The organism is Acinetobacter sp. YH12069 (genome assembly GCF_013419675.1).
Lineage (GTDB): Bacteria > Pseudomonadota > Gammaproteobacteria > Pseudomonadales > Moraxellaceae > Acinetobacter > Acinetobacter amyesii.
In genome coordinates, this window is record NZ_VOZS01000010.1 from 57672 (window position 1) to 168051 (window position 110380).

At 40.8% G+C, this 110380-nt stretch carries 104 protein-coding genes and 1 pseudogene (1 of these 105 running past the window's edge); 68 read left to right on the forward strand and 37 right to left on the reverse strand.

Annotated features, from left to right (window positions below; translation table 11 throughout):
* From FTU16_RS09050 to FTU16_RS09070, 5 genes are all read left to right on the forward strand, one after another.
* Nucleotides 1-1169, forward strand: the 3' portion of a protein-coding gene (locus tag FTU16_RS09050; protein ID WP_078192693.1) for a peptide chain release factor 3. Its footprint begins 424 nt before the window's first position; 1169 of the gene's 1593 nt are visible here — the last part of the coding sequence; its start codon lies beyond the left edge, outside the window; the stop codon is at nucleotides 1167-1169.
* A gap of 106 nt (nucleotides 1170-1275) precedes the next feature.
* Nucleotides 1276-2103 carry a hypothetical protein gene (locus tag FTU16_RS09055; RefSeq protein ID WP_180113524.1) on the forward strand — a complete coding sequence of 276 codons (828 nt, stop codon included), beginning with the start codon at nucleotides 1276-1278 and terminating at the stop codon, nucleotides 2101-2103.
* A 74-nt stretch (nucleotides 2104-2177) separates the two neighbouring features.
* Nucleotides 2178-3134 (forward strand): RsiV family protein, encoded by a 957-nt coding sequence (locus FTU16_RS09060; RefSeq protein WP_180007195.1) that lies wholly within the window; start codon nucleotides 2178-2180, stop codon nucleotides 3132-3134.
* 8 nt (nucleotides 3135-3142) lie between these two features.
* Entirely contained in the window at nucleotides 3143-3964 is an 822-nt protein-coding gene (locus tag FTU16_RS09065; protein WP_078192690.1) for a TatD family hydrolase, read from the forward strand.
* Nucleotides 3965-4117: 153 nt separating this feature from the next.
* Nucleotides 4118-4924: an enoyl-ACP reductase gene (locus FTU16_RS09070; RefSeq protein WP_078189642.1), complete on the forward strand. Its 807-nt coding sequence runs from the start codon at nucleotides 4118-4120 to the stop codon at nucleotides 4922-4924.
* Nucleotides 4925-5086: 162 nt separating this feature from the next.
* On the opposite strand, the gene secB is transcribed toward FTU16_RS09070, so the two are convergent.
* The 4 genes from secB to rsgA all read right to left on the reverse strand — a co-directional run bounded on the left by secB (nucleotide 5087) and on the right by rsgA (nucleotide 7417).
* Entirely contained in the window at nucleotides 5087-5542 is a 456-nt protein-coding gene (secB, locus tag FTU16_RS09075; RefSeq protein WP_180163111.1) for a protein-export chaperone SecB, read from the reverse strand.
* A gap of 40 nt (nucleotides 5543-5582) precedes the next feature.
* Nucleotides 5583-5837, reverse strand: coding sequence for a glutaredoxin 3 (gene grxC, locus FTU16_RS09080; protein WP_078189640.1), 255 nt, complete (start codon nucleotides 5835-5837; stop codon nucleotides 5583-5585).
* 20 nt (nucleotides 5838-5857) lie between these two features.
* Nucleotides 5858-6265 carry a rhodanese-like domain-containing protein gene (locus FTU16_RS09085; RefSeq protein WP_078189639.1) on the reverse strand — a complete coding sequence of 136 codons (408 nt, stop codon included), beginning with the start codon at nucleotides 6263-6265 and terminating at the stop codon, nucleotides 5858-5860.
* 93 nt (nucleotides 6266-6358) lie between these two features.
* A complete protein-coding gene (gene rsgA, locus FTU16_RS09090) occupies nucleotides 6359-7417 on the reverse strand; it encodes a ribosome small subunit-dependent GTPase A (protein ID WP_180004539.1) in 1059 nt (352 codons plus the stop codon).
* A gap of 125 nt (nucleotides 7418-7542) precedes the next feature.
* Between rsgA and orn the strand changes: the two genes are divergently transcribed.
* Entirely contained in the window at nucleotides 7543-8100 is a 558-nt protein-coding gene (orn, locus tag FTU16_RS09095) for an oligoribonuclease (protein ID WP_067763591.1), read from the forward strand.
* 56 nt (nucleotides 8101-8156) lie between these two features.
* Here orn and FTU16_RS09100 read toward each other — a convergent pair whose 3' ends face one another.
* Nucleotides 8157-8597, reverse strand: coding sequence for a GNAT family N-acetyltransferase (locus tag FTU16_RS09100; RefSeq protein WP_180163112.1), 441 nt, complete (start codon nucleotides 8595-8597; stop codon nucleotides 8157-8159).
* Nucleotides 8598-8795: 198 nt separating this feature from the next.
* On the opposite strand from FTU16_RS09100, the gene FTU16_RS09105 reads away from it, so the two are divergent.
* The 4 genes from FTU16_RS09105 to FTU16_RS09120 all read left to right on the forward strand — a co-directional run bounded on the left by FTU16_RS09105 (nucleotide 8796) and on the right by FTU16_RS09120 (nucleotide 17501).
* The gene (locus FTU16_RS09105) at nucleotides 8796-9566 is read left to right on the forward strand and encodes a ThiF family adenylyltransferase (protein ID WP_180163113.1); all 771 of its coding nucleotides are present in this window, start codon (nucleotides 8796-8798) and stop codon (nucleotides 9564-9566) included.
* Between the two features lie 115 nt (nucleotides 9567-9681).
* Complete coding sequence (locus tag FTU16_RS09110) at nucleotides 9682-11496, forward strand: tetratricopeptide repeat protein (protein ID WP_180163114.1); 1815 nt, start codon at nucleotides 9682-9684, stop codon at nucleotides 11494-11496.
* Between the two features lie 237 nt (nucleotides 11497-11733).
* Nucleotides 11734-14526 carry a type VI secretion system Vgr family protein gene (locus FTU16_RS09115; protein ID WP_180163115.1) on the forward strand — a complete coding sequence of 931 codons (2793 nt, stop codon included), beginning with the start codon at nucleotides 11734-11736 and terminating at the stop codon, nucleotides 14524-14526.
* Nucleotides 14523-17501, forward strand: a complete 2979-nt coding sequence (locus FTU16_RS09120; protein ID WP_180163116.1) for a hypothetical protein — start codon at nucleotides 14523-14525, stop codon at nucleotides 17499-17501. Before FTU16_RS09115 ends, FTU16_RS09120 begins: the two co-directional genes overlap by 4 nt.
* A 1-nt stretch (nucleotide 17502) precedes the next feature.
* Here FTU16_RS09120 and FTU16_RS09125 read toward each other — a convergent pair whose 3' ends face one another.
* Complete coding sequence (locus tag FTU16_RS09125; RefSeq protein ID WP_180163117.1) at nucleotides 17503-18528, reverse strand: SUMF1/EgtB/PvdO family nonheme iron enzyme; 1026 nt, start codon at nucleotides 18526-18528, stop codon at nucleotides 17503-17505.
* A gap of 240 nt (nucleotides 18529-18768) precedes the next feature.
* Between FTU16_RS09125 and FTU16_RS09130 the strand changes: the two genes are divergently transcribed.
* Together FTU16_RS09130 and FTU16_RS09135 are read left to right on the forward strand one after the other, a co-directional pair.
* On the forward strand, nucleotides 18769-19044 hold the full coding sequence (locus tag FTU16_RS09130) for a hypothetical protein (protein ID WP_180163118.1): 276 nt from the start codon (nucleotides 18769-18771) through the stop codon (nucleotides 19042-19044).
* Entirely contained in the window at nucleotides 19038-19247 is a 210-nt protein-coding gene (locus FTU16_RS09135; RefSeq protein WP_180163119.1) for a hypothetical protein, read from the forward strand. Before FTU16_RS09130 ends, FTU16_RS09135 begins: the two co-directional genes overlap by 7 nt.
* Before the next feature lie 28 nt (nucleotides 19248-19275).
* Here FTU16_RS09135 and FTU16_RS09140 read toward each other — a convergent pair whose 3' ends face one another.
* From FTU16_RS09140 to FTU16_RS09175, 8 genes are all read right to left on the reverse strand, one after another.
* Nucleotides 19276-20226, reverse strand: coding sequence for an SUMF1/EgtB/PvdO family nonheme iron enzyme (locus FTU16_RS09140; RefSeq protein WP_180163120.1), 951 nt, complete (start codon nucleotides 20224-20226; stop codon nucleotides 19276-19278).
* A 132-nt stretch (nucleotides 20227-20358) separates the two neighbouring features.
* Nucleotides 20359-21762 (reverse strand): efflux transporter outer membrane subunit, encoded by a 1404-nt coding sequence (locus FTU16_RS09145; RefSeq protein ID WP_180163144.1) that lies wholly within the window; start codon nucleotides 21760-21762, stop codon nucleotides 20359-20361.
* 10 nt (nucleotides 21763-21772) lie between these two features.
* Nucleotides 21773-23752 (reverse strand): MacB family efflux pump subunit, encoded by a 1980-nt coding sequence (locus FTU16_RS09150; RefSeq protein WP_180163121.1) that lies wholly within the window; start codon nucleotides 23750-23752, stop codon nucleotides 21773-21775.
* A 2-nt stretch (nucleotides 23753-23754) separates the two neighbouring features.
* Nucleotides 23755-25098: a MacA family efflux pump subunit gene (locus tag FTU16_RS09155; protein ID WP_180163122.1), complete on the reverse strand. Its 1344-nt coding sequence runs from the start codon at nucleotides 25096-25098 to the stop codon at nucleotides 23755-23757.
* A 136-nt stretch (nucleotides 25099-25234) separates the two neighbouring features.
* The gene (holA, locus tag FTU16_RS09160; protein WP_180163123.1) at nucleotides 25235-26218 is read right to left on the reverse strand and encodes a DNA polymerase III subunit delta; all 984 of its coding nucleotides are present in this window, start codon (nucleotides 26216-26218) and stop codon (nucleotides 25235-25237) included.
* A gap of 9 nt (nucleotides 26219-26227) precedes the next feature.
* On the reverse strand, nucleotides 26228-26761 hold the full coding sequence (lptE, locus tag FTU16_RS09165; protein WP_078192675.1) for an LPS assembly lipoprotein LptE: 534 nt from the start codon (nucleotides 26759-26761) through the stop codon (nucleotides 26228-26230).
* A 201-nt stretch (nucleotides 26762-26962) separates the two neighbouring features.
* The gene (gene leuS, locus FTU16_RS09170) at nucleotides 26963-29584 is read right to left on the reverse strand and encodes a leucine--tRNA ligase (RefSeq protein ID WP_180163124.1); all 2622 of its coding nucleotides are present in this window, start codon (nucleotides 29582-29584) and stop codon (nucleotides 26963-26965) included.
* Between the two features lie 127 nt (nucleotides 29585-29711).
* On the reverse strand, nucleotides 29712-30053 hold the full coding sequence (locus FTU16_RS09175; RefSeq protein ID WP_249708160.1) for a DUF4124 domain-containing protein: 342 nt from the start codon (nucleotides 30051-30053) through the stop codon (nucleotides 29712-29714).
* Between the two features lie 699 nt (nucleotides 30054-30752).
* Here FTU16_RS09175 and FTU16_RS09180 point away from each other — a divergent pair.
* The 24 genes from FTU16_RS09180 to der all read left to right on the forward strand — a co-directional run bounded on the left by FTU16_RS09180 (nucleotide 30753) and on the right by der (nucleotide 55516).
* On the forward strand, nucleotides 30753-32480 hold the full coding sequence (locus tag FTU16_RS09180; protein ID WP_168378448.1) for an acetolactate synthase 3 large subunit: 1728 nt from the start codon (nucleotides 30753-30755) through the stop codon (nucleotides 32478-32480).
* Nucleotides 32477-32968: an acetolactate synthase small subunit gene (ilvN, locus tag FTU16_RS09185; protein ID WP_078189625.1), complete on the forward strand. Its 492-nt coding sequence runs from the start codon at nucleotides 32477-32479 to the stop codon at nucleotides 32966-32968. Before FTU16_RS09180 ends, ilvN begins: the two co-directional genes overlap by 4 nt.
* 109 nt (nucleotides 32969-33077) lie before the next feature.
* Nucleotides 33078-34094, forward strand: coding sequence for a ketol-acid reductoisomerase (ilvC, locus tag FTU16_RS09190; RefSeq protein WP_078192867.1), 1017 nt, complete (start codon nucleotides 33078-33080; stop codon nucleotides 34092-34094).
* Nucleotides 34095-34698: 604 nt separating this feature from the next.
* Nucleotides 34699-34887, forward strand: coding sequence for a hypothetical protein (locus tag FTU16_RS09195; protein ID WP_257220830.1), 189 nt, complete (start codon nucleotides 34699-34701; stop codon nucleotides 34885-34887).
* Nucleotides 34888-34935: 48 nt separating this feature from the next.
* The gene (locus FTU16_RS09200) at nucleotides 34936-35331 is read left to right on the forward strand and encodes a DUF2971 domain-containing protein (protein ID WP_180163125.1); all 396 of its coding nucleotides are present in this window, start codon (nucleotides 34936-34938) and stop codon (nucleotides 35329-35331) included.
* Between the two features lie 312 nt (nucleotides 35332-35643).
* Entirely contained in the window at nucleotides 35644-36312 is a 669-nt protein-coding gene (locus FTU16_RS09205) for a hypothetical protein (RefSeq protein ID WP_306670348.1), read from the forward strand.
* Nucleotides 36313-37304: 992 nt separating this feature from the next.
* A complete protein-coding gene (locus tag FTU16_RS09210) occupies nucleotides 37305-37805 on the forward strand; it encodes a hypothetical protein (RefSeq protein ID WP_180011654.1) in 501 nt (166 codons plus the stop codon).
* A 92-nt stretch (nucleotides 37806-37897) separates the two neighbouring features.
* Complete coding sequence (locus FTU16_RS09215) at nucleotides 37898-38626, forward strand: molecular chaperone (RefSeq protein WP_180005391.1); 729 nt, start codon at nucleotides 37898-37900, stop codon at nucleotides 38624-38626.
* A 5-nt stretch (nucleotides 38627-38631) separates the two neighbouring features.
* Nucleotides 38632-40941 carry a fimbria/pilus outer membrane usher protein gene (locus FTU16_RS09220; RefSeq protein WP_180005390.1) on the forward strand — a complete coding sequence of 770 codons (2310 nt, stop codon included), beginning with the start codon at nucleotides 38632-38634 and terminating at the stop codon, nucleotides 40939-40941.
* 13 nt (nucleotides 40942-40954) lie between these two features.
* Nucleotides 40955-41365, forward strand: coding sequence for a hypothetical protein (locus FTU16_RS09225; protein WP_180025983.1), 411 nt, complete (start codon nucleotides 40955-40957; stop codon nucleotides 41363-41365).
* A gap of 369 nt (nucleotides 41366-41734) precedes the next feature.
* Complete coding sequence (locus FTU16_RS09230) at nucleotides 41735-43309, forward strand: 7TM diverse intracellular signaling domain-containing protein (RefSeq protein WP_168378454.1); 1575 nt, start codon at nucleotides 41735-41737, stop codon at nucleotides 43307-43309.
* Nucleotides 43310-43366: 57 nt separating this feature from the next.
* Nucleotides 43367-43651, forward strand: coding sequence for a sensor histidine kinase (locus tag FTU16_RS09235; RefSeq protein WP_168378455.1), 285 nt, complete (start codon nucleotides 43367-43369; stop codon nucleotides 43649-43651).
* 119 nt (nucleotides 43652-43770) lie between these two features.
* A complete protein-coding gene (locus FTU16_RS09240; protein ID WP_373683896.1) occupies nucleotides 43771-45048 on the forward strand; it encodes a glycosyltransferase family 4 protein in 1278 nt (425 codons plus the stop codon).
* A gap of 192 nt (nucleotides 45049-45240) precedes the next feature.
* Complete coding sequence (locus FTU16_RS09245) at nucleotides 45241-45792, forward strand: phosphatase PAP2 family protein (RefSeq protein ID WP_180144203.1); 552 nt, start codon at nucleotides 45241-45243, stop codon at nucleotides 45790-45792.
* Between the two features lie 121 nt (nucleotides 45793-45913).
* Nucleotides 45914-46114: a Fe-S cluster assembly protein IscX gene (iscX, locus tag FTU16_RS09250; protein ID WP_078189615.1), complete on the forward strand. Its 201-nt coding sequence runs from the start codon at nucleotides 45914-45916 to the stop codon at nucleotides 46112-46114.
* Between the two features lie 109 nt (nucleotides 46115-46223).
* On the forward strand, nucleotides 46224-46655 hold the full coding sequence (gene ndk / locus FTU16_RS09255; RefSeq protein WP_078189614.1) for a nucleoside-diphosphate kinase: 432 nt from the start codon (nucleotides 46224-46226) through the stop codon (nucleotides 46653-46655).
* Nucleotides 46656-46778: 123 nt separating this feature from the next.
* Nucleotides 46779-48014, forward strand: a complete 1236-nt coding sequence (gene rlmN / locus FTU16_RS09260; RefSeq protein ID WP_078189613.1) for a 23S rRNA (adenine(2503)-C(2))-methyltransferase RlmN — start codon at nucleotides 46779-46781, stop codon at nucleotides 48012-48014.
* A 15-nt stretch (nucleotides 48015-48029) separates the two neighbouring features.
* Nucleotides 48030-48833, forward strand: coding sequence for a type IV pilus biogenesis/stability protein PilW (gene pilW / locus FTU16_RS09265; RefSeq protein WP_078189612.1), 804 nt, complete (start codon nucleotides 48030-48032; stop codon nucleotides 48831-48833).
* On the forward strand, nucleotides 48824-49618 hold the full coding sequence (locus tag FTU16_RS09270) for a RodZ domain-containing protein (protein ID WP_180093372.1): 795 nt from the start codon (nucleotides 48824-48826) through the stop codon (nucleotides 49616-49618). The genes pilW and FTU16_RS09270 overlap by 10 nt, the downstream gene beginning before the upstream one ends.
* Nucleotides 49619-49641: 23 nt before the next feature.
* Entirely contained in the window at nucleotides 49642-50763 is a 1122-nt protein-coding gene (gene ispG, locus FTU16_RS09275; protein WP_180011668.1) for a flavodoxin-dependent (E)-4-hydroxy-3-methylbut-2-enyl-diphosphate synthase, read from the forward strand.
* A 3-nt stretch (nucleotides 50764-50766) separates the two neighbouring features.
* Nucleotides 50767-52062, forward strand: coding sequence for a histidine--tRNA ligase (hisS, locus tag FTU16_RS09280; RefSeq protein ID WP_180055934.1), 1296 nt, complete (start codon nucleotides 50767-50769; stop codon nucleotides 52060-52062).
* A 30-nt stretch (nucleotides 52063-52092) separates the two neighbouring features.
* On the forward strand, nucleotides 52093-52791 hold the full coding sequence (locus tag FTU16_RS09285; RefSeq protein ID WP_180163127.1) for a tetratricopeptide repeat protein: 699 nt from the start codon (nucleotides 52093-52095) through the stop codon (nucleotides 52789-52791).
* Nucleotides 52788-53933 (forward strand): outer membrane protein assembly factor BamB, encoded by a 1146-nt coding sequence (bamB, locus tag FTU16_RS09290; RefSeq protein ID WP_078189607.1) that lies wholly within the window; start codon nucleotides 52788-52790, stop codon nucleotides 53931-53933. The genes FTU16_RS09285 and bamB overlap by 4 nt, the downstream gene beginning before the upstream one ends.
* Before the next feature lie 173 nt (nucleotides 53934-54106).
* Nucleotides 54107-55516, forward strand: a complete 1410-nt coding sequence (der, locus tag FTU16_RS09295) for a ribosome biogenesis GTPase Der (protein WP_111884742.1) — start codon at nucleotides 54107-54109, stop codon at nucleotides 55514-55516.
* 76 nt (nucleotides 55517-55592) lie between these two features.
* Here the strand turns inward: der and FTU16_RS09300 are convergent, their stop codons facing one another.
* The gene (locus tag FTU16_RS09300) at nucleotides 55593-56162 is read right to left on the reverse strand and encodes a hypothetical protein (protein ID WP_180007219.1); all 570 of its coding nucleotides are present in this window, start codon (nucleotides 56160-56162) and stop codon (nucleotides 55593-55595) included.
* Between the two features lie 277 nt (nucleotides 56163-56439).
* Here FTU16_RS09300 and FTU16_RS09305 point away from each other — a divergent pair, with 277 nt between their 5' ends.
* Entirely contained in the window at nucleotides 56440-57081 is a 642-nt protein-coding gene (locus tag FTU16_RS09305) for a 4'-phosphopantetheinyl transferase superfamily protein (protein WP_180005382.1), read from the forward strand.
* A gap of 86 nt (nucleotides 57082-57167) precedes the next feature.
* On the opposite strand, the gene FTU16_RS09310 is transcribed toward FTU16_RS09305, so the two are convergent.
* On the reverse strand, nucleotides 57168-57587 hold the full coding sequence (locus FTU16_RS09310; protein WP_078192655.1) for a hypothetical protein: 420 nt from the start codon (nucleotides 57585-57587) through the stop codon (nucleotides 57168-57170).
* A gap of 165 nt (nucleotides 57588-57752) precedes the next feature.
* Entirely contained in the window at nucleotides 57753-58529 is a 777-nt protein-coding gene (locus FTU16_RS09315; RefSeq protein WP_180005383.1) for an SDR family oxidoreductase, read from the reverse strand.
* A 104-nt stretch (nucleotides 58530-58633) separates the two neighbouring features.
* Here FTU16_RS09315 and mazG point away from each other — a divergent pair, with 104 nt between their 5' ends.
* The 9 genes from mazG (at nucleotide 58634) to yjgA (ending at nucleotide 65307) form a co-directional block, all read left to right on the forward strand.
* Nucleotides 58634-59428, forward strand: coding sequence for a nucleoside triphosphate pyrophosphohydrolase (gene mazG / locus FTU16_RS09320; protein ID WP_180163128.1), 795 nt, complete (start codon nucleotides 58634-58636; stop codon nucleotides 59426-59428).
* On the forward strand, nucleotides 59406-59837 hold the full coding sequence (locus tag FTU16_RS09325) for a ComEA family DNA-binding protein (RefSeq protein ID WP_180055938.1): 432 nt from the start codon (nucleotides 59406-59408) through the stop codon (nucleotides 59835-59837). The genes mazG and FTU16_RS09325 overlap by 23 nt, the downstream gene beginning before the upstream one ends.
* A 134-nt stretch (nucleotides 59838-59971) precedes the next feature.
* Nucleotides 59972-61441: a polynucleotide adenylyltransferase PcnB gene (gene pcnB, locus FTU16_RS09330; RefSeq protein WP_180163129.1), complete on the forward strand. Its 1470-nt coding sequence runs from the start codon at nucleotides 59972-59974 to the stop codon at nucleotides 61439-61441.
* Nucleotides 61438-61923: a 2-amino-4-hydroxy-6-hydroxymethyldihydropteridine diphosphokinase gene (gene folK, locus FTU16_RS09335; RefSeq protein ID WP_180005386.1), complete on the forward strand. Its 486-nt coding sequence runs from the start codon at nucleotides 61438-61440 to the stop codon at nucleotides 61921-61923. Before pcnB ends, folK begins: the two co-directional genes overlap by 4 nt.
* Nucleotides 61924-61969: 46 nt before the next feature.
* The gene (gene panB / locus FTU16_RS09340) at nucleotides 61970-62779 is read left to right on the forward strand and encodes a 3-methyl-2-oxobutanoate hydroxymethyltransferase (protein WP_180005387.1); all 810 of its coding nucleotides are present in this window, start codon (nucleotides 61970-61972) and stop codon (nucleotides 62777-62779) included.
* 3 nt (nucleotides 62780-62782) lie between these two features.
* A complete protein-coding gene (panC, locus tag FTU16_RS09345; protein WP_078192648.1) occupies nucleotides 62783-63631 on the forward strand; it encodes a pantoate--beta-alanine ligase in 849 nt (282 codons plus the stop codon).
* Nucleotides 63632-63653: 22 nt separating this feature from the next.
* Entirely contained in the window at nucleotides 63654-64505 is an 852-nt protein-coding gene (gene rapZ / locus FTU16_RS09350; protein WP_078189595.1) for an RNase adapter RapZ, read from the forward strand.
* A complete protein-coding gene (locus FTU16_RS09355; RefSeq protein WP_067763492.1) occupies nucleotides 64502-64771 on the forward strand; it encodes an HPr family phosphocarrier protein in 270 nt (89 codons plus the stop codon). Before rapZ ends, FTU16_RS09355 begins: the two co-directional genes overlap by 4 nt.
* A gap of 2 nt (nucleotides 64772-64773) precedes the next feature.
* Nucleotides 64774-65307 carry a ribosome biogenesis factor YjgA gene (gene yjgA, locus FTU16_RS09360; RefSeq protein ID WP_078189593.1) on the forward strand — a complete coding sequence of 178 codons (534 nt, stop codon included), beginning with the start codon at nucleotides 64774-64776 and terminating at the stop codon, nucleotides 65305-65307.
* Nucleotides 65308-65481: 174 nt separating this feature from the next.
* Here the strand turns inward: yjgA and FTU16_RS09365 are convergent, their stop codons facing one another.
* Nucleotides 65482-67122, reverse strand: coding sequence for an acyl-CoA synthetase (locus FTU16_RS09365; protein WP_180163130.1), 1641 nt, complete (start codon nucleotides 67120-67122; stop codon nucleotides 65482-65484).
* Nucleotides 67123-67657: 535 nt separating this feature from the next.
* Between FTU16_RS09365 and FTU16_RS09370 the strand changes: the two genes are divergently transcribed.
* The 4 genes from FTU16_RS09370 to infC all read left to right on the forward strand — a co-directional run bounded on the left by FTU16_RS09370 (nucleotide 67658) and on the right by infC (nucleotide 72951).
* Nucleotides 67658-68938, forward strand: a complete 1281-nt coding sequence (locus tag FTU16_RS09370) for a D-arabinono-1,4-lactone oxidase (RefSeq protein WP_180163145.1) — start codon at nucleotides 67658-67660, stop codon at nucleotides 68936-68938.
* Between the two features lie 57 nt (nucleotides 68939-68995).
* A complete protein-coding gene (locus FTU16_RS09375; RefSeq protein WP_180163131.1) occupies nucleotides 68996-70147 on the forward strand; it encodes an alanine racemase in 1152 nt (383 codons plus the stop codon).
* A gap of 327 nt (nucleotides 70148-70474) precedes the next feature.
* On the forward strand, nucleotides 70475-72397 hold the full coding sequence (gene thrS, locus FTU16_RS09380; RefSeq protein WP_180007231.1) for a threonine--tRNA ligase: 1923 nt from the start codon (nucleotides 70475-70477) through the stop codon (nucleotides 72395-72397).
* A 5-nt stretch (nucleotides 72398-72402) separates the two neighbouring features.
* Entirely contained in the window at nucleotides 72403-72951 is a 549-nt protein-coding gene (gene infC, locus FTU16_RS09385) for a translation initiation factor IF-3 (protein WP_078192643.1), read from the forward strand.
* A gap of 700 nt (nucleotides 72952-73651) precedes the next feature.
* Here the strand turns inward: infC and FTU16_RS09390 are convergent.
* A complete protein-coding gene (locus tag FTU16_RS09390; protein ID WP_168378471.1) occupies nucleotides 73652-74113 on the reverse strand; it encodes an Hsp20 family protein in 462 nt (153 codons plus the stop codon).
* Nucleotides 74114-74428: 315 nt separating this feature from the next.
* Between FTU16_RS09390 and FTU16_RS09395 the strand changes: the two genes are divergently transcribed.
* Nucleotides 74429-75046: a glutathione S-transferase N-terminal domain-containing protein gene (locus FTU16_RS09395; protein ID WP_180163132.1), complete on the forward strand. Its 618-nt coding sequence runs from the start codon at nucleotides 74429-74431 to the stop codon at nucleotides 75044-75046.
* A gap of 28 nt (nucleotides 75047-75074) precedes the next feature.
* Here FTU16_RS09395 and FTU16_RS09400 read toward each other — a convergent pair whose 3' ends face one another.
* Complete coding sequence (locus FTU16_RS09400) at nucleotides 75075-75488, reverse strand: energy transducer TonB (RefSeq protein ID WP_180163133.1); 414 nt, start codon at nucleotides 75486-75488, stop codon at nucleotides 75075-75077.
* 181 nt (nucleotides 75489-75669) lie between these two features.
* Between FTU16_RS09400 and FTU16_RS09405 the strand changes: the two genes are divergently transcribed.
* Together FTU16_RS09405 and FTU16_RS09410 are read left to right on the forward strand one after the other, a co-directional pair.
* Nucleotides 75670-75954 carry a hypothetical protein gene (locus FTU16_RS09405; RefSeq protein ID WP_180124065.1) on the forward strand — a complete coding sequence of 95 codons (285 nt, stop codon included), beginning with the start codon at nucleotides 75670-75672 and terminating at the stop codon, nucleotides 75952-75954.
* Nucleotides 75955-75966: 12 nt separating this feature from the next.
* On the forward strand, nucleotides 75967-76395 hold the full coding sequence (locus FTU16_RS09410; protein ID WP_180105447.1) for a YqaA family protein: 429 nt from the start codon (nucleotides 75967-75969) through the stop codon (nucleotides 76393-76395).
* 55 nt (nucleotides 76396-76450) lie between these two features.
* Here the strand turns inward: FTU16_RS09410 and FTU16_RS09415 are convergent, their stop codons facing one another.
* Entirely contained in the window at nucleotides 76451-77185 is a 735-nt protein-coding gene (locus FTU16_RS09415; protein WP_180105446.1) for an energy transducer TonB, read from the reverse strand.
* 104 nt (nucleotides 77186-77289) lie between these two features.
* A complete protein-coding gene (locus FTU16_RS09420; protein ID WP_180111579.1) occupies nucleotides 77290-78543 on the reverse strand; it encodes an MFS transporter in 1254 nt (417 codons plus the stop codon).
* A 223-nt stretch (nucleotides 78544-78766) separates the two neighbouring features.
* Between FTU16_RS09420 and rpmI the strand changes: the two genes are divergently transcribed.
* Together rpmI and rplT are read left to right on the forward strand one after the other, a co-directional pair.
* Nucleotides 78767-78961: a 50S ribosomal protein L35 gene (rpmI, locus tag FTU16_RS09425; RefSeq protein WP_065994397.1), complete on the forward strand. Its 195-nt coding sequence runs from the start codon at nucleotides 78767-78769 to the stop codon at nucleotides 78959-78961.
* Nucleotides 78962-78972: 11 nt separating this feature from the next.
* Nucleotides 78973-79332: a 50S ribosomal protein L20 gene (gene rplT / locus FTU16_RS09430; protein ID WP_004647525.1), complete on the forward strand. Its 360-nt coding sequence runs from the start codon at nucleotides 78973-78975 to the stop codon at nucleotides 79330-79332.
* 67 nt (nucleotides 79333-79399) lie between these two features.
* On the opposite strand, the gene FTU16_RS09435 is transcribed toward rplT, so the two are convergent.
* Nucleotides 79400-80365 carry a hypothetical protein gene (locus tag FTU16_RS09435; protein ID WP_180163134.1) on the reverse strand — a complete coding sequence of 322 codons (966 nt, stop codon included), beginning with the start codon at nucleotides 80363-80365 and terminating at the stop codon, nucleotides 79400-79402.
* Between the two features lie 302 nt (nucleotides 80366-80667).
* Between FTU16_RS09435 and FTU16_RS09440 the strand changes: the two are divergent.
* The 3 genes and pseudogenes from FTU16_RS09440 (at nucleotide 80668) to FTU16_RS09450 (ending at nucleotide 81947) form a co-directional block, all read left to right on the forward strand.
* Nucleotides 80668-81000: pseudogene (locus FTU16_RS09440) on the forward strand (hypothetical protein).
* 73 nt (nucleotides 81001-81073) lie between these two features.
* Nucleotides 81074-81625 (forward strand): adenylate kinase, encoded by a 552-nt coding sequence (locus FTU16_RS09445; RefSeq protein ID WP_180163135.1) that lies wholly within the window; start codon nucleotides 81074-81076, stop codon nucleotides 81623-81625.
* Between the two features lie 109 nt (nucleotides 81626-81734).
* A complete protein-coding gene (locus FTU16_RS09450) occupies nucleotides 81735-81947 on the forward strand; it encodes a hypothetical protein (protein ID WP_180163136.1) in 213 nt (70 codons plus the stop codon).
* A gap of 85 nt (nucleotides 81948-82032) precedes the next feature.
* Here the strand turns inward: FTU16_RS09450 and FTU16_RS09455 are convergent, their stop codons facing one another.
* Nucleotides 82033-83061, reverse strand: coding sequence for a hypothetical protein (locus FTU16_RS09455; protein WP_180163137.1), 1029 nt, complete (start codon nucleotides 83059-83061; stop codon nucleotides 82033-82035).
* Between the two features lie 159 nt (nucleotides 83062-83220).
* Here FTU16_RS09455 and pheS point away from each other — a divergent pair, with 159 nt between their 5' ends.
* From pheS to FTU16_RS09470, 3 genes are all read left to right on the forward strand, one after another.
* Nucleotides 83221-84201, forward strand: coding sequence for a phenylalanine--tRNA ligase subunit alpha (gene pheS, locus FTU16_RS09460; protein WP_078192633.1), 981 nt, complete (start codon nucleotides 83221-83223; stop codon nucleotides 84199-84201).
* Nucleotides 84202-84348: 147 nt separating this feature from the next.
* Nucleotides 84349-86730, forward strand: a complete 2382-nt coding sequence (pheT, locus tag FTU16_RS09465; protein WP_180163138.1) for a phenylalanine--tRNA ligase subunit beta — start codon at nucleotides 84349-84351, stop codon at nucleotides 86728-86730.
* A complete protein-coding gene (locus FTU16_RS09470) occupies nucleotides 86727-87023 on the forward strand; it encodes an integration host factor subunit alpha (protein ID WP_004649746.1) in 297 nt (98 codons plus the stop codon). The genes pheT and FTU16_RS09470 overlap by 4 nt, the downstream gene beginning before the upstream one ends.
* Nucleotides 87024-87316: 293 nt before the next feature.
* On the opposite strand, the gene FTU16_RS09475 is transcribed toward FTU16_RS09470, so the two are convergent.
* From FTU16_RS09475 to trxA, 3 genes are all read right to left on the reverse strand, one after another.
* The gene (locus FTU16_RS09475) at nucleotides 87317-87568 is read right to left on the reverse strand and encodes a hypothetical protein (protein WP_180005038.1); all 252 of its coding nucleotides are present in this window, start codon (nucleotides 87566-87568) and stop codon (nucleotides 87317-87319) included.
* Between the two features lie 412 nt (nucleotides 87569-87980).
* Nucleotides 87981-89249 carry a transcription termination factor Rho gene (rho, locus tag FTU16_RS09480; RefSeq protein WP_067731074.1) on the reverse strand — a complete coding sequence of 423 codons (1269 nt, stop codon included), beginning with the start codon at nucleotides 89247-89249 and terminating at the stop codon, nucleotides 87981-87983.
* Nucleotides 89250-89572: 323 nt separating this feature from the next.
* A complete protein-coding gene (gene trxA / locus FTU16_RS09485; RefSeq protein ID WP_078192629.1) occupies nucleotides 89573-89899 on the reverse strand; it encodes a thioredoxin in 327 nt (108 codons plus the stop codon).
* A gap of 266 nt (nucleotides 89900-90165) precedes the next feature.
* On the opposite strand from trxA, the gene ppx reads away from it, so the two are divergent.
* The 5 genes from ppx to FTU16_RS09510 are packed head-to-tail and all read left to right on the forward strand — an operon-like array spanning nucleotide 90166 to nucleotide 95275.
* A complete protein-coding gene (gene ppx / locus FTU16_RS09490; protein WP_078192628.1) occupies nucleotides 90166-91686 on the forward strand; it encodes an exopolyphosphatase in 1521 nt (506 codons plus the stop codon).
* Nucleotides 91687-91719: 33 nt separating this feature from the next.
* Entirely contained in the window at nucleotides 91720-92544 is an 825-nt protein-coding gene (locus tag FTU16_RS09495; protein WP_078189570.1) for an acetyl-CoA carboxylase carboxyltransferase subunit alpha, read from the forward strand.
* On the forward strand, nucleotides 92481-93857 hold the full coding sequence (gene tilS / locus FTU16_RS09500; RefSeq protein ID WP_180163139.1) for a tRNA lysidine(34) synthetase TilS: 1377 nt from the start codon (nucleotides 92481-92483) through the stop codon (nucleotides 93855-93857). Before FTU16_RS09495 ends, tilS begins: the two co-directional genes overlap by 64 nt.
* A complete protein-coding gene (gene proC, locus FTU16_RS09505) occupies nucleotides 93854-94684 on the forward strand; it encodes a pyrroline-5-carboxylate reductase (protein ID WP_168378486.1) in 831 nt (276 codons plus the stop codon). Before tilS ends, proC begins: the two co-directional genes overlap by 4 nt.
* A 27-nt stretch (nucleotides 94685-94711) precedes the next feature.
* Complete coding sequence (locus FTU16_RS09510) at nucleotides 94712-95275, forward strand: YggT family protein (RefSeq protein ID WP_078189567.1); 564 nt, start codon at nucleotides 94712-94714, stop codon at nucleotides 95273-95275.
* A 160-nt stretch (nucleotides 95276-95435) separates the two neighbouring features.
* On the opposite strand, the gene polA is transcribed toward FTU16_RS09510, so the two are convergent.
* Nucleotides 95436-98201, reverse strand: a complete 2766-nt coding sequence (gene polA, locus FTU16_RS09515; RefSeq protein WP_180163140.1) for a DNA polymerase I — start codon at nucleotides 98199-98201, stop codon at nucleotides 95436-95438.
* A 163-nt stretch (nucleotides 98202-98364) separates the two neighbouring features.
* Between polA and FTU16_RS09520 the strand changes: the two genes are divergently transcribed.
* Nucleotides 98365-101151, forward strand: coding sequence for a DUF2339 domain-containing protein (locus FTU16_RS09520; protein ID WP_180163146.1), 2787 nt, complete (start codon nucleotides 98365-98367; stop codon nucleotides 101149-101151).
* A gap of 122 nt (nucleotides 101152-101273) precedes the next feature.
* Here FTU16_RS09520 and FTU16_RS09525 read toward each other — a convergent pair whose 3' ends face one another.
* Together FTU16_RS09525 and FTU16_RS09530 are read right to left on the reverse strand one after the other, a co-directional pair.
* Entirely contained in the window at nucleotides 101274-102197 is a 924-nt protein-coding gene (locus FTU16_RS09525) for a mechanosensitive ion channel family protein (protein WP_180005042.1), read from the reverse strand.
* Nucleotides 102198-102206: 9 nt separating this feature from the next.
* Nucleotides 102207-103028, reverse strand: a complete 822-nt coding sequence (locus FTU16_RS09530) for a hypothetical protein (RefSeq protein ID WP_111884712.1) — start codon at nucleotides 103026-103028, stop codon at nucleotides 102207-102209.
* A 100-nt stretch (nucleotides 103029-103128) separates the two neighbouring features.
* Here FTU16_RS09530 and gspE point away from each other — a divergent pair, with 100 nt between their 5' ends.
* Nucleotides 103129-104616, forward strand: a complete 1488-nt coding sequence (gspE, locus tag FTU16_RS09535) for a type II secretion system ATPase GspE (RefSeq protein WP_180163141.1) — start codon at nucleotides 103129-103131, stop codon at nucleotides 104614-104616.
* 56 nt (nucleotides 104617-104672) lie between these two features.
* On the opposite strand, the gene FTU16_RS09540 is transcribed toward gspE, so the two are convergent.
* The 7 genes from FTU16_RS09540 to FTU16_RS09570 all read right to left on the reverse strand — a co-directional run bounded on the left by FTU16_RS09540 (nucleotide 104673) and on the right by FTU16_RS09570 (nucleotide 109824).
* On the reverse strand, nucleotides 104673-105023 hold the full coding sequence (locus FTU16_RS09540; RefSeq protein WP_180163142.1) for a hypothetical protein: 351 nt from the start codon (nucleotides 105021-105023) through the stop codon (nucleotides 104673-104675).
* Between the two features lie 173 nt (nucleotides 105024-105196).
* Nucleotides 105197-105589 carry a DUF4951 domain-containing protein gene (locus tag FTU16_RS09545; RefSeq protein WP_180163147.1) on the reverse strand — a complete coding sequence of 131 codons (393 nt, stop codon included), beginning with the start codon at nucleotides 105587-105589 and terminating at the stop codon, nucleotides 105197-105199.
* Between the two features lie 202 nt (nucleotides 105590-105791).
* Nucleotides 105792-106217 carry an organic hydroperoxide resistance protein gene (locus FTU16_RS09550; RefSeq protein ID WP_078189560.1) on the reverse strand — a complete coding sequence of 142 codons (426 nt, stop codon included), beginning with the start codon at nucleotides 106215-106217 and terminating at the stop codon, nucleotides 105792-105794.
* Between the two features lie 95 nt (nucleotides 106218-106312).
* On the reverse strand, nucleotides 106313-107137 hold the full coding sequence (locus tag FTU16_RS09555; protein WP_180011795.1) for a carbon-nitrogen hydrolase family protein: 825 nt from the start codon (nucleotides 107135-107137) through the stop codon (nucleotides 106313-106315).
* Between the two features lie 32 nt (nucleotides 107138-107169).
* Complete coding sequence (gene gigB, locus FTU16_RS09560) at nucleotides 107170-107688, reverse strand: anti-anti-sigma factor GigB (RefSeq protein ID WP_078189558.1); 519 nt, start codon at nucleotides 107686-107688, stop codon at nucleotides 107170-107172.
* Between the two features lie 112 nt (nucleotides 107689-107800).
* On the reverse strand, nucleotides 107801-108769 hold the full coding sequence (gene gigA, locus FTU16_RS09565) for an RsbU family protein phosphatase GigA (protein ID WP_078192616.1): 969 nt from the start codon (nucleotides 108767-108769) through the stop codon (nucleotides 107801-107803).
* A 98-nt stretch (nucleotides 108770-108867) separates the two neighbouring features.
* Complete coding sequence (locus FTU16_RS09570) at nucleotides 108868-109824, reverse strand: VacJ family lipoprotein (RefSeq protein WP_180163143.1); 957 nt, start codon at nucleotides 109822-109824, stop codon at nucleotides 108868-108870.
* Nucleotides 109825-110380 lie beyond the last annotated feature (556 nt).

Sequence of the window (110380 nt, forward strand, 5' to 3'; positions counted from 1 at the left end):
TCAACAAAATGGACCGTGAAATTCGTGAGCCATTAGAACTGCTTGATGAAATCGAAAACGTTTTAAAAATTAAATGTGTTCCGATTACTTGGCCACTGGGCACAGGTCGTGACTTTGCCGGTGTATTTAACCTACTCGAAGAAAAATTCTACGTTTATAAGGCAGGTTTCGGTTCAACAATTACGGATATTGAAGTCCGTGATGGCTATGACTATGCAGATTTGCGTGAAAAAGTCGGTGATCTAGCTTGGGCTGCATTTGAAGAATCATTGGAATTGGTTCAAATGGCCAACGAGCCTTTAGACCGTGATGAATTTTTGGCAGGCCGTCAAACGCCAGTCTTGTTTGGTACGGCACTCGGTAACTTTGGTGTAGACCATGTGTTGGATGCATTTAGTCAATATGCGCCTGAACCTAAAGCACATCCAACTCAAGACCGTAAAGTTGAAGCGACTGAAGAAGGCTTCACTGGTTTCGTCTTTAAAATTCAAGCCAATATGGATCCAAAACACCGTGACCGTATTGCATTCATGCGTATCTGTTCAGGTAAGTATGAAAAAGGCTTAAAAATGAAACATGTGCGTCTAGGTAAAGATGTGCGTATTAGTGATGCTTTAACGTTCCTTGCTGGTGACCGTCAGCACCTTGAAGAAGCATGGCCGGGCGACATTATCGGTTTGCATAATCATGGTACGATTCAGATCGGCGATACCTTCACTTCGGGTGAAGATTTACACTTTACCGGTATTCCTCACTTCGCCCCTGAAATGTTCCGTCGCGTGCGTTTAAAAGATCCTTTGAAGTCAAAACAGCTACAAAAAGGCTTAAAAGAACTTTCAGAAGAAGGGGCGACTCAGGTCTTTATGCCGCAAAACAGTAATGACTTAATCGTGGGTGCTGTGGGTGTGCTTCAGTTTGAAGTGGTGGCATATCGTCTGAAAGAAGAATACAAAGTGGATTGTATTTATGAGCCTGTAAGTATCAATACCGTACGTTGGGTATCGTGTGATGACGAGAAAAAATTCAACGAATTTAAGAAAAAAGCACACGACCAATTGTCTGTCGATGGCGGTGGTCATTTAACTTATCTTGCACCAAGTCGTGTGAATTTACAGTTAATGCAAGAACGTTATCCGGATATTGTGTTCAGTAATACACGTGAACACTAAGTTGTTCTTTTACAGAAATAAAACAGCTTCTTCGTGAAGCTGTTTTATTTTGTGGTAGAGTTTTTAAATCCATACATTACGCAATCATTTGGTCGTTTAGGACATCATGAAAAAATTCAAGGATGCTACAGTTTTTGCACTTTTGGGGAGTGTTTTGCTGCTCAGTGCATGTGATTCAGGAAAAGAAAACAAAGCGACAAAGCCGGCCGACGGTGGTGCTTCTGAAGCGGCTGTGATTAATCCAGATGTTTTGCCTTATTTAAATATCCAAGAGCAAGCCGCTAAAATTGCCAAACCGTTTTGTGAAAATAAAAGTTGTATTGATTTAGAGATACAAACCATTCAGACCGTAGATACGTGGTTGAATAGCTGGATTGAAAAGAATCAGGCGAGCGTCGTACAAGATCAGATTGCACTAAAGCAGAATATGAATCTCCAACAAGCTGTCGATGCGTATGTGAAAAAATCAGATGCTTGGCAGGCCGAGTTTAAAACCAATAAAGCCTATGAATTGGCGATGTACACACGAGTTCCATATCAACGGAATCAATATGTGCTGCTGCAAATCGGTGTCGATACCAAACAGGAAAATATCACGGTCAAAGAGCGCTATTATTTTTTTGTGGCAGACCGTCGTGCGAAAAAAAATCTCAAACCCTTAGATATTATTGATGCAAAGCAGCAGCAAAATATGGATGCCATTGTGCAGCAAGCCTATGGCAAATGGTTAGATGAACAAGAGGTGGATGTCAAAAAATCGGCACCGAAAAAGCTCTATTGGGGCCAAGCAGATTGGTTCTTTGATCAAGAAGGTGTTGGTTTGCATTATCGTACAGATGAAATTATCAAAGATAGTACACAACTGGATATTTATCTCAGCAAAGCGCAAACACAACAAGTCTTGAAAGCTGATGTGTATCAGCATATGTTCTAAACAACGAAAGTATTTAATTTGATGAGATATTTACTGAGATAAATATCAATTATTCGAAATGAAAGGTTGAAGCAATGGTGCAAAAAAATAAAATTTGGGCAAGCTCAATATTGGCAGTTTCTGTTGCATTCACGGCGTGTCAGCCACAACAAGCTGAACCTGAAAAAAAGCCGGATCAAGCCAAAACTGAACAGCCAGATTTGAGTGCAAAACTGATTGGTGATGCGGAAAAATTACAACTGAATTTACCTGAATGTGATGGCGGGGTCTGTCCTGAAATTTCAGTTGAACGCTTAAACAGTAATCAAGCCTTTATTGATGAATTTATTGATGCGAAAATCTTAAAACAGTTAGACGAAATTCTATCTGTTTCGCCTTTAGAAGATAAGACGCTGAGCACTGATGCTCCCGCTGCAAGTGAAGTTCCTGCAGCATCTGAAGCAAAATCTGCTTTGGCCAAGGTTGAAACGCCCAAATTAAAATTGGAAAAAGCCACGCAGCCTTATATGCAAGCGTTTTTAAATTTAGATAAAGAATTGAAATCTTTAAGTGCCAATCAGCAAATCAGTTTGATGATTAAACCTAAAATATTGAATGCTGAAAAACCCTTGGCAACAGTGGTTTTAAATACCAGCTCATATTTAGGTGGGGCGCATGGTTCTTCTGCACAGCAATATTATAACTTCGATTTAAGCACTCAAAAATTGGTACAGCTCAATGACATATTGCTGCCCAATCAACGTACTAAACTTGAAAAGCTGGGCTATGAAGTCTTTAAAACTTGGGTGAAAGATGCCAAGTTGGCGGACAATGTTCAAGAATATGAACAGATTTGGAAATTTAAACTGTCTGATAACTTTTATCTAAGTCAGCAAGGTCTAATTTTGCAATATGCCGAATATGAAATTGGGCCATATGTGGCGGGTTTACCACGTTTGACCATTCCTTATGATCAATTGCAAAGTGTATTGAAAAAGCAATATCTACCTCCAGTTGAAGCTGTTGAAGCCTCAGCCGCAAAAGCAAATTAATTAGTTCAATGACTTACTCACTGTTTGATACGCATACGCATTTTGATGTTCCCGATTTTGACGCTGATCGGGAACAGTTGGCGTATGCTGCCAAACAGGCGGGTGTCGATGCGTTAGTATTGATTGGTTTTGTACAGTCACGTTTTCACGATTTGCTGCAAACCCAAGAGTTTTTAGATCGTTTATCCAATGCTCCCAAAAGCTATTTAGCTCCCGGCTTACATCCGTTTTATATTGAGCAACATCGTGCAGAACATTTGCTCGACGTGGAACAGATGCTAAAGCAGCATGATTGTGTTGCTGTCGGTGAGATAGGTTTAGATACTTTTTTGAAACAGCATAAACAGCCTGAACTTTTTCAAAAGCAGCAGCAGTATTTTTCCGCACAACTTGAATTAGCACAGCAGTTTGATAAACCAATATTGCTGCATATTCGTAAATCCCATGCGGAGGTGCTTTCGATGTTGAAAAAGCATCAATTTAAGCTCGGTGGTATTGCACATGCATTTAGTGGTGGTGTTGAAGAAGCGAAGGCATTTACCAAGCTAGGTTTTAAAATTGGTGTAACGGGGCAAATCACCAATCCCAATGCAAAAAAATTACATCAAGTGGTTCAGACTTTAGGGGCGGCACATTTGGTCTTAGAAACCGACTGTCCCGATATGACACCCTTATGTTGTCAGCATTCGACGGAAGGGCGTACCCGTAATACGCCGGTCAATTTGCCCTATGTCTTGCAGGGGTTAGCTCAGAGTTTAAATCGTACCGAATCTGAGATTGCAGATATATTATGGACTAATTCATTACAAGCATTGCATCTGGACGCTTAAGCGGCCAATAAATATTGACGCCGCTTGATTGAATCTGATTTTATTCGCATCGTTGCATGCAATGATGGTTTTCTAAAAAAAGGCGCATTATGCAATTTCTAAAATGCTTTAGACTTGGCATTATGCTGTTAAATTATTTTGAGTGAGTTTCACATGGCACAAGGACTATTGGCTGGCAAACGCTTTTTAATCGCGGGTATTGCAAGTAAGTTATCAATCGCATTTGGTATTGCGCAAGCTTTACATCGCGAAGGTGCAGAACTGGCTTTTACTTATCCAAACGAAAAATTAAAAAAACGTGTAGATGATTTTGCTGAACAATTTGGTTCAACTTTAGTTTTCCCATGTGATGTAGCAGTGGACGCTGAAATTGATACCGCTTTTGCTGAACTTGCTAAACATTGGGATGGTCTAGATGGTGTTGTGCATTCAATTGGTTTTGCACCGGCACATACTTTAGATGGCGATTTCACTGATATTACCGACCGTGAAGGTTTTAAAATTGCTCACGACATCAGCGCATATAGCTTTATTGCGATGGCTCGTGCGGCAAAACCTTTATTGGCTGCACGTCAAGGTTGCTTATTGACGCTGACTTACCAAGGTTCTGAACGCGTAATGCCAAACTATAACGTTATGGGTATGGCAAAAGCGTCACTAGAAGCAGGCGTACGTTATTTGGCAACAAGTCTTGGTGCTGAAGGTATTCGTGTAAATGCGATTTCAGCAGGTCCGATTCGTACCTTAGCGGCTTCAGGGATTAAATCTTTCCGTAAAATGTTAGACCTAAATGAAAAAGTCGCACCACTTAAACGCAATGTCACCATTGAAGATGTCGGTAATGCAGCATTGTTCCTTTGCTCGCCTTGGGCAAATGGTATTACAGGTGAAATTCTGTATGTTGATGCTGGCTTTAATACTGTAGGTATGAGCGCTGATCTGATGGCAGATGCTGAGTAATTCTCTTTAAGTTCCCACTCCCTTTGGGAGAGGGCTAGGGTGAGGGAATAAAATCCTCTACCCTTGCGAAACAGTATTTCTCATCTCCTAGAAGAAGAGGGAATAAATAAAGCAATAAAAAAGACCGCAAAAGCGGTCTTTTTTAGATTTGAAGATAAGCGATTAAGCTTGGCCTTCAGCAGCCGTTTGCGCACGTTGCAAATTCGCTTCGAATTCAGCATCGAAGTTAATTGGTGTAAGCAACAATTGTGGGAAGCTGCCTTTAGTCACCATATCGTTCACTGCTTCACGTAGGAATGGGAACAAGATATTTGGGCAGTAAGCACCAAGAATGTAAGGAAGACGTTCTTCTTCAACGCTATCGATCAGGAAGATACCTGCTTGTGTTACGTCTACGATAAATGCTGTGTCGCCACCATTGTTCGCTTGAACGACAACTTTCAGTGAAACTTCGAAGTGTGTTGGATCAACTTTTTCTGCAGAAGAAGAAAGGTTGATATTTAGTTCAGGCTGCCATTCTTTAGTAAATACTTGAGCCCCAGGTACTTCGAAAGAAATATCTTTAGTATAAATACGCTCTAATGCCAATTGTGGTTGAGCTTGTTGTTCTTCACTCATTGTTTATTCCTTAATATGAGGTGACGATTTATGTTTAAAATTAAGATAGCATGCCGTCGAGTTTGCCTTCACGCTCTAAAGCATAAAGTTGGTCAAAACCGCCAATAAACTGATCATTAATAAAAATTTGAGGAACAGTACGGTGGTTGGTGCGTTGCATCAATTCAACACGTACTTCAGGCGCTTCATTTGATAAATTAATTTCTTTATAAGCCACGCCTTTACGCTCTAGGAGCTGTTTTGCACGAATGCAGTAAGGACATACCGTTGTTGAATAAATCGTAACTTCAGCCATGTTAATCTCCTAAGAAGCGCTTATTTGCTTTTAACTAGAGGTAAGCCTTGAGCTTTCCAGTTGCTAATGCCACCGTCTAAACGGTATGCATCTGCATGACCGACTTGTTGCAATGCAGAACCTGCCACTTGACCAAGGTTACATACAAAAACCAACGGGCGATCAGAAGTTTTTAACTCTTCAATGTGTTTTGTAATTTGGCTATAGGGAATGTTACGGCTACCGCTAATATGACCTTCGCGGAAGTCTTTCGCATCACGTAAGTCAATCAATTGAGCATTTTTAGCTTTTACTAAAATCCCTAAAGATTGAGGTGAAATTTTGCGACCATTACGCTGGCCTTCAAGAATAAAGAACAGCACGACCAATACAGCCAGCGTTCCAAATAAGAAGGGGTGATTCCCCATAAATTCGAACCAACGTTCCACAATTCACCTAACTACAATTTTAAATTGCCAAGAGTATAGCCCATAAATATGGTGATCAAAATCACCCCTTCAAGGGCATGAACAGAATAAAAATTAATTTTTTTGCTGCGCTTCCGTGATTTCGTCGATCAGACGTAAATAACTGTCTAATCGGCGCGGCAAAATTTCGCCATTTTGAGCCGCCATTCTAAGCGCACATTGCTTTTCATGTTTATGCGTACAGTTACGGAACTGACAATAACCCAAATGTGACTCGATCTCAGGGAAACCTTGCTGAACTTTTTCCAATTCTAGGTGCCATAAACCAAATTCACGGATTCCAGGTGAATCAATCAATGCAGAACCTTCACCAAACGCAATTAAGCGCGTAGAGGTGGTGGTGTGCTGACCGAGCGCGGAGTTTTCCGAAATAATATTGGTTTTTTGCGCAGCATCCGGAACAATGGCATTAATTAAAGTACTTTTACCAACCCCAGACTGACCTACAAATGCGACAGTTTCACCAGAAAGTCGAGCAGAAAGTGCGCTTAAGTCACCATCGGATTGGGTTTGCATGACCTCATAGCCCAAGTCACGATATTCTTGTAATAGCGTTAAGATCGGATCGTTGTCTTTAAGTAAGTCTGATTTATTTAAGACCAATAAGGCTGGAATATCAGCATCTGCACAGGCCACCAAATAGCGGTCAATCAGGCCTGGCGCTGGCTCAGGAAGCGGTGCAAATACAATCACAATCAGGCTGACATTGGCTGCGACAGGTTTCACTTTGTGATAACGGTCAGGGCGTGTCAGTAAAGATTGGCGTGGATGAATCGCGGTAATAATCCCTAAACCTGTGATCGGGTCAGCTTGCCATTTGACACGGTCACCCGTCACCAATAATTCGAGATTGGTACGGGTATGGCAGCGCCAAACACTGCCTAATTCGATGGGTTTCCAATGGGGTTCAGGTTCACCTGCTTGCACAATTGGTTTTTCAGGATGTTGGTCGGGTGTAGACAGCGCTTGAACTTCAAGTTGACGACCATAATGTTGGACGACCAAGCCTTCCAAATCTGCAGAAGTATCGATTTCTTCCTGACGAGATTTATGTTGCTTCTGAATGCGACGTTGCTGCTGTTCAGTCAGTCGGCGCTTACGAATTAAAGCCATTCATATCCTAAAAAACCATGAAAACTAGATGGCAAAAATAGCATGAAAGCAGGGTCTATTTACAGCGCAAGCCCAATAAATTTGCTACTATGTTCATTTTTACAGCCTAATAAGATTGCACATTTATGAGCAGCACACCTGATACACGCCTGATTTGGATTGACCTTGAAATGACAGGTCTAGATACAGATAACGACCAGATTATTGAAGTTGCAACAATTGTGACGGATGATAATTTAAATATTCTGGCGGAAGGGCCTGTGCTTGCGGTACATCAGTCTGACCGTGTGCTCAATGCGATGGATGAATGGAATACTCGCCAACATGGTCAATCAGGCCTAATCGAACGTGTACGTCGTAGTAAATTGACAGCACAAGATGCTGAACAGCAAACTTTAGAATTTTTGAAAAAATGGGTGAATCCAAAATCATCACCGATGTGCGGTAACTCAATTTGCCAAGATCGTCGTTTCTTACATCGTTTAATGCCTGAAATGGAACAATACTTCCACTACCGTAATCTTGATGTATCATCAGTGAAAGAATTGGCGAAACGCTGGCGCCCAGAGATCATGGGTGGCTTGAAAAAGAATGCCTCGCATTTAGCAATGGATGATATCCGTGACTCGATTGCAGAGCTTAAATACTACCGTGAATATTTCTTTATTATGAATAAAGACTAAGGTTGTGAGATCGAAAAAGAGGCGAAAGCCTCTTTTTTTTATCCGAGATATTTTCTCTATCGTTGATAGATGTTGGCTTGATGAATCTCGAGAAAACTTGCAGGCCGAGCCAAATCAGTGAAGCCAAATTGACGATATAAACCATGTGCATCCGCCGTCGCAAGCAACATGCGTCTTAGATCTGAGGAGCCACATTTTTCAAATAAAGTACTCACAATTAATTTTGAATAGTCTTTGCCTTGATGCGCATCGGTGACATAAATATCGGCTAAATAAGCAAAAGTTGCATAATCCGTAATGGCACGACCAAAACCGATGAGTTCATCATCGATAAGTAAGGCCACGGCCAAAGAGTTTTCAATCGCTTTTTTCACCACATGTTTTGGAATATCTTTTGACCAATAGGTATGGCTTAAAAAGCGATGCACGGTGTCTAAATCCATTTCATTTTTGTCATCGGTAATTTTTAAATTATTTCGCAGAGGATGGATGTTCATGGCAATACACACTTGATTTTTTGATCTATGGTTATATTTTTAAAGCAGATCTCCGTTCGCTGTAAATGTTTATTTTGATGGATTTAGACCTGATGCGAATGCCTCTCTGTTGTGCTGTCTGCTGAATTGCGTTTTATCAAAGAAAATAAGTAGCGAATTTGCTAAAATGGCGGCTGATTTAACACAGCCTCCAAACCTATGACTGAACTGCTCCAAGATGATCAATATGACCGCCGTTTTGCTGGCGTAGCCAAAATATATAGTGATGAAAGTTTTCATCATTATGAAAAAAGTCATGTCATGGTGATTGGGATTGGTGGTGTAGGCTCATGGGCGGTCGAAGCTTTAGCGCGTACTGGTATTGGTGAGCTGACCTTGGTCGATATGGATGTAGTTGCTGCATCGAATATTAATCGACAATTGCCTGCCATGAGCACGACATTGGGACATGAAAAAATTGAAGTGATGGCAGAGCGCTGCCGTGCGATCAATCCCCGAATCAAAATAAATTTGATTGATGATTATCTCACACCCGAAAATGTCAAAGAAATTTTGGCAGGTGCTCCTGACCTAATTTTAGATTGTATTGATGATGTGAAGGCCAAATTTGCCTTAATGCTACATTGCCGTTTTAATAAAATTCCGTTGATCGTTTCCGGTGGAGCAGGGGGTAAACTTGATCCGCTGAAAATCCGAGTCGCAGATTTATCAAGAACAGAGCAAGACCCGATGTTAGCTAAATTGCGCACACAATTACGCGGCAAAGGCATTTGTAAAAAGCCGAAAGAAAAGTTTGGGATTACCTGTGTTTATTCGATTGATAATCCATTTTCCAGTGCTGATGTTTGTCCAAGTGCGGGCTTACGTTGTGGTGGATATGGTTCAGCAGTAGTGGTGACGTCCAGCTTTGCGATGGTGGCTGTGTCTGAGGTGCTCAAAAAACTTGATGCAAAACGAGCAAAAGCATGACAGCTATCTCATTTTGAAAAAAATAAAGCACCGAATTCGGTGCTTTTTTTGTATATAGAATTAAAATCAGACACAATGTTGGAATAATTAAAATATTGATTTTTTTGGGGCGAGTATGTGGTTTTTACTGATACTAATTTTGGGGATGGGAGCACTTGCGTTTTGGATGTGGAAAAGACCCGATCCAGTAAAACGCGATCAGGCTAAAGCGGTTGGGCATGACTTGTGGATAGACCAATTAGATGCGCAGCTGAAATTCGCAGAACGTTTAATGCTTGATGCACCAACCGACTATGCGCGTGCCTATGAATTGTATCAAAATTTGGCCAAACAGCATGAAATTCCGCAGGCCTATGTCGCTATGGGGCAGATGCATTTACAAGGCTTAGGCCGAGAAGTCAGTGTGGAAAATGCGCTGGCTTTATTGGAAAAAGCCAATAGTTTAGGCAGTGATGATGCTGCATATGTGTTGGGGCAAGTTGAAGAAGGTATCTATGGCGGAGTGCCCAATATTGAGAAAGCACAATATTGGTATCGACATGCGATTTCACGCGGTCATTTGGATGCACAATATCGACTCGCCGAATTAAACCCAGAAGATCAAACACATGCCGAGCGGCAACATTTAGATTTGTTGCAAAAAAATGCGGACAATGGACATGCCAATTCACAGTATCAATTGGCACAGTTCTATTTAAAACAAGCCACGCCAAATATTGCTCTGGGATTGGAATATTTACTGAAAGCTGCCCAACAAGACCATATGGCGGCTATTCAGCAATTGCAGAAGTTCTATGCTCAAGGAAAGTATCTTGCGCAAAATGATGAAAAGTCATTGCAATATTTAAAGCGAGGATTGCTACTCGGGCACCAGCAGCAGTTGTATGAATATTATCAAGCAGTATTGATGGGTAAAATCGACGTCGATCAGCGTCAGCGGGTTTATCATGATCTTTTGCAGCAGGCCAAAGAGCACAAAATTGCAGCAGCCAGCCGATTATTAGGCATTGCACATTTTCATGGTTGGTATTTGGAGAAGCTGGAAACTTTAGGTTTTCGCTTTCTGACCGAAGCTGCTCAACTTAAAGATGCTGAAGCGATTAGTCTTATTGCCGCACTGTATTTTGAAAAGTATTTGGTTAGTGATGATCCGCAAAAAGCATTTGAGTTATATCAAACAGCGTATCAATTCAAACCCTTATTGATTAACCAAGTCGGTTTGGCACTATGCTACCTACACGGGGTCGGCGTTGAGCGAAATATCAAGCAAGCACAGCAGCTTTTAGTTGAAGCGGCTAGGCATTTAAATGATATGTCCATTACTTGTGTCGCTGATCAAAACTATGTGATTGGACGGTTTTATGCATTGCCAGAATATCCTTTAGCACATCGTGATCAGTGTCTGAGTTATCTGGAAAAAGCCGCAGAACAAGGTTCGCAGGATGCTGCTTGGTATCTCTACTGTTTAGCCGTGGACAATATCTTGCCTGATCTACAGTTTGATGAAGCTCAAACCCAGCGAGCATTGTTGAAGGCGGCAAAATTAGGCCATCCTGATGCACTTACGCAACTAGGTCTAGTTAATTTAAAAGGACAATGGGGAACACAAGATTTCCAACAAGCGTTGCAGTATTTCTCGCAAGCGGCGGGATTAGGAAATGTGACTGCCTTGTACCAGCTTGGTGAAATGTCAGAACATGGTTTGGGTGTGCAGCAAGATTTAACTCAGGCACATAGTTATTATGCACAAGCGGCTCAGGGGATGAATGCTGCGGCGTTAACGCGATTGGGCTATTTATATATTCATGGCATGGGCGTAGAGCGTGATCTTAAAATTGCACAGCAATATTTGGAAAAAGCGGCTTTGCAAGGCTATGTTGAAGCACAAGAACAATTGGAGAATATTCACGCATTTTTAAATGCCAATTAATCGTGATGCAAAGCAGTAAGGTGGTATGAAGAGACCTGAAGTTTAGTTTGATGGTCTCTACATTTATTTTAATACAGAAATAAATAGAGTAAAAATAACATAAAGAATTGATGTGGAAATTTGAATTTTTACTTACATAAAACCCAAAAAAGCAGGCAAATTATGCCTAGAAAAATATGAGTTTTTTTGATTAAATACCCCGCATATTTTATAAAAATCTGATTTTAGATAATAACGATGCTGAACAATATATATTCTGCAATTGAAAAATTGGGCATTAGTCCACAAAAACGTGCTTTGCATATTCAATTTTCCAATACCACGCTGAATGAACAAGTATTCTTGCAACGTATTGATGGGGAACATGCCTTAAGTGAAGGTTTGAATGTTCAGCTCATCTGTCTCTCAACTTCTGCCACCTTAGAACTCAAACAATTTATTGGTACGCAAGTCGCAATCGATCAGGTGACCGATGCGGGGCAACTTTTTCGTATTACCGGGATCATTACAGAAGCATTTCAAGGCCAAAGTGATGGTGCATTAACGCTATATAAGTTGACCTTAGAAGATGCAACGGCATTGTGGCATAAGCGTCGTAATAGCCGTGTGTTTATGAATAAATCGGTCAAAGATGTGGTCGAGATTATTATTAAAGAATGGCAAAAAAAGAGCCCACTTTTTGCAGCGAGCTTAAGTTTGGACTTAAGTGGCTTAAAAAAAGAGTATGACGTTCGACCATTCATGATGCAAAGTAATGAAACCGACTATGATTTTATTACTCGCTTACTACGCAGTGAAGGCATTCATTGGTTGGTTGATGAAGCTCAATCTTTTGTAACATCGTCTGCGGCACCCATCGCAGCTCAAAAGCTACGCTTGATTGATGATAATAGTCAATATCAAGCTTTGGAGCGACGTAATATTCGTTTTCATCGTAGTAGTGCGACTGAAAAAAATGACAGTATGACCAGTTTTATCGGTCAGCGCAGTCTGCAACCGACGTCGGTGCATGTGCAGCGGTGGCAGGCAGATGTGCTTGAGCAGGACGAGGGTGGTGGTGCAGTACAAAGCAAGCACCTACATAGCCAAAATCAAGATAATGCGAGCTTAAACTTAGAGCAGGCATGGCATGTGAGCCCTGCATGGATGCAAGATCTGAATGGTGAAGATGCTGCAACAGCTTCTAATAGTGCTCAAGTTGAACGTCTCAATCAAAATTTTAGTGATTATTATGCAGCTCAAGCCAAACAATTTATTGCCAAAAGTACCGTACGTGATACGCAAGTTGGTTATTGGTTCAAATTGGATGAGCATCCAGAGATTGACCAGCATCGGGGGGCAGATCAAGAGTTTTTGATTTTATCTAAGTCTTTTTATAATCAAAATAATTTACCCAAAGACTTAACCGATCAAGTTACACAACTGATCCATCAAAGTCAGTGGCAAGTCAAACAAAGCGATGCGGATGAACGCCAAGCCAATACCTTGGCTTTACAACGTCGAAATATAACGACCGTTCCTGAATTTAATCCACTTACACATCGACCAGTAACACATCCCCAACGTGCTAAAGTTGTGGGGCCTGCCGGTGAAGAAATCCATGTTGATGAATGGGGACGGATAAAAGTCCGTTTCCTATTTACCCGTTCCGATGATCATGGTCATGATGGCGGTGCAGGTGCGAATAATAATGACACAGACTCGGCTTGGGTTGATGTACTGACGCCTTGGGCCGGCGAAGGTTATGGCGCACGCTTCTTACCTCGAATTGGTGAAATAGTCGTCGTTGATTTCTTTGATGGCAACATTGACCGACCTTTTGTCGTGGGTCGTATTCATGAAGCGCAGCGTAGTCCTACTAAATTTGACAATAAAGGACAATTACCCAATACCAAAAAAATTGCGGGAATTCGTTCCAAAGAAGTGGCGGGAGAGGGATTTGGTCAATTACGCTTTGATGACACCACGGGGCAAATTAGTACCCAGCTGCAAAGTAGTCATGGTGCGAGCCAACTGAACCTCGGTAAGCTCAGTCATCCAAAAGATAAAGCAGAAAGTGAAGATCGGGGTGAAGGTTTTGAGCTGCGGACCGATCAATGGGGGGCGCTACGAGCTGGACAAGGTTTATTGGTGTCGACACATCAGCAAGCACAGGCAGGTGGGCTGCATTTAGCGACCCATGAAGCCCATACTCAAATAGAAAGCGCATTGAATAATGCTAAAGGGTTGAGTGATGTAGCGAAAAACCAACAGACCGACCCGCTTGAAGTATTGGAGAGTCTTCAAGCCTTTATTGAGGTGTTAAGTCAGGATGATCAGCAAAAAGCTGCTGAGTTTAAGTCGGCAGTAATGGTATTAGCTGCGCCAAATTCGATTGTGATGAGTTCCAATGAAGATGTACATATTTCCTCAAATGGCCAGATTAGCCAAACTGCAGGCGATAGTATGAACATTTCCACGCAAAAATCTTTAATAGGTCATGCAGGCAAAAAAATCAGTTTATTTGCTGCTCAAGAGGGTTTACGTGCATTTGCAGGGAAAGGGAAAGTTGAAATTCAAGCACAGGGCGATGGCTTGGATCTGATAGCACGTAAGGGCATTCAGGTTATTTCAACCGAAGATACGGTATATATCACCAGCCCTAAAGAGATTAATTTAACTGCGGGCGGGTCGCAGATCAAACTAAATGGTTCGGGTGTATTTCCAACCACAAGTGGAAAATTTGAGGCGAAAGCGGGGCAGCATAAGTTTATGGAAGGGGAAAAGGTTAATTCGAGACAACCAGAGTTAGCTTTATTGCCTGATTACCATATGACCTACGTTGCAAAAGATTCAGCAGGAAAACCTATAATTAATAGAAAATATGTTATGACTCTTGCTAATGGGCAAGAGTTGCATGGAGTAACTGATTCATTAGGAAGAACTCAGAAAGTTATAACAAAGGGACCGCAAGGTGTTTTAGTGACACTTGAAGAATTACCTGAGGAAGAAACCAATGGCTATGAAATTATGAGAGAAAACATTACATGAGCAAAATTAAACTTAAATTGTTTGTAAAAGAGTTGCCGAGTGGCAAAATTATCCCTCTCTCTTCAAAGCCTTATGTAATTACAAAATATGATCAGTCTACTACTGAGTTTTTTAAAGAACGGCTGTCTGCTGTGAATGGATCCGCTAGAATTAAAAACTTTGATTCCAAAGATGTAAAGTTGAGTCTTGAAGATTTTAATAAGAGTAAACAGGTTTTTAATGTCCCAAATAAAATTGTTTTAAATGATAAAAATGCGATTAATCTTGAAAATATAAGAAAAAATTATAATGCTAGAAGTTCGACTACTGATATAAATGGAATAACTGAGGTTATGGATTTACCAGTGGGTAAATATGCAATTTGGATAACAGATAATAGGGTACAGAATAAAATTTCACGAGTTGGTAATGATAAAGGAATTTTGCTACATGGTTTTGAAATTCTTAAGAATACGCATGATGTCATCTCTTTAGATATTCAAGTTAAGCAATATTATTGTTATAGATTAATTGACTCGATCACAAAGAAACCATTATCAGATATAAAATTTAATCTTTATACTTTGGATGAAAAACATAAATTTAAGAAAATCAATCGAACTGATATAAAAAATTTAAAAACAAATAAAAATGGAATGACACCAGTTTTATATTCTATTAAAGGAGAAGTGATATTAGTTGGATTTGAAAAAGGAGGGATTGAAAAACGTGTGCCAATAAATAGCTTAAAGTTTTATTCAATATTTTCAAATAAAAATTATCAAGATATTGAATGGCCAGCAGTGAAAGCGGTCAGTGAAAAACCTGTTGATACTAAAGCAAACTTACAGCAAGCGAGTAAGATTCCTATTCTATTCAATTTGTTAAAGTGTGAGACTTGTGTGCTAGATCCGGAGAATTTTGCAAAATTTGAGGAGGAGAGCAAACAATTAGATAAAGTGTTGTACCACTCATATTTAAGTAAACAAGAACTAGATAAGGCCATAAGTGAGCAAGCGAGTGCTGAAGTTATAAAAGCTCTAGAAAAGAAGATTGATGAAAATGAAAAGAAGGTAGCTGAGCATTTAAATAAAAACTTTAAAAATAAAGCAGACTTAGTTGAAATTTTTATTGCAACTTCATATAAAACTGATAACGGAAAAGATGTCAAAAACGGTTTTATTCGTCGTTATATAAAATTAAAAAGTTATGAAGATAAATATAATGCTAAACGCTTAAATATTGCTGATTTTAAAATTGATAATTTAACTAAAGGTCTGATTCAATCAGCAAAAAGTAAAGAAATTAGCCCAGAATTAAAAAAAGCCGGTTTTGATGAACTAAAAAAAATTGAACTCACACTCTTAAAACAAGAATGGTATAAAAAAGAAAAAAGTATCGATTTGATTTCATTGGGTGGAGCATTTCATCAAGAAGCAAAACAGTCGAATTCATTTGATTCTTCAACCGATGCACAATGGTTACGCGCAATTGGTGGTGCAGGTGCATCAGGAAGTATGAATTGGAATCCTGCAAAAGGAGATGTAGGGGTTAAAGTTCAAGTTACAGCACAGGCTAAACTTGTATTGGTGGAAGCTGGTTATAAGGCAAATTTATGTATACCAAGTCGTTCTGGTGTGAGTCTAAAGTACCATGATATTTATTTGGGTGCATTAAGGGGAATTGTGTTTGGAGAGGTCAGTGCATTTTATGGAGCTAGAGCTGCTATAGGTTTTGGTTTAAATCTTGGATATAACGCTTTGGGTGAGCCTGAGCTCTCAGGTGATGGAGTAATTTATCCTAAACAATCAGTTGCTCAGAATTATGATAGCAAAAATAAGCGCCCAACTTTTGTTGTTGAAAAAGAGGACAGCAAATCAGGATCACAACAAGGATTAAATGCTGATACAAAAATTGGAGTGGAAGCTTTTTCAGGAATTGAAGGTGGATTAAAAATTGGAGCTGGTTTGGAATGGCTTTCTCCGGAATCTAAAAAATTTGAAAATATTGCATCCGTTGCACCAAAAATGGCAGCACAGGCAGGAGTAAGTGGTGCTTTTAATTTTGAAATAAAGTTAGTTGGTGGTGAATTTAGGATAAAGGTTAAAGCTTCACTATGTTTAGGATTCGGGGCAAAAGGTGAGTTAGAGCTTGCTGTTGGGGCAAATAAATTAGTTGAATTTAATCGATGTCTTGCTTACCAACTTAGACAGAATGGCACAAAAATTTTACCTTATATTGCTAAAGATGCTTTCGAATATTGGGGAATGCTACAAGTTTATGCTGCAATTAAGGGGATTTCTATAGTTTATGCTTCTGTAAGGGAAATACGGAGTGTTATAAAAAGTATTTATAACGAGTTCAGTGAAGCAAGAGAATTAAAATCATTGGCACAAAATATCAATATAAATCCGGAAGCATTATTATATGCAACCCCTGAAACTAGGGGAGTGTTGATTTATGCATTGACAAAAGATGTATGGTTCTCAAAATCTTTTGATAGATTGGAATATGATTTTTCAAAAATGGAAATACATCATTTACCAGAACGAAAACGTGCAGTTTTAAATATATTTAAATCGATTATGACAAAATCTGCTTGGGATAATACTTTGCAACATATGACAGAGAGTGGTACCAAAGCAATAGAGTCAATTTCTCACTTGGAATCACGCATCATTTTCTTTTTAAATGAAGGAAAATTTTTGGCCAATCAAAATGAAGTGAATGATGCGATTAGTGAGGGACGCTCTTGTATCTCACCACCGAAAACAGGTAATTCAATATTGGATGAGTATATTCAACTACGTTGTAGTGTGTTAGATACAGTTCCTATTGGTCAAGTCATGCTAATGAATGATAGTAATGACTATGAAATTCTTGCCAATGATCTAGACTTGGGGAAATCTGATAGCGAAATACTGTTGGCAACTAATATTGAGATCATTGATACTTCACTAGAATCAAATAACCAAAATGGAACGTATCAAGTTTAAATTAATTTATACAACGAAATGCGGTATCTTGGCTTCCATCAATAGTATTGCCAAGCTCATTGAACATAGCGGATGGAGGGGCTTTTTGACGGTAAATATTCATGCCATCACCACCAGCAGCATTATCACCACCTTGTGGAAAGGAGCTGCGCAAGACTTTTTCTGTGCCCACTTTAGGGCCTTGTGGATTCTTAACAGGTGACTCTGCATAGTAGTTTTCGCTATACCAATCTCTGACCCATTCAGTATTATTTGTCACCATATCGTAGATTCCTAAAGGATTTGGTGACACTTTTCCTAATATAGGAAGATGTCCATAATTATTATACCCATATTTAACAGAATTGGTTTTGAGTTGTTCATAGCTTGCAATATTTACCCCATTTTTCATGGTGCCATCATTGGTTGCATAGAGAAGGTATTGTCCACGGTTTCGGGCAGCATATTCCCATTGTGCTTCTGTCGGTAAATCCATTTTTTGCCCCATTTGATTGCCTAACCACTGACAATACTTTTGTGCATTGTACCAATTTGCACCTGCTGGGAGTTTATGAAAAATTTCTTTTGGATAGTCTTCTAAATAATCTGGTTGTGCCTGATTGGTGGCCTTGAGATAGATCAAATAATCTTGCAAAGTAATTTTATTATTGGTCATCTTAAAGCTGTCTAAGACCACTTTATGCGGTGGTTTATTATCTTTATCAGATGAATAACCTACATAGCTATTGTAGGGAGGTGTCTCGACATTGCCTTTGGGATTCGTTACTGCCACACTATCTGGAGCTGTTTTTTCTAGTTCTTTGGTGATGGTGCCGAAATCTCCCATAATGAATGAACCACCTTGTACATTCACCATATTTTTCTTTGTGCGCTCGACAAGCTCATGAATTTCAATCTGTAAATTTGGATCTGTAACTTTCTGATTGGCTTGCTTTTGAGAAGATGCATTTGGCTCTGATGGAGTTTTAGCACAAGCCGCTAATGTCAGGCTTGAGAGGAAAATAAAAGCGAATTTTCGATTAATCATATTCTTAAAAATTATAGAGTTGTTAAAATATTGCCAAAGAATAAAGCAAATTTAATATTTCAAAAAGAGAGTTTTTGTTATTTATTGAGCCAACTTTGAATAGGTCAACCAGCTAAGGTTTACATCAATGTATATAAGCATTATCTCAACTCGACTTAACCCAAAACCAAGGGGATATTGATCTATGGGGTAACACACTGGACAACTCGTACAGCTTCTTTGTTTGATATGGCGATTAGTATGAGTGGTTTAGATGTAGAAATTAACCGTTTTGTAACACGGAAAAATGCCATCATTAATATATTTAAAACCTGTATTTCTACTCAGGAATGGATGAATGTCATTCAACATGTGCATCCTCGTGCTGAAACCCAGTCCAAAAGTAATATGCAAAAAATTGAAGGGGATATTATTCGCTTTTTAAACTATGGTGAAGATGCCAGTATTGCTGAAGATATTATTATTGCGCTCAATTCGCGGCAAGACTACGCAGGTGGTCGAGAAAACCAATGTTAAAAGATTTCCTTAAATACCGTAAGCAGGCAAAACCCATACAAGGCTACCCTTTGAATCATTTAATTGTAAAAAATCAAGATGATATGCGATTTAAGCAGTTGGATTATATGGGTGGTTATGCAGATAACGACGCAATTTTAGCTACAAATTTAGATATTTTAGCTCCATTTGACGACAAGGACATACAGCTCTATCAAGCTTGAGCTTGATAGAGCTGAACGTTACGTTAGACTATAGAATCTTTTTAGTTTGGTTTACTACACAGCGTACAGAGTTGTCAAAGTTTGGATTGATTACTCCCTTAAATCTTTCAGGGAAATCTACTGGTTGAATAGGGTGAGTATGACTACGCCGTACAGTTAAACCCTCCCCCATCTGCAAGGTTTGGCCATCTAGAGGTTTAGCACTACGGAGGACTTTCTCAGTTCCTGCTTTAGGGCCTTTCGGGTTTTTTTCAGGGGAATGTTGATAATAATCTGCTGCATACCAATCAAGCATCCATTCATAGTTGTCTGTAATTAAATCATAAAAACCTAGTGCTGAAGCTGGGTATCTGCCTATTACAGAAATTTCAGCACCAATAGACTTAAATTCATGAAATAATGCTTGTCGCTGTTTAAAACTCCATACATTTACGCCATTTTCGATTTTTCCTGTATTGGTTGGAAAATGAATCTTTTGGCCTTTATTGCGGGCAGCATATTCCCACTGAGCTTCGGTCGGGAGGTCTATGTCAAGTTTTAGTTGTGTACCTAACCATTGGCAATAATTTCGTCCCTCTTGCCAAGAAACACCTGCAGAAGAAACAGGATATCTAAATTGTGAAGAGTGAGACTCGGTTGAGACCACTTTGGGTGTATTGGTTGCAGCACTGTATATGTCTAAATCTGCATATGTGGCTTTATAAGCAGACATGCTAAAGCTATCTAGAGTTACTTTGTGAACAGGTTTGCTATCAATCCTGCTGTCATAATGATCAAAATCCCCCATCATAAACGAGCCACCTTCAACAAAAATCATATTCTTCTTGGTTTTTTCTAGCAATTTTTGAATTTGTGCTTGTAATTCGGGAGAAGCATTATTTTGATGATTAGAAGGTGCTTGAGTCTCGTTGGTAGTTTTTGCGCATGCACTTAAAGCAAAGGTTGATAGTAAAATAATGGCTAGGTTTTGATTGATCATATTCTTAAAAATTATAGAGTTGTTAAAATATTGCCAAAAAATAAAGCAAATTTAATATTTCAAAAAGAGAGTTTTTGTTATTTAAACCCTTTAGATGTAAAAAAGCCCCTCAGGGCTTTTTTAATATCGAACTTAAGGCAACTGCTGAATCGGACTGCCACCCAACGCCTGCATTAAAGTCACATAAGCATTATATTGACTTTGCTTCGTCTGAACCAAAGAAAGTCGAGCATTACGTGTGGTTTCTTGTGCATCGAGTAAGTTTTTCAAGGCAATTGCACCATTTCGATAACGTACTTCAGTCAAACGCTCAGTCTTTTCTGCAAGCTGTACATTACGCTCTTGCAAAGCAACTTGTTGACTTAACTCAGTACGATTGGATAGCGCATTTTCCACATCGGCAAAAGCCTGATACAAGGTCTGACGATATTGAATAATAGATTTTTCATAATCCAAATCACTAATCGCAAGGTCTTTCTTCATATCGTTATATTGTAAGAAAGGTAAACTCAAACTCGCACCCAAAGCCAAAGCAGGGTTTTGTAATAAATTACTCAAAGAGGTACTACTCGAGCCTAAACTGCCAGTCAAACTGATCGAAGGGTAGTAACTCGCTTTCGTTGCATCTTTATTTGCCAAAGCTTTACGTAATCTTAATTCGCTCGCTTGTAAATCTGGACGGCGAGACAACAACTCGGCAGGTAAACCCGCTGCAATCGTCGGTAATGCAATTCGAGGTAAACGCTGCGGCTCTGAAATATTCAGTTGTTGCACAGGTTGATGTAACAACACAGCCAATGCAGTACGTGTTTCCACTTTTTGTTGGGCAATTTGGCTTGAGGTCGCTTTTTGACTTTGGACCGACTGTTCCGCTTGGGTTAGATCTAAACCTGACAGAGCGCCGGCTTTATATTGTACCTTGACTAAGTCATAGGTTTTTTGTGTACTGGCTAAGTTTTGCTGCGCAATACTGTAGCGCTCATTTAAATAGCCAAGTTGCCAATATAGGTTTGCTGTTGTTGCAATCAAGCTTTGGGCAGTGGCTTGCAGGTCCTGTTCAGTCGCTAAAGCTTCCCATTTTGCGGCCTCAGTCTGGCTAGCCAAGCGACCAAATAAATCTACTTCATAACTAACGCCACCACTGAGTGATACACCTTTTGATGAGTCATCACCTGAGTTAAGGTCAAAGTTATGTCCAGTAGAGACACTTGAACTCACGCGTGGCCCTTGTTTATTTTCAGCTAAACCTGCTTGTAGTCGAGCTTGCTGTAAATTAATACCTGCAACAGCGAGGTCTGTATTCGCAGCTAAAACTTGATTCACCAACTGGTTCAATTGAGCATCATTAAACAATGTCCACCATTGGTCAGCATACGTATCTGCATGAACTTGCTGACTCATGGCTTTCGCATTTTGAAATTGCGTCGGGATTTGTGTTGCAGGGGCTTCATAAGGCGTCTTAACCACAGCGGCACAGCCGACTAAGCTAGTTCCGAGAATGAAGGCACTTGCAAGTTTAGTTAAGGTCATTTGCATCATTATTTCCTTATTCGCGAGAAAGCGCATCGACAGGGTTCAGCTGTGCGGCATTACGTGCAGGAATAAAGCCAAACACAATACCAATCATACTAGAGCAGACAAAAGCAGCAACGATAGACGTTGTTGAATAGGCCATTTGGAATGTTCCACCGGCAAAATGACTAATCAATTGTCCAATACCTAAAGATAATAAAACCCCAAGCACACCGCCTAAGATACACACCAACACCGCCTCAATCAGGAACTGCTGTAAAATGTCACTTTGACGGGCACCCACGGCCATCCGTACACCAATTTCTTGGGTACGCTCAGTCACCGAAACCAACATAATGTTCATGACCCCAATACCACCGACGATCAATGAAATCACCGCAATCGCAGACACCAATAAAGTCATTGTTGCAGTGGTTTGTTGAATGGTTTCACGGATACTATCGGAGTTTTGTGTAAAGACATCTTGCGCGCCATGACGTTGCACTAACAAGTTTAATATGGCGTTTTCAGCAGCGGCACTTGGGTATTCATCTTTCACTCGGACAATGATGCTACGTACGTTCGACTGCCCCAGCATACGACTCATAACCGTTGAATACGGCAAATACACATTCAGGCTATCTGAGTTACCCATCATGCTTTTTTGTTCTTCGATCACGCCAATGATACGGCTCGGCACACTGCCTAATAAAATGACTTGACCCACAGGGTTGGTGCCATCTGCAAAGAAGGTATTTTTAGTATTACTATCAATCACCACATCTTGCGCTTGCTCAGTCACGCTTTCTTTATCAAAAGACTGACCCGAAGCGAAGTTCATTCCTTTGACATAGAAGAAATCTTCACTCACGCCATTCACTGTGGTCGACGCTTCTGTGTCTTTAAAACGTGCTGTAACAGATGAATTGACTGAAGGACTAACGCCATCGACATAAGGTTGTTCCGCAAGGGCCGTCGCATCGGCTGGAACCAATGTTTTTACTTGCGATGATCTTGAGTTATCACCAAATCCACGACCTTGATACACCGTAATGGTATTGGTACCTAAACTGCTGATATTTTCTAAAATTTGCTTTTGTGAACCATTCCCAAGAGCCACAACAGAAACCACAGAAGCGATACCAATAATGATCCCGAGCATGGTTAAAAATGTTCGCATACGGTGAGCATTCATGGCAAGGATCGCCATACGGAAGGCTTCACCTAAACGGTCAACGGCAGAGCGCCAGCTTGAGGTTTTTTTCTGTGTGTTTGGAACGAGTTGCTGTTTTTCTAAAGGTTCATCATCTGTTTCAGGTACATTGGGTTGATCTGAAATGATGTTACCGTCTGAAATTTCAATAATTCGAGTCGCATTTTTTGCAACATTATGGTCGTGCGTGACCAAAATAATGGTATGACCTTTGGCATTGAGTTCGCGCAAAATCCGCATCACTTCAATACCACTATTCTTATCTAATGCACCAGTGGGTTCATCGGCAAGAATAACATCGCCACCATTCATCAGAGCACGCGCAATCGACACACGTTGTTGCTGACCACCGGAAAGTTGACTCGGACGGTTTTGGGTTTTTTCACCCAGTCCTAAGTCAGTCAGCAGTTGTTTGGCACGTGCATTGCGTTCGGTTGCATCTGCGCCGGCATAGATTGCGGGAACTTCAACGTTACCTGCAGCATTCAAATCACCGAGTAAGTGATAACGCTGGAAAATAAAGCCAAAATATTCACGGCGTAACTGTGCCAGTTCATCTGGTTCAAGTTCACGGGTTTCACGCCCCTTGACCTTGTAACTGCCATTGGTTGGCTTATCAAGGCACCCCAAAATGTTCATGAGGGTAGATTTACCAGAACCGGACTGACCTACAATTGCTACCAGTTCACCTGGGTAAATCTCAAGATTCACCCCTTTTAGAATCTGGACTGTGCTTTCACCGGCAGAGAATTCACGCGTCAGATTCTTGACCTCGAGTAGAGGTGTTTGATGTTGACTCATGATTACATTCTCATTGGGCCGCCGCGATTACTGCGTTTCGCTGAATCATTAGAGGTATCTGAACCGTCGGCAATTACGACTTTGTCACCTTGTTTTAGGCCACGGATCACTTGTGCGGTCACACGGTTATTTAAACCAAGTAATACAGGTTGAGGTTGTGCAGAACCATCCGCTTGCAATACACGTACCATGGCAACGCTCGCTTTACCTTGTTTGACCAATGCTTTTTCAGCTTCGGTTAGTTCTAAACGTTTAGGACGGTTTGGATTATCTTTATTCGATTTAGCTTCTGCGTTGGTATTTTTATCAGCAGATTGACCATCGGTAGACGTATTATTTCGGCTACGTTGTGGACGGTTCGAGGTTTGTACAGCTGCAGCAGGGACAGTCAAGACATTCTTGGCTTCGTCTAAAATGATATACACCTGAGCGGTCATATCGATACGCAATTTGCCGTCTTCATTCGGGACATCAAATAGCGCGTTGTAGTAAACCGCAGTACTTGAAGACGAAGAGGTATTGCTGTTGCTTTCGGTGTTAATTGAGTTTGGTGCAGGTTCAACTTGGCGCAGGGTAGCATAGTGTTTTGTTTCACTGTCGCCCAAGGTTGTAAAATAAACGTTTTGACCTTCTTGGACTTTCATCACATCGGCTTCAGAAATTTCAGCTTTAATGGTCATGGTGTCGAGTTTTGCCAATTTCACAATGGTTGGCGCACTTTGGTTGGCATTTACGGTTTGACCTTCTTCAGTCACAATCGCCACGATGGTTCCATCCATAGGTGCAACAATTTGTGTATAGCCTAAGTCTTCTTTTGCAGTCGCTAAAGTTAAACGTGATTGTTCGATTTGTGCATTAATGGCTGCAATATCAGCTTGTGCAGTTTTATAACTTGCTAGCGCAGATTCAAGTTCTGCACGACTAGTCGCGTCTTGAGCATACATTGCTTGTTGACGATTATATTCAGCTTGGACTTTTGCAAGATTTGCTTGTTTAACTGCCAATTGCGCTTGTTGGTTTTTGATGCTGGCTTCTGCAGTTTTTAAATCATTTTCCTGACGTACCGAGTCAATACGGGCAATCAGCTGACCTTGTTTCACTTCATCACCGAGTTGCACATACATCTTTTTCACCTGACCAGAAACCTGTGCACCAACACTCACCATTTTGGTTGCTTCAAGTACACCTGTTGCAAGTACAGAGTTTTCAATGTCACCACGACTCACTTCAGCAGTAATATATTGCGGCTGAGTTTCTTTAGGTTTTAGGAAATGCCATGCAGTGACAGCGATTGCCAAAGCAACGATGATGGCTACGATCAATTTTGCTGGTTTTATTTTTGGCATGATTGGCAGTTAAAAGTTTATAAAGATGATTGAATTATAAGATTTAAATACGGATAAATTGTGAACTTTTTGAACAAATAGTAATGATAATTATTCTTTTATACTGCAATGCAAGTTATTACAGCCTTTTATTAGACTAGAAGAGTCTGCGCCCACACAAGCTGGCAATAGCTTGTTGTACCAAGTGCTCAGGATTTTCATGACCTAAACCTTTTATTGACGCGTCTAAACGAAGTAATAGGGCAGGCCACGTCAAAAACTCATTGGCATTTAAACGACGTAAAGCTTGTTGATACAGTCCGACTTTGGTCTTCCAAATGCCAATTTGCAAGGCATTTTGTGGTTGCTCAAACAGTTGCATCAGCAAGCGCATTTCCTTACTGATACTCCATAAAATAAGTGACATCGGCTCACCAGAGGCAATCAAATATTGAAAAATTTTAATTGATTGCGCCAAATTGCCTTGCAGCATTGCATCATTTAAATCATAGGTGGTGTAGCGTGACTGATCTTGTAAGCAAGAGTACAGATGATCAATCTGAATCATTTCAGCTTCAGGAAAAGTATCTGCGACACGCATTAAACTATTTTTTGCAGCCAGTAAATTGTGCTCATGATGCTGTTCTAACCATTGCCAAGCATCATTGGCGAGTTTAATGCCGAGCTTTTGTGCTTCAACGGCCAAAATTTGCTGACGATCTTTAGGGTAGTTTGCAGTCAGTGCAACATTGACTCCATTGGCATCAATGGTTTGGAAAAAACTGGTCTTTAAACTCGCACTGTCTTGCTTCGGCATGACCACGAGCAGCAAGTTACTTTCATTTTGCTGCAAATAGCTTTTTAACAGTTTTAGTCCATTGGCATCGGGTTTAATGCTGCCATGTGCCTCAATTGCCAGTTGACTGGAAAATAATGACAAGCTATTTAAAGCATTAAAGACATTTTTCCAGTCCGCAGCAGAGCTAATGTCATACCGTTGACGCTCGATTTCTCTAGCGCTCCAACTCTTACGAAATGCATCGAGGAGATTTTGTTCAAGTAAAGGCTCTTGACCATGTAGCACCCAGGCACCTTGCGCTTCATCTACACGTTTTAATGCCTGAAGATAGTCAAGTTTCATAAATCAAAATTACTCAGCTTTGGTCGGTGCAGTTAGTGGGTTTGCTTTCGGTAAGCGGTTTGATGAAATTTGGCGCACGATCTGTTGTGCAATGTCATCAATAATCACTTGTTTTAAATATTTTTCTTCTTGGTCATCGGTGTTCACGGTTGCTACGTCGTATTGGTAGCTACGTGTTGCCATCAATGTACGTGGTTCTGTCACAGGGTTACCTTGAGCATCTTCAATTTGGAACGTCACATTCAAGCGCAGTAAAGTTTCAACCAATTTACCATTGAGTTCTAAACGTCGCGGAGTGTAATCCAACACATGTAAGACATAGGCATTTTGATTATTGCTCAATTGCACGCCTGCAGAACCTAAATAAATCGCTAACTTTTCATGTAGGTCATCCGTATCTTCAGGAAGTGCCAATCGCATATTGGAATAGGCTACAGGTACAGCAGCAGGGTTGGTGCCTTTTAAATGAAAACCACAACCGACCATGCCTGCGCTCAGGCCCATAGTTAATACAATTGCAGCAACACGTTGAACCAAGTGCATAAAGTGTCCTCTGTTTCCCGAAGGGATAATGTTGAAATCCTGTGTGGATTGTAAAGTCAAAGCCCGTTGACTGGCAACGGGCTTTGTTTGGGAATTGTTTTTTAATCCCTCCCGACCTCCCTTTAAAAAAGGGAGGAGACCCGATTTTTTATTGGGAGCGGGAAGTCCCCCTTTTATAAAGGGGGATTTAGGGGGATTAAATTAAACCACCAAATTCACTAATTTATTCGGCACCACAATTTCTTTCTTGGTTGGACCAGTCAAGAATTGTTGAACTTCAGGTAATGCTTTTGCTTGTGCAAGAATGTCATCTTTAGAGGCATCGACAGATACTTCTAATTTGCCACGAAGTTTACCGTTTACTTGCACCACAATCGTTTGTGTATTGCGAGTCAGCGCAGATTCATCTACAACAGGGAAGCGTGCTGATGTTAATTCAATACCAAACTCAGCCAATAAGGTTTGGCTTAAATGTGGTGCAAACGGAGCAAGTAAAGTTAGAAGGGTAATGATTGATTCACGTGCAACGGCAACGTCATTGTCATCTTTCGCTTCAAACTTATTGTTTGCATTCAAAAGTTCCATCATCGCAGCAATGGCGGTGTTGAAGGCATGACGACGAGCAATGTCATCACCCACTTTTTGAATGGTTTCGTGTGTTTTACGACGTAAGTCTTGTGCAGCGGTAGAAAGTGTCGCTTTGTCGATGTTTGCAGCAGAGTTGCCTTGTTCAAGGAAACCAGTTGCTAGGCGCCATACACGTTTTAAGAAACGGTTTGCACCTTCAACACCTGCGTCAGACCATTCAAGTGATTGATCTGGTGGTGCAGCAAACATCATGAATACACGTGCAGTATCTGCGCCGTATTGATCAATAATCGCTTGCGGGTCGATACCGTTATTTTTCGATTTCGACATTTTCTCTTGACCACCCACCACGACGTCTTGACCATCACCTTGATATTTCGCAGAAATGATACGACCTTTTTCGTCTTTTTCAAGTTCGATGTCAGCAGGGTTAAACCAAGTCTTCTTACCTGAATCAGCTTCACGGTAGTAGGTATCCGCAAGAACCATACCTTGAGTAAGCAAGTTGGTGAATGGCTCGTTCCCTTGTACCACACCTTCATCACGCATCAATTTGTGGAAGAAGCGTGCATAAAGTAAATGAAGAATTGCGTGTTCAACACCACCGATGTATTGGTTCACAGGTAACCAAGTTTGACCCGCTTCAGGTTTTACCATACCGTCAGTGAAATCTGGAGATGCATAGCGTGCATAGTACCAAGATGATTCTACAAAGGTATCCAAAGTATCTGTTTCACGACGAGCATCGCCACCACAGCATGGGCAAGTGGTTTCATAGAACTCAGGCATTTTGTTGAGTGGATTGCCTGAACCGTCTGGAACCACGTCCGTTGGCAATACAACTGGAAGTTGTTCTTCAGGTACTGGAACCTGACCACATTTTTCACAGTTGATCATAGGAATTGGACAACCCCAATAACGCTGACGAGAAACACCCCAGTCACGTAAACGGAATTGAACTTTCGAGTTGGCAAGTCCAGTCGGTTCTAATTTTGCAAGGAATGCATCATATGCACCTTGTAAATCTAAACCATCAAATTCGCCTGAATTCACCAGTTTGCCTTCTTTAGAACCGTACCATTCTTGCCAAGTGGTTGCGTCAAAGTCTGCATCGTCTGCACCTTTGGCATCAATCACTTGCTTGATGGTTAAGCCATATTTGTTGGCAAATTCGAAGTCACGTTCATCGTGTGATGGAACCGCCATCACCGCACCTGAACCGTAAGACATCAAGACGTAGTTTGCGATCCAAACAGGAACTTCTTCACCTGTAACTGGGTGCTTAACTGACAAACCTGTTGCCATGCCTTTCTTTTCAGCAGTCGCAAGGTCTGCTTCTGCAACAGAACCCATACGGCATTCTTCGATAAATGCAGCAAGCTCAGGATTGCTTTCCGCAGCTTTAAGTGCCATTGGATGCTCTGCTGCAACTGCAACATAAGTCACACCCATGAGTGTGTCAGCACGAGTGGTAAATACAGTTAAACCATCTGCATAAACATTTGGATTCGCTGAAGGGAAGGTAATTTCCATACCCTGTGAGCGACCAATCCAGTTACGTTGCATGGTTAAAACTTGCTGTGGCCAGCCGTCTTTTAATGTGTCTAGATCGTCAAGTAATTCTTGCGCATAGTCAGTGATGCGGAAGTAGTACATTGGAATATCACGTTTCTCAACCAATGCACCTGAACGCCAGCCACGACCATTTTCAACTTGTTCGTTTGCTAAAACAGTTTGGTCTACAGGGTCCCAGTTCACTGTTGAAAGCTTACGGTAAATTAAACCTTTTTTATAAAGCTGTACGAATAACCATTGTTCCCAACGGTAGTATTCAGGTGTGCAAGTTGCAAATTCACGATCCCAATCTACAGAAAGACCTAACTTTTTAAGCTGATTACGCATGTAATCAATGTTTTCAAAAGTCCATTTTGCAGGAGCGACTTGATGGGCAATTGCAGCATTTTCAGCAGGTAGACCGAAAGCATCCCAACCCATTGGTTGTAGTACAGTTTCACCTTGTAAGCGGTGGAAACGGCTGATCACGTCACCAATTGTATAGTTACGCACATGACCCATATGCAGTTTGCCACTTGGATAAGGGAACATAGAGAGGATATAACGACGTGGTCCTTCTACTTGGTCGGCAACTTTGAAGGCTTTGCGATTTTCCCAGTCTTGTTGGACTGTAGGTTCAATCGCACTGGCTTGATATTCAGGGTCAATGTGAGTAGTCATAAACGTAAATAGAAATAACGGTTAAAAAGTTTGTGCTACAGCATAGCGCAAAATACGCCTAGAGTGAATTTTGCGATGCTGTGTAGATGTAAATAATTTAAGTCAAAATTGAAGGCTTTGGCGTAAATTATTGTGGTGCGGAGGCTACGGCTTGACCTTGGCGGAGCGCTGCATTGGCTTCGCGTTGTTGTTCCGCTAGCTGCTCATTTTGTTCATTCGACTGTTCGGCTTCACGTGAAACCTCTTCTTGGTTTTTTGCTGGAGTTGATTGCGTAGTCGTTGTTGCACCATAGGTATTCACTTTACCTTTACGCTGCGCATTTTTTGGCGGTGGCGTGGTGGTGTAATGCGTTGAACCTTTTGCATCCACCCACTTGTAATATTCTTTCGCTGAAAGGTCCAAACTGGTCAGGCAAAATGCCATGCTAGATAAAATACAGGCAGTGCGAGCAATCGTCGTCTTCATCATAAATTCAGTCCCAAAGTTAGAGTGATCATGCAAAATTATGCTGAAAATTTTGCGCTTTTTTGACAGCAGAATCTATGCATTTTTTAGCACAAAGGATAAAAGGGACATCGCGTGGGATGAATAACTTTGTGAATGATGAATTGGGGGATTTATAAGCAATCAAAATATTGGATTCTTATCATTTAACCTATGCAGCAACTTCAATGTAAAGCAATTGAATTAAAAACATACATCCATTCATTTAATTTATTTATTAGATTTATAAAAGTATTTTATTAAATACATGCTAACTGGTTATAAATAAACAAACTACAAAGAATACGAAGAAAGAGAGGGTGCTTAAAAAACAAACGGTCTGTAAGTAATCAGAAAAAAGCCGATTTTTAAACTTGACTTTAATGGTTGAAACTACAAAAATGCTGTCTTTAGTTTTATATGCCTTAGATCGATCACCCTTCGAATGAGTGCATTTTAGCAATGGACTTCTTCTCTAGCCGAGACGTTGAACAAAGCCAACAAAATATGTTTATCCCAACATGTTTTAGACCCCATATTGCTCAAACAGCAAGCAGGTCAGATTTTTTTCTTATTGCTATGAAAACTATGAAATTTGTGTGCTATAACAGAGCACACAGTTAATGAATTAACCACGACAAATGCCCTCCATTTGTGCGTGAAAAAAGATTAGGGTGAATCACGTTGGAACTTTTATCTGGTGGTGAAATGCTCGTACGCGCTTTAGCGGACGAAGGCGTTGAACATGTTTTTGGATACCCAGGCGGCGCAGTACTGCATATTTATGATGCGCTATTTCAACAAGAAAAAATCAATCATTACCTAGTGCGCCACGAGCAAGCTGCTGGTCATATGGCTGATGCTTACTCACGTGTCACAGGTAAAACAGGTGTCGTACTGGTGACATCTGGTCCGGGTGCAACAAATACCGTAACTCCAATTGCAACTGCCTATATGGACTCAATCCCAATGGTGATTTTGTCAGGTCAGGTTGCAAGCCATCTTATCGGTGAGGATGCGTTCCAAGAAACGGATATGGTCGGTATTTCGCGCCCAATCGTAAAACACAGCTTCCAAGTACGTCATGCAAGCGAAATCCCTTCGATTATTAAGAAGGCATTTTATATCGCTTCAAGTGGTCGTCCGGGTCCTGTTGTCGTTGATATTCCAAAAGATGCAACGAATCCTGCAGAGAAATTTGCTTACGAATATCCTGAAAAAGTGAAAATGCGTTCGTATCAACCGCCGCATCGTGGTCACTCAGGTCAAATTCGTAAAGCAATTGATGAATTGATTCATGCTAAACGCCCAATTATTTATTCAGGCGGTGGTGTGGTTCAAGGCAACGCTTCTGCACAGTTGACAGAACTTGCACATTTATTGGGTTATCCAGTAACCAGTACTTTAATGGGTCTTGGTGCGTATCCGGGCAATGATGAACAATTCATCGGTATGTTGGGTATGCATGGTACTTACGAAGCCAATATGACTATGCACAATGCAGATGTGATTCTGTGTGTGGGCGCGCGCTTCGATGACCGTGTAACCAATAATCCAGCGAAATTCTGTCCAAATGCGAAAGTCATTCATATTGATATAGACCCAGCAACGATTTCAAAAACAATTATGGCGCACATCCCAATTGTGGGTGCAGTAGAGCCTGTATTGACTGAAATGTTGGCTCAATTAAAGCAATTGAATGTGTCTAAACCAAATCCAGAAGATATCGCGGCTTGGTGGAAACAAATCAATGAATGGCGTCAAGTTCATGGTTTGAACTATGACAAACCAACTGATGGTTCAATGAAGCCACAGCAAGTTGTTGAAGCGTTGGATAAAATTACCAATAGCCAAGCCATCATTACTTCAGACGTTGGTCAACACCAAATGTTTGGTGCGCTTTACTACAAATACACACGTCCACGTCAATGGATCAACTCAGGTGGTCTAGGAACCATGGGTGTAGGTTTGCCATATGCTATGGCAGCAAAACTTGCCTTCCCAGATCAACAAGTAGTGTGTATTACTGGCGAAGCATCGATTCAGATGTGTATCCAAGAACTATCTACATGTAAGCAATATGGCTTGAATGTAAAAATTCTATGCTTGAATAACCGTGCATTAGGTATGGTTAAGCAATGGCAAGACATGAACTACGAAGGTCGTCACTCAAGCTCGTATGTTGAGTCACTTCCAGACTTCCCTAAATTAATGGAGGCGTATGGTCATGTAGGTATTCAAATTGACCATGCAGATGAACTCGAGTCGAAGCTTGCTGAAGCGATGGCGATCAATGACAAGTGTGTGTTTATTAACGTGATGGTTGACCGTTCAGAGCATGTATATCCAATGTTGGTTGCTGGCCAGTCAATGAAAGATATGTGGTTAGGCAAAGGAGAGCGCACACAATGAGACATATTATCTCTGTACTTGTAGAAAACGAAGCAGGTGCGCTTTCACGTTTGGTAGGTTTATTCTCGCAGCGTGGTTATAACATTGAGACATTAAACGTAGCGCCAACAGAAGATCCGACGCTTTCGCGTTTGACTTTAACCACGTATGGCGATGAGCATAAAATTGAACAAATCACCAAACAACTCAACAAGCTTGTCGAAGTTGTTAAAGTTGTTGATTTGTCTGAAGGTGCTCATATTGAACGTGAATTGATGTTAATTAAAGTCAAAGCACTTGGTTCAGCGCGCGCAGAAATTAAACGTACTGCGGATATTTTCCGTGGACAAATCGTAGACGTAACACCAACGACATATACCATTCAAATCGCAGGTACAACTGAAAAGATAGATGGTTTTATTGATGCCTTAGCTGAAAATACAATTCTAGAAGTTGTACGTTCAGGTGTTTCAGGTATCGCACGTGGCGAAAAAGTTTTAACTATCTAATTTTATATATTCACCTCACTCCTATGGGTGAGGTACTTGAAACGTGAATAATCAAACAGAATCACGGTATCAAGTTAAAGGAAACGAAAGCATTTTAGCGGAGACAGCAATGCAAATTTTTTACGATAAAGACACAGACTTATCTATCATCCAAGGCAAAAAAGTAGCAATCATTGGTTATGGTTCACAAGGCCATGCTCATGCGCTTAACCTTAAAGATTCAGGCGTTGACGTAACTGTAGGTCTACGCGCTGGTTCTACTTCTTGGAAAAAAGCTGAAAATGCTGGTCTTAAAGTTTCAGAAGTTCCTGCTGCTGTAGCTCAAGCTGACTTAGTTATGATTTTGACTCCAGATGAGTTCCAATCACAACTTTACCGTGACGTAATTGAGCCAAACATCAAGCAAGGTGCAACGCTAGCATTTGCTCATGGTTTCTCTGTTCTTTATAACCAAGTTGTTCCACGTGCTGACCTTGACGTAATCATGGTTGCTCCAAAAGCGCCAGGTCATACTGTACGTTCAGAATTCCAACGTGGTTCAGGTGTACCTGATCTTATCGCTGTTCACCAAGATGCTTCTGGTAATGCACGTAACGTTGCGCTTTCTTACGCTTCAGGTGTTGGTGGTGGCCGTACTGGTATTATCGAAACTTCATTCCGTGAAGAAACTGAAACTGACCTTTTCGGTGAGCAAGCAGTTCTTTGTGGTGGTGCTGTTGAATTGGTTAAAATGGGCTTCGAAACTCTTGTTGAAGCTGGTTATGCACCAGAAATGGCTTACTTCGAATGTCTACACGAACTTAAATTGATCGTTGACTTAATGTTCGAAGGCGGTATCGCGGACATGAACTACTCAGTATCAAACAATGCTGAATATGGCGAATACGTAACTGGTGTTGAAGTAATCAACGAACAGTCTCGTGAAGCTATGCGTAATGCGCTTAAACGTATTCAATCTGGTGAATACGCGAAGATGTTCATCCAAGAAGGTGCGTTGAACTATCCTTCTATGACTGCTCGTCGTCGTCAAAACGCGGCGCATGGTATCGAAGTAACTGGTAACAAGTTACGTGCGATGATGCCTTGGATCCAAGCGAACAAAATCGTTGATAAAGAGAAAAACTAATTTCTTGAATCAATTGATTTGAATACGAAGACCCACTCATTTTGAGTGGGTTTTTTAATATCTAAAGTTACGTGCCTTAAAAATAGAAAAGCATGCTTTTCTATTTTTACGTACCTTGGATCCAAGCGAACAAAATCGTAGACAAAGAAAAGAACGAAGTTCTGATATCTAAGTCAAAAAGCCCTTGTTTTTAACAGGGGCTTTTTTATCCCTTATAAAAGACGGCATCAAGGCTACGAGCCTCAAATGATGTAAGCGATACTTTCATCATTTTCGCGCCTTGGATCCAAGCAAACAAAATCGTTGATAAAGAGAAAAACTAATTTCTTGAATCAATTGATTTGAATACGAAGACCCACTCATTTTGAGTGGGTTTTTTAATATTTAAAGTTACGTGCCTTAAAAATAAAAAAGTAGTGCTTTCATTCCTTACGCGTCACTCAGAACAGTGTGCTGCCTCGTTGTACTTCGTACAAAACAATGTTTTGTACTCGTTCATACTTTGGATCCAATCGAACAAAATCGTAAGCAAAGAAAAGAATTTATTTAATTATCTTTTGAGTTTTATGATACAAGGAACCCAATATTAGCGTGGGTTAGAATAATGATTTTATATAAATATGTGAGTTTTGAAGCTGCTTTAACGATTTTGAAAACAAAATCTCTAGGTTTTTCACATTTAGAAGATTTTAATGACCCATTTGAATGCACTGGTTTTGGTTTTTATGATTTGGATGTACCGACATCGGTAGCAGTAGGGCATTCCGAAATCAGTTTTCTAGAAAATATGTGATTTTAAGTTTGACTAGAACTGCTTTAAATCTACTCATCTGGCCACATTATGGGGATAGTTAAAAAAGGTGTCGTGATCGGAATAGACACATGCAAAGCAGGCCTTGAAGATGGTGATCAATTTATTATTCCTTCAACAAAAGGGGAGTTGAGATATTTAAAAACAGCGCCGAAGCAGGCCAATGTGGCAAGTGTTGAAAAATTAATGTCTGTAGGAAATTCAAATATTTTAAATTGGGATAATGAAGAAGTTTTAATAAGGCATGGTTTGCTTTATAAAATGCAGGAATGGGCATACGAAGAGGAAGTACGTATTGTAAAGAATATTAGCGATGCTCAATTCGGGTATCACTTTTCTACAAAAACACATGCATATATCAATGACCAACTTTGGCAAAGAGTCCCAATTGCAAACGTGTCCAATTTATACGTTAAAATTGCCTGAAGAAGCCTTTTTTGAAGTATATGTTGGGAAAAATGCATATATTGATCTTAGAAGAAAGCAAGAGCTTGTGAAGCCAGTAATTGATCATAAGAGATCAGTGTGAATTGCTGAAAGATCTATGTGTTGAATCTAATATTAGTTTGAAATGCATTTCATTAGATTTGGAAACATGGTCTTTAAAAGTGAATCAAATTTAATTTGATGGTTTTGAGTCATGGGTGGTTTCAAAACTCCTATATTTGTGTCAGCTGAGTTGAATTTAGGTTGTGATAGAGTAGGCATTATTCATGCTGCATGGAGTGTGTAATTGCAATGAAAATATCAAAACTCTCTCTCTTACTCGCTCTTTGTCTACCTGTGGTGAGTTTTGCACAAGTTTCAGATATAGCACAGTCTGAGTTAAAGCCTTTACCTGATGTTCGGATATCCATGCAGCGGATGCTTCGCTCTACTGAAGGGCGTTATTTCTTAGATTTGTATGCTGGCATATGGAATCCGCACGGGACTTTGACTGATCTGCAAGAGCCCAAACAAATTAACTTTAAAGGGACTCAAAAAGCAGATTTTATAGATCTGAATTCAGTCAATGTTGGGATTGAACAAAGTGCTGCAACAGCTTATCGTTTGGCAGGAACCTTGAATGCAAATACAGGCTCTTTTAAAGCTGAGCTGACGGAACAAACGGCACCACCATCTACTAGTTATTTACAGTTTGAGCCTGCGTTTAAAGCTGTAGATAAACCTATCTTGCTGTTTAAGTTCTATGGGGTGCAATCCGCAGACCAACCTTATGGGAAGTCTCTAAAACGCGTAGATGTGATTAATAAGTCAAATGGCACAGTACTACAGTCTTTACAAGGCTTTAATGCCTTTGGGAGTAGTATAGGATTCTTGGATGTTAATTTTGATGGATACTATGATGTTGTACTCTCAGATACATCTGATGGTCGAAAAATAGAAGATAAGCAATTTATTTATTAGATGTACAACCCTAAAACGAAGAATTTTCAGCGCTCACCACAATTGGAAAAAATTGCAGGCTTCCCAAAATTAAAAGGAGAGTTGCAGCAGATTGATTTTGGATCAGGTCAAATCTTTCGAGTCGATCAAGGATTGCTTTATCCAGTCAGTGAGTAAGTTAAATTTTTTAAAAAGCCCCATAACTTGGGGCTTTTTTTATTTATAGAATTTTCTAAAGAAGAATGTAGGCAGTTTTAAAAGAGGTATTCAGTATTTTGAATAAAAAATCAAAGTAAAAAGTGCGTTGAAAGAGAGGAGCTGAATTTCAATATGCGTGATAATTCATGTAATAAATGAGATTCTAAAAAATTGAAAAACAAAAATCTGAAATTTAAAGAAAGAAAATATGATTTACAAAAGCTTAACATTGGAAACTAAGACGTGTTTCAAAACCTGTAATTTAATACAAAGGCTCAGTATTTGGTGACGTAATTCTTGTATTGCGTTTCAAAAGACATACCTGAAAGTGGTGATTATACATTCGAGATTCTATTTAAAATTTAAATTTAATCGGTCTTTACTATTAATATAGTTGAATATTCACGTAGTATTGGTTTGTTTGAAAATTATTTTGAACTATTTCACAAATATTTGGTGAAATATGTAACAGCCTATATTATTTTTAATGTTACTAAATTTAATAAAAACAATAAGATATGTTATACCAAAAAATAGGGATATGAAAAAAATCCCCAAAATTTGGGATAAAGAGAAAAATTAAATAAAAATATAAAAATTAAAAATATTTAATATATTACAACCACATAATTTAAATATTCGTAAAAAATAATATTACATTAATATTCGTGTGAATATTCCACATTAGGTTCTTTTTTTCTCCACATGATTAAGAATGAATCAGCACCTAGGGAAAGTAAGATTAATTAGTTTTTCTTAACAAATATCCTTTGATGCACATACTAATAAATCTCATATGAGAATGGAGAAGTGAAATGTCTACATCTAAAATTTTAACCGCAGTACTATCTGCAACATTGTTCGTAGCACTTCCAGCAACATCTGCAATCGCTGGTGGTAAAAAAGAATCTAAACAATGTGGCGGTGCGCCGTGTGAAGGCGAAATCGACATCGAGTTACAGATTCTTAAAGCATGTGAGCTTTTGGTAGGTAAAGACATCAAACTCGTTGAAGACAGTTATAGGGGTGCTAGTGGCTTTACAGTTACAACGAACACTCCATATACATTAAATCTATCTACGCTAAACGCGGGTTCAAGTGCAGATACTTTTGTAAAACATGAAACCACTAGTGACAAAGTATTTACAAAAATCACGACTTCAAAAGGTGGTGTGAATTATCCAATCGGTTCTACACCTGTAACTGGTATGAGCGTTGATAACTTTGCTGTATCTGTAGCTCCAAAAAATACAATTTCAGGTACTCAACGTGCTGGTACATACAAAGATACTTTATATATCAAAGTAGCTTACTAATCCAAATTTAGGGAGTTGATTCTACACAGTTAGGGTCAACTTCTTTTTATTTTTGAATTGATAATAATATTTAAATGTACTGGGGTGGGTGTATGAAAAGTTTATTCAAAGTCGTTTCATTTAGTTTAATGACTTGCTTATTGAGTCCTCAAATATTTGCAGGTATTTCAATTAGCCCTGTGCAGTTATATTTAACCGATAAATCTAAACAACGCAGTGCGACATTTACTTTGGAGTCGAAAGGGGATGATGAGACACCACGTATTTTTGAGGCTCAAGCATTTAAATGGACTCAAAATGCTGCAGGCGAAGATGTTCTTTCACCTGAATCCAATATTATTATCAATCCGAAAAACTTTATTTTAAAACCAAATTCAAAACAAATGGTTCGTGTGGGATTTACTCAATCTGTAGAAAGTATGAATCTACAACAAGAAGAAGCATGGCGTATTCTTTATACTGAGCTACCACAAGTGACGAACTCTGAATCGAAAATTGCACTGTTATTAAGTATTAATGTGCCATTTTTTGTCGGCAAACAAGAACCCGCTTATTTGAAATTTATTGCTAAAAAATCGAATGGTCGCACCATTATTCAGGTTGAAAATTTAGCAAAATCACACATTCAAATCCAAAAACTTTATGTCATCGATAAAAGCAAGAAAACAGTCGCTGAATCTTCCGATATGAAATATTTATTGGCATTAGGTAAAAACCAATACGACATCGGGAGTGTTTCTTTACAAGGCGCTAGTAATTATAAAGTCGTTGTGGAAACAGATAAAGGTGACACTCCTTTGGAGTTTAATTTAGTTGAGTAGTGGCTATGAATAGAATTACATTGCTTCTATATTGTATTTTATGTGCTAATTCTGCTCATGCAGAAGCTGTTGATATGCCTGATGATTTATTTCCAACCAGTATTTGGGTAAACGAAGTAGACCGCAAGAGCGAAGTATTATTACTGACTGAAAATAACAAGTTTTATATAGAGTGCGCAGATCTTGATAAGCTGCAAATTAAAGTAGAAATTCTGAAACGACATGCAACTAAAAATTCATTTTGTTTGGTAACGGATCAAGATATTCATTCTGGATTTGATCCTCAATTGCAAGCTATCAAAATTAATCTTCCATCAAAATATTTCTTTGGGCTAGAAACGGATGCCTTAATCAGTCAGCCGATGCCTGCAAATTTTGGTGCATTTCTCAATTATGAAATGCACTTTGAAAATAACACTCAACATAATAATTTTGGTGTACTGCCTGAACTTGGGGTGTTTAAAGACAATTGGATTTTAAGAAATAATGCCTTTTATCGAAATAATAAAGGGGATGATTATCGTGAAGAAAAATTTGTAAGGTTAAATAGTAGTCTTGAGTTTGATTTCTCCAAAAATGCGACCAAGCTGATTATTGGTGATACGACCTCTGCCTATAGCGCATTAATTCATGGTGTGCGATTTGGTGGTTTGAGTTTTGGTACAGACTATACGTCACGTCCAGATTTTGTGTATTGGAATATTCCAAGTCTAAAAGGTAGTGCAGTTTTACCTTCGACTGTTGATTTATATATTGATGGCGTAAATATTTATCAGAAAAAGATTTCACCTGGAGATTATAACCTACAAACAGGTGCCAATATTGAAAGTGCTGGTACAGCGCAAATGGTTGTACAAGATGTATTGGGGAATACCACTGTTCGAAGTTTTCCGGTGTTAATTAGCAGTAAATTGCTCAAAGAAAATTTAAATGATTACAACATATCATTAGGGAAACTACGCTTCAGTTATGACGAAGAAAATAGCGATTATCGCGATTTTTTCAGTTCAGCCTATTGGCGTAGAGGTGTCACCAGTCGTACCACGTTGGGTGCAAGTGCTACCTATAGTGACAAAGTAAAAAATGCAGGACTGCTATGGACGCAAGCGGTCAATCGATGGTTTGTTTTAGACAGTATTTTTTTAGGCAGTAAAACCGATAATGACGATGGCTATTCTGCAGGTTTGGCTATCAGTCGTAATTTCGGGAAACTTAATTTTGGTGTGAGTTCACGCTACGCTACAAATGATTATCGGGCGTTAGGTTATGAAGATAATCATATTTTTCCAAAATTTGAAAATATGGCGTATTTGAGTTTTGCTAATTTTCCATTCTTTCAAAATTTAAATCTGAACTATATCGAACAAACCCAGTATGAATCTAATGATCCTTTATTTGAGTTAGAGGATCGCAAAATGCTCACTGTGGGTGTGAGTCGCGAAATTACACCGAATTTAATGTATACCGCCAACTATTTCCAAGAATTTGGAGATAGCGATGACTCAGGTGCCTTTATTACATTTTCTTATAATTTTGGTGGTGGTAAGCGTATTCAGGCTGATGCGGGTACCAATAAATCCGGCGGTGTCCGTTTCATTCAAAATGCATTCGGTGAATATGGTGCAAATTATGCGCTCGGTGTGGATTATCGTAATGATGAAACGGTATTAAATGCCTATGGTGGTTTGTCCACTGATGTTGGTGATTTAACCTTAAGTCATCTCTATAGTGAAAATGATTCAACAACACAGGTTGGCTACCGTGGCGCTATGGTGTGGTTGGGTGGTCAATACGCATTGACCAGTTTTGTCGATAATGCCTTTGCTTTAGTGAATGTTGGTGGTCGTGAAGATATTGATGTCATGCGTTCAATGTCTCCAGTCGCGAAAACCAATAAAAAAGGCTATGCCTTTGTACACGATATCGTTCCTTATATTAATTACGATATTTCATTTGATGAAAATCAATTACCGATCGAAAGCAAAGTTCCAAATGCTGCACATCGTTTAGTCGCATTAAGACAGCGTGGTTATAACATTAATTTTTCAGTATTTGATACACAACAAATATTGGTCAAAATATTGGATGAACAAGGTCATCAATTTGTTGCAGGAAGTGAAGTTGCAATTGATACCCCAGAAGCTGATGTTTATCCAGTGGGTTCAGATGGCACGGTAATGTTATATGGTTTGGTTGAAGGCTACTACAAGTTGACGGTGAGGACCAGTGGTGGTCGATCTTGCCAAACAGCATTAACAGTGCCGAAAAAGGTAGAAAACCAAACTCCTGAATTAATTACATTGCAGTGTAAATAAAGGAGTATTTCCAATGAAAAGTATTTTACTCATCTCAGCAGCGTTATTTAGTTCAATAACATTTGCTGCACCGAATCGTTGTGAAATGGGACGAATCAGTGAAACCAATATGCGCTTGGCGAATTACTATAATAGTCAAGCGGCGAGTTCATTTAGTGTCGATTGTTCCGGTAAATACCGCATACGCTTTAATAGCCGTAATTTGCAGGATACTTCGGGCAGTAGTTTTGTGACGAATGGCCCGATTAAGCTCAAAACACGAATGACTGTTTCAGGTGCGATGGAAAATCTGTGGAATGTTTCTACAGAGCAAGGCGCTGGCAAAAATAACTATGTGATTGCTGTGCGTTTGGTGGAGCGAGTGAATGCAACGACACCTGCAGGAATCTACCGCGATACAGTCTTTGTAAATATGGTGTTTTGAGAGGCTTAGCGAGTGATTTTATTTCATGGTTAAGGTGATTATATGCAGAGTGCTAAGTTCATGTCGCTAGATTGAAGCTTGAGTATAGATATTAATGTGAGTCTCTAGCTTCAATCTAAGTAGCTCCATTCTCTGTTGCAAATATAAAGTTGGATGTGAATGTCTTGAGTATTCGAGATGTTAAAATATCGATATAGCGTTAAGAATAAATAATTCAGAAAAAGTTTTTCTTATTAGAGTTCATAGGTTTAATATGTGATCTTGTTTTTATTTTAGCCATTTTATTTCGGCTAACGGGGAAGGTCAGTATTGAATCGCTATCATTCAAATGCTCCAAGTTGCGCATGTCGGAAAAAAGGTTCGATGTGCTTGGCGTATTGCGTTCAAACACGTCTGACATTTTTAAATGTCCTCATTTCTCTAATTAAACCTTTAAAGCTGAAATTTACCGTTCTTTGTCTTGTATTTGGTGCAATTGGGCTAAGTCCACAAGCTATTGCCCAATCATGTCAGTCAAAATTAGTCAGTCAAGAAGTCGCTCAGGCGCAGATGCCAAGCGGAGAATTGACCGGGCATGAGCATTGGCAAACGATAGAAAAGTTACCAGATCGTTGGAAAGATCGTTGGGATAATTATTCTGGCACAGCTTGGTATCGCTTGAAATGGCAATACACGTGTCAAGATGCAGGCTCAGATCCGCTTTCTTTGATGGTGAGTTACATCAATATGGCAGGGCAAGTGTATTTGAATGGTCAGCTGTTTTGGCAGGATGATTCATTACAAGAGCCTTTGTCACGAAGTTGGAATATGCCTCGGCAATGGGTAATTCCACCCAACAGCCTAAAGCAAGGTCAGAATGAAGTGCTGATACGAGTGGTGGGCGTCAATGCACTGAATCCAGGGCTTGGTGAGGTTAGTTTAAACCGCTATCACGATAATACCAAAGTGTATGAAAAACATTGGTTGGCTATGCGAGGCTTGCATAGCTACACCACTATTTTTGAGTTTATCTTGGGGATCATTGCGGGGCTGGTTTGGCTGTTTCGACGCGAAGAAAACGCTTTTGGTTGGTATGCCATAACCAGTTTTCTTTGGGTGCTATACGTTGGGCAACTTTTAGCTACCGAGACGCTTTGGGGGCTATCAACGCTAGATTTCTATCGTTTGCATATCTTTATCTTTCTTTGTTTTACGACAGCGACTTGTCTCTATCCTTGGCGTTTTGCAGGACGAAAATTTCCACGTCTTGAAAAAGTCATGGGGATGACTGTTTTTGTATTGGGTTGCTTGATTTTTTTTACACCACAGTCTTTGGTACAACCTGTCTTAGATTTGAGTTTTATGGTGGGCTATGCTTGCTATATGCTGAATTGCCTGACATTTTCGTGGATTGCTTATAAATCAGGACAAGTTGAAGCCAAGTTGCTGGCAGGGATTATGTTGTTGATTTATGTCCCAATTGGTGCCCATGACGGTTGGCGCTTAATGATGAATGAAGGGGATTTGATTTCGGCATATGCTTCCCCGATAACAACCTTGGGTGTGGCGATTATTTTTGCACTACGCTTGACTAAAAGTGTGAGACGAATTGAAAAGTTTAATCAAACGTTGGCAACAACGGTCACTCAAGTAAAGGAAGAGTTGACGCATACCCTACAAAATCATTATCAGTTAGAAATGGAAAATACCCGCTTGCAAGAGCGTATTCAAATTGCACATGAGCTACATGATGGCTTAGGTGGCTCCTTGGTTCGTTCAATGGCATCGGTTGAGCAGAGTTCCAAAGATCTGACCAATTCGCAATTTTTATCGATGTTGAAAATTTTAAGAGATGATTTACGACATATCATTGATAGCGGTTCAAGTTTAGGCACCAAACTGCCTGAAACCCCATTGTTATGGATGGCACCCTTTAGGCACCGTTTTAATCAGTTATTTGATTAGCTCGATATACACGCTAAATGGTCAGTTCCTGCAAAATGGGAAGTGGATGTTACTCCAATGGAATGTTTAACCCTACAGCGTGTAGCCGAAGAAGCATTAACCAATATTGTGAAGCATAGTCATGCGACCGTGGTGCAGATTCGGATTTATTATGAAAACTCGGCATTGATAATGGAAGTAGAAGACAATGGTGTGGGGTTTGATGTGAATTTGGTCAATCAAGCCGGTTTGAGTGTGGGGCTTCGTAGTATGAGTGGGCATTTAGAGCGGATGAACGCAGATATGCAAATCACTTCTCGTGCGGGTCAGACGATTTTAAAAGTGATTAAAAATTACGGATAAATCATGATTTTGTAGAAGAAATTAGTCAATTTTTTTCAATAAACTGTCATCAAATAATCATCAAAATGCAAAAAACTGCTGCTTAAACTGTGACTATACATTTATAAGAAGCATGTAAGATCATGACAGAATCGGCTATTAATTTAGGGCGTATGCAGGATGAACCTGCGCGATTTCAGTTCCAATTTAAGCATATGCAATCACGAATGGATGTGCAAACGGTCTCAACATTAATCCGTCCAGGTCTAAAAATCGCCATTGTTACAGATACGTGGGCGCCAGAAATTAATGGTGTTGCACATTCTTTATTACAGCTGTGTAAGGGCTTGCAGCAACAAGGCAACTCAATATTTTTAATACGTCCTGAACAGTCCGAAAGTTGTCAGGATTTCAAACCTGATCAAGAGTGTTTGGTTCGAGCGCAGTCGATTCCTAGATATTCAGGTTTACAATTTGGCTGGCCGCAATTGATCAAGCTGAGTAAAGCTTTAAAAAAAGCCCAAGTCGACATTGTGCATATAGTCACTGAAGGACCTTTGGGATTTGCTATGCTTCAACTGGCGCGTTCTTTACAGATTCCTGTGTCCAGTGGTTTTCATTCGGCCTTTCATGATTTTAGTCGCTTCTTTGATTTAGCGTTTTTAATGAAGCCTGTACAACATTATTTACGATGGTTTCATAACAATACTCAACTCACCTGTGTCCCGAGCCAAGATACTGCGGATGCCTTGCATCGATTAGGTTTTAGTTGTCCATTGGTGGTGGTGGGGCGAGGTGTGGACCATAGTCGATTTTCTCCCTCACATTATCGAGCAGAACTGAGACAACAGTGGCAAGCAGATGAACATACCCGCGTGATGCTCTATGTCGGTCGGCTATCTCCTGAAAAAGAGGTGGATGTTTTAATTTCTGCCTATCGTTCGATGTTGGCCATGGATGCACGAACGAAATTGGTCATTGTGGGGGATGGGCCAGATCTTGAACGATTAATGCAACTGGCAAAATCCCTAGATGTTATTTTTATGGGAAGTTTAAGTGGTCAGGCTTTATCGGAAGCCTATGCCAGTGCGGATGTTTTTGTTTTCGCAAGTCAGGTTGAGACCTTTGGTAATGTGGTTTTGGAGGCAATGGCCAGCGGATTGCCGGTGATTGCATATAATGCTGCATGTGCCCAACTGCACGTGAGAAATCAGCAAACGGGATGGTTATGTCATTTATCTCGAACCGATGAATTTATTCGCCTCATGCAGCAATTACCGCAACGCGCTAAATTAAAAACCATGGGCATCGAGGCGGCAAACGACGCAGCTAAAATTGGTTGGCAATATCCTGTACAGCAATTTGAGCAAGCGCTATATCGCGTGGTGGATCAAGCCATGATGAGCCAATGGAGCTAGCGCTATTGGTTGTATAGAGAAGTTGAGCATCCTCATAATCAGTATTCATTGAACTGTCATCAAAGCATCATTGCACTGTCAAAAAGAGAACCTAAGCTAAGTTAAACACAGAACTAAACTTGTAAAAATAACAACACAAATCTAGCTCAACCCCAACACAGTCAGGCTTTGACTGTAGATAGGAGATTAGCGATGAATTTTAAAAATGCAAAAACAAGAATGCTGCATCTCGATTTAAAAGGCTGTATTTATCTCAATCATTTTTCGCATCAACAAGTTGTTGCTGACATATTTAAAATGGTGAGTCGACTTGGTGATGGTGTGTTTTGGTATGTCATGTTGGCGACGGTCTGGATCGTGCAGGGCATGTCTTACAGTGTACAAATCGTCTATGTATTACTGGGTGGTTTCGTCGGCACCTCGGTCTACAAACTCCTCAAAAAGAAAACTGTGCGCCCAAGACCGTACCAAGTGCATCAAGTGATTCGCTTAGGTGAACGTCCTCTAGATCATTTTAGTTTTCCATCGGGGCATACTCTACATGCAGTCATGGCGACAACAGTATTGGGCTATATTCAACCCATGCTGTTGGTCTTAATGTTGCCCTTTAGCTTATTAGTGGCATTATCCCGCATGATCTTAGGTTTGCATTACCCGAGTGATGTTGCTGTCGGTGCTGCAATAGGTGCTGCAGTGGGTGCGGCGATTATTCTCTGTGCACCTCTTTTGGGTTTGGTTTTATAGTTTGATGTGGACATCACAATTGCAAAATCTGGTAATAAAAAAATTAAAAGGGTTTATCACGTCCAATTGCTGAAATTTGTTAAAGTAAGCCATCATTCTATAGACGATGTTAGGAAGACCCATGGGTTTACGCTGGACAGATACCATTGATATCGCAATTGAGCTGTATGAAGCTCACCCTGATGTTGATCCGCAATGGATTCGCTTTACTGACCTACATGCATGGGTATGTGCATTGCCAAATTTCACTGATGACCCAGAAAAGTCGACTGAAGGTCTGCTTGAGGGAATTCAGATGGCCTGGATTGATGAGGCAAGTTAATCCCTACATCGAAAAAAGCAATTTTTTTGTATAGCAAAAGCAGAAAATAGCGCATTATTCGGTATAATGCGGCAAATTTTTCACGTCAAATTGACTTAAGGAGCCTCTCATGGCTATTGAACGTACTTTATCTATCGTTAAACCAGACGCAGTTGCTAAAAACCACATTGGCGACATCTTTGCTCGTTTCGAAAAAGCTGGTCTTCAAATCGTTGCAACTAAAATGAAACACTTGACTCAAGCTGAAGCTGAAGGCTTCTACGCTGAGCACAAAGAACGTGGTTTCTTTGGTGACTTAGTTGCATTCATGACTTCTGGTCCAGTTGTAGTTTCAGTTCTTGAAGGCGAAAACGCAGTTCTTGCTCACCGTGAAATCCTTGGCGCAACTAACCCTAAAGAAGCTGCTCCTGGTACTATCCGTGCAGACTTCGCTGTAAGCATCGACGAAAACGCTGCTCACGGTTCTGACTCTGTAGCATCTGCTGATCGTGAAGTTAACTACTTCTTCGCTCAAACTGAGATCGCTCCACGTACTCGTTAATTCGAAGTATTCGAACCAGATAAGTGGTATACTGCTTGTCTGGTTTTTTTATTCTCTGAATAATTCTTCGCTCAAATACTGAGCATCTCCTTTGATCTTTAGACATGGTTTAGGTAATTACACATGAGTACTGAAGTAGTCGCTACATCAGCTGTTTCTGATGCACAGCAACAATCTCCATCCGCTCCGACGCAGCAAAATACTGTGGAGAAAGTGAATTTACTGGGCATGTCACGTCCGCAAATGGAAAAATTCTTCGAAGAAATGGGGGAGAAAAAGTTCCGTGCTGGGCAGGTGATGAAATGGATTCATCAGTTCTTCGTGACTGATTTTGCTGAAATGACCAATATTTCAGGCAAATTGCGTGAAAAACTAGAAAAGATTTGTGAAATTAAAGCACCTGAAGTGGTGCATAAAAATTATTCAAAAGATGGTACTCGTAAATGGGTGTTCCGTGTAGGTGATGGTGCAGGTTCATTGGTAGAAACTGTACTCATTCCAGCAGAAGATAAAACCGGCGCACGTAAGACCTTGTGTATTTCGTCACAAGTGGGCTGTGCTCTGGACTGTTCATTCTGTTCAACCGGTAAACAAGGTTTCCAACGTGACTTGAGCCAAGCTGAAATTATTGGACAGCTGTGGATGGCGAACTTCTCTTATATGGAAGATGTGCCAGTTGCTGATCGTGAGCGTTCAGTGACCAACGTGGTGATGATGGGTATGGGTGAGCCACTGTTGAACTATGATGCCGTATTGAATTCAATGCGCATCATGCTAGATGACTTTGCATATGGCATGTCGAAGCGTCGTGTGACTTTATCAACCTCAGGTGTGGTGCCTAAAATTGATCAATTGGCACAAGACATTGATGTAGCCTTGGCAATTTCACTCCATGCGCCAAATGATGAACTACGTAACGAACTTGTTCCGATCAATAAAAAGTATCCGTTGGAACAATTGATTGCTGCTTGTCAGCGTTATATCGCCAAAGATGGTAATGAAAGTTCTCGTAAACACGTGACTATCGAATACGTGATGTTAGATGGTGTAAATGACCATCCTGAACATGCACAGCAAATGTTAAAGCTGTTGAAAAACCTCCCAAGCAAAATTAATTTAATTCCGTTTAACCCGTTCCCGCATGCGCCATACGGTCGTTCAAGCCGTAACCGTATTATTTCTTTCCAAAAAACTTTGTCTGATGCCGGTTTTGTGTGTACGATTCGTCAGACACGTGGTGATGATATCGACGCTGCGTGTGGACAACTCGTGGGGCAAGTTGCTGACCGTACTCGTCGTGCGGAGCAATGGAAAAAGAAAGTTGCGCAGCAAAATGAGATACTGCGCTCACAAGGATAATAAAGAGGCAGCCAATTGAAAAAGTTAACGTATAAGTTCACTTTCGTTTCAGCTTTATGTGCATCGGTTTTGGCATTAACAGCATGTCAAACGCCTGAGATTGGGAAAAAAGACCCAGAGAAAGCCGTAAAAATCAGAACGCAATTGGCTGTTGAACACCTGAAAGCAGGGGATTTGGACTCTGCTAAACGTGCATTAGATCAGGCTTTAGAGGTGGATTCTCGCGATTCCCAAGCCAATATGATGATGGGTGTCTTACTACAACGAGAAGGCAGTCCAGCCAACTTAGAAAAAGCAGATAGTTATTTTAAGCGTGCAATTTCAGCAGACTCAAAAAATTCTCAAGCACGTAACAACTACGGTACGTATTTATACCAAGTTGAGCGTTATAATGATGCGATTGAACAGTTCAGCATCGCAGGTTCAACTTTAGGTTATGATCAACGTTTCAAAGCATTGGAAAATTTAGGTCGAATTTACCTGAAAGTGGGTGATGTGGCGAATGCTGAAAAATCATTCAAACAAGCTTTGCAGGCTAATCGTGATTCCTATGTTTCAATGTTAGAGTTGTCTGAAATCTTTTATTTGAATCAGCAGTTCCCTGCTGCCACACAAATGTATGAACAATTTGTACGTGCAGTAGGACAAAAAAATCAGGGTGCGCGTGCACTCTGGATTGGCATTCGAACAGCGCGTGCCAATGGCGACAATTTGGGTATGCAAGTACTGGTTAACCAGTTACGTGCTTTGTTCCCAGAAAGTCCTGAATACCAACGCTATTTGCAATTACAGTACAGTACTGAGGCCGTATGGAAGTAAATCCTAATTCACCGCAATCGAATGGTTCGAGCGTAGCTCCAAATGCATTAGGAAATGTACAACGCCCAGGTGAGTATTTACGTCAAGTACGTATTACGCAAAAACTGGAACTTGAAGCTGTCGCATCAGAACTCAATATTCCATTAAAAACACTGACTGCACTTGAGCAAGATGATTATAAGTCATTGCCTGAAGCGACCTTTATTAAAGGTTACTACCGCACTTATGCCAAATATTTAAAAGTTGATGCAACCAATATCATTCAACGTTTTGATGATATTTATGCCAACGATACGGGATTGTTGCCAAATCACGCGTTAAACAATTCACCGATTAAAATAATGGGTAAATTACCCGGTTCTAATCGTGACCGTAATCGTAAATGGATCAAACGGGGTCTGATTGCATTGGCGGTGTTGTTGGTCATTGGTGCGATCGTGGCAGCGATTCAGGGCATGACCTCAGGCAGCGATAATGAAGACGCTGTGACCAATGATGTCGCTTCAGAAGTTCAAGTCCTCGACATGAATGGCGGAAATGCAGCGGTCAGTGGCGATCAATTGACATTGACCTTTAGTAGCCCGACTTCAGTACATATTGTTGATTCGACGGGTAAGGTGTTGGCGACGGGTCGTCAAGCATCGACGCTCAACTTAAACGGTGAAACACCATTCCAAATTCGTTTGGATGATGCAACAGTAGTGTCATTAAGCTTAAATAATGAAAATATTTCATTGTCACCATATACCGTAAACGGCAAAGCAGATTTCCGTTTATCACGTTAAGGGACAACAGAGCAGACTGAACAATGATTGAAAATCCAATTAAGCGCCGTCCAACGCGTAAAATTAAAGTAGGTTCGGTGTATGTCGGTGGTGATGCGCCGATCAGCATCCAAAGTATGACCAATACTGAAACCTGTGATGTCGAAGCGACCGTGGCACAAATTCAGCGCTGTGTAGACGTCGGTGCGGACATCATGCGTGTTTCTGTACCGAGTATGGAAGCTGCTGAAGCTTTTGGTGAAATTCGTAAACGTGTGCAAGTGCCATTGGTTGCCGATATTCACTTTGATTATAAAATTGCTTTACGTGTTGCAGACCTTGGTGCAGATTGTTTGCGTATTAACCCGGGTAATATTGGCTCAGAAGCTAAAATTCGTGAAGTGGTAGCTGCTGCACAACATAATGACATCTCTATGCGTATTGGTGTCAATGCCGGTTCACTGGAAAAAGATATTCAAAAGAAATATGGTGAGCCTACAGGTCAGGCCTTGCTTGAATCTGCAATGCGCCATATTGATATTTTAGACCGTTTAAATTTCCATGAATTTAAAGTGTCAGTCAAAGCATCGAATGTATTCCTGACTATGGATGCTTACCGATTACTTTCTGCACAAATTGATAACCCATTACACTTAGGTGTGACTGAAGCAGGTGTCTACCGCACGGGTTCAGTCAAATCTGCTATCGCTTTAGGCGGTTTGTTGATGGAAGGCATTGGTGACACCATGCGTATTTCATTGGCCGCAGAGCCTGAAGAAGAAATCAAAATTGGCTTTGATATTTTAAAATCATTGGGCTTACGTTCAAACGGCATTAACTTTATTGCATGCCCAAGTTGTTCGCGCCAAGAATTTAATGTCATCAAAGTCATGCAAACATTGGAAGAGCGTTTAGAAGATATTCGTACCCCAATGGATGTATCGGTGATTGGTTGTAAAGTAAATGGTCCGGGTGAAGCCAAAGAAGCCGATATTGGTGTAGTAGGTGCAAGTCCGCGTTCACTGGTGTATCGTAATGGCGAAAAGAGCCATTTAATTGACACAAATCAGTTGGTTGACGAAATCGAAGCGATGGTTCGTCAACGTGTTAGCGATCTTGAAGACGCTAAAGCTAAAGAGATTATTCGCACAAGTTTTTCTGAGTAGATCATGAGTTCAATCGTCGCAATCAAAGGTTTTAATGACATTCTCCCTACGCAAAGTCCTGCATGGAGACGTCTAGAACAGCATCTATCAAGCCTGATGGATGCTTATGGTTATCAGCAAATTCGCTTGCCGATTGTGGAGCAGACTCATCTGTTCAAACGTTCTATTGGTGATGCAACGGATATCGTTGAAAAAGAAATGTACACATTCCTAGATAAAGGTAACCCGCCTGAGTCTTTGACTTTGCGTCCAGAAGGAACAGCAGGGTGTGTACGTGCAATGCTTGAACATAACTTACTTCGTGGTGCTACACCGCGTGTATGGTATGTCGGCCCAATGTTCCGCTATGAAAAACCACAAAAAGGTCGCTACCGTCAGTTCCATCAATTTGGCGTAGAAACCTTTGGTGTTGCAACACCAGATCAAGATGCAGAATTGATTTTAATGACTGCGCGTTTGTGGAAACGCATGGGCGTTGCAGATAAAGTTCAATTAGAACTTAATACTTTAGGTGAGTCTGATGAACGTGCTGCCTATCGTGCGGCATTGGTTGAATTTTTAGAGTCACATAAAAATGACTTAGATGAAGATTCACAGCGTCGTCTAACTACGAATCCACTGCGTATTTTGGATTCTAAAGATGCAAAAACACAAAGCATTTTGGAAAATGCGCCAAAACTTCACGACTTTATGGGTGAAGAAACGTTGGCTCACTTTGCTCAATTGCAGCAGTATTTGACTGATGCTGGTGTTGGTTTTGTGATCAATCAAAAATTGGTTCGTGGTCTCGACTATTACAATAAAACGGTCTTTGAATGGACAACTACACACTTAGGTTCTCAAGGAACGGTATGTGCTGGTGGTCGTTATGACGGTTTAGTCGGTCAGCTTAAAGGTAAAGTAGACCAGTCGGTGCCTGCTGTTGGTTTTGCAATGGGTATGGAGCGTTTGCTTCTTCTACTTGAACAAGTGGAAGACAATACCCCAGTGCGTGACTGTGAGCTATTCTTGGTTTCAGATCCTGCAACTCAAGGTAAAGCATTGGTCCTTGCTGAACAAATTCGTGATCAACTTGAAGCAGCGGGTAGCAACATTCGCTTAAAAGTTGGTTCACAAGGTTCAATGAAATCGCAAATGAAAAAAGCCGACCAATCGGGCGCTTTATTTGCTGTGATTTACGGTGAACGTGAGCAAGCAGCTGGGCAAGTGCTGGTGAAAGAGCTAGCCATTGCAGAACAACACGAAGTGAATGTGGCAGACTTTGTTGCCTTCATTATCGAAAAAATTTCTTCAAAATAATCCCTATAACATAAGGAAAAAGGTAATTTCATGAGCGCATTAAGTGAAGAAGAACAACTTGATAATTTAAAATCGTTTGCTAAAAAATATGGCTCTGCCATTGTTAGCGGCATTTTAATTGCGTTGATTGCCTTTTTCGGATGGGAATACTGGCAGAAGAAAACTTTGGCTGAATCACAAATGCAAACAGCCAAAGTCCAGCAGTTAATGGATGATGCTCAGTCGGCGACGGGTGACGCTTTTACACAACTTTCTGCGACTGCAGATAAAATTGTAAAAGAAGCGCCAGATTCGCCACAAGCCATCCAAACTCAGTTGCTTATGGCAAAATTGGCGTATGATAAAGCGGATTATGCCAACGCTGAAAAAGCTTTGAAAAAAGTTGAAAATTCAAAAGTTGACGATGCGGGCTTAGTTCAATTGGTGAAATTACGTTTAGCGTATGCACAATTGGCACAAAAGAAATTTGATCAAGCATTAAAAACTTTAGAAGCGGTTAAAGAACCTGCTTTTCAAGCAACTGCAGATGAAGCCCGTGGCGATGTCTATGTTGCAAAAAATGATATCGAAAATGCAAAGAAAGTTTATCAAAGTGCATGGGATGCTTTGGTTGAGCGACAAGAAGAACGTCAAATTTTACAAATTAAACTCGAAAGTGTAGGCGTTTTAGTTGATGATCCTGAAATTGAACGTCCGATTATAGATACACAAGTGGAAGCAACTGAATGAATAGAAAATACAAAATTACCTGTGCGCTGACAGTTTTAACACTTGCTTTGGCTGGTTGTGCAAATAAAGGAAAAGTAGAAAAAGTAAAACCAAATCCTTTACCAAAATTGGAACAGGCAAAAACTTTAGCACCTGTATTTTCAAACAGTGTGGCTTCAACTGAAGAAGCAGATCCACTGCGTTTACGTATGGATGCAGATAACGGCGTTGTTTTTAGCGTAAATCCTAACGGTGAAGTTCAAGCCTACAAAGGCAAAGAGCGTTTATGGCAGAAGAAAATCTCTAAACAAGGTTTGACTGCAGGTGTAGAAGCAGCTGACGGAATTGTGGTTGTTGGTAATGCAAAAGGTCAATTATTTGCATTAGATCAGGCAACAGGTGAACAAAAGTGGACTGCGCAATTAACCGGCGCGTTACTTTCACCGTCGTTGATTCAAGCAGGTCGCGTTATTTCAGTTACCAATGATGGTACAGTATACGCAAACGATGTGGCAACGGGCCAACAAACTTGGACCTATAACTTGCCAAATGTGCAATTTAGTTTACGTGGTATGGCAGCACCGGTATCACTTGATGCACGTCATGTTCTCATCGCTTCTTCAAATGCCTATATCTATGTGATTGATGCATTGAGCGGTATTCCGAAAATGCAGCGTCGTGTTGCAGTGTCAGACGGTCGTTCAGATGTACAACGTCTCATTGATATTGACGGTGAACCAACTGTAGCAGGTCAATTTTTAATTACTACCAGTTACCAAGGCCAAGTGACAGCACTTGATCTTGCATCACAACAAGTGATCTGGAGCAATGATGCGAGCAGCATTCAGCGTCCTGAAGTTGCGGGCAATGGTGTCTTTGTGACACAAACTGATGGTAAAATTGTGGCTTATGAAATTACCACTGGTCAAACATTGTGGGAAAATGACCAATTGCTTAATCGTAATTTGAGTAACCCAGTGATGTTAGGTCAAGACCTTGTAGTTGGTGATCTGGATGGTGTACTTCACTTAATCAACCCAGCGACAGGCGAGTTGGTTGGTCGTTCTAAAACCAGTGGTGAAGTACGTTCACTACGTGTAATTGACAACCAATTATATGTGTCGACACGTAAGGGTGCATTAAGCATTTGGCAGAACCGTTAATTTTTCTGCGGCTTATGTTAAAATAAGCCAAACCGTATTTTTAACGCGGGGGATTGAATCATCAATGCCCCGTGTTTTTATTTATTTTAGGCATTTATCCTATTTCCATTCTTCCTAAGCTTTCTGATGTTCAGACCAGACCAAACTGGCTGATCTGGAATAAAGGTTAATCTATGAAACCCGTAATTGCGCTCATTGGTCGTCCGAACGTCGGAAAATCAACGTTGTTTAACCAGATAACCAAGAGCCGTGATGCTCTCGTTGCTGACTTTGCCGGTCTGACTCGTGACCGTAAATATGGTGACGCGACTTATCAAAATAAATCTTTCATTGTCGTTGATACTGGGGGTATTGGCGAAACTGAAGGTGGTATCGATTCGTACATGGCAGAACAGTCAAAAACTGCCATTAATGAAGCAGATATTATTGTCTTCGTGGTCGATGCGCGCGCAGGCCTATTGGCATCTGATGAGCAAATTGCACGTGACTTACGTACGCTAGGTAAAAAAGTTTATCTTGTTGCCAACAAAGTTGATGGTGTTCATGCCGAAGCAGCTTTAGTTGAATTCTTCAAATTGGGTATGGGTGAACCACTTCAAGTGGCTGCCAGCCATGGTCGTGGTGTTCAGCAAATGCTTGAAGAAGTGTTGGCTGATGTACCTGAAGATGAAAGTGAAGAACAACATGATAAAGACACTGGCTTACGTTTAGCGATTATTGGTCGTCCAAACGTGGGTAAATCGACTTTAGTGAACCGTTTGTTGGGTGAAGACCGTGTGGTTGCATTTGACCAACCGGGTACTACACGTGACTCGATTTATATCCCATTTGAACGTGATGGCCGTAAATACACATTAATCGATACTGCGGGTGTACGTCGTAAAGGTAAAGTGGACGAAATGATCGAGAAATTCTCGATTGTGAAAACTTTACAAGCGATGAAAGATGCGCATGTTGTGGTTATTGTTGTCGATGCACGTGAAGGGATCGTTGAGCAAGACTTGCATTTGATCGGTTATGCGCTTGAAGCAGGCCGTGCGATGGTGATTGCCATCAACAAATGGGACAACATGTCTGACTATGACCGTAAACAGTGTAAATTAGATGTTGAACGTCGTTTTGACTTTATTCCATGGGCAAAAATTCACTTAATTTCTGCACTTCACGGTACAGGTGTTGGTGATCTTTATCCATCGATCCACCGTGCTTATGATTCTTCGCATTTGAAAGTATCACCTGCGAAGATTACTCAAATCTTGAATGATGCAACTGATGCACACCAACCACCAATGGTTCAAGGTCGTCGTATCAAAATGCGTTATGCACATATGGGCGGACAAAATCCACCGACGATTGTGATTCATGGTAACAAAGTCGATAAAACGCCAAATGACTATCGTCGTTACCTAGAAAACGTGTTCCGTAAAGTTTATAAACTTGAAGGTACGCCAGTCAAAATTGAATTTAAAACCTCTGATAACCCATTTGAAGGTCGTAAGTCGCAAATCGATGAGCGTACGGCGGCACGTAAACGTCGTTATGTTCAGAAGTTCAAAAAGGCGGAAAAGAAATTCAAACGCTAAGTTTAGATGAACAAAAAAAGCCTGCAGATATGCAGGCTTTTTTATTTCACTTTATTTATCTAAAAAGATGTAGAAATTAGTTTTTACACTTTTTAGCTTGGCGGTAAATATCAATATTATCCAGATTAGCTTGAGCAATTTCCATGGCTTGCTGTGCGCTGCTGCTATCCTGTTGTGTATTTTTATTGCCAGAAAAAGCTGTCGCAAATTGTCCCATACGGGCCGCTGTTTCAGATTGACCTGAAAATGCGGATAGCGCGTTGCCAGCAAGACCAGCCCATTTTGAAACTTGATTATTTTGCTGTGCAGGCGCTTGGCTTAATGCCTGTTGCGATGCTTCCAATGTACGTTCAAAGGTCTTACGCTCAACGCTTAGGTCTGTGCAATCCAAGGTTTTTAAATAACTGGTGCTATAAACACTATTGTTGGTTTGGCTAGCTTGATTGAAATTTGAGGCATAGCCACGGTCTGCTTGAGCCACGGCGTTAGCAGCTTCTTGACGGCTTTGATTCATACGAGCTTCAGCTTGGTCCATAATCGCGCCATTTTTGGCACCCATCACTGCAACAGCTGCATCCAATAAACCTGCTTGAGCGAAACATGGTAGGACACAAAGTGAACTGATTAAGGTGATTTTTCTTAGCATCTGGTTTACCCCGAGTTTTAAATTAAAGTTATAAGAATCTAGAGTATTTTATCTAATTGAAGATGTATTTGAAATATTTATTATACTTAAGTATTTGAATATATTTATAATATTAAGTATTTCTTAAGTGGTTTGAAATATTTTTAAACTGAGTTTTAAAATCTCGATAAGTCAAAGGACCGATGCGCTCATCTGTATTGTGGTGTATTTTGTGTCGGAGAGTCGCATAAAATATAGCGTCATGGACGTAGTGTAAAAGATATTGGATCAATAACTTATGGCGAAAATTCAGCTTGAATATAGTGCAATTACTGACTTCTTTGTGGAGCCGCATGGCTTGAGTCGTCAAGAGGTAATTGCCGTGCGTAAACAAGCCATTTACCAATATCGAAATCAATTACTCGGGCAGCGGCTAAATAGGTCAGTTGAAAATTCAGATTTTTCAAAGTCTGCGTTTGGTAAGCCTTTTCTTCCGGATTTGCCACATTTTCATTTTAATCATAGTCATAGTCAGCAGCATTATGTATTGGCCAGCAGTGAAAAAATCGCCAATATTGGTGTGGATATTGAAGATTTAAATCGAAAAGTTCGTTTTGATGCGATGGCTCAACACAGCTTTCATCCCGAAGAATTGCTCAATTGGGACAGTTGTGAGCATAATCCTGATTATTGGTTTAAAGTTTGGACCACCAAAGAGGCGGTACTTAAAGCGTCAGGTTTAGGGATTCGAGTGAACCTGAATGAACTGAATACACAGTGTCATCCTGAGCAGAATGGTGGGATGTGTAGCCATCCCGCAATTGGCACTTTTGCTTATCAGAATATTCAACTACCGCATGTGATGTTGACGGTGGCATGGGAAAGTGAACAATCTTGCCGAGGCTTTCATTTGCCTAATATTGAGTTGAATGTCTTATAAATCGGTATGACATATAAATCACCATGAAAAAAGCCCTGTTCTGGCTGAACAGGGCTTTTTTTAAATCAATCTAAACTGGCTTTAGATTAGATTTTGCATTTTTTAGAACCTTGGTAGATACCAATGTTGTCGATGTTTGCTTGAGCAGCAGATTTGTTCGCTTGTTGAAGTTCAAGGTTGCCTGCATCAGAAGTATCTTGCTCACCAGCCAAGCTGTTTGCAATGTTGCCTGCACGAGCAGCTTTTTCAGAGTTACCACCGAAAGCAGCAAGAGCGCCACCCGCTAAACCAGCAAATTTGCTCAATGATTTGCCTGGCGCTTGAGCAGATGCTTGGATGTTTGCAATGTTTTTGTCAGCAGCTTCTAAAGAGCGCTTAGCATTCGCTTTTTCAACAGCAAGAGTTGCACAATCCATCGCTTTTAATTCTGAAGATGCGAATTGAGTTGTAGCAAAAGCAGAAATTGAAATAGAAGTAACAGTTGCAAGAACAAGTAATTTTTTCATGAAATAATTCACTTTTATTGTTAGAAAATAAACGCCCGAAAGTAATGGGCGGGTGAATATTATTCAAAAAAAGGAATTTTGTCCTGTTAAAATGTGACAATTGTGTAACTTTGTGTAATTTGCGTACAAATATGATTGCAAAATTAAATGATTAGTAACACGTTGCTATTTGGGTTTTTGTGCAATCCAAATATTACTTAAGCGGTTGACAAATTGCGGGCTAAACTTCGATAAATTAAATAAAAATTTAGCTTTCATCCCCACAGGTGTATGTGTGGCCATTAAGACCGTATCCTTTTTTTGTACCAAGGTATAAATTTGCTGAGCGACATCGCTCGGTTGAAGATTGACGCCCATTTTCTTAATGCTTTGGGCATCCATGTCTTGCACCATCGCGGTTTGAACAAATAAAGGCATCACATCTAAAACGCGAATATTGTATTTTTGCCATTCAATATCTAAGCTTTCAGTGAGCCCACGTACAGCAAATTTAGATGTGGCATAGCTGGCTAAATCTGCTTGTCCATAAATAGCTGAAGCCGAAGAGAGGTTAATCACACGAGCAAAATTGCTTTGTTGTAAATAGGGGAATGCCGCATAGCAACCGTTTATCACCCCTTTGACATTGATATCAATCGTTCGGTGGTGTGCAGACAGTTCCGTATGTTCAAAGCTGCCTGAATACAGAATTCCGGCATTATTGACTAAGATATTCAGCTGACCTGCCCAAGCAACAAATTCAGCTAAAGCGCTTTGCCATTGCTCTGGTTGTGTCACATCTAAAAGCCCAGCTTTGGCATGGCTACCGAGTTCAGCAGCTAAGGAGGTGACTTGAGATTGGTTAATGTCGTAAAGCCCAACTTTATAGCCTTGTTGTATGAACAGTCGTGCAATTGCTGCGCCAATCCCTTGTCCTGCACCGCTAATAAAAATACTTTGCATGTTATGCTTCCCTGAATTGAGTTGCTCATTCCCTGAGTGAATTTTGAGCATATCAAATTCTGTAATCGAAACAATGTACTGATGAGTAAATAGCTGGAGTTCACATGGAACAATTATTAGCAGTGATGGAAGAATTACGTGAAAAATGTCCATGGGATAAAAAGCAAACCCCAGAAAGTCTGACTCGTTATGCCATCGAAGAAGCCTATGAAGTTGAAGCGGCAGTTCGTTCAGGTCAGAGTGATGATGTACGAGATGAACTGGGAGATTTGTTACTGCAAGTGGTTTTTCAGTCGCAGATGTATAGCGAACAAGGCGCATTTGATTTTCAAGATGTGGTGCAAGCCATTACAGATAAATTAATTCGCCGTCATCCCCATGTGTTTCAGGCAGAGCAGTTCTCAGCACTCAATGCGGATGATGTGGCAACACTATGGAAACAGATTAAACAACAAGAAAAAACAGGGAAATCAGCATCAAGATTAGATGAAGTTAAACATGCACCTGCTTTAAGCCAAGCAGATGAAATTCAAAAAAATGTGGCGAAAATAGGCTTTGATTTTCCAGATATTGAAGGGGCCTATGGCAAGCTTGAGGAAGAGCTAGGGGAGTTAAAAGAGGCCTTGGCAGGCAAAAAATCCGACGAAATATTTGATGAATTTGGTGATTGCTTATTTTCTCTAGTGAATGTTGGACGTAAGATTGGCATCTCAAGTGAGATGGCACTGTTAAGTACCATTCATAAATTTAGAAGCCGTTTTGCTTATATTGAAGCACAGGCCACATTACAACAAAAACATGTAGAAGACTTGTCCCTGACTGAAATGGATCAGTTATGGGAACAGGCAAAACAACAATTAAAACAACAGGCTGAATATGTACCACATCCTAAAGAATAAATACTCTACACAATTACTTGTCTTGGTTTTGAGTTTAATGGCAAATTTGACTTATGCTCAAAGCCCTTCGGGCTACGCGGAATGGAAAGCCATGCAACAAGCTCAAGATCAACAATTAAAAAAGCAATCTGAGGCCTCTAAGTCCAAATCGGCAACTGCACCCAGCAATGCCAACTATTATTTGTCACGACCCAGCACTCAGCAAAATAGCCGATCAGATCAGGTACGCTTAAATACAGCCTCAGTCGATGAACTGCAAACTTTGCATGGAATTGGTCAGAAAAAAGCAGAAGCCATTGTGCAATATCGTAAAAGTAATGGCTTATTTAAAAGCATTGATGATATTCAACAGGTTAAGGGCATCGGTCCTGCGCTGTTTGCTAAAAATAAAGCAAAATTGGCACTTTAAGTGAAGTGTAAAAAAAAGAATTAGGTTAAGCTCAGCTTGAGCATCGAGATAATCAAATTGCCCTTTGATTGTGTTAGAGATATCATTAGCGACATCTTAAGAATTTTACGTTCAGACGTAGGAGACAGCGTCTTTTGCAAACTTTGCGCGCGTCCAAATGTGGTTTATCAACCGCACAATTACCTTCTTCCATTTTAGATGTGATTGATGCCTTAACTAAGGCAGGCTATGAAGCTTATATCGTGGGTGGCGGTGTCCGCGACCTAATGTTGGGTCATGCACCTAAAGATTTTGATGCCGTAACTAATGCGACACCAGCTCAGGTGAAAGAAGTCTTCGGGCGACGTTGCCGAATTATTGGTCGTCGTTTTGAGCTGGCGCATGTCTACTCAGGACGTGAACTGATCGAAGTTGCGACCTTCCGTGCGCCGCCTAAAAAAGCCGTGACTTCTGCTGCGGGCATGATTTTACGTGATAATAATTGGGGTACGATTGAGCAAGACTTTGCACGTCGTGACTTCTCGATCAATGCAATGTATTACCAACCACGCAAAGGTGAAGTGCTAGATTTTTGTCATGCAGTAGATGACATTAAGCATAAAACGTTGCGTTTATTGGGTGATCCACAATTACGTTTTGAAGAAGATCCTGTGCGGATGCTTCGGACTTTACGTTTTGCAGCCAAATTAAACTTTAATATTGATGAAAAAATTCTGGATGTCTTTACTCCAGAACTTACTCAATTGCTGCGTGATGTGTCTCCACATCGTTTATACGATGAGTCACAAAAGCTCTTTACCATGGGGCATCTCAATCGCGTCTTACCGATGCTGATCGATTTTGGTATTTGGTATCAATTATTTGCAGATATCAAACCGGTCGTAACGCCATTTATTGAGTTGGCTGCAAAAAATACCGATCATCGTATTTCGATTGGGAAAACCATTAACCCTGCATTTTTCTATGCCGTGTTATTGTGGATTCCGTTCCAAGAGCGTTGTACGTTCTATCTAAATAAAGGTGTTGTTCCTGCTGAAGCGCGTGCTCAAGCAGGCTTGGATGTATTGAAACGTCAGGCTACACGAACCATTATTCCACGCTTTGCCGAAACATTTATTCGTGAAGTTTGGGAAATGCAAACCCGTTTACTAAGTCCAAAACCACAGCAAATTGAAGCACTTTCAGGTCATGCACGGTTCCGTGCAGGCTTTGACTTTCTGCTGCTGCGTGAAAAATCGGGCGATACAAGCACGCAAGGCATGGGGCAGTGGTGGGATGCTTATCAGCAGATGAGCACTGACGAAAAAGAACGAGCAATTAGCCAATACAATCGTCAACGTGCCAAGAGTCGTCGTAAAGCGGCGCATGAAGATGTGGAAGCCAAAACTTCTACTCATCAGCAAGTTGAAATTGAACCGCTGGTGAATGAACCAGAAAGCAGAAGTCGCCGTCAACGTAAGCCTAAATCACATGCCAATAGTCTAGAGACAGTGTCAATCGTTGCAGCGTCAGCCAGTGGTGAAATTGGTGCAGATCATCCGATTTTAAAACGTAAACGTGTGAAACGAGATTTGACTCAGGTTATTTTTGGGCCAACACAATGACGCTGACATATATTGGTTTAGGCAGTAATTTAGGTGATTCTCTACAGATCCTTAGTGAAGCGGTACATAAACTTGCAACACTCGGAACAGTGAAGGTCTCACAACTGTACCAAAGCCCGCCAATGGGGCCACAAGATCAGCCGAATTATTTAAATGCAGCGGTTGCATTAGAAACTGATCTAGCACCTTTGGCCTTGTTGGATGAATTGCAACGCTTTGAACAAGAGTCGGGGCGTGTACGCCTACGTCATTGGGGGGAGCGTACACTGGATTTAGATTTACTGATTTATGGTGAACAGCACATTCAAAATGAACGTTTGACGGTGCCTCATGTTGGTGTTTTAGAACGTGATTTTGTGTTGAAACCTTTGTTGGATTTAGATGAGAATCTACAGATTAAAGGACAACCATTAAAAGATTTACCTATTTTGAATAATCCAAATTTAACTGTATTGGATGCAGGAAACTGGGCCCATCTTTAATTTTTGTATGACCACTTGAGAAAGCCGTCATCTGAGGAATATTGAAATGATTAGTCTAAGTGACTTGAAAAAATTTAAAGCGGAAGGCCGCAAATTCTCCTGCCTGACTTGCTATGATGCGAGCATGGCAAAAGCAATGGAAGTTGCTGAAGTCGATAGTATTCTGATTGGTGATTCATTGGGGATGACCATTCAAGGCAATGACTCAACTTTACCTGTCACTGTTGAAGATATGGTATATCACACTGCAGCAGTGCGTCGTGGCAATAAACATGCGTTTATTCTGACTGATTTGCCCTTTATGACCTATGCCACTTTGAATGACGCTTTAGTGAATTCAAAGATCGTGATGCAAGCAGGCGCGCAGATGGTCAAATTGGAAGGTGGCGCATGGTTGTCAGAAACAGTTGAAGTATTGACCCGTAATGGTATTCCAGTGTGTGTGCATTTAGGGTTAACTCCGCAATCGGTTCATGTGTTTGGCGGTTATAAAGTGCAAGCACGTACACGCGAAACCGCGGATCAACTCATTGCAGATTGTAAAGCTGTGGTTGATGCAGGTGCAGCAATTTTACTTTTGGAATGTGTTCCTGCCCAAGTGGGTAAAGAAATTAGTGAATTATTCCCAAATACACCTGTGATTGGGATCGGTGCCGGTGCAGAAACGGATGCTCAAGTCTTGGTTCAACAAGATATGTTGGGACTGACGTTTAGTCACGTGGCGAAATTTGTTCGCAATTTTATGAAAGAGCAAGCAGGGGAAACAGCAATAGTGGATGCGTTTAAGGCGTATCATGCTGCCGTACTTGATGGTAGTTTCCCTGCCAAAGAACATACATTCCAAATTGAGCTGTAAGACATGAAAACTGAAACAACGATTCAAGGTTTAAGTGCATCGCTAAATCCAGCACGTGCTGCGCGCAAAATCATTGGTTTTGTACCAACGATGGGGAACTTGCATGAAGGTCACCTTAATTTAGTTCGTGAAGCACGTAAACTGTGTGATGTCGTGGTGGTGAGTATTTTCGTTAACCCAATTCAGTTTGGTCCAAATGAAGACTTTGACAACTATCCACGTACTTTGGAACAAGATCAGCACTTATTGGCTGAAGTGGGTTGTGACATCGTGTTTGCACCGACTGTTGAACAAATGTATGGCAACAAACCGCGCTTAACCAATATTAGCGTGGGCGGCATTACCAATGATTTGTGTGGCGAACAGCGTCCGGGTCATTTTGATGGTGTTGCTGTTGTTGTGACAAAACTCTTTAATATTGTTCAACCGAATTTTGCATTCTTTGGGCAAAAAGATTACCAGCAACTTGCAGTGATTCGTCAGTTTGTACGTGACTTAAATATTCCACTAGAAGTGATTGGTGTGCCGATTACTCGTGCTGAAGATGGTTTGGCATTGAGCTCACGCAATGGTTATTTAAGTGCGGAAAATCGTGCGATTGCACCAACGATTTACCAAAGCTTGAAAACGGCTGAGGCAGAATTACATGCTGGAACTCAACTTGCAGATGTGTTAGCGAATATTAAAGCAACATTGACAGCGGCGGGTTTTGTTGTGGACTATGTTGAAGCACGTACACCTGAATTACAGAAAATTGAAGAATTTGATCAAGACGTGGTGTTGTTTATTGCGGCTAAATTAGGCGCAACACGTCTTATTGATAATATGCAGGTTAAATATACTGCAGTTTAAAACGGCTATGGGGTAGCAAGCGATGAAGCGCATTTTAATTGTTACAGGACAATCTGGATCTGGAAAGTCATCTGCATTACAGATACTTGAGGATTTGGGCTATTACTGTATCGATAATTTGCCATTGGCCTTACTCCCCGAAATTGTTGAAAAACTCGATTCAGAAAATAATCTTGAACAATTGGCACTGGGTGTGGATGTCCGCAGTACACGTGCAGATTTACAAGAGTTCGATTTGGTTTTTCAACAGCTACAACGCCATGGCTCAGTCGATATTATTTATTTGACCACGCGTGATCAGGAATTGATTGCGCGATTTAGTTCATCTCGACGTCCCCATCCGTTGGCAAGTCGTTTCAAAAGTTTAAATGAGTGCATACAGGAAGAAAAATCTTTACTGTTGCCGATTCAATTACGCTCGACAGTACATATTGATACTACAGATAAGAGTGTACATGATTTAAAACATACCTTGCTGTCTAAACTTGGACAGGCAGATAATTTAATTTTGATCTTACAGTCTTTTGGCTATAAGCATGGTATTCCACTCGATGCAGATTATGTTTTTGACGTCCGTCATTTGCCCAATCCGCACTGGGATATGGAATTACGTAAGTATTCAGGATTAGATGAGCCAGTTCGTCAATTTTTACAGCAAAGTGAACAAACCAATGAAATGTTCCAAGATATTTATAATTTCTTGGATAAATGGCTGCCGGCATTTGCCGAAGGGCATCGTCATTACATGACGGTGTCGATCGGTTGTACAGGTGGGCAACACCGTTCGGTATATATCGTAGATAGACTAAAAAAAGCACTTGAGGCAAAATGGTCTATTCAGGTTCTACATAGAGAAATGAAGCACTGGTCATGATCGACACAACTGTTGACGTAATTAATAAACTGGGTTTACATGCGCGTGCATCTGGCAAGCTAATCGAAGTCACGACCAAATTTCGCTCGTCGATTCAAATTGGTAAGGGTGGAAAATTAGTAGATGCCAAAAATATTATGTCTTTGCTGATGCTTGGCGCAGGCAAGGGCACAACTTTACGCTTAGTGATTGAAGGTGCAGATGAAGAAAAAGCTTTATCTGAAATTCAAGCACTGTTTGCGGCAAAATTTTACGAGGCAGATTAAACGTGGCACGTCGACCGAACCGCTATACCGAAGAAGACTTTGAATCCTTAGAAGGACGTGCAAGTAAAACTGAGCAAAAGAAAGCTGTACAACGTATGGCTGCTTTGGGCGAGGAACTTGCAAAACTGAATCCTAAACAGATTAAAAATCTTCCTGTTGAAGAGCGTCTGATCGAAGCACTACTAGATGCACAAACCATTACTTCACATGAAGCGCGACGCCGTCAGTTTCAACGTGTAGGTAAATTACTGCGTAATGAAGATGAAACCATGATTTTATCTTACTTAACCCCGCAGCAAGGTGCGAAAAAAACAGCGCAGCTTCAACGCTGGACTGAACGTATGATTGCCCAAGGTGATCCCGTCATTAAAGAGTTCATGAAAGCACATAATGCTGCTGAACATCATCCCATTCGTCAGCATATTTTGCGTATTCAACGTGATATAGCCAAAAATGTAAGCGAAGAAGAACTGACTGCGTCAAAGTTGAAATTGTTTAACTACATTCAACAAGTGGCTTTATTATCTGATAACTAATGCATGATTAGATAGCCAAGTGCTTAGATAGCTCAATGATCAGATAATTCAACATGATCTGATCATTGAAGCAAAACGTGAAGTTATAGACTTCATATCAAAAAAGCGACCTGATCAGGTCGCTTTTTTTGCTTAAATGTTGAAAAAATCATGCTTGGCTTTTGAGTTTTAACATTAACCAAATTCACCAACAGCGCGCTCTTTAGCCCATTCACGGAGAACGAACTTCTGAAGTTTACCTGTCGATGTTTTTGGAATTTCGGTAATCACCACATCTTTTGGCACTTTGAAACGTGCAAGATGTTGTTTACAGAATTCAATCAGTTCTTCAGGCGTTGCTTCTTTACCTGCTTTTAATTCAATAAAGGCACAAGGCACTTCTTGCCAACGAGGGTCAGGTTTTGCAACCACTGCAGCGGTCAGTACAGCAGGGTGTTGATATAGAATTTCTTCTACTTCGAGCGATGAAATGTTTTCACCCCCTGAAATGATCACATCTTTAGAGCGGTCAGTAATTTTGGCATAACCGTCAGGTTGGCAGACTGCTAAGTCGCCGGTATGGAACCAGCCACCGGCAAAGGCTTCAGCCGTTGCTTCTGGGTTTTTCAAATAACCTTTCATTACGATGTTGCCACGGAACATGATTTCACCCATGGTCTGGCCATCATGCGGAACAGGTAACATGGTTTCAGGATCAATGACTTTCATGCCATCTTGAAGCGGGTATGGCACACCTTGGCGAGAATGCAACTGTGCTTGTTCTTGAATGGAAAGATCAGACCAACCAGCTTGCGATGCGCAAAGTGCTGATGGACCATAGGTTTCAGTCAAACCGTAAACATGTGTGACATTGATACCAATATTACGCATCCCTTCAATAATCGCTGCAGGTGGCGCTGCACCAGCAACCATCACTTCAACGCGATGGTCAAATTGTGCTTTTTTCTCTTCAGGCGTATTGATCAACATTGAAAGTACGATTGGCGCACCGCAGAAATAATCTACTTTGTGTTCTGCAATCAATTTGAAAATCAGTTCAGGGTCAATTTTACGTAGACAAATATTGGTTCCGCCATTGGCTGCCATTGTCCAAGCAAAGCACCAGCCATTACAGTGGAATAGAGGAAGCGTCCACAGATACGTTGCACGTGGCGTCATGCCGCAAGCAATGATGTTACTCGCTGCATTGATATATGCGCCGCGGTGATGATACACCACGCCTTTTGGATTCCCTGTGGTACCCGAGGTATAGCTTAAACTAATCGCATCCCATTCATCTTGAGGTAAGTGCCATTCAAAGTTGGCATCGCCTTGCGCCAACCAGTCTTCAAATTCGATTTGTCCAATCGGTTGTGCTGTACCTTCAAATTCAGCATCTGCAACATCAATGACATAAATATCTTGATCGATTAAAGCTAAAGCTTCAGTGGCAACCTGAGTGAATTCAGGGTCAACCAACAGGACTTTGGTTTCAGCATGTTCCAGCATGAAGGCAATGGTTTTCGCATCAAGGCGTGTATTTAGCGTATTTAGTACAGCACCCGCCATCGGTACGGCAAAGTGTGCTTCAACCATAGCTGGAACGTTCGGTAATAACACAGACACGGTGTCGTTTTTGCCAATGCCTAATTGTTGCAACTGATGTGCAAATTGACGACAGCGGTTATACGTTTGGCGCCATGAAATATGACGATTGCCGTGGATAATGGCATTCTGATCAGGATAAATATAGGCTGCACGCTCTAAATAACGTAGAGGCGAAAGTGCCACAAAATTTGCCGGGGTCCGTGGCAATTCATCGTATGCGCTAACCATCGTGGTACTCCAAGTCCATGTATATTTGTTTTAAATCTGACTTAACAATAATTCAGTCCTTAGCTTCTCTGCATTTATGCTTTAGTCGAGTATTTATACTAAATTTTTAAGTGATTGAAATTGAATAAAATAAAAACAGTAAGGTGAAGAAAATGAACCCTATGGTTCTCAAAATTGATTTTTTAGCATAAATAATTTAGTTGAAAAATATACAGATGTTGTTGGTTTTTTATACTGATTTGGCAGATATTTCCGTGTGTGATCCTCTTTGTTGATTCGGTTTGAATGATGCTTAACGAATAATGTAGAGCGCCTTGAATAGTCTTTGTGAGGGTATAAACGAATGATTTTTTCTTTAATTGATCGTGGCTTATTTACTGTTTTATAACAATAAACTTAAGTTTGAGAAGATGCTGAACTTCGTATAATCTAAGTAAAAAATCAAGATGGCTTGTGCATTAACATTGCAAAAGCGGAAATCAAAAATAAAACAATACGGCTAAATACAATAAAAAGTATGGCGACAAGGATGAATATGACAATTCAACACGACATTGCATGGGAAAATTGGTCAGGTGCTCAGAAGTCGATCCCGAAGTCATTTATACAACCGCAAAATCTTGAGCAATTAATGGATGTGGTGCAATACCATCCTAAGATTCGCTTGGTTGGCGCAGGGCACTCATTTAGCCCTTTGGCAAAAACCACAGATACCTTAGTACGTTTAGATCATCTCAAAGGCATTCTAGATATCGATGCTGAACACTGCCAAAGTACCGTCCAAGCTGGCACACGATTATTTGATTTGGGTGAGAAGCTCGCGTCTTTTGATCAAGCACTGATTAATCAAGGGGATATTGATCGTCAAAGTTTGGCTGGGGCTATTGCAACTGGGACGCATGGTACCGGACTCGAATTACCATGTTTATCGGCATTGGTTAAGGGTTTCGAATTATTAACCGCGCAGGGCGAATTACTACAATGCAGTGCTGAGCAGAATAGCGAAATTTTCCAAGCAGGGCGTGTTTCACTCGGGAGTTTAGGCGTGCTGACGCATGTAAAGCTGCAAAACCGACCGATGTATAAACTCATAGAACAAACGCGATTATGTCCGTTGAAAGACGTCATGCAGAATATGCAGCAATGGCAATATGAACATCGACATATTGAGTTCTGGGCATTTAGTCATGCCGATCAGGTTATTTTAAAAACCTTAGATGAGACGGAAGATAACCTTCAACCGCGGAAAGAACAGTGGTTAGATGACGACGTATTACTCAAATTTTGTGCAGAATTGACGCGATTCTTTCCACCACTGAATCCATGGCTACAAAAATTATTAGGTGTTTTTGTCAAACCTTCGATGAGCGTAGACTGGTCAAGTCGAATTTTTCCTTCTGCTCGAAATACCAAATTTAATGAGATGGAATACCAGATTCCGCTGCAACACGGGATGAATTGTTTAGAAGAAATTTTGCATACCCTTCGACGACATAAGGTTCCGATGTTTTTTCCGCTAGAATATCGACTTGTACGTGGGGATGATATTTGGCTCAGTCCGTTTTATCAGCAAGATTCGGCCTCAATTTCGGTGCATCAGTTCTATAAGCAAGATTATCAAGTCATCTTTAAGCTCGTGGAGCCGATTTTTTTAAAATATGGCGGGCGTCCGCATTGGGGGAAATTGCATAGCCTAAATGCGCGGCAGCTTCAAAATGTGTACCCCAAGTGGCAAGATTTTTTGAATATTCGACAAGAATTAGATCCTCAGCAAAAGTGGCTCAGTCCCGAGCTACAGCAGTTACTGATTGATTAAGCATCGTGGAAAGTTAAACATTGAAGACCAATTGAACGATATGAAAAAGGGGATGGCATGGATGCATATTTTCAACAGTTGAATACGCTGCTAAAGCAAAACGGGACGGGGATGCCGCAGTTAATCGTGGATGTTGATGCATTAAATCACAACTTGGTGATCACTCAGCAGCAAATACCACATAGTCTGCATCCGCGCTTGGTAGTGAAATCCTTGGCGTGCATGGCATTGCTTCAACACTGTGCTACACAGCTCAAGACACAGCGTTTCATGCTATTTCATTTTGCACATCTAAAAACACTTTTTGAATCGATACCGCAAGCCGATGTGTTGTTTGGAAAACCGATGCCGATTCAGGCTTTGAACCATGCAGACAAGGCGTTTTTGCAGGCAACGCAATCGCAAGTGCAATGGCTGATTGATAGTGAACAGCGTTTAGCCCAATACCTCAAATTTGCTGAGCAGCATCAACTGTGTCTACGCATCAATATTGAAATCGATGTGGGGCTACACCGTGGAGGCCTGAAAACGATCGATGAGCTAAAGGCTGTTTTGGATGTAATCGTTCAACATCCCCAACATTTAAAATTTTCAGGATTGATGGGCTATGACGCACATGTGGCGAAGATTCCACGGCTGATCCAATCTGCTGAACAGACTTATCAACAGTCCCAGCAAAGTTATCAACAATTCAAAGCTTATGTACAACAGCGCTACCCAACCTTATGTGATGAATACACCTGTTGGAATGGTGGTGGTAGTCCTAGTTTTAGTTTTCATTATCAGCAGAGCGTCTGTAACGAAGTCTCGTTTGGCTCGATGTTATTAAAACCCGCAGATTTTGAACTGAAAAATTTACAAGCTTTCCAAAGTGCCTTGTGGCTCGCCACACCCGTGTTAAAAGTGTTGCCGCGGACTGAATTACCACAGTTAGAATGGCTCAGTCGTTGGGCAAAATCTCAGGCTGTGTTTATTTATGGAGGCTATTGGCGAGGGGACTATGTTTATCCTCAAGGCAGTCAGCCCCATGCATTATATGGTCGAAGTAGTAATCAGGAACTTGTGCAAATTCCACAGACAAGCAGCATAGACGTAGATGATTATATTTTTTTACGCCCTACCCAGAGTGAAATGATCATCCCTCAATTTGCACAGCTTTGGTTGTACCAAGCCGCTCAATTCATGGCCTTTGAAACCTTCAGAGAATAAAAAAGCGTCCTTACGTTCTTTGGTTCAATTGTTTCGCAATTTTTTTTTACGTGCGTAACATCAGTTATGAATGAGAACGTGATTATTATGTTGACAGCATAAAGCGCATTTCAGTTGAAATCTGCTTGAATTATCAGGAGTCTTGTAAAAGGAGGCAGAAAAATCAACTTCCATGGGATTAGAGGTTTATTAAAGTTGGCAGGGCGTGTAAAATTTAGGTCGAATTTTATTTATCCACCGTTTTTATCTTTTGGGGGGTCTCCCTCGATCATAATCTCGCGGTGACATGCTCCATTGTACGGGGCATCACTCCTTAAGGATTTTTATATGCCAATTATCACTTTGCCAAATGGCGATCAAAAAGAATTTGATCATGCCGTGTCTGTGATGGAAGTTGCTCAAAGCATCGGTCCTGGTCTAGCAAAAAATACAGTTGCGGGTCGTGTAAACGATCGTTTAGTTGATGCGTCTGATTTAATTACAGAAGATGCTAGCCTGCAAATTATCACGCCTAAAGATGAAGATGGTATTCACATCATTCGTCACTCTTGTGCGCACTTGGTGGGTCATGCAGTTAAGCAATTGTTCCCAGAAGCAAAGATGGTCATTGGTCCTGTCATTGAAGAAGGTTTCTACTATGACATCTGGATGCCACGTCCCTTTACTTTAGATGACATGGCAGCAATCGAAGAGCGCATGAAAAAGCTCATCGACCAAGACTATGATGTCATCAAAAAAATGACTCCACGTGACGAAGTGATCAAAGAGTTCACTGCACGCGGCGAAGAATACAAACTGCGTCTGATCGAAGACATGCCTGAAGAAACTGAAATGGGCTTGTACTATCATCAAGACTACTTGGACATGTGCCGTGGTCCGCACGTTCCAAATACTAAATTCTTAAAATCGTTCAAGTTGACTAAAATCTCTGGTGCTTACTGGCGCGGTGATGCGAAAAACGAACAGCTGCAACGTATTTACGGTACAGCTTGGGCTGACAAAAAACAGTTAGCTGCGTATATCAAACGTATTGAAGAAGCTGAAAAACGCGATCACCGTAAAATTGGTAAAGCGTTAGACTTGTTCCATATGCAAGAAGAAGCGCCGGGTATGGTGTTCTGGCATCCAAACGGCTGGACGATTTACCAAGTGCTTGAACAATACATGCGTAAAGTTCAACAAGCCAACGGTTACCAAGAAATCCGTACACCACAAGTGGTTGATTTCACACTTTGGGAAAAATCAGGGCACGCAGCTAACTATGCTGAAAACATGTTTACGACTCACTCAGAGAACCGTAACTATGCAGTAAAACCGATGAACTGTCCTTGCCACGTGCAAGTGTTCAACCAAGGCTTAAAATCATACCGTGACCTGCCAATCCGTTTAGCTGAGTTTGGTTCATGTCACCGTAACGAACCATCGGGTTCATTACACGGCATTATGCGTGTACGTGGCTTTACACAAGATGATGCGCATATCTTCTGTACCAAAGAACAAATCGGTACTGAAGTTGCAGACTTCATTAAATTGACTTTAGATGTTTATAAAGACTTTGGTTTTGAAGAAGTTCAAATGAAATTGTCGACACGTCCAGAAAAACGTGTAGGTGATGACAAACTTTGGGACATGGCAGAAAAATCTTTAGCAGATGCTTTAGATGCTGCAGGCCTAGAGTGGGAACTTCAACCGGGTGAAGGCGCATTCTACGGTCCGAAAATTGAATTCTCATTGAAAGACTGCTTAGGTCGTGTATGGCAGTGCGGTACAATTCAATGTGACTTTAACTTACCAGAACGTCTTGACGCATCTTATGTGACTGAAGATAACGACCGTGATCAGCCTGTAATGTTGCACCGTGCAATACTTGGCAGTTTCGAGCGTTTTATTGGTATACTTATTGAACACTATGCTGGTTTCATGCCACCTTGGTTGTCTCCAATTCAAGCATGTGTGATGAACATTACTGATTCACAAGCTGAAGCATGTGAGTCAGTCGTCGCTAAACTTAAAGAAAGCGGTATCCGCGCGATTTCAGACTTGAGAAATGAGAAAATCGGCTTTAAGATTCGTGAACGTACTTTAGAGCGTATTCCTTACTTATTGGTTCTTGGAGACCGTGAAGTTGAGGAAGGTACTGTAAACGTCCGTACTCGCTCTGGAAAAAATTTGGGTACTATGTCAATTGATGCATTCATTGACTTAGTAAAAGCAGCCGTAGCCGAACGCGGCCGGTACATTGTGGAGTAAAAGCGATTAAACAGCCTGACCGTAATCAACAGGGCGGAAAGTCAAACCGTCCTGCCTTGAATGATGAAATTCGTGCAAAAGAAGTCCGTCTAGTAGACGAAAATGGCGAGCAAAAAGGGATTGTATCTCTTGCTGACGCTTTGCGTGCTGCAGAAGCAGTAGATCTTGACCTTGTTGAGATTGTTGCTAATGCTGAGCCACCAGTCTGCAAAATCATGGATTTCAACAAGCATTTGTTTGATCTAAAACAAAAGCAAAAAGAAGCGAAGAAAAAACAACATCAAGTACAGGTGAAAGAAATCAAGCTACGCCCTGGTACTGATGTTGGTGACTACAACGTTAAACTACGTGCCATTATCAAGTTCCTTGAAGAAGGCAATAAGGTAAAAATCACGCTTCGTTTCCGTGGTCGTGAAATGGCACACCAACAGTTAGGTTTGGCTCAATTGCAAAAAATTGAAGCTGACGTGGTTGACTATGGTGTTGTTGAACAAACACCAAAAATGGAAGGCCGTCAAATGGGTATGCTACTTGGTCCTAAAAAGAAAAAGTAAGTATCCATTAAAAAAGCACTGCATTTGCAGTGCTTTTTTTTGCCTATATTTTGGTTTTTAATCTCAATGATGTTCAAGGGCACAAATAATTTTTGCTGCGTATTGATTGGAAAATAGAGCAAAATTCATGAATGCGAACTTATGTCTGAGAGTATTAAGTAAGTTTCTTTAAGAAAGACAAATTTGATTATATTTTAATTGATATTCAATCGTTGTTTCGATTCAGACGTTTTGAAATGCTTTAATTTAGTTTTAATGTAGGTATAAAGTGAGCAAAGCTTTTTATTGAGCTAACTATGTGAGATCTATTTACATAAAACAGGCCGTGAAATAGGGGTTTTCAGTACCCTCCAATAGATTTTCATCTTGGTAATATTAGGTCGTATATTCCATGTCATAAAAGCAATCAGAACAAAGTACATTTCATATAAATAGATAGTAATACAGAGTAGGATTATTTTTTGCAAGATACGCCAAAATTTAAAAAGAGTAGATGAGCAGCTTGTAAGCCAGACCCACCAAGGATTCATTAAAAACACCTATATGGAGTATTTAGTTTGGAATAAAAAATCAGAACATAAAATTTGCAATCTAGACACTATATTTTTGAGATGGGATGATTTTAATTCTTTTTTATCATGTTACGAATTTAACTATTTTTTCAAAAAAAAGACCCCGAAGGGTCTTTTTTTATGAGGGTTTACTCAGCGCTATTTTCTTGGACAGGACTTTCTATCAATGCCTTTTTGCCAATTGGAATTTGGCGTGGTAGTTTTTCTTCAGGAATAATACGCTGTAAGTCCACTGTCAATAAACCATTTTCATATAGGGCTTGTTGCACTTCTATATGTTCATCTAAGCGTAAAGACAGTTTAAATGTACGACGAGCAATGCCTTTATGCAGGAATTCCACAGTTGTATCTTGCGCTTCAGTTGGTTTACCTGAAATGCTTAGCACTTGATTTTCTAAGTTTAGCGAAAGTTCATCTTCTGTAAAACCTGCGGTTGCCACCACAATGCGATAGCTATTTTCAGCCGTTTTTTCAATATTGTATGGCGGGTAATTTGGTGTGTCGCTTTGCATGGCATAATCAAATAAATCGTTGAAACGATCAAAACCAATGCTACGACGGAAAAGTGGGTTAAGATTTAAACTACTCATAATTAGAACTCTCTTTAATAAGCAAAGTTGTAACAATAAGAAATGTTCAGTGATGCTTGGCATCCACTGTTCACTAACAAGATCGTTTGATCCTTGTACATGTATCAATATCGGTCTGTGCTGATTTTTTTCAAGGGATTTTTATAAAAAAATTATATTTTTTGAATTTTTGTACCTTAAGTGATTTTAAAAGCAAAGTTATAATTCACATTTTAACGTTACTTTTCAGAAAAACTGACAAGCTTTCACTGGATTAAACATGTTATACATAAAGCAAAATGAGATTGCCTTACTGAAAATTAAAAAGGAATATAGATGATTGATCTCTACTATTGGGGTACACCCAATGGACATAAAATTACCATCGCTTTAGAAGAAATGGGTTTGGAATACCAAATTTTTCCGATTAATATCTTGGAAAATGATCAATTTCAGCCAGACTTTTTGAGAATTTCTCCGAACAATAAAATCCCTGCAATCGTGGATCAGAATGGCCCACGAGGAGAGTCGATTTCAGTTTTTGAGTCTGGTGCGATTCTGCATTATCTTGGACGTAAAACAGGTTTGTTTTATCCAGAAGATGAGTTTGAGCGCGTTGAAGTTGAACAATGGTTGATGTGGCAAATGGGTGGTTTTGGGCCCATGTTAGGACAAAATCATCATTTTAGTCGTTTTGCACCTGAACGTATTCCGTATGCAACTGAACGTTATGTAAATGAGTCTAAACGCTTATATAAAGTTTTGAACCATCAGTTGATTGGTCAAAAATTTGTGGCTGGAGAGTATTCGATTGCAGATATGGCTATTCTGCCTTGGGCACTGCGTCATGAATGGCAGCAAATTCAGCTGGAAGATTATCCATACGTGAAAGACTATATCGATCGACTGACGGCCCGTCCAGCGGTACAAAAAGCCTTAGCAATACACGTTTAAAAAAAGAGCATGGAAACATGCTCTTTTTTTATGGAATGAATAGAAGCTTTTTCCACCAAGGTCTTTGGTTTTCTTTCAGGGTCTTGAGTGAAAAGTGTTGTACCGCAATAAAGGGGTAGGCTACGCCATTTTCGGTATAAGGTTTGAGCTTGGTACGTAAAAGTGACTGTTCAATCCGCTTATCAATGTGTGTTAGTCCAGAGCTTTTGATTAATTCAGCTTTTTGAACTTCGCCAGTGGCTAAAACATACAATTTAAAACTAAGGTCACGATTTTGATTGCCCAGATCGTCATTGTTGAAGTTAAAGATAGGTCGCTTTTGCCAAATCATTTGATCTTGTGTAATCACGTGTTGTTTGGCAACTTCAGAAGGACTTTGTGCATATAAAGTGGTCAAAATTTGTAATAACACAATAAAACTTAAGCAAAGAATTTTTTTCATAAAGTGAGTTAAAATTATTCAATATTTGCGTGGCAGATTAGAAGTCTCATGTATAAAAGTAAAGTGCGGAAAGACTCACCTTAAGATTTTAGATAGGACGGAAGAAAATTCTAACGCTGTGTTAGAATGCGGCGCTGCCGAAAAGAACGCGTTGTTGACGGCTTAGTTGGACGATTTTGCGATGAAAGACTTTTTCTTAAATTTTACCCGTATTGTTGAAAATAACCCAAGAATCTATTGGAGTATTATTTTGGGTATTGCAGGCTGCTTAGTGCTATTTGTCGCTGAAATTGTGCATGTTCAAAATATTCTTGCAGATTTACATACCAAAGATCAAAATTTGATGCGAGCTGCGATTGAACCGATTTCTTCACAATATAAATGGTCGAGAATCGTTGTGATTATTGCCGCAGTGCTTTGGTCAAATTTTGAATATTTGAAGTCGAAGAAAAAATTAGGTCTCTAAGCATTCGTTTCGATGTGGTCGTTTTTAGTTTTATTCTTCGCGGCATTTGGGGCTGCGACCTTACTTCCTTTACAGTCCGAGGCCGTATTGCTCGGCTTGTTGAGCTATGGTCAACATAATCCATGGCTGCTGATTGTGGTGGCCAGTATCGGGAATGTTCTCGGTTCCTGTGTGAATTGGTGGCTCGGTTTAAAAGTAGAACATTATAAAAATAAAACATGGTTTCCCGTGTCAGAGCTGAAAATGCAGCAGGCACAGGGTATTTATCACAAATATGGTTATTGGTCTTTGCTACTGAGTTGGCTGCCGATTATTGGAGACCCTATTACTTTAATTGCGGGTTTAATGAAAGAAAACTTCTGGCGCTTTGTGTTCATGGTGACCGTAGCGAAAACCGGGCGTTATCTCTGTATTTATCTTATATTTTTAGGTTTCTTCTGAGATAAAACAGGGCATTGAAACATTCAATCCCTGTTTGAAATGTTGAATCTATTACTTATTTACAGCCATTTACTTGAAACTGAATTTCATCTTTAAAGTTCGACTTTTTGTAGATCCAAAGGGTGCTCGCAGTACGTTTAACCGAGATCTGACTATTTCTTAGTGCTTCAACGACTTTCTGATCGAGTGCATAAATGCCAGAGCCTTGCTTGATCTTCACCTTTTTTACTTGTCCGTGTTTGTCCACTTTAAAGTTAAATTTGACTTTACGATCGTGCTGTTTCAACTCATGACTAGTGAGATCTAATTTTGGTTGAGATACATATTGGAATGGCGTTTTCTTATTTGCACTTTGTGCATTCCAAACTTTTGAATCAAAGTTGAAATCACATTCAGGCGTATTGCCTTTAACTCTCAAATTAAACGCTTGATAGCCAATAATGGCTTTGGATTCACCATTTTCTAAATGTGGCTTGACTTTAGCTTTTTTGACAGCAGAAATTAAGATTCGGTCGAGTTGATCGACCCCTGTACTTTCTTCAACACTTGCATCGGTAATTGTACCTTTTGCATTTGCTGTAACACGAATAATGGCCGCGCGGTCACGTTGCTTGAGGTCTTCATTGGCATATACCGGTTTTGGAAAAACCGACCAATTTAAACGCGTGGTTAAATGCGCAGGAGCAACTTCAATATTCTGTGCCGGAAGTTGATGGGTTTTGGTTGAAGCACTAAACGCTATAGAAAATGGAGCGCAGGCCAAAAGGGTTAAGCACAGATATTGTTTCATAAGTCTATTCTAAGATCACAAAGTGAGTGATGAATGCGTCGATATTGCTGCGCAGTATTTCCTGTATTGGAAATACTGGCAAGGTTTAAATGGAAAATATGCCATTATTTTTTTGACTGATGGGTAATGTCGATTCCAAATAAGTCACGGGTTTTTGCCCAACTGATTGCAACTACAGCCATGGTCATACAGCCACCAAAGATTGTCGCCATGATCGTGCCCATGTATTTTGCTGCAAGTCCCGATTCAAAAGCTCCAAGTTCATTACTGCTAGAAACAAACATGCCATTCACCGCAGCAACACGACCTCGCATATTTTCAGGTGGATAAAGTTGCAAAATGGTCTGACGAACCACCACAGACACGCTGTCACATGCCCCAGTCATTGCCAGTGCAAAGAGTGATAACCAAAGATTGCTTGAAAATGCGAATAAAATGGTAAATACACCAAAACCCGCTACAGCCAATAACATATTACGCCATGCATGATGAGTTGGAGGGAATTTGGTCAATGCAATCATAGTGATCAGGGCGCCAATAGACGGTGCTGCCCGTAAGTAGCCTAAACCTTCAGGCCCCACTTTTAAAATATCTTCGGCAAAAATCGGTAAGAGGGCAATCACGCCACCAAAAAGCACAGAAACTAAATCGAGTGAAATCGCCCAAAGGACAATTTTGGTTTTCCAGATAAATCGAAAACCTTCACTTAAACTATCTTTTAAATTGTCAGATTCAATTTTAGGGAAACTGCGTTTACTGAGCAGATTAATGAGGACGAAGCAGACCGTTAGTAGTGCTGCAACACTGAGCAAACTGGTTTCACGGCCTAAAAATGCCAACATAAAACCGCCAAGCATTGGCCCAATAATCACCCCACTTTGCCAACCAATCGTTGTCCATGTTGCACCATTGGCATAGAGCTCCCGTGGGATTAAAAAAGGTTTAAGCGACGTTGCCGAGGGATTATAGAAACCACGGATCGTTCCAAGCCCAAAAATGACCGAATAAATACCCCAAGACAGTTGGGTGACATCAATTTGGCCGAGACCGTATTGGTGAAATAACCCCCAAAGAATCAGTGGCATCGGTACAGAAAAAAACAGACAAATTTTCATAATGGTCTGTTTATTGAAACGATCTGCAAAGTATCCTCCCCACAAAGAGAGAGCAATAAAAGGAATTGCTTCGGCTAAACCAATTAAGCCCAGTGTTAGCGGGTCTTTAGTGATTTGATACAGTGAATAAGCAACAATAATTTCTTGAATCAAAATGGCTAAGGTCAGACAAAATTGATTGAGCGTAACAATCGAGAAATCCCGATAACGTAGGGCTGCAAAAGCATCCTGTGCAGGTTTCATAATGGACATTAATAGTTGGCGTGCCGACATTATATAAGCCCTATTGGACATCGCTTATAAAATCATCGGAAAATCTATATCAGAAAATTAATTAAGATCGATATTCGGTAGAAAGATTCGCTTTTGTTTTGAGCAAAGATGCTTTAGAATACTCGCTCCCTTACCTGCAGGGCGTCTTTGCAATGGTGCAGACGTGCCGAACAGGTGTTCAAAAGAGGTTCTTATGCCTAAGATGAAAACTCGCCGTGGTGCAGCTAAACGCTTCAAGCCAACTGCAAACGGTTTTAAACGTCACCAAGCGTTCAAACGACACATTTTGACCAAAAAATCTGCTAAGCGTATCCGTCAATTACGCGGCTGTGTAATGGTTCACGTAAGTGACGTTGCTTCAGTTCGCCGTATGTGCCCATACATCTAAGGAGATTATAAATGGCTCGTGTTAAACGTGGTGTACAGGCTCATCGCCGTCATAAAAAAATTCTTGCTCGTGCTAAAGGTTACTACGGCGCTCGTTCACGCGTATATCGCGTAGCGTTCCAAGCAGTAATCAAAGCAGGTCAATATGCTTACCGTGACCGTCGTCAAAAGAAACGTCAATTCCGTGCTCTATGGATTGCGCGTATCAATGCCGGTGCTCGTCAAAATGGTTTGTCGTACAGCCGTATGATCGCTGGCTTGAAAAAAGCTCAAGTGATTATCGACCGTCGCGTACTTGCTGACATCGCTATGCATGACGCAGTTGCGTTTGCTGCTTTAGCTTCTAAAGCTAAAGATGCATTAGCTGCATAAGTCTTTATGACTTAAAAAGGGACCGCTTTTAGCGGTCTTTTTTTATGGACGAATTTGATTAGACATCTTATTTTTTCGACCATATGGCTAAAAACACAATGATGCCAATTGTGATTGCGGCAAATTTTATAAACTCAAATTGTTTAAAAAGTAAATAAAAGCCATAAAGTAAAGCGAATAGCATGGCAAAAATTAAAACTAAAGAAAAAAATACAACCCATGGTTTTTCAGGCTCTTTATCTGTTGAAGTGTTGGTGGCGGAAAGAGCTTGATCAGATGTTGACTTGAAATAATTAACTTTGGGGTATTTTTTCTGTAGTTGTTTGAGTAAAGCTTTCTCTTCATCATTGACTAAACTTTCGCGGTTGAAATGATTGGCTGTATAGCACATGACATCTACAAGGTGTTCTGACAGTTTGTACTCATAATCTAATAGTTGTGCATATTCTTCGGTTGTAAATAAATGGATCGGTGAGCTTTCGTTTTTTACATGTTTTAAATTTTGGATAGCAGCTTCGATTGAATTGAGCATTTCAAGCAGACTTAATCCAACTTGAGGTGAAGCTTGAGGATTCTCCAAAAGAGGGAGTGAGTCATCCAGAAGGCCATAATAATACAAATTATGGATTAGTTTAAATTGAGGCTGAATGTGGGTAGAAAACGGATGTTCAAATAAATCCAGTTGAATGCTATTTACTAAACTGCTCCAACTCGATTTTTTATCAAAGCAAAAGCATTCGTTCCGCTGTTGTTGATTGAGCTCAATCAATGTAAACAGCCCGAATGCGTCATGAAATTGTGTGGAACTTGCACCCCAAAACTCCCGAGGATCACCAATAGGTCTGATATCTAAAATTTTCGTTTCAGATTGGATTTGAACTAGTGCAAAGGCTTGATTTAAATTGTTGTGGAAAACAGCAAGAGGGTAGTTGGTTTTTACAAAGTCAAAATGAGGATGTTGATTAAGTTTTGCATGCTCAAAAAGAAGATCAAATGGATAAAGTGAGCATGTTCTAATCCGCTTTTCAGCCATATACATGATCAAATGATCAACTGAGTCATGTAGTAATGCATTGGTTTTAAAATCGCGAATCAAGAAAATGTCGCAAGCTTGGCCGCACCATGGGTGCAAAATCTCGTCATAGTAAATTTTCTGGTTAAAAAAACGTTGAGCGTTATATTGCAAACCAAGAATAAATTGTTCGTAATGATCTATCATAATGAAGCATTTTTTTATTTTTCAATTGTAAGCTATCTTAGCTTTAATTTGATTTAAAAGGTAACTGCTTGATGCGCAAACAGTATCACTTCCGCTAAGTAGGCGATGATACGTATATTTGGGATGTACATCGTTTAGTAAAACTCAGTCAAAATTTTAAGATTCAGCAAATCCCTGTAAATGACATTCAATAGTTAAATGAAGCATATTAATTTCAAAAATCTGCACCGACCACACAGCAAATTATTGAACATCTGCAATTGGTAAATGCTGCGGACTTAAGTTATCCCATTATTTTATGTGCCAGTGGTCGAGTGATGGATGGGATGCATCGAGTCGCAAAAGCATGCATAACCACTCAGTCGCAAATATTAGCCGTTCAATTTGAACAAACCCCAAAGCCTGACTTTATCAATATCGATGCAGATCTTTTGGATTATCGTGAATAATAAAAGTTAACCTACAGATCCAATGCTGTTATCTTGAAGTAGATTCACCAGACTCAAGTAGATCATCATGGCAATGAAAAGAATAAACGTAGTCGGTACATCGGCCACTGGAAAATCAACCTTTTCCAGAGCTTTGGCGGACAAATTAGGACTAAATTATATAGAACTGGATAATCTATTTTGGCTAGATGATTGGCAGGAGTGTCCTGACGAAATCTTTTTTGCACGTATCGAAGCTGAAATTGCCAAAGCAAAAAATGGTTATGTTATTGATGGCAACTATACTCGGGCGATTCCGGTGAAATGGTCGGAAATAGATACGGTGATATGGTTAGACCTTCCGTTTCCAGTCAATTTATACCGCTCTGTAAAGCGCGCATTTTCTCGGGCTAAGTCCAAACAAGATCTTTGGCCAGATTCAAATAATCAGGAAAGTTTATGGCGGATGTTTGGTCGAGATTCCATTGTCTGGTGGATGATTAAGACCCATAAAAAGAATCGTGAAAAATATCTACAGATGATGAATGCACCTGAATATCAACATATTCAATGGATTCGTTTAAAGTCTGCAAATGCTGTTGATGCATTTTTAGAACAATTGGACTCTTATGTTTTTGATGTTTAAGTTTTGATGTTTTATCAATAAAAAGTGCAGCCAAGTTACAGAAATAATCTTTATACCAAGCTTTGCGCCATGCCTAATGTATGGATAGAAAAAACAAAAGGAAAATAAAATGTTGGCTGAAATAGTTGGTATGGGTCAAGGTAGCATTACTGTAGAGCTCGAAATGATTCCCCGCAAAGGTGAGGCAGTCAAAATCATGTATGGTGCAGATGCAGAGCTTGAGGGGGAAGTAGTCTCTGTCAGTCATTATATTAATCAACATGCCGATCAGCATCGTGTTCGATTAGAAATTCGTCCGTTAAATTATTTAATTACCTCATAATTTTGAGGTTTTTCATACATAAGCATGTTTATAAAAAAAGCCCTTCTATGAGAAGGGCTTTTTAATGTTGATCACATTTATACAGTTAAAGACCGAAGTAATAAGCCAATAAGCAAATTACAACAGTAATAATAATTAAGGTGATTACTCCACCTGCACCGGGTTTATGGGGCGGGTTAGGCGTGTGTGCATGCTGAGGATTTGATTTTCTTTGCTCAGTTTTAAAACCATCCAGAGGAGAGCTTTCAACTACAGGAGTTAAGCGTGCAGTTTTATAGTGATTGGCGACTTTAACAATAAATTTTGCCGTTAAATCTTCAGTTTTTTGAGCAAAATGGCGCAAATTTAACTGTTCTTCAGGTGTATAGATGCTGCCATCTGCGTGATAGGGATGCTGAATTTTAGACTGAATATGGCGGTTTAATGCTTCTAGGCGATGTAAGCTGTCATGTGCGAAATCCGCTTGTGCATCCGTTGGCAAGAGTGCAAGTTTTGCGGATTCATTCGATTCGCTGCTTAGATCAGGCTGCGTACCATAATAAGGTGTGCCTAACACCTCCGGCTCAATAAAACCTTCCGCCGGTTTTTGCAAAAATAATTCTGCTTCAGTGAAGTTATGAATATCATCCCATTTTGGTAACTGCATATCCGCTTCAATGCGTTTAATGAGTTTATAGTTCAGCTCATAGCGCCAAAAAGTTTCGCGACGTATTTGTAGTTGTTGGGATACAGGTGCTTCATAGTCATTTTCTGCGTTATACCACTCGGCAAGTTCTTTACCAAAAATCCATGCCTGCTTTTTATTTTGTTCGTGGCTCACAATAAAATGGGCAAAGGGAAGAAGTTCAACGTTAGCATTCGGATTTTGTTCATCATTTAGCAAGCTAGAGCTATGTAAACTTAAGCGTTGTACCCCGTGTTTTTTTAAGCCTTCTAGCCAAATTTGGAAATGTTGAGCCAATAAATGCTGTGATAGCAAATCACGAAAATGGAAACTGTGCTGATCAAAAATGTGGTGATTCAACCAACGTTGAAAACTCAAACCTTGGTTGAGAAATTCATTGCCATAAGTGACGAGTGTGAGCTGTTGTTTCCAGATTGGATCGAGTGCCATAAAGATTGGATCCCATTGATATTGTGTTTATCTTATACTTTTTTTAAAACTTGATGCTAATGCAATTTTAACTTGTGAATGCGCTTCATCATAACGGCTAAAAACTGTTAGAATAAGGGGTTTATATTATTTTTTTAAATTGTTGCTTTGAGAGTTACTATGTCACTGGAAGCCCTGACCACTGAAGCGCTCGCTGCGATTGCAGCAGCAGAGGACCTTGCTACACTCGACCAAGTGCGAGTGCAATTTACAGGGAAGAAAAGCCAGCTCGCGGAACAATCGAAGTCGCTCGGTAAAATGGACCCAGAAGAACGTAAAGTTTTTGGTGCTCAAATTCATGCCGTTCGTGAATCGATTACTGGCGCACTGACTGCTCGTCAAGCTGAATTACAAAAAGCTGCATTAGAACAAAAGCTTGCTAGCGAAACGATTGATATTACTTTACCCGGCCGTGGTCAAACGGTGGGTAGTATTCACCCTGTGACCCAAGTTCAAGAACGTATTTGCCAATTTTTTACCAAAGCTGGCTTTACTGTTGCGACTGGTCCAGAAGTTGAAGATGATTATCACAACTTTGAAGCATTGAACATTCCGGGTCATCATCCTGCACGTGCGATGCACGACACTTTCTATTTTGATGCGAATCATTTACTTCGTACGCATACCTCAGGCGTGCAAATTCGTACGATGGAAAATCAGCAGCCTCCAATCCGTATTGTGTGTCCTGGTCGTGTTTATCGCTGTGACTCGGACCAAACGCATTCGCCAATGTTCCATCAAATCGAAGGTTTGTATGTGGCTGAAAACACCAGCTTTGCAGAACTAAAAGGTTTGTTGGTTAACTTGTTAAATGAATTCTTTGAAAAAGATTTGAAAGTACGTTTCCGTCCATCTTATTTCCCATTTACAGAGCCAAGTGCGGAAGTGGATATCATGGATGAACGTGGTAAATGGTTGGAAGTTTTGGGCTGCGGTATGGTGCATCCAAACGTTTTACAAGCCGCTGGCATCGACCCAGAAAAATACAAAGGCTTTGCCTTCGGTTTAGGTGTAGAGCGTTTTGCCATGTTGCGTTACGGCATTAATGACCTGCGTATGTTCTACCAAAATGATGTGCGTTTCTTACGCCAATTTGCTTAAAACAGATTTTTTGTAAATCCTTTCCTACCTCTCCTTTATAAAAGGAGAGGGACTTCTCGAAATCAATTAGAAGTAGAGGAGTTCTCCCTTTTAAATGAGGAGGGAGTTAGAGGGGGATTAAGAATTTAGATATATAGGTTTTTATAAATGAAAATTAGCGAAAATTGGTTGCGTACATGGGTTAACCCAGCCATTGATAGCGATACACTTTCTGACCAACTGACCATGTTAGGTTTAGAAGTTGATGATTTATCTCCTGCTGCAAAACCATTTACTGGTGTAGTAGTCGGTGAAGTTTTAACAGTGGTTCAACATCCCGATGCTGACCGTTTACGTGTCACTACTGTAAACATCGGTTCAGGCGAGCCGTTACAAATCGTTTGTGGAGCTCCAAACGTACGTGCAGGGATGAAAGCTCCTGTAGCAACCATTGGTGCAGTACTTCCGGGCGATTTCAAAATTAAAAAAGGCAAGCTTCGTGGTGTTGAATCACAAGGCATGCTGTGCGGTGCGTCTGAAATTGATCTTGAAGATAAAATCGACGGTCTATTAGAGCTTCCTGCCGATGCACCTGTTGGTGTAAATGTGCGTGAATATTTAGATCTTGATGACAATGTGATTGATATCAGCATCACGCCAAACCGTGGTGACTGCTTCAGTATTCGTGGTATTGCACGTGAAATTGGTGTGATTAATCAACTCCCTGTGACTGCCCCTGAAATTAAAGAAGTTGCTGCAACAATTACTGATGAGAAGAAAGTTGTTGTTGAAACTGATGGTTGCCCACGTTACTTAGGTCGAGTGATCAAAAACGTCAATACCAAAGCACCAACTCCTGAGTGGATGGAGCGTGCATTAGCTCGTGCAGGCATTCGTCAGCACAGTATTTTGGTCGATATTACCAACTACGTTTTAATGGAATTGGGTCAACCTTTACATGCATTCGATGGCGGTAAAGTTGAAGGGGCAGTTCGTGTACGCCAAGCAACAGCAGCAGAAAAGTTAACGTTGTTGAATGAACAAGAAGTTAAATTATCTGAAAACGTGATGGTGATTGCGGATGATCAAAAAGCCTTGGCGATTGCAGGGATCATGGGCGGTCTAAGTTCAGCCGTTTCTGACGATACCACTGAAATTTTCCTTGAGTCGGCGTTCTTTGATCAACTCTATATCGCAGGTCGTGCACGTAGTTTTGGTTTGCATACCGATGCATCTCAGCGTTATGAACGCGGTGTAGACTTTGAATTGCCGATGACTGCAATGCATCGTGCTTCTCAGCTTATTGCTGATTTAGCTGGTGGTGAGTTTGGTCCAATTACTGTTGCTGAAAAAGTTGAATTATTACCAAAACGTGAAGCCATTGAACTGAACCAAGCGCAAGTCGATCAACTGCTCGGTTATAAAGTTGAATCTGCATTTATTATCGATGCTTTAACGCGTTTGGGTTGTAATGTCACTGTGAAAGCAGAAGGTGAGTGGACAGTTGTACCACCATCACACCGTTTTGACATGGCAATTTATCAAGACCTCATCGAAGAAGTTGCACGTATTCACGGTTACGACAATATTCAAATCAGCTTGCCGGTGATTGATGTCAAACTGGCGAAATACCAAGACCAATTTGAATTGGTTCAGTTACGTCAAACTGCAGTGGCTTTGGGTTATCAAGAAGCAATTAGCTTTAGCTTTGCTGATGCGAAACTAGAGAAACAATTGAATCCACAGGTTCAACCACTAGCGCTTGCAAACCCGATTTCTAGCGACCTTGCAGTGATGCGTTCAACCTTATTATCAAGTTTGATCCCATGTGTGCAATACAACGTGAACCGTCAGCAAAACCGTGTGCGTTTCTATGAGCTTGGTCTACGTTTTGATTATCAAGGTGCGAACAGCATTCATGATCTCAAACAGATCCCAACCTTTGCACTAGTTGCAACAGGTTCGCGTACGACTGAATCTTGGCATGGTAAAGCACAGCCTATGGATTTCTTTGACTTTAAAGGCGATGTAGAAGAGATTTTAAATTCTGCACGTTTAAATGTTGAATATGTACGTTCAGAACGTACGTGGTTGCATCCAGGCCAATCTGCTGAAATCTTAGTCAATGGTCAATCAATTGGTTACTTCGGTCGTTTACACCCATCTTTAGAAGATGAGTTGGATTTGGCGACTACTTGGGTAGCTGAATTGGATCAATTGGCTGTTTTGCAAACTTATGTATCTAATTTTACAGAATTATCACGTTTTCCGTCGGTTCGACGTGATATTGCGCTTTTAATTAGTGATAAGATTAATGTTAGTGAAATTCAGCAACTTATCGAAAAAACAGGCGGTGAACTTTTAGACGCAGTTTGGTTGTTCGATGTGTACACTGGTCAAGGTGTCGAAGAAGGCAAGCGCTCATTGGCATTTGCAATTCAATGGCAACATCCAACACGTACATTAGAAGATGCTGAAATCAAAACCGGTATGGATAACATACTTCAGGTGTTGGAAAACACTTACCAGGCGACATTGAGGGCTTCATGACAGCATTAACAAAAGCAGAAATGGCTGATCATTTAAGTGAGCTCACGAGTTTAAACCGTCGTGAAGCAAAACAAATGGTCGAGTTATTCTTCGATGAGATTAGCCAAGCGCTAATCTCTGGGGAACAAGTTAAACTCTCTGGTTTCGGTAACTTCGAGTTGCGTGATAAACGTCAACGCCCAGGCCGTAACCCGAAAACGGGTGAAGAAATTCCGATTTCTGCCCGTCGTGTAGTGACCTTCCGTGCGGGACAAAAATTCCGTCAACGTGTTGGAAATGAGCAGATCGATTGATCTGCTTTTTTTTGCCTTTGATTTAGGAGGCGCAGTGTTCATCATCTATCGCACAAGTCATGTTGAAGAATATTCGATTTAAGGTGAGACGATATAGTTGAGTTGAGTTGAGTTGAGTTGTCGTAAAGATTGATTGTGGCTTTCTTTGAGCTAAATCTTCAGTTTTTATTTTTCAATAAGCATGGGTTTAGTATTTTGAATATTAGCTATTTTTTATGAACTAAGGTTTAAAGTTTGAGGCAATAAAAAAGAGAGCCAAAGGGCTCTCTTTTTGTGCTGAATAATCGGTTAGATTATTGAGCAGCAGCTTCAGAAGCAGCAGTAGTAGCTTCAGAAGCAGCAGCAGTAGCTTCAGAAGCAGCAGCAGTAGCTTCAGATGCAGCAGCAGTAGCTTCAACAGCAGCAGCGTCAGACGCAGCAACTACTTCAGAAGCAGCAGCTTCAGATGCAGCAGCAGGAGCAGCTTCTTCAGTTTTTTTAGCACAACCAACGAAAGCTAAAGTAGTAGCAACTGCAGCAGCAATAGCGATTTTTTTGAATAACATGGCATCACTCTCTAAAATATGAGATTAAAAAATAACCTGCGTTAGTCTGTTGTGTGCTTTTATTATGCCTAATTTGAATAGGTATTAAAAATGCATAGAGCAGTCTAACTGGTCTGCGTGTATGCTATCACTGAGTATTTTGAAATGCTACTAGCGACTTTGAAAAAACCGTGAAAAATAGGTGAAAAACGACCATTTTTTAACAGAAAATAACAATTAAGAGAAAGATTTATATTGGGGAAATAGCAAATAAACCACTAAAAAGAATAGGGTTTTTTAAAATATATTTTTTATAATCATCAACTTGAAAATAAGTTTACATGGAAATCCATCAAATGTTTCTTTGTGTAACTAAAGTCAACCAAATAAAAAGGCCATCGTTATAGATGGCCTTTTCAGTCAAACATTCAACTTAGTTGGATGCTTTACGTTTCATTTGATCAAAGAAATCATCATTGGTTTTGGTTTCTTTCATACGATCAAGCAAGAATTCCATCGCTGCAAGTTCGTCTTGTGTATGAAGCAATTTACGTAAAATCCAAACTTTACGGAGGTTATCTTCAGACATTAGGCGCTCTTCACGACGTGTACCTGATTTTTTGATGTTCATCGCAGGGAACACACGTTTTTCAGCAATACGACGGTCTAGGGTAATTTCTTGGTTACCTGTACCTTTGAATTCTTCGTAGATCACTTCATCCATCTTACTACCAGTTTCAATCAACGCAGTTGAGATAATTGTCAGTGAACCACCTTCTTCAATATTACGTGCTGCACCGAAGAAACGTTTTGGACGTTCTAAAGCATGGGCATCCACACCACCAGTAAGAACTTTACCAGATGAAGGGATTACGGTGTTGTAAGCACGTGCTAAACGAGTAATTGAGTCAAGCAAAATCACTACATCTTTTTTGTGTTCAACAAGACGTTTAGCTTTTTCAATCACCATCTCTGCAACTTGTACGTGACGAGCTGGTGATTCATCAAATGTAGATGCAACCACTTCACCACGAACTGTGCGTTCCATTTCTGTTACTTCTTCAGGACGTTCGTCAATTAGAAGGACAATCAAGAAACATTCTGGATTGTTACGAACAATCGACTGTGCGATGTTTTGTAACAACATGGTTTTACCCGCTTTTGGCGGTGCAACGATAATAGAACGTTGACCTTTACCAATCGGAGCAACCAAGTCAACTACACGCGCAGTTAAGTCTTCAGTTGTACCATTACCCAATTCCATCACCAATTGTTCGGTTGGAAATAAAGGTGTTAAGTTCTCGAAAAGAATCTTATTACGTGAGTTTTCTGGTGTGTCGTAGTTAATTTGATTAACTTTTAATAATGCAAAGTAACGTTCGCCTTCTTTAGGTGGACGAATCGTACCTGTAATAGTGTCACCAGTACGAAGGTTGAAGCGACGGATTTGTGATGGGCTCACATAGATATCGTCAGGGCCGGCTAGGTAAGAACCCGCTGCAGAGCGTAAGAAACCAAAGCCGTCCGACAGAATTTCTAGAACGCCATCACCAAAAATCTCTTCGCCGTTCATTGCGTGGCGCTTTAAGATGGCAAAAATAATATCTTGCTTACGGTTACGAGCCATTCCTTCGAGGCCCATAAACTCGGCAATCTTGATGAGTTCGCCAATCGGTTTTTTCTTGAGTTCGGTTAAGTTCATAGGTGGTCAGATAGAATCTAAAATTCTGAGGTACAGGTTGGAAAAGGGAGCAACAAATGTGCCGCGATCATGCAAGAAACGATAGCAATTGGTTTGCACAAAACAATTCAGAGATCTGATTCGTTATATGAAGAGAGATGTGAAAAACAATTCTGTTGCCGAGCGGCATTTTATGTGTTGTGTTGTAAGAAAATGAGAGGATTTGAGATCCTTAATTTCTTGAGTAAACAATATAAGAGAGAACACAGCATTTGTCAATTTATCAACCAAAAAAATACGCTGTGTAAAACAGCGTATTTTCGAGTGTTTTTATCGAAAAAATATTAGATGTTTTCTTCGATGAAAGCTGTCAATTTAGATTTTGGTGCGGCACCGACTTGGGTTGCTACAACTTCGCCGTTTTTAAACATTAATAATGCAGGAATGTTACGGATGTTGTAGTTTACAGCTGTTTGTTCGCAAGAAGTTACGTCTACTTTAACGATTTTAACTTTGCCTTCAAACTCAGTTGAAAGTACTTCAAGTACAGGTGCAATGGCTTTACAAGGAGCACACCAACCTGCCCAGAAATCTACAAGTACAGGAGTATCAGACTCTAGTACATCGGCTTGGAAGTTTTCATCAGTTGTATTTACGATATTGCCAGACATGGATTTTGCTCCGGAATTAATTTTTAAGTTGACTCTATGTTTATAAGTATTACATAGCCAACTATAACAATGTAGGGGGTTATGTAAATTTTCGACCTGAATGGCGAGTTTGTCTAATGGATGATCACGATGCCGATGATCGTGTATGACTATCATTGCTTCAGATAAAAAATCGATAAGTTCCGCCCGAACTACTCATAAATGGCTTTTAAATTGCATGTATGTGAATTAATCTAAGCACAATTCTGAACAGGTTTTTTTGAATAATGTCTGATTTTTTGATTGATGAAGAATTACTTGCTGCTATCGATATGGGATCGAACAGCTTCCACTTGGCTATCGCACGCGTAGACCATGGTGAAGTGAAAAAAGTTGCATCAATGTCAGAAAAAGTACAGCTTGCCGCAGGTCTAGACGAAAATAAAAATTTGACTGAAGCCGCACAGCAACGAGGATTAGCCTGCCTAGCACGTTTTGTAGGGCGTTTAAATCCTGTCCAAGCCAACCGTTTACGTATTGTGGCGACCAATGCCTTGCGCCAAGCAAAAAATGGTCATGAATTTATTCAAAAAGCCGCTGAAATTTTACCAAAACCAATTGAAATCATTGCTGGTCGTGAAGAAGCCCGTCTCATTTATTTGGGAGTTTCACATACCATGGCAAACAGTGGTCGTCGTCTAGTGATTGATATTGGTGGGGGTTCTACAGAGCTGATTATTGGTGAAGAGTTTGAACCGATTCATACTGAATCCGTGCAAATGGGCTGTGTCGCTTTTACCAAAGCGTTTTTTGCCGATGGTGAAATTAACCTGAAAAGTTTTGATAAAGCGGTAAATGCTGCTCGCAAGGAAATTGCAGGCATTGCTAACACTTATAAAGCTGCGGGCTGGGATACTGTTGTCGGTTCAAGCGGTACGATCAAAGCGTGTCGTCAGATTTGTGTCAATATGGGCTGGAGCAACGATCAGGAAGAACTGACACGTGACGGTCTATTTAAACTCAAAGATAAATTGCTTAAATATAAGCATGTCAATGAAATGGAATTTGATGGTCTAAAAGAAGACCGTCGAGCAGTTTTGCCAGCCGGCATTGCCATTTTGTATGCAGTCTTTGATGTGCTGAATATCGATAAATTGGTTTATTCTGATGGCGCGTTACGTGAAGGCGTGATGTACGACCTATTGGGACGTTTCCAACATGAAGATGTTCGAGATCGTTCTGTACATGCGTTGATGGGTCGCTACAACGCAGATATGAAACAAGCTGAACGTGTGGTAAATACCGCTCAACAACTGTTTAATGGTGTGGCGACCGCACTGAATTTGACCAGTGATGACAGTGATTTACTGCGTCGTGCAGCGTATTTGCATGAAATTGGCTTAGCGATCAGTCATAGTGGTTACCATCGTCATGGTGCTTATTTACTGCAACATTCGGATATTCCGGGTTTCTCACAAATTGATCAAAACCATTTGTCACATTTAGTGGCGCATCATCGTCGTAAGTTACGTAGTGACGCGCGCATTGATGTGATGAAAGTCGGTGGTAACAAACTTGTTTACTTATGTCTATTGCTTCGTTTAGCAGTTTTATTAAATCATAGTCGCAGCGATGAGATGCTTCCTGCCATTGAATTAAGCGTGGACAATGCGCAACAATGGCAACTTAGTGTTTCTGGTGATGCCAAACAGTGGCCTTTGTTGGTTGCAGACTTGCATGATGAGCAGGTGCAATTTAAGCATTGGGATATTGAACTGAATATCCAGTCGGAACAATTTATCAATTAACAGACCAGTTAAGTTAGGGATAATGATCGACCTATGAAAAATAAAGCAGCTCAATCTAAAGCCTGGACTACGGTTCAGATCGCACGTCATCCTGAACGTCCGCAGTTTTTGGATTATGTTGGCGAAATTTTTACAGAGTTCGATGCTTTGCACGGTGACCGCCTATTTGGTGATGACGGCGCGATGATTGGTGGTTTGGCTCGTTTAGATGGTCAGCCTGTGATGATCGTAGGTCAGCACCGTGGTCGTAGTACACGTGAAAAATTACAGCATAATTTTGGTATGAGTAACCCTGAAGGTTACCGTAAAGCACAGCGTTTATTGGATATGGCGGAGCGTTTTAATCTGCCTGTCTTTACCTTTATTGATACCATGGGTGCATACCCAGGCGTGGGTGCAGAAGAACGTGGTCAGGCTGAAGCGATTGCAACCAGTTTGGCTCAGCTTTCTTCACTTAAAGTGCCTGTAGTGGCAACGGTATTGGGTGAAGGCGGTTCGGGTGGTGCGCTCGGTATCGGCGTAGCTGACCGTGTGATTATGCTATCTCACAGTATTTATTCAGTGATTTCACCTGAAGGCTGTGCATCTATTTTGTGGAAAACTGCAGAGAAAGCAGAACAAGCAAGTGAAGCATTGGCATTGACGGCAGATAAATTGCAGAAGATGGGCATTGTGGAATACGTGGTGGACGAAGCGGAAGGGGCACATTTAAACCCTGAAAAAGTCATGCAGGATTTGAAAGTGGTCTTGAAGCAAGCTCTAGAAGAACTGCAACCAATGGATGCAAACGAACGATGCGAAGCGCGTTATCAGCGTTTAATGAAGTTTGGCAGCGACAATTTAGGGCTGACTGCTTAAGTCAAATTCAGGCGCTGCCTGAACAAAGCCGATTTTTAATAGGATGTAGTGGTGGCATGGATTCCATGTTGCTGCTGCATCTTATGTCGTTTTTGTGCCCTGAAAAAATACGGGTGATTTATATTGATCACCAACTACAAGCGTGTAGTCATGCTTGGGGCGAGTTTGTACGCGCTCAGTGTGCAGCGCTGAATCTTCCATTCATCATACAAAAAGTTCAGGTTGCGCAAGGTAACCTTGAAAATCAAGCCCGCTCAGCCCGCTATCAAGCCTTTGTCGAACATTTACAAGCAGATGAAATATTGGTACTCGCGCATCATCAGCAAGATCAAGCTGAGACACTGATGTTGCGGCTACTTTCAGGTGCCGGTGTCCATGGCCTTGCTGCCATGAAAAAATTCGATGTGCGTGAAGATTTTACATTATGGCGTCCGCTATTAGATCTTTCACGTGAGCAAATTTGCCAATGGGCAGCACAGCTGCATGTGCAAAATATTCAAGACCTCACCAATTTTGATACCGACTATGACCGTGCGTGGAGTCGTGAGATTTTGTGGCCGTTACTCAGCGATCGATTTCCTAAAATGCAGCAAGCCTTGAGTCGAACCAGTTATTTGATGCAAGATGCTGATGAAATTTTATATGAGGTGTTGCAGCAAGATTTAGCGGCCTGTGGTTCATCGCAAATGTTATCTTTGGCTGCTTTACAACAGCTCAGTCAGGCACGTCAGCGTCAGTTGTTATCGCACTGGATGAAAGGTGAGGGGCAATATCGTCCAAGTTTTGAAATGGTACAGCGTTTATTTTCAGAAGTGATTGGCTCACGCGAAGACTCGCAAGCGGCATTACACTGGAATGGGTTTTATTATCTGCGCTTTCAACAGCAACTTCATCGGATTGCCAAAGCGGATTATCTTCAAACTGACCCCATTCAAGAGGTTGAGGTTATAACTTGTGTTGCAGGTCAGTCCCTCAAGTTGCCTACAGGCCATTTTGTGATTCAACCCTCAGAGCTTGGCTTATCACCTGAATTATTGGGGCAGCAACTGCAGATTCGCCCACGCCTTGGCGGCGAAAAAATTCATTTATATGGTCGTGTCGGAAGTTGGCCGTTGAAAAAAGCCATTCAGCAGGCGCAAATTTTTCCATGGCAGCGTCATACTATTCAAATATTAAGCCGAGATAATGTTATGCTAGGCGTCTTTACGCCTCAGGGCTTTTGGTTGGCGCAGTCTGAATTTTGTACTCAAGCTGGCTGGCAACCAACATTATCTCTTAACGCTAAATCTGCAATATCGGATCTTCAATCATGAGCGCAATTCTAAATTGTAATATCAGTTTCATTGGTGGCGGCAACATGGCACAGGCTTTAATTGGTGGCCTGATTGCACGTGGTGTCCCGACTACACGTATTACAGTTTCAGATCCCGTAGAAAAAGTACGTGAGCTTTTGGCTGAAAAAGATTTGCATGTGACGGATGATAATGTTGCAGCAATTCGAGATGCTGACATTGTTCTTTTTGCAGTTAAACCTCAGGTGTTGGCAAAAGTTTTGGCACCATTACAAGGTTTGCTAGAAGGGAAGTTGGTGATTTCAATTGTTGCAGGTGCAGAAATTGCAACAATTTCAAAATTATTAGGCACGGAGCGTATTGTTCGTGTCATGCCAAATACACCGGCTTTAGTTCAAACCGGTGCGCATGGTTTATATGCAGGTGAAGCGGTTTCGGCTGAAGATCGTGATCTTGCAAGTCAAGTTTTGGCTTCAACGGGTTTAACACTTTGGGTAAACTCAGAAGCGCAAATTGATGCGGTAACAGCAGTTTCTGGCTCAGGTCCTGCATACTTTTTCTATATGATGGAAAGTATGATCCGTGCAGGTAAAAACATGGGCTTGGATGAAAAAGTGGCTACAGCACTAACCTTGCAAACTGCATTAGGTGCCGCACAAATGGCAATTACCAGTGCTAACAGTCCTGCGGAGTTACGTAAAAATGTAACCTCTCCAAACGGTACAACACAAGCCGCGATTGAAGTATTTGATCGTGCTCAAATTTCACAAAATATTCAGGCCGCTTTAGCCGCAGCGCAAAAGCGTAGCCAAGAGTTGGCACAAGAGTTAAGCGAAAGCACCAAATAATTCGATTTGATTTAGGAAAGTTCAAGTATGGGCTCTGCTCAAATTTTTGGAATCATTATTAACGTTGCAATTTTGCTCGTATTTTTCCGTTTTTTAATGCAGCTTGCTGCCGTGAGTCCATATAACCCTGTGGTTTTGGCAACAGCAAAAGCAACAAAAATTGTCGATATCTTTAGCCGAATTTTCCCAACTTTGGCCAAAGGTCGAGTGAATACCGCAGCATTGGTGTTGGTGGTGATTCTGTATTTGTTAAAAATGTTTGGTTTGATGTATTTGTCTGGCGTGGCAGTGAATAGTCCATTCCATCTGATCATTATGACCTTTGTGACCATGATTCAGGATTTAATCCGTTTCTGTCGTTACTTAATTTTTGCATCGATTATTTTGAGTTGGGTCGTGATGTTTAGTCAGTCACGTTCGCCTTATATTGAAGTGGTTCAAGAATTGGCAGAACCGCTACTTGCACCATTCCGTCGTATTCTTCCAAATATGGGGATGATTGACTTGTCGCCAATTTTTGCGATTTTGGCATTGTTGGTTGCGGAAACCATTATGAAGCAAGTCGCAATTGCATTATTGACTGGTCTTTAATCTGAGCTAAGACGAGTTGAATAAAAAAGGACGCCGAGGCGTCCTTTTTTGTGGATTTAAATTGAGGTCTAAAACAAGAAATTTCTTATTTAGTAGCAATATCTCACCTCCATCCAACCTTCCTCCTAGAGGGAGAAAGGCGTGAATGAGCGTGAATGAATTAGTGTGCTTCGTCCCAGTTATTACCTTGACCGACTTCCACAATCAGTGGAACGGAAATTTTCAACACAGACTGCATGACTTCAGCCAGTTGGGCAGAGAGTTCATCGGCAATTGCAGCATCAACTTCAAATACCAATTCATCGTGTACTTGCAGTAACATTTTGGCTTGATCTTTTGGTAAGATTTTATCGACTGCAATCATAGCCAATTTAATAATATCTGCCGCAGAACCTTGTAGTGGTGCATTGATCGCTGCACGTTCAGCGCCTTGTTTCACCATTTTGTTGCTCGCCATAATGTCTGGTGTATACAGACGACGACCTAAAATGGTTTCCACAAAACCTTGTTCACGTGCAACTTGGCGAGTACGTTCCATATATTCCAAAACACCAGGGTAGCGTTGGAAGTATTTACCAATATAGTTACGCGACTCTTCACGAGTGAAACCCAACTGACGAATCAAACCGAATTCTGACATGCCATAGAGCAGACCGAAGTTCACCGCTTTGGCTTGACGACGTTGGTTGCTAGTCACTTCGTCGAGTGGAATACCCAAAACTTCTGCCGCAGTCCGTTTATGTACGTCTTGTCCATGATTGAAGGCATCGACCAAGGCATGATCTTGCGAGAAGTGCGCCATTAAACGTAATTCGATTTGCGAGTAATCGGCTGCCAGTAAAATGCGACCTTCAGGTGCAATAAAGGCTTTACGGATTTGACGTCCAATATCTTCACGGACAGGAATGTTTTGTAAGTTGGGATCTGTGGATGATAAACGACCTGTAGCTGTTAACGCTTGGTGATAACTGGTATGCACACGATGTGTGTCATTATTCACTTGCTTTAACAGACCATCGGTATAGGTGCTTTTGAGTTTAGAGAGACCACGATATTCCAAAATTAAGTCGGTAATCGGGTGGTCGATTTTTTCTAAGACACTTTCACTGGTACTGTACTGACCTGTAGAGGTCTTCTTACCGCCTTTTAAACCTAATTTATCAAACAGAATCTCACCAACTTGTTTTGGTGAGCTGACATTGAAGCTTTGACCCGCAAGATCGGTAATTTCTGTTTCTAAATTTTGAATGGTATTGGCAAATTCCACACCGAGTTGGTCGAGGAAGTTCATATCCAATTCAATGCCGTTTTCTTCCATAGAGGTTAGAACACGAGCAACAGGCATTTCAATATTGTGCAAAATATTGATCAGCTCCGGGTGAGCTTGTAACTTCTTATCGAGTACTTCATATAGACGATAGGTCACATGGGCATCTTCTGCGGCATAATGGGCTGCCGTTTCAAGCTCAATTTGGTTAAAGGTTTTTTGTTTTGCACCTTTGCCCGCCACTTGTTCGAACGTCGTTGTGAGATGACTTAAATACAAACGTGCGACGTCATCCATCCCATGACGTGTAGCCACAGAGTTAAGGACATAAGAGGCCAACATGGTATCGAAATACCAACCTGCTAAATGAATGCCATGATTTTCTAAGACATGTGCATCATATTTGAGATGATGACCAATTTTTTGTACGTCATTATTTTCAAGTAAAGGTTTGAGTTGATTCAGGATCGTGTCGCGATCAAGTTGTTGCGGCGCACCTTCATAATCATGCGCAAGCGGCACGTAATAGGCATCCTGTGCATCTAAAGCTACTGAGAAACCCACAATCTGTGCCACGCGGTAATCGAGGCTAGTGGTTTCAGTATCAAAGGCAAAACGCTTTTCAGTGCTTAGACGTTTAAATAACACATCCCAATCTTCTTGAGTCAATACCGTGTGATAACGTGCTTCACCAAGTAAGTCATCAACACTGGTTTTGTCCGCTTGATCTTCCACTTCAGGTGCATTGGCTACAGTCGCCGTGGTGTTAATGGCTTTGGCTGCTTGTTTGTAGGTTGCGCCATTGGGGTTGTTCGGATGATCTAAAGACTGCAGTTGGTTACGGAATTCTAGTTCCGTATATAAATCACGCAGTGCTGGAATATTTGGATCGGCAAGTTTCAAATCTTCGTATTTAAGACCCATGTCGAGGTCACAAACAATACTCGCCAGTTGGTGATCAAGAGCAATCCCTTCGATATTGTCTTTAATGTTTTGACCGACTTTACCTTTAATACTGTCGACATTTTCTAAAATGCCGCCAATCGAGCCGTACTCGGTTAAAAGTTTCGCTGCCGTTTTTGCGCCAACACCGGGTACACCACGGATACCATCAGAGGCATCGCCCATCAGCGTGAGGTAGTCAATGATTTGATTCGGCCACACCCCAAATTTTTCAAAAACACCTTGAACGTCCATCGGTTTGTCTTTGAAGCTGTCTTCTAAAGTGACACGCTCAGTAACGAGCTGTGCCATGTCCTTGTCACCGGTGGAAATTAAAACTTGATGACCGGCTGCTTCAGCGCGTTTGGCTAAAGTTCCGATAATGTCATCGGCTTCAGCACCCGGCAACATATGCAGCGGAATCCCTAGAGCACGAATTAATGCATGAAGATATGGAATTTGTTGTGATAATTCTTCAGGCATGCTTGGACGGTCACCTTTATAAATCGGGGACAATTCATGACGGAAGGTTGGTTCAGGTGTATCGAAAATAACGGCCATGTGCGTTGGTTGGATGCGACGCATTAATTTTTGGATGGCAGAAATGGCACCTCGGATTGCATTGGTATGCAAACCGGTTGAAGTGGTTAATGGTGGCAGTGCATGGTAAGCACGAAATAAAAAGTATGAGCCATCGACCAAGACAAATGGTGGCATTGATAATTTCCTAATCCTAAAAACGGTTTTATTGTACGTGATTTTTTGCCCGTACGCTGAGTCTAGATTGTATATGTAACTTACCGAATCACTGATGAATAGTTTTAATCCATCCGTCAGGCTCATGTATCATCAAAACATTCAGGAAAATGACGAAGCAGGTATGCTGAAACAGAATAATGAACTCAAGATGATTTGGTTGATGACGCTGATCTTGGTAGGGATCGGGGCTTGGTATTTAGATGTCCGAATCCTGAGTTATATCAGTGGCATCGGTTTTATGCTCAGTGTGATGAATTATGTCGATGATTTACAGCACGGCGCTGATGCACTGAGCTCATCAAAACAACCATTTCAAGTGACATCAAAGGTTCCGTTATATATTGCATCGTTATTAACGGTCGTTGGACTGTTAACAGAATTAGGATATTTGGTTGCGATCGGGATTGGCCTGTGGGTTTATTTTTTTCTGCGCTGGCTGAAACGATTAGAACGTCAGCTGCATCTATTGCAAGGACGTGCGCTTCACTCGCAATCGATTCATGCAGCTACTTCAATATCAGCGTCGACAATAGATCGTCCTGAAAATTTTGATTCTGATGATACACCATCTGTACATCCCGAGACGGCAATTGGTACAGTTAGACATCAGGCAACATTCAATTCAACGCTTTCTAATACACCATCCAAGTCTGCGCTAAATCTATCTAGTCAAATTCAGCAATGGCTTTTCCAAGGCAATCCCGTGTTAAAAGTGGCGGTACTGGTCTTGGTGATTGGCGTGGTGCTCTTACTTAGATTTGCCACAGAGCATTGGCAACTAAGCTTGGCCATGAAACTGCTGATCGTGAGTTTAAGCAGTATTGGTGTTGTCGGACTGGGTTTTTGGCTGCAAACCAAAAACCGCAGTTTTGCCTTGGCTCTAGAAGGTCTAGGTCTTGCAGCGCTGTTTTTGACTTTATTTTTTGCCTATTACAATGCCGTCATTCCGGGCTTTGGCATAGCTTGTCTACTATATGCTGCACTTATGGCATTGACGATTTGGCTCAGTTTGAAACAACAGTCGGTAGAACTGGCAATTATGGCAATGCTGATCGCCTATCTTGCGCCATTTACCTTGCCTGTTCGTGATGCAACTGCAACGGAATTTATTGCCTATTATCTTGTGATTAATATTGCTGTTGCAGTCATGAGTACTTTAAGACCGTGGAAATATCTGAATCAAATCGCTTTTTTGATGACGGTGATTATGGGTGGAGGATATGCTTTTTACCACGGATACACCACCGAACGTCAGATGATGAGCGTGCTGGTTTTAGCCCACGCTGCGATTTTTATCTGGCTCGGTTTTCGTTTTAGCCAGTTATTGGCGAAACAGGATCTTGCGCATTTTCAGCTTAAACCTGCCTTGGATATTGCACTGATATTTGCTGCACCAGTGCTTGCTTATCTGGCATTGTATTTGATGTATTTTGAGGAAACGGTATGGCAGGCGGGGTATAGCCTGTTATTCGCAGCGCTTTTTGCCGTACTGTATAGCATCAGTAAACGTAGTGCTGTGATTCCACTGATTGCACAAAGTTATTTGAGTTTGACCTTAATTTTCTTGGCATTGATTCCACCGATAGTATTGAAAGAGCAGTGGAGTGTGGTCGGTTGGGCAGTTGAAGGTGCGTTGATATTTATATATGCCTTATACAAGCAGTCCAATATCAGCCGTTATTTAGGCATGGCGCTCTTGGTGATGGCGGGTTGTTCAAGTCTGTATTATTTGGTTCAACTGCCACATTTCCCTGCACAGATGTATTGGGGCGTGTGTTTGAGCTATTTGGCGGCCATTATCGTGACGCATGCTGTTCCTGCATTTCATAAACAGCTTTCAAGTTCGAGTATTGCCTTTCAATGTGTGCAAATGCTCTCAGCAACTACTATGTTCATCATGTTGCTCTTAGATTGGCTGCAGACTAGCCATCAATTGGCCTTGAGTCTATTGATCGTTAGTGTGGCTTATCTGGTGGTGAATGAAGGCTTGTTAAAACGAAAAGCTTCGTGGAGTTGGTCCATCATTAAGTGGACGGGTCTAGTGCCTGTTTATGTGAGGGGGCTGTACCAAGTTATTTCAGTGAGTGAGAATGGTCAGTTAATTTGGCATTCAACGATGGAGCAGATTTATTTTGCATTCGCTGGGCTGAGCTTGACGCTGCTTTGGCTACGACCATTACTCGGTGTGCGTGAAGAAAAAGAATGGGTCAGTCTCGGAATTTTGAGTAGCTTGGCGTGGACCAGTCTGACGCTGATACCCAGTATGCCGTATATCAGTGTGGTAATTTTGCCGCTGATATTTTGTGCATGGTGTTATTGGCAAGCGCAGCAACCGGTCTGGAAAATGTTTTGGCAAGCGCGTAGCAGTTTGTTTTTGGCTTTAAGTTGGATCATCAGTTCGCAATTATTTAGTCAGCAGGCCTTTGTGGGATATATCTTGCCGATACTGAATCCTTTTGATGCAGTGAGTTTGCTGTTGTTAGCGGCTTTTTTATGGATGTTGAATCAACAGTTAAAAGCTGGTTTAGATCGTAGCTTGGCTGCCGTGTTGAGTGTCCTTGGGCTACTTTGGTTAAGTAGCTATGTCGTGCTTCGTGCCTTACATAGGTATCTGGATACGCCTTATAACAGTTTAGACATTTGGAGCGATGCGACCGTTCAACTGAGTTTTACTGTGCTGTGGGTGTTATTGGCTTTGGTGAGTATGCGCTTTGCCACTCAGCGCCAATTACGTTCAGTTTGGCTGCTCGGCGGCAGTATTTTGGTCTTGGTCACTTTGAAACTGGTCTTGCTGGATTTATCTCATGTCGGCACACTCATGCGAGTGATTTCATTTATGGCGGCAGGTTTTGCCATGCTTTTGATTGCCTATATTGCACCCATGCCGAATGACAAGGTTGAACCATGATGAAATTCTTAAAGGTACGAGATCACTAAGCTGTACAGGTCGATGGCTATAAAAGTACATGATAAAACAAACCCTGCACATTTGAAGATATGCAGGGCCTTTCATATCAAGTCGATAGACCATTATTTGAGTTGAGGCTCTCGTTGGATTTCTTGTGTATTGGCATATTGATCGACGTCAGCATCGCTTGCTTGTGTAGAAAGCGGGTGGTCAACAAAACCCATTTTCGGTACAGGAATTTCAATTTTATTTTCGACAAAAGCATTTCGAATCCGTTCCTGCATTTCATCACGGACTTTCAGGAAATTCTCTCTTTGACACCAAATAGCAAAAAGCAGCTCAATGGAAGATTCACGAAAGGCAGTGACGGTCACGGCAGGTTTAGGATCGGCCAAGACCAATGGATATTTACTAACGGCATCTAATAAAACTTCACGGACTTTGATGATGTCTTCATGAAAGTTAATTGCAAGGGTAATTGGAATTCGCCGTATTGGAAACTTAGACAGGTTATGTACAGGTGCCCGAATCAGTTGTTCATTCGGCAAACGGACATAGACATTGTCCTGCGTGAGTAATTTGACCGACAGTAAATCAATCGAGATTACTTCACCTTCAATGGTATGCCCGCGAATCAGTGTCAATTGAATGGTATCACCAACCTCAAAAGACCCTTCACCGATCAAGAACATCCCGCTGATCAGGTTGGATGCGGACGTTTGCGAGGCAAAACCCAGTGCGACCGTTAAAATACCCGCTGCACCCAAGAAGACGCTGAGTTTAAAGCCGGCTTCTTTTAAACTTGCCATTACAAAGATTAAAAAGATGAAATAGAAAATCCCGCGACGCCAAACCAACTGCTGATGGGCATTGAAACGCATACCCACAGTACGAATAAAGGTATTCGATATAAAACGGGCAATCAGAAAGCCGATGACTGCCAATAAAACAGCCACCAATAATTCTGTCAGCCGATCGGTATTGAGATTGGCGACCATTCCTTTTAGGCTGCTGGTGATTTCTGTCGAAATATTTAAATCTGCCATGGCTCGCCCTTAGAAAAATGAATCGAACATATTGAACAGCACATTGGCTGACTCGCGTGGCGGATGTAGATAAACAACGTCACCCGCTTGTGGTGGTGTACGGTTTTCAATTTTGACCCGCGGCGGTTTGTCATGACCTTCATGCACGACCCGAATTTGTGAAGTCCATAAACGTCCTGTACTTTCACTATAAAATAATGGCAAAGCCGGTACAGGGACATTCATACGGTCAAAGCGAATCTGTTGATTACTCACGTTATGAAACTCAATAGGGGTTACTGCACGAAAAGCACGAGGTTTGAGTTGTTTAAGTTCTGTACGACCATCCACTGCTGTGGCATAGCAAATTTCACCCATTCGATGGTTCGGACCAAACCAGGTATCTTTTGGTAGAATCACAGGTATATCAAACAAAGGTTCTCTAAGACCTTCGACAAAACCAGCAATCCAAAGCGGTGTGCTGATATATAGCGTTCCGCGCTGTCCGGCTGGAATATAAATTGGATCGACCGGTTTAATCACCACAGACCGATCTGCCAAACGTGGCATGATTTGAATTTTGTCATGCGTCTGGCGGAACATATAACGTTCCATTTTAATGGGTTGTGGAAAACCAAATTCGGGGTCTTGTATCGGATGCCATTGCTGCTCATAGTCAAACTGAAAGGTCGGGCGATGATATTCCATACGCCACTCTTGCATGCCGCGCGTCACACGAAACAATAAAGACCCAAACTGCCAACTGCGCGGGTGATTCAGTTCAAATTGATATTCCCCCCACCATTTACGTTTTGGGGATTCCTTTTCAGTCAAATCATTTTCTAATGGCAATGCGTATATCCCTTGTCCTGATAAATCCTAAAAACAGACTTCACGCTGTCAGATGCTTAGAGTACACTCAAAACAACTTTTTTCATCATTATAATGCGTGATGCAAGTACTTAAACAATTACAAATACCATATAGTTTTGCCAAACGTCATGGCGTATTGCTTCGATATGAGGGTGATCAAGCTTTTATTGTACGTCGTGACAGCACGCCACTGTTGGCTTTACAGGAAGCACGTCGCTATTTAGGGCATCCTGCACAATATCAATTATGTAGTGAGCAAGAGTTTAATCAATTACTCAGTGCAAGCTTTGCCGGAGACACCGGTGAGTCTCAACAAGTGGCAGCGGGTCTGGAAGATCATCCTGATTTACTTAGCCTTGCGGACTCTGTGCCAGAAGCTGAAGATTTGATGGATCAGGAAGATGATGCGCCGATTGTACGCTTAATCAATGCTTTATTGTCGGAAGCAATTCGTGTTGGAGCTTCAGATATTCATATCGAATCTTTTGAAAAAAAGCTGTCTGTCCGCTTACGTGTTGATGGTCAATTACGTGAAATTGTCCAGCCTCGTCGTGAACTTGCGCCATTGTTGGTGTCACGTATCAAAGTCATGGCCAAACTCGATATTGCGGAAAAGCGAATTCCACAAGATGGTCGTATTTCTCTGCGTTTGGCGGGCCGTGAAGTCGATGTTCGTGTATCAACCTTACCGTCTTCGTATGGTGAGCGTGTGGTGATGCGTTTACTCGATAAGCAAGCTGGGCGTTTAAATATGACCCATTTGGGCTTGATGCAACATGACTATGATCGACTGAAACAACTGGTGCATCGTCCGCATGGCATTATTTTGGTTACAGGGCCGACTGGTTCAGGTAAAACCACGACCTTATATGCGGCATTGTCTGATCTAAATGATGGCTCAAAAAATATTTTGACCGCTGAAGATCCAATTGAATATCAACTTGAAGGGATCGGGCAGACACAGGTCAATACCAAAGTGGATATGACCTTTGCTCGTGCATTAAAAGCCATGCTCCGCCAAGACCCAGATGTGGTGATGGTCGGGGAGATTCGTGATTTAGAAACTGCTGAAATTGCAGTACAAGCGTCATTAACAGGCCACTTGGTACTTTCAACGCTGCATACCAATACAGCAATTGGTGCTGTGACCCGTCTTAAAGACATGGGGATTGAACCCTTTCTACTTTCAAGCTCACTGATCGGTGTTGTGGCACAGCGTTTGGTTCGAACCTTGTGCCGTAATTGTGCGACTTGGCATGATGCCGATGATTTTGAAAAAGACTTATTTAGGCATCTCGATGCATCGGCTGAATTAAAATTGCCTCAACCTAAAGGCTGTGAACAATGCTCGCATACTGGATTTACAGGGCGTACCGCAATTTATGAAATCGTCCCGATTGATGAGCAAACACGTCGCCTCATCCATGGTAATGCTGCTGAGTTTGAGTTAGAAAATCATGTACGTGCAAATGCGGGTTCAATTCGTGATGATGGATTGCGTAAAGTTTTGGCAGGTAAAACCACGATAGAAGAGGTTTTACGTGTAACCAATGAAGCGGCTGAATAGTCGGTGTGAATTATAAAAAAAGCCCCGAAGCCTGTGCAAGGACTCGGGGCTTTGCTTTAGTTAATCTTTTCAAAATGAATAACAGCATCGTATGCTTTATCTGTCAGAGTGAGGTGAGTTGCATCACTGAGTTTCATTTCAATGCTATTGCTCTCTTTATATTTCAAAACATCATTATTCACTTCGGCCATACCGGATGAAGCACTAGAAATGCGCTCAGTATTATTTTTATCGAGCCAAAATTCGTCTTTAATTTGATAGTCATCGCCTTGTTTGCTGATTGAAAGTTTGCGAAGGCTCTCCGTGTCAGGTGTTTGTTTCCATTCCCCTGAAAAATCAGGCGCAGGTGTTTGGCTACATGCGGTTAAGGCCAAGCTTAGAAAAAGCATCGAAAAGTATGTTTTCATTGTAAAGTCCTGAAAATGATTTTAATTTTTTTATGGATGTATAGTTAATTATAGTTTGAATATTAAACATTTTTTAATTTTATTCATTAATCTTTCTATCGAATGTCTCATGATTTTTTATTTCTAATTTGAACTAAAAACAGCCCAAAAATATGGGCTGTACAGTCTTTCACTTACCACAAGCTGACAACTTTCTTCATCAATTCAGCACGAATAGGCGCGGTTGGGTTACCTGCATTGCGCTGCGTTTCATTTTCATAAAACTTTTGCCAAGTTTGAACCATCTCTAAAGTGACATCTTGAGTTTTAAGCTTTTCAACGTCGGCTTTGGTGATATTGGCTAGGCGCGCTGCAGCACCTTCTGAGCCTGTACCCCAACCAATGATGCCTTGACCATAGGCAGGTAAAGACATGTTGTTCGGTGTTGGCGGTAGCGCAAGACGTTGAATATCTGGATTGACCAAGGATTTAATTTGAGGATGGACTTTTTCAGACAGGGTTAATTCGGCAAAACTGAGTGTGGATGCGCTGAGTAGCAACGTACTGATAAGGAGAGGTTTAAGCATCATAGATCAACAAATGAATGTAAATAAGAATCGTTATATATTTTAGCAAGGTTTTGGCAACTGAATATTAATATTTAAATGTATTGGAAATGGATAAGGTTTATTTTGAGCTCAGCTGTAGATTTGTAGAAGTCAAAAAAGTTCAAAGCACTATTTTATAAGGAATTAAAACAGTGCTTTGTATAGATAGGTACAAATGGATTTAAGTCAAAACATTTAAAGTGACATTAATATTGTTTCGGGTCGCATTTGAATAGGGGCAAACAATATGTGCGGCATCGACCAATTTCTGTGCCTCGCTTGCATCCATACCTTCAAGATGAATATTAAGCGTCACTTCGATACCAAATCCTGTTGGAATAGGGCCGATACCCACATCACCCTCGACGTAGGCAGCAGGGGCGATCGAAATTTTATCTCGGTTTGACACAAATTTCATTGCACCTAAAAAACAGGCTGAATAACCAGCGGCGAAGAGTTGTTCAGGATTCGTACCATTACCTGTACCCCCCATAATTTTCGGCACAGCCAATTGAACATCTAAATGACCATCGGACGTCGTAGCACGACCATCACGACCACCAGTGGCTTTTGCATGGGCTGTATAAACTGCTTTTTCTAAAGTCATTATTCTAATCCCTCAGATGATGGTTCAAAATCATATCGTGGGGGATTTTGCTTAAATAATATTCAGTTTTTTTGTAATTTTATACAGGGTAAAAATCAATATTGAACCAAAACACGGTGCTGCATCAGTGGCATAGATGCGCGAATCTGTTGCTGTTCGTCTAAGTCAAAAGGAACCGTGAGTAGTTGAGCGCCTTCTTCTGCGGTGATTGCTAAAATTTGACCGCGGCTGTTGCTTGCTCCAGCATGCCCCCAAGTTTGACGCTTTTCACCATGCCAACCTTGTTGTGCGGCACCCAGTACAGCACATTGGCTATCCATGGCACGAGCTTGCAGTAACAACTGCCAGTGCATTTCACCCGTGGTATAAGTAAAAGCTGCAGGCGCCGTTAAAATGTTTGCACCTTGGCTACGAAGTTTCAAAGCCAGTTCAGGAAAGCGCAAGTCGTAGCACACCATCAGGCCAATATTGCCAAAAGGTGTTGTTGCAACTACGGTTTCAGTACCAGGTTCAAAGAATTTTGATTCTTGATAGCCACCGACAGCGTCACCAACTTGCACATCAAATAAATGAATTTTGTCATAACGTGCTTCGGTACGTTCAGGGCTGATACACAGGCTGACAGTACGGACACGGCCATCTTGAATGATTGAACCATCTGGACGATAAGGGCATGGGAGTGTGCCCGCAACAATCCAAAGTTGATAACGATGTGCGAGTTGTTCTAGTCGCTGCTGAATACTTTCAAATTGCGCCGCGGTTTCACGTTGTTTACCTGCGGCAAAGCAGACAAAATTTTCAGGAAATACAATGAGACTCGCACCTTGAGCCTGACTTTGTTGCATCAATGATTCGATCACTTTGAAGTTATCTTCAATGTCATTTTGAGAATTCATTTGTGCAACGGAAAGTAAAGTCATGCGAAGAGGGTCTCTGCTGTGATTAACCTAAATTAGACATTTTGCTGCTTGGGTTGCTCTAGATTGTCCTGCTCTTTTTGCAGTTGTTTGACCAAAGGCTCAAACATATTTTGGTTGCTATCATTTAGTTTCATCAGCGTTTTGTGTGCATCTAAAACCGTATTCAGCATATTGCTATGGGTAATGTGTTCTTCCATAAGTGCGCGAGTGCATACACTTGGATCACCACAATAATTCAAAATAACAAACACCTGACCTAAACCCATGCTATTGGCAAGCGTTGTGATATCAGAGTTTGTAGACAACATTACCGCTTGGATATGGTGAACTTGTTTGAGCTTCAAACCCAGTTTAGCCAAAATGCCAAGGACAGTACTATCGATAAATGTCGTTTGGGTTAAATCAACGATTGCACCGACGACATTTTGTTGCTGTTCAATTTTGTTTAATAACTTGTCTAGACTAATACAAGATTGGGCACGCACTTCGCCAATAAGCTTAAAAATATGCGTTCCGTTCAAGCTTGCATATTCAACATGACCTGTTGACATATAAATGCCATTTGCAGAGAAGGATAGTAAATTATCCCATAGGGGCACAGCTTACTCAAGTAGCCGAGTATGATCAGAAAGTCGTATTCGGTTTAAGTGATTGATTTCGTGATTAATTGATTCGACGTAAACTTAGGATGGCAATATCATCAGCAACATGGTCTGGTGCTTGAAATGATTGATTTTGCAAGTGATAAACCAATTGACCTAGCTGTTCATTCAATCCACCGTCAAAAGGTTCAAGTGCGCCATCCGAGCAAATTACAAAGCGAGAATAACGATTTAAGGTAAATTCAAACTCTTCAACTTCTAGATCTTCAGTTAAGCCGAGTGGGAAGCTGCTGGTATTTAAAATTCGTGCGGGAAGACCGGGTTCAAATAAAATGGCCGGCGGATAATGGCCTGCACTAGACCATTTCAAGACATGCGTATCGAGATTGAGTATCCCCGCAATCATGGTAATGTGCTTTTCAATATTTTCTTGAACCAACATGCCATTGAGCTTTTTGATGAGTTCTCTCGGGGTTTTTGAACGACCGTGGAAAGCAGCCATCCAAGAGGTCAGTAAACTACTCGTCACCCCATGACCAGATACATCTGCAAGATAAAACATGATTTCTTTATCGCTGATTTTCCAGTAATCGTACCAATCACCGGATAAATAGGCTGAAGGCTGGAAGAATGTTTCAATTTTATAGTTGTGGAGTTCAATCGGGTTGGGCAGTAAACGTTTTTGCAAATCTGCAGCAGAAGGGAGATCACGGCTGTCTTGATTGCGTTTGTATTGCGCATCAATTTTAGTGAGTGCCACCTGAAGGTTGGTTGGAATATGGTCCCACACCCATCCTGCTAAAGCACCTTGTTGCCACGCTTGAGCCAATGCAGCGCCCTCATGCTCAAAAGCGAGCACAATGGTAGGAAGTGTCCATTGGTGATTTAAAAAGTCGGCAACATCAGCAATTGCAATGATCGTTGGATCATACAAGTCTAGATCTTCAATGTTAATCATTTGTACGCTAGGAAGCGCATCAAGTACCTGATCTAAATATGGAATATCACGAGTAGGTTGAATGAAATACATAAAGAATTAGATGAATCCTTCGATAGACAATAAGTGTACTATAGCAAGCTAATGATGGCTGGAGGGAAAAACCACACCAGCCAATTGAAAAATTTTATTTATTCAGTTGTTACCGTGTCGGTATCATCTGAACTGCTATCATCAATGAAATCGGTAGAATCATCAGTTGAAACATCTGTTGAATTATCTTCAGATTCATCAATATCGTCATCTTCTTCATCAATAAATAAGTTTTCTTCAGCAATACCTTTTTTCTCGGCAATAGAATAGTTCAGGCGTTGCAAATAGATGTCACGAATTTGAGCGTATTTATCGCCTTGCAATACACCTTCGATATCCAGTAATTGAGCGCGAGTATCGATTCCACGTAAAGTTTGCTCAGACCAATACGCCACATCATGACCATCAAGCATATATTTCTGTGGACGTCCTTGACTATCTACAGCTAGACCGACGGTTTGGCGCAATGTGCTTGGACCAAGCACTGGTAGAACAATATAAGGACCAGAAGGAATACCGTAATATCCTAAAGTCGCGCCAAAGTTTTCATCTTCTGTTTCTAGACCTAGACGGCTTGCAGGGTCAGCAAAGCCTAAAGTTGTCAGTGTATTAACAGTAAAACGCCCCAGACTTTTTGCGGCACGTGTCGGTCGTCCTTGGATGAGTTGGTTAAATGCATTCCAAGGTTCGCCCAAATTTTTACGGAATAAACGATAAGATTCACGAATATCCTTTGGAGTTTTTGCTACATATTGCACAGCAGCAGGGCGGGCAATGTGGACATCTAAATAATCATTAAATGCGTAAACTTTCCGGTTGATCGGTTGGAAAGGGTCTTTATCTTCTTCTGATTGTGCTGCATTTGCATTTACAGATAATTTTTTTGCAACTTCAGATGACTTGACCCTCGCCGCATGCGCAAGTTGTTGTGTTTTTGATTTATTGGCAGCTTCTGAGTCTTGAGCAACAGGTGCTGAAGACTCGTCATTTGCAAATACAGGTGTTGTTACGACAAATGACAATAATCCTGCATATAAAAAAGAAGTTTGGCGCATATATAGTCCTGACGCTTTTAGCACGGCAAAATGTTTGCCGTATAATAAGTAAAAACGTTCAAATAATCCTGATTTATTACTATTAAACCAAATTTGATCAAAATATGAATGAAAAAATGTAATTTGAGTGAAAAATGTGCGCTCAAAATAATTATTTTAAAAAAGGTGTTGCAACGGATGTGAAATGCTGTAGAATGCACATCCATCGGTGGTGATGAAGATTAAAACTTCTGATTCTGATAAAACAATGACTTGGTTGAATTGATTAAGTTGGGTTTTATTTGATAAGTTTAAAAATAATTTGAATTACTGGTTGACTCTTTAGAAATAAAGAGTAATATAGCCGACCTAGCTTGCTGGTGACGAACCAACAAGAAGATCATTAAGAGATTATGAAGAACAACTTGTGTGGATTTTTACTGATTGATTGATCGAAATTATTTTCATTGATTGATGGTAGAAATTACTCGAAGTTTATTTGAGCAAATTTTTGTCAGTAATTGATGAGCCAAGATTGGTACACTATATGTACTATTGATTTTAAACTGAAGAGTTT

What these genes read in the sequence shown, in the direction of transcription:
- rlmN (WP_078189613.1), top strand. Translation starts at nt 46,779, where the DNA reads ATGAGTACTGAAGTAGTCGCTACATCAGCTGTTTCTGATGCACAGCAA.
- FTU16_RS09215 (WP_180005391.1), top strand. Translation starts at nt 37,898, where the DNA reads ATGAAAAGTTTATTCAAAGTCGTTTCATTTAGTTTAATGACTTGCTTA.
- FTU16_RS09555 (WP_180011795.1), bottom strand. Translation starts at nt 107,137, where the DNA reads ATGACTTTACTTTCCGTTGCACAAATGAATTCTCAAAATGACATTGAA.
- trxA (WP_078192629.1), bottom strand. Translation starts at nt 89,899, where the DNA reads ATGTCTGGCAATATCGTAAATACAACTGATGAAAACTTCCAAGCCGAT.
- FTU16_RS09055 (WP_180113524.1), top strand. Translation starts at nt 1,276, where the DNA reads ATGAAAAAATTCAAGGATGCTACAGTTTTTGCACTTTTGGGGAGTGTT.
- tilS (WP_180163139.1), top strand. Translation starts at nt 92,481, where the DNA reads ATGCGAAGCGCGTTATCAGCGTTTAATGAAGTTTGGCAGCGACAATTT.
- FTU16_RS09510 (WP_078189567.1), top strand. Translation starts at nt 94,712, where the DNA reads ATGGGCTCTGCTCAAATTTTTGGAATCATTATTAACGTTGCAATTTTG.
- FTU16_RS09540 (WP_180163142.1), bottom strand. Translation starts at nt 105,023, where the DNA reads ATGAAAACATACTTTTCGATGCTTTTTCTAAGCTTGGCCTTAACCGCA.
- rpmI (WP_065994397.1), top strand. Translation starts at nt 78,767, where the DNA reads ATGCCTAAGATGAAAACTCGCCGTGGTGCAGCTAAACGCTTCAAGCCA.
- FTU16_RS09365 (WP_180163130.1), bottom strand. Translation starts at nt 67,122, where the DNA reads ATGGTTAGCGCATACGATGAATTGCCACGGACCCCGGCAAATTTTGTG.
- FTU16_RS09060 (WP_180007195.1), top strand. Translation starts at nt 2,178, where the DNA reads ATGGTGCAAAAAAATAAAATTTGGGCAAGCTCAATATTGGCAGTTTCT.
- FTU16_RS09325 (WP_180055938.1), top strand. Translation starts at nt 59,406, where the DNA reads ATGTACCACATCCTAAAGAATAAATACTCTACACAATTACTTGTCTTG.
- gspE (WP_180163141.1), top strand. Translation starts at nt 103,129, where the DNA reads ATGCAAGTACTTAAACAATTACAAATACCATATAGTTTTGCCAAACGT.
- FTU16_RS09235 (WP_168378455.1), top strand. Translation starts at nt 43,367, where the DNA reads ATGGAATGTTTAACCCTACAGCGTGTAGCCGAAGAAGCATTAACCAAT.
- FTU16_RS09110 (WP_180163114.1), top strand. Translation starts at nt 9,682, where the DNA reads ATGTGGTTTTTACTGATACTAATTTTGGGGATGGGAGCACTTGCGTTT.
- FTU16_RS09220 (WP_180005390.1), top strand. Translation starts at nt 38,632, where the DNA reads ATGAATAGAATTACATTGCTTCTATATTGTATTTTATGTGCTAATTCT.
- FTU16_RS09455 (WP_180163137.1), bottom strand. Translation starts at nt 83,061, where the DNA reads ATGGCACTCGATCCAATCTGGAAACAACAGCTCACACTCGTCACTTAT.
- FTU16_RS09435 (WP_180163134.1), bottom strand. Translation starts at nt 80,365, where the DNA reads ATGGCTGAAAAGCGGATTAGAACATGCTCACTTTATCCATTTGATCTT.
- rho (WP_067731074.1), bottom strand. Translation starts at nt 89,249, where the DNA reads ATGAACTTAACCGAACTCAAGAAAAAACCGATTGGCGAACTCATCAAG.
- FTU16_RS09420 (WP_180111579.1), bottom strand. Translation starts at nt 78,543, where the DNA reads ATGAAACCTGCACAGGATGCTTTTGCAGCCCTACGTTATCGGGATTTC.
- hisS (WP_180055934.1), top strand. Translation starts at nt 50,767, where the DNA reads ATGAGTTCAATCGTCGCAATCAAAGGTTTTAATGACATTCTCCCTACG.
- FTU16_RS09475 (WP_180005038.1), bottom strand. Translation starts at nt 87,568, where the DNA reads ATGTTATTCAAAAAAATCGCTATTGCTGCTGCAGTTGCTACTACTTTA.
- FTU16_RS09315 (WP_180005383.1), bottom strand. Translation starts at nt 58,529, where the DNA reads ATGCAAAGTATTTTTATTAGCGGTGCAGGACAAGGGATTGGCGCAGCA.
- FTU16_RS09400 (WP_180163133.1), bottom strand. Translation starts at nt 75,488, where the DNA reads ATGAAAAAAATTCTTTGCTTAAGTTTTATTGTGTTATTACAAATTTTG.
- FTU16_RS09115 (WP_180163115.1), top strand. Translation starts at nt 11,734, where the DNA reads ATGCTGAACAATATATATTCTGCAATTGAAAAATTGGGCATTAGTCCA.
- FTU16_RS09225 (WP_180025983.1), top strand. Translation starts at nt 40,955, where the DNA reads ATGAAAAGTATTTTACTCATCTCAGCAGCGTTATTTAGTTCAATAACA.
- FTU16_RS09135 (WP_180163119.1), top strand. Translation starts at nt 19,038, where the DNA reads ATGTTAAAAGATTTCCTTAAATACCGTAAGCAGGCAAAACCCATACAA.
- FTU16_RS09140 (WP_180163120.1), bottom strand. Translation starts at nt 20,226, where the DNA reads ATGATCAATCAAAACCTAGCCATTATTTTACTATCAACCTTTGCTTTA.
- FTU16_RS09285 (WP_180163127.1), top strand. Translation starts at nt 52,093, where the DNA reads ATGAGCGCATTAAGTGAAGAAGAACAACTTGATAATTTAAAATCGTTT.
- FTU16_RS09120 (WP_180163116.1), top strand. Translation starts at nt 14,523, where the DNA reads ATGAGCAAAATTAAACTTAAATTGTTTGTAAAAGAGTTGCCGAGTGGC.
- iscX (WP_078189615.1), top strand. Translation starts at nt 45,914, where the DNA reads ATGGGTTTACGCTGGACAGATACCATTGATATCGCAATTGAGCTGTAT.
- ilvC (WP_078192867.1), top strand. Translation starts at nt 33,078, where the DNA reads ATGCAAATTTTTTACGATAAAGACACAGACTTATCTATCATCCAAGGC.
- FTU16_RS09100 (WP_180163112.1), bottom strand. Translation starts at nt 8,597, where the DNA reads ATGAACATCCATCCTCTGCGAAATAATTTAAAAATTACCGATGACAAA.
- FTU16_RS09375 (WP_180163131.1), top strand. Translation starts at nt 68,996, where the DNA reads ATGGATGCATATTTTCAACAGTTGAATACGCTGCTAAAGCAAAACGGG.
- secB (WP_180163111.1), bottom strand. Translation starts at nt 5,542, where the DNA reads ATGAGTGAAGAACAACAAGCTCAACCACAATTGGCATTAGAGCGTATT.
- rapZ (WP_078189595.1), top strand. Translation starts at nt 63,654, where the DNA reads ATGAAGCGCATTTTAATTGTTACAGGACAATCTGGATCTGGAAAGTCA.
- FTU16_RS09065 (WP_078192690.1), top strand. Translation starts at nt 3,143, where the DNA reads ATGACTTACTCACTGTTTGATACGCATACGCATTTTGATGTTCCCGAT.
- FTU16_RS09550 (WP_078189560.1), bottom strand. Translation starts at nt 106,217, where the DNA reads ATGACTTTAGAAAAAGCAGTTTATACAGCCCATGCAAAAGCCACTGGT.
- FTU16_RS09390 (WP_168378471.1), bottom strand. Translation starts at nt 74,113, where the DNA reads ATGAGTAGTTTAAATCTTAACCCACTTTTCCGTCGTAGCATTGGTTTT.
- FTU16_RS09150 (WP_180163121.1), bottom strand. Translation starts at nt 23,752, where the DNA reads ATGAGTCAACATCAAACACCTCTACTCGAGGTCAAGAATCTGACGCGT.
- FTU16_RS09445 (WP_180163135.1), top strand. Translation starts at nt 81,074, where the DNA reads ATGAAAAGAATAAACGTAGTCGGTACATCGGCCACTGGAAAATCAACC.
- ispG (WP_180011668.1), top strand. Translation starts at nt 49,642, where the DNA reads ATGATTGAAAATCCAATTAAGCGCCGTCCAACGCGTAAAATTAAAGTA.
- grxC (WP_078189640.1), bottom strand. Translation starts at nt 5,837, where the DNA reads ATGGCTGAAGTTACGATTTATTCAACAACGGTATGTCCTTACTGCATT.
- FTU16_RS09125 (WP_180163117.1), bottom strand. Translation starts at nt 18,528, where the DNA reads ATGATTAATCGAAAATTCGCTTTTATTTTCCTCTCAAGCCTGACATTA.
- pheS (WP_078192633.1), top strand. Translation starts at nt 83,221, where the DNA reads ATGTCACTGGAAGCCCTGACCACTGAAGCGCTCGCTGCGATTGCAGCA.
- FTU16_RS09370 (WP_180163145.1), top strand. Translation starts at nt 67,658, where the DNA reads ATGACAATTCAACACGACATTGCATGGGAAAATTGGTCAGGTGCTCAG.
- ppx (WP_078192628.1), top strand. Translation starts at nt 90,166, where the DNA reads ATGTCTGATTTTTTGATTGATGAAGAATTACTTGCTGCTATCGATATG.
- FTU16_RS09205 (WP_306670348.1), top strand. Translation starts at nt 35,644, where the DNA reads ATGAAAATATCAAAACTCTCTCTCTTACTCGCTCTTTGTCTACCTGTG.
- FTU16_RS09305 (WP_180005382.1), top strand. Translation starts at nt 56,440, where the DNA reads ATGGCGAAAATTCAGCTTGAATATAGTGCAATTACTGACTTCTTTGTG.
- FTU16_RS09520 (WP_180163146.1), top strand. Translation starts at nt 98,365, where the DNA reads ATGCTGAAACAGAATAATGAACTCAAGATGATTTGGTTGATGACGCTG.
- FTU16_RS09450 (WP_180163136.1), top strand. Translation starts at nt 81,735, where the DNA reads ATGTTGGCTGAAATAGTTGGTATGGGTCAAGGTAGCATTACTGTAGAG.
- FTU16_RS09155 (WP_180163122.1), bottom strand. Translation starts at nt 25,098, where the DNA reads ATGCCAAAAATAAAACCAGCAAAATTGATCGTAGCCATCATCGTTGCT.
- FTU16_RS09130 (WP_180163118.1), top strand. Translation starts at nt 18,769, where the DNA reads ATGAGTGGTTTAGATGTAGAAATTAACCGTTTTGTAACACGGAAAAAT.
- FTU16_RS09310 (WP_078192655.1), bottom strand. Translation starts at nt 57,587, where the DNA reads ATGAAAAAATTACTTGTTCTTGCAACTGTTACTTCTATTTCAATTTCT.
- bamB (WP_078189607.1), top strand. Translation starts at nt 52,788, where the DNA reads ATGAATAGAAAATACAAAATTACCTGTGCGCTGACAGTTTTAACACTT.
- ilvN (WP_078189625.1), top strand. Translation starts at nt 32,477, where the DNA reads ATGAGACATATTATCTCTGTACTTGTAGAAAACGAAGCAGGTGCGCTT.
- FTU16_RS09145 (WP_180163144.1), bottom strand. Translation starts at nt 21,762, where the DNA reads ATGCAAATGACCTTAACTAAACTTGCAAGTGCCTTCATTCTCGGAACT.
- holA (WP_180163123.1), bottom strand. Translation starts at nt 26,218, where the DNA reads ATGAAACTTGACTATCTTCAGGCATTAAAACGTGTAGATGAAGCGCAA.
- lptE (WP_078192675.1), bottom strand. Translation starts at nt 26,761, where the DNA reads ATGCACTTGGTTCAACGTGTTGCTGCAATTGTATTAACTATGGGCCTG.
- orn (WP_067763591.1), top strand. Translation starts at nt 7,543, where the DNA reads ATGAGCAGCACACCTGATACACGCCTGATTTGGATTGACCTTGAAATG.
- panC (WP_078192648.1), top strand. Translation starts at nt 62,783, where the DNA reads ATGAAAACTGAAACAACGATTCAAGGTTTAAGTGCATCGCTAAATCCA.
- folK (WP_180005386.1), top strand. Translation starts at nt 61,438, where the DNA reads ATGACGCTGACATATATTGGTTTAGGCAGTAATTTAGGTGATTCTCTA.
- pheT (WP_180163138.1), top strand. Translation starts at nt 84,349, where the DNA reads ATGAAAATTAGCGAAAATTGGTTGCGTACATGGGTTAACCCAGCCATT.
- FTU16_RS09070 (WP_078189642.1), top strand. Translation starts at nt 4,118, where the DNA reads ATGGCACAAGGACTATTGGCTGGCAAACGCTTTTTAATCGCGGGTATT.
- mazG (WP_180163128.1), top strand. Translation starts at nt 58,634, where the DNA reads ATGGAACAATTATTAGCAGTGATGGAAGAATTACGTGAAAAATGTCCA.
- FTU16_RS09570 (WP_180163143.1), bottom strand. Translation starts at nt 109,824, where the DNA reads ATGCGCCAAACTTCTTTTTTATATGCAGGATTATTGTCATTTGTCGTA.
- FTU16_RS09200 (WP_180163125.1), top strand. Translation starts at nt 34,936, where the DNA reads ATGGGGATAGTTAAAAAAGGTGTCGTGATCGGAATAGACACATGCAAA.
- FTU16_RS09300 (WP_180007219.1), bottom strand. Translation starts at nt 56,162, where the DNA reads ATGCTAAGAAAAATCACCTTAATCAGTTCACTTTGTGTCCTACCATGT.
- FTU16_RS09405 (WP_180124065.1), top strand. Translation starts at nt 75,670, where the DNA reads ATGAAAGACTTTTTCTTAAATTTTACCCGTATTGTTGAAAATAACCCA.
- FTU16_RS09395 (WP_180163132.1), top strand. Translation starts at nt 74,429, where the DNA reads ATGATTGATCTCTACTATTGGGGTACACCCAATGGACATAAAATTACC.
- FTU16_RS09470 (WP_004649746.1), top strand. Translation starts at nt 86,727, where the DNA reads ATGACAGCATTAACAAAAGCAGAAATGGCTGATCATTTAAGTGAGCTC.
- leuS (WP_180163124.1), bottom strand. Translation starts at nt 29,584, where the DNA reads ATGACTACTCACATTGACCCTGAATATCAAGCCAGTGCGATTGAACCT.
- FTU16_RS09270 (WP_180093372.1), top strand. Translation starts at nt 48,824, where the DNA reads ATGGAAGTAAATCCTAATTCACCGCAATCGAATGGTTCGAGCGTAGCT.
- gigB (WP_078189558.1), bottom strand. Translation starts at nt 107,688, where the DNA reads ATGTCAACAGGTCATGTTGAATATGCAAGCTTGAACGGAACGCATATT.
- gigA (WP_078192616.1), bottom strand. Translation starts at nt 108,769, where the DNA reads ATGTATTTCATTCAACCTACTCGTGATATTCCATATTTAGATCAGGTA.
- polA (WP_180163140.1), bottom strand. Translation starts at nt 98,201, where the DNA reads ATGCCACCATTTGTCTTGGTCGATGGCTCATACTTTTTATTTCGTGCT.
- FTU16_RS09355 (WP_067763492.1), top strand. Translation starts at nt 64,502, where the DNA reads ATGATCGACACAACTGTTGACGTAATTAATAAACTGGGTTTACATGCG.
- FTU16_RS09415 (WP_180105446.1), bottom strand. Translation starts at nt 77,185, where the DNA reads ATGAAACAATATCTGTGCTTAACCCTTTTGGCCTGCGCTCCATTTTCT.
- FTU16_RS09245 (WP_180144203.1), top strand. Translation starts at nt 45,241, where the DNA reads ATGAATTTTAAAAATGCAAAAACAAGAATGCTGCATCTCGATTTAAAA.
- FTU16_RS09105 (WP_180163113.1), top strand. Translation starts at nt 8,796, where the DNA reads ATGACTGAACTGCTCCAAGATGATCAATATGACCGCCGTTTTGCTGGC.
- FTU16_RS09525 (WP_180005042.1), bottom strand. Translation starts at nt 102,197, where the DNA reads ATGGCAGATTTAAATATTTCGACAGAAATCACCAGCAGCCTAAAAGGA.
- der (WP_111884742.1), top strand. Translation starts at nt 54,107, where the DNA reads ATGAAACCCGTAATTGCGCTCATTGGTCGTCCGAACGTCGGAAAATCA.
- FTU16_RS09495 (WP_078189570.1), top strand. Translation starts at nt 91,720, where the DNA reads ATGAAAAATAAAGCAGCTCAATCTAAAGCCTGGACTACGGTTCAGATC.
- panB (WP_180005387.1), top strand. Translation starts at nt 61,970, where the DNA reads ATGATTAGTCTAAGTGACTTGAAAAAATTTAAAGCGGAAGGCCGCAAA.
- FTU16_RS09175 (WP_249708160.1), bottom strand. Translation starts at nt 30,053, where the DNA reads ATGATGAAGACGACGATTGCTCGCACTGCCTGTATTTTATCTAGCATG.
- FTU16_RS09195 (WP_257220830.1), top strand. Translation starts at nt 34,699, where the DNA reads ATGATTTTATATAAATATGTGAGTTTTGAAGCTGCTTTAACGATTTTG.
- FTU16_RS09410 (WP_180105447.1), top strand. Translation starts at nt 75,967, where the DNA reads ATGTGGTCGTTTTTAGTTTTATTCTTCGCGGCATTTGGGGCTGCGACC.
- ndk (WP_078189614.1), top strand. Translation starts at nt 46,224, where the DNA reads ATGGCTATTGAACGTACTTTATCTATCGTTAAACCAGACGCAGTTGCT.
- thrS (WP_180007231.1), top strand. Translation starts at nt 70,475, where the DNA reads ATGCCAATTATCACTTTGCCAAATGGCGATCAAAAAGAATTTGATCAT.
- proC (WP_168378486.1), top strand. Translation starts at nt 93,854, where the DNA reads ATGAGCGCAATTCTAAATTGTAATATCAGTTTCATTGGTGGCGGCAAC.
- rsgA (WP_180004539.1), bottom strand. Translation starts at nt 7,417, where the DNA reads ATGGCTTTAATTCGTAAGCGCCGACTGACTGAACAGCAGCAACGTCGC.
- rplT (WP_004647525.1), top strand. Translation starts at nt 78,973, where the DNA reads ATGGCTCGTGTTAAACGTGGTGTACAGGCTCATCGCCGTCATAAAAAA.
- FTU16_RS09210 (WP_180011654.1), top strand. Translation starts at nt 37,305, where the DNA reads ATGTCTACATCTAAAATTTTAACCGCAGTACTATCTGCAACATTGTTC.
- FTU16_RS09545 (WP_180163147.1), bottom strand. Translation starts at nt 105,589, where the DNA reads ATGCTTAAACCTCTCCTTATCAGTACGTTGCTACTCAGCGCATCCACA.